The sequence below is a fragment of the Opitutia bacterium ISCC 52 genome (genome assembly GCA_014529675.2).
Lineage (GTDB): Bacteria > Verrucomicrobiota > Verrucomicrobiia > Opitutales > UBA2995 > UBA2995.
In genome coordinates this window covers 1326445-1441787 of the sequence record CP076040.1, presented here as the reverse complement: position 1 = coordinate 1441787, position 115343 = coordinate 1326445, and the positions used below count along the sequence as shown (strand labels likewise).

102 protein-coding genes and 1 pseudogene (2 of these 103 only partly in view) are annotated in these 115343 nt (G+C 48.7%); 62 read left to right on the top strand and 41 right to left on the bottom strand.

Translation table 11 applies throughout. From position 1 onward, the window contains the following. Nucleotides 1-366, bottom strand: the 5' portion of a protein-coding gene (locus tag GA003_06305; protein ID QXD29578.1) for a GNAT family N-acetyltransferase. The gene continues 114 nt to the left of window position 1, outside the view; 366 of the gene's 480 nt are visible here — the first part of the coding sequence; it begins with the start codon at nt 364-366; its stop codon lies off the left edge, out of view. A 145-nt stretch (nt 367-511) separates the two neighbouring features. Here GA003_06305 and GA003_06300 point away from each other — a divergent pair, with 145 nt between their 5' ends. The 6 genes from GA003_06300 to GA003_06275 all read left to right on the top strand — a co-directional run bounded on the left by GA003_06300 (nt 512) and on the right by GA003_06275 (nt 6677). Beyond that, nucleotides 512-706, top strand: coding sequence for a peroxiredoxin family protein (locus GA003_06300; protein QXD29577.1), 195 nt, complete (start codon nt 512-514; stop codon nt 704-706). A 36-nt stretch (nt 707-742) separates the two neighbouring features. Further along, complete coding sequence (locus GA003_06295) at nt 743-1075, top strand: peroxiredoxin family protein (GenBank protein ID QXD29576.1); 333 nt, start codon at nt 743-745, stop codon at nt 1073-1075. Nucleotides 1076-1148: 73 nt separating this feature from the next. Then, entirely contained in the window at nt 1149-2042 is an 894-nt protein-coding gene (locus tag GA003_06290; protein ID QXD29575.1) for a phytanoyl-CoA dioxygenase family protein, read from the top strand. Nucleotides 2043-2364: 322 nt separating this feature from the next. Continuing rightward, nucleotides 2365-4953, top strand: coding sequence for an exo-alpha-sialidase (locus tag GA003_06285; protein QXD29574.1), 2589 nt, complete (start codon nt 2365-2367; stop codon nt 4951-4953). A 15-nt stretch (nt 4954-4968) separates the two neighbouring features. Next, complete coding sequence (locus tag GA003_06280; GenBank protein ID QXD29573.1) at nt 4969-6072, top strand: SGNH/GDSL hydrolase family protein; 1104 nt, start codon at nt 4969-4971, stop codon at nt 6070-6072. 131 nt (nt 6073-6203) lie between these two features. Beyond that, nucleotides 6204-6677 (top strand): energy transducer TonB, encoded by a 474-nt coding sequence (locus GA003_06275; protein QXD29572.1) that lies wholly within the window; start codon nt 6204-6206, stop codon nt 6675-6677. A gap of 428 nt (nt 6678-7105) precedes the next feature. Here the strand turns inward: GA003_06275 and GA003_06270 are convergent, their stop codons facing one another. Continuing rightward, complete coding sequence (locus tag GA003_06270; GenBank protein ID QXD29571.1) at nt 7106-7282, bottom strand: hypothetical protein; 177 nt, start codon at nt 7280-7282, stop codon at nt 7106-7108. After that, nucleotides 7283-8110, bottom strand: coding sequence for a sugar phosphate isomerase/epimerase (locus tag GA003_06265; GenBank protein QXD29570.1), 828 nt, complete (start codon nt 8108-8110; stop codon nt 7283-7285). A gap of 154 nt (nt 8111-8264) precedes the next feature. Between GA003_06265 and GA003_06260 the strand changes: the two genes are divergently transcribed. Both GA003_06260 and GA003_06255 read left to right on the top strand, forming a co-directional pair. Next, a complete protein-coding gene (locus tag GA003_06260; protein ID QXD29569.1) occupies nt 8265-9695 on the top strand; it encodes a M28 family peptidase in 1431 nt (476 codons plus the stop codon). A gap of 18 nt (nt 9696-9713) precedes the next feature. Beyond that, complete coding sequence (locus GA003_06255) at nt 9714-10982, top strand: aminotransferase class V-fold PLP-dependent enzyme (protein QXD29568.1); 1269 nt, start codon at nt 9714-9716, stop codon at nt 10980-10982. Between the two features lies 1 nt (nt 10983). On the opposite strand, the gene GA003_06250 is transcribed toward GA003_06255, so the two are convergent. After that, nucleotides 10984-11481, bottom strand: a complete 498-nt coding sequence (locus GA003_06250) for a RidA family protein (protein QXD30356.1) — start codon at nt 11479-11481, stop codon at nt 10984-10986. Between the two features lie 267 nt (nt 11482-11748). Here GA003_06250 and GA003_06245 point away from each other — a divergent pair, with 267 nt between their 5' ends. The 5 genes from GA003_06245 (at nt 11749) to GA003_06225 (ending at nt 15460) form a co-directional block, all read left to right on the top strand. Continuing rightward, nucleotides 11749-12483: an amidohydrolase family protein gene (locus tag GA003_06245; GenBank protein QXD30355.1), complete on the top strand. Its 735-nt coding sequence runs from the start codon at nt 11749-11751 to the stop codon at nt 12481-12483. Next, nucleotides 12480-13238 carry a hypothetical protein gene (locus GA003_06240; protein ID QXD29567.1) on the top strand — a complete coding sequence of 253 codons (759 nt, stop codon included), beginning with the start codon at nt 12480-12482 and terminating at the stop codon, nt 13236-13238. Before GA003_06245 ends, GA003_06240 begins: the two co-directional genes overlap by 4 nt. Nucleotides 13239-13248: 10 nt before the next feature. Then, complete coding sequence (locus GA003_06235; protein QXD29566.1) at nt 13249-14577, top strand: BNR repeat-containing protein; 1329 nt, start codon at nt 13249-13251, stop codon at nt 14575-14577. A 139-nt stretch (nt 14578-14716) separates the two neighbouring features. After that, the gene (locus GA003_06230; protein QXD29565.1) at nt 14717-15283 is read left to right on the top strand and encodes an SDR family oxidoreductase; all 567 of its coding nucleotides are present in this window, start codon (nt 14717-14719) and stop codon (nt 15281-15283) included. Between the two features lie 48 nt (nt 15284-15331). Further along, nucleotides 15332-15460: an SDR family oxidoreductase gene (locus GA003_06225; GenBank protein ID QXD29564.1), complete on the top strand. Its 129-nt coding sequence runs from the start codon at nt 15332-15334 to the stop codon at nt 15458-15460. Between the two features lie 217 nt (nt 15461-15677). Here GA003_06225 and GA003_06220 read toward each other — a convergent pair whose 3' ends face one another. From GA003_06220 to GA003_06205, 4 genes are all read right to left on the bottom strand, one after another. Then, a complete protein-coding gene (locus tag GA003_06220; GenBank protein QXD29563.1) occupies nt 15678-16640 on the bottom strand; it encodes an aldo/keto reductase in 963 nt (320 codons plus the stop codon). Next, complete coding sequence (locus GA003_06215) at nt 16637-17335, bottom strand: creatininase family protein (protein QXD29562.1); 699 nt, start codon at nt 17333-17335, stop codon at nt 16637-16639. Before GA003_06215 ends, GA003_06220 begins: the two co-directional genes overlap by 4 nt. Before the next feature lie 294 nt (nt 17336-17629). Continuing rightward, on the bottom strand, nt 17630-18949 hold the full coding sequence (locus GA003_06210) for a DUF455 family protein (GenBank protein QXD29561.1): 1320 nt from the start codon (nt 18947-18949) through the stop codon (nt 17630-17632). A 22-nt stretch (nt 18950-18971) separates the two neighbouring features. Next, on the bottom strand, nt 18972-19895 hold the full coding sequence (locus GA003_06205) for a phytanoyl-CoA dioxygenase family protein (protein QXD29560.1): 924 nt from the start codon (nt 19893-19895) through the stop codon (nt 18972-18974). A gap of 218 nt (nt 19896-20113) precedes the next feature. Between GA003_06205 and GA003_06200 the strand changes: the two genes are divergently transcribed. Next, nucleotides 20114-20842, top strand: coding sequence for an AraC family transcriptional regulator (locus tag GA003_06200; GenBank protein ID QXD29559.1), 729 nt, complete (start codon nt 20114-20116; stop codon nt 20840-20842). A gap of 95 nt (nt 20843-20937) precedes the next feature. Here GA003_06200 and GA003_06195 read toward each other — a convergent pair whose 3' ends face one another. Beyond that, nucleotides 20938-22221: a Gfo/Idh/MocA family oxidoreductase gene (locus tag GA003_06195; GenBank protein QXD29558.1), complete on the bottom strand. Its 1284-nt coding sequence runs from the start codon at nt 22219-22221 to the stop codon at nt 20938-20940. 335 nt (nt 22222-22556) lie between these two features. Between GA003_06195 and GA003_06190 the strand changes: the two genes are divergently transcribed. From GA003_06190 to GA003_06155, 8 genes are all read left to right on the top strand, one after another. Next, a complete protein-coding gene (locus GA003_06190; protein ID QXD29557.1) occupies nt 22557-23378 on the top strand; it encodes a sugar phosphate isomerase/epimerase in 822 nt (273 codons plus the stop codon). Then, nucleotides 23378-23749, top strand: a complete 372-nt coding sequence (locus tag GA003_06185; protein QXD29556.1) for a VCBS repeat-containing protein — start codon at nt 23378-23380, stop codon at nt 23747-23749. The genes GA003_06190 and GA003_06185 overlap by 1 nt, the downstream gene beginning before the upstream one ends. An 84-nt stretch (nt 23750-23833) precedes the next feature. Continuing rightward, nucleotides 23834-25330, top strand: a complete 1497-nt coding sequence (locus tag GA003_06180; GenBank protein ID QXD29555.1) for a VCBS repeat-containing protein — start codon at nt 23834-23836, stop codon at nt 25328-25330. 9 nt (nt 25331-25339) lie between these two features. Further along, nucleotides 25340-25684 carry a hypothetical protein gene (locus GA003_06175; protein QXD29554.1) on the top strand — a complete coding sequence of 115 codons (345 nt, stop codon included), beginning with the start codon at nt 25340-25342 and terminating at the stop codon, nt 25682-25684. 90 nt (nt 25685-25774) lie between these two features. After that, nucleotides 25775-27652 carry a hypothetical protein gene (locus GA003_06170; GenBank protein QXD29553.1) on the top strand — a complete coding sequence of 626 codons (1878 nt, stop codon included), beginning with the start codon at nt 25775-25777 and terminating at the stop codon, nt 27650-27652. Between the two features lie 343 nt (nt 27653-27995). Then, nucleotides 27996-31358 carry a TonB-dependent receptor plug domain-containing protein gene (locus GA003_06165; GenBank protein ID QXD29552.1) on the top strand — a complete coding sequence of 1121 codons (3363 nt, stop codon included), beginning with the start codon at nt 27996-27998 and terminating at the stop codon, nt 31356-31358. 185 nt (nt 31359-31543) lie between these two features. Continuing rightward, nucleotides 31544-32533: a Gfo/Idh/MocA family oxidoreductase gene (locus GA003_06160; protein QXD29551.1), complete on the top strand. Its 990-nt coding sequence runs from the start codon at nt 31544-31546 to the stop codon at nt 32531-32533. A 122-nt stretch (nt 32534-32655) separates the two neighbouring features. After that, complete coding sequence (locus tag GA003_06155; GenBank protein QXD29550.1) at nt 32656-33702, top strand: LacI family transcriptional regulator; 1047 nt, start codon at nt 32656-32658, stop codon at nt 33700-33702. 72 nt (nt 33703-33774) lie between these two features. Here the strand turns inward: GA003_06155 and GA003_06150 are convergent, their stop codons facing one another. After that, entirely contained in the window at nt 33775-35883 is a 2109-nt protein-coding gene (locus GA003_06150) for a sodium:solute symporter family protein (protein QXD29549.1), read from the bottom strand. A gap of 173 nt (nt 35884-36056) precedes the next feature. Between GA003_06150 and GA003_06145 the strand changes: the two genes are divergently transcribed. From GA003_06145 to GA003_06125, 5 genes are all read left to right on the top strand, one after another. Continuing rightward, nucleotides 36057-37640, top strand: a complete 1584-nt coding sequence (locus GA003_06145; GenBank protein QXD29548.1) for a hypothetical protein — start codon at nt 36057-36059, stop codon at nt 37638-37640. Between the two features lie 149 nt (nt 37641-37789). After that, a complete protein-coding gene (locus GA003_06140; protein QXD29547.1) occupies nt 37790-38197 on the top strand; it encodes a hypothetical protein in 408 nt (135 codons plus the stop codon). A 69-nt stretch (nt 38198-38266) separates the two neighbouring features. Next, entirely contained in the window at nt 38267-40132 is a 1866-nt protein-coding gene (locus tag GA003_06135; protein ID QXD29546.1) for a hypothetical protein, read from the top strand. A gap of 3 nt (nt 40133-40135) precedes the next feature. Next, complete coding sequence (locus tag GA003_06130; protein ID QXD29545.1) at nt 40136-42139, top strand: heparinase II/III-family protein; 2004 nt, start codon at nt 40136-40138, stop codon at nt 42137-42139. A gap of 165 nt (nt 42140-42304) precedes the next feature. Beyond that, nucleotides 42305-43504, top strand: coding sequence for an aminotransferase class III-fold pyridoxal phosphate-dependent enzyme (locus GA003_06125; GenBank protein QXD29544.1), 1200 nt, complete (start codon nt 42305-42307; stop codon nt 43502-43504). Here GA003_06125 and GA003_06120 read toward each other — a convergent pair. Next, complete coding sequence (locus GA003_06120) at nt 43501-44277, bottom strand: sugar phosphate isomerase/epimerase (GenBank protein QXD29543.1); 777 nt, start codon at nt 44275-44277, stop codon at nt 43501-43503. The two genes, GA003_06125 and GA003_06120, sit on opposite strands and share 4 nt — an antisense overlap. Before the next feature lie 175 nt (nt 44278-44452). Here GA003_06120 and GA003_06115 point away from each other — a divergent pair, with 175 nt between their 5' ends. The 13 genes from GA003_06115 (at nt 44453) to GA003_06055 (ending at nt 61155) form a co-directional block, all read left to right on the top strand. Further along, nucleotides 44453-46372: a hypothetical protein gene (locus GA003_06115; GenBank protein QXD29542.1), complete on the top strand. Its 1920-nt coding sequence runs from the start codon at nt 44453-44455 to the stop codon at nt 46370-46372. Then, nucleotides 46372-47397 carry a hypothetical protein gene (locus GA003_06110; protein QXD29541.1) on the top strand — a complete coding sequence of 342 codons (1026 nt, stop codon included), beginning with the start codon at nt 46372-46374 and terminating at the stop codon, nt 47395-47397. Before GA003_06115 ends, GA003_06110 begins: the two co-directional genes overlap by 1 nt. Nucleotides 47398-47788: 391 nt before the next feature. Beyond that, nucleotides 47789-48592 (top strand): alpha/beta hydrolase, encoded by an 804-nt coding sequence (locus GA003_06105; protein ID QXD29540.1) that lies wholly within the window; start codon nt 47789-47791, stop codon nt 48590-48592. A 438-nt stretch (nt 48593-49030) separates the two neighbouring features. After that, entirely contained in the window at nt 49031-49870 is an 840-nt protein-coding gene (locus GA003_06100) for a 5-deoxy-glucuronate isomerase (protein ID QXD29539.1), read from the top strand. Nucleotides 49871-49878: 8 nt separating this feature from the next. After that, nucleotides 49879-51747 carry a 3D-(3,5/4)-trihydroxycyclohexane-1,2-dione acylhydrolase (decyclizing) gene (gene iolD, locus GA003_06095; GenBank protein ID QXD29538.1) on the top strand — a complete coding sequence of 623 codons (1869 nt, stop codon included), beginning with the start codon at nt 49879-49881 and terminating at the stop codon, nt 51745-51747. Nucleotides 51748-51749: 2 nt separating this feature from the next. After that, nucleotides 51750-52661: a myo-inosose-2 dehydratase gene (gene iolE / locus GA003_06090; protein ID QXD29537.1), complete on the top strand. Its 912-nt coding sequence runs from the start codon at nt 51750-51752 to the stop codon at nt 52659-52661. A 54-nt stretch (nt 52662-52715) separates the two neighbouring features. Further along, on the top strand, nt 52716-53744 hold the full coding sequence (locus GA003_06085; GenBank protein ID QXD30354.1) for a transaldolase: 1029 nt from the start codon (nt 52716-52718) through the stop codon (nt 53742-53744). Between the two features lie 19 nt (nt 53745-53763). Next, on the top strand, nt 53764-55260 hold the full coding sequence (locus GA003_06080; GenBank protein QXD29536.1) for a CoA-acylating methylmalonate-semialdehyde dehydrogenase: 1497 nt from the start codon (nt 53764-53766) through the stop codon (nt 55258-55260). Nucleotides 55261-55308: 48 nt separating this feature from the next. Next, nucleotides 55309-57051 carry a solute:sodium symporter family transporter gene (locus GA003_06075; GenBank protein QXD30353.1) on the top strand — a complete coding sequence of 581 codons (1743 nt, stop codon included), beginning with the start codon at nt 55309-55311 and terminating at the stop codon, nt 57049-57051. An 18-nt stretch (nt 57052-57069) separates the two neighbouring features. After that, on the top strand, nt 57070-57906 hold the full coding sequence (locus tag GA003_06070) for an SDR family oxidoreductase (GenBank protein ID QXD29535.1): 837 nt from the start codon (nt 57070-57072) through the stop codon (nt 57904-57906). Nucleotides 57907-57929: 23 nt separating this feature from the next. Further along, complete coding sequence (locus tag GA003_06065) at nt 57930-58943, top strand: Gfo/Idh/MocA family oxidoreductase (protein QXD29534.1); 1014 nt, start codon at nt 57930-57932, stop codon at nt 58941-58943. Between the two features lie 9 nt (nt 58944-58952). Beyond that, nucleotides 58953-60341: a sulfatase-like hydrolase/transferase gene (locus tag GA003_06060; GenBank protein ID QXD29533.1), complete on the top strand. Its 1389-nt coding sequence runs from the start codon at nt 58953-58955 to the stop codon at nt 60339-60341. Between the two features lie 58 nt (nt 60342-60399). Continuing rightward, nucleotides 60400-61155 carry a DUF1080 domain-containing protein gene (locus GA003_06055; protein QXD29532.1) on the top strand — a complete coding sequence of 252 codons (756 nt, stop codon included), beginning with the start codon at nt 60400-60402 and terminating at the stop codon, nt 61153-61155. A 20-nt stretch (nt 61156-61175) separates the two neighbouring features. Here GA003_06055 and GA003_06050 read toward each other — a convergent pair whose 3' ends face one another. The 3 genes from GA003_06050 to GA003_06040 are packed head-to-tail and all read right to left on the bottom strand — an operon-like array spanning nt 61176 to nt 63168. After that, nucleotides 61176-62204: an NAD-dependent epimerase/dehydratase family protein gene (locus GA003_06050; protein ID QXD29531.1), complete on the bottom strand. Its 1029-nt coding sequence runs from the start codon at nt 62202-62204 to the stop codon at nt 61176-61178. 7 nt (nt 62205-62211) lie between these two features. After that, nucleotides 62212-62781, bottom strand: coding sequence for a hypothetical protein (locus tag GA003_06045; GenBank protein ID QXD29530.1), 570 nt, complete (start codon nt 62779-62781; stop codon nt 62212-62214). 57 nt (nt 62782-62838) lie between these two features. Beyond that, a complete protein-coding gene (locus tag GA003_06040; protein QXD29529.1) occupies nt 62839-63168 on the bottom strand; it encodes a hypothetical protein in 330 nt (109 codons plus the stop codon). A gap of 141 nt (nt 63169-63309) precedes the next feature. Here GA003_06040 and GA003_06035 point away from each other — a divergent pair, with 141 nt between their 5' ends. The 5 genes from GA003_06035 (at nt 63310) to GA003_06015 (ending at nt 69024) form a co-directional block, all read left to right on the top strand. Beyond that, on the top strand, nt 63310-64860 hold the full coding sequence (locus GA003_06035) for a sulfatase-like hydrolase/transferase (protein ID QXD29528.1): 1551 nt from the start codon (nt 63310-63312) through the stop codon (nt 64858-64860). Next, on the top strand, nt 64857-65249 hold the full coding sequence (locus GA003_06030; protein QXD29527.1) for a VOC family protein: 393 nt from the start codon (nt 64857-64859) through the stop codon (nt 65247-65249). Before GA003_06035 ends, GA003_06030 begins: the two co-directional genes overlap by 4 nt. Then, nucleotides 65246-66631 carry a hypothetical protein gene (locus tag GA003_06025; protein ID QXD29526.1) on the top strand — a complete coding sequence of 462 codons (1386 nt, stop codon included), beginning with the start codon at nt 65246-65248 and terminating at the stop codon, nt 66629-66631. The genes GA003_06030 and GA003_06025 overlap by 4 nt, the downstream gene beginning before the upstream one ends. A gap of 664 nt (nt 66632-67295) precedes the next feature. Further along, nucleotides 67296-68702: a sulfatase gene (locus tag GA003_06020; protein QXD29525.1), complete on the top strand. Its 1407-nt coding sequence runs from the start codon at nt 67296-67298 to the stop codon at nt 68700-68702. A 1-nt stretch (nt 68703) separates the two neighbouring features. Then, entirely contained in the window at nt 68704-69024 is a 321-nt protein-coding gene (locus GA003_06015; protein QXD29524.1) for a cupin domain-containing protein, read from the top strand. Nucleotides 69025-69033: 9 nt separating this feature from the next. Here the strand turns inward: GA003_06015 and GA003_06010 are convergent, their stop codons facing one another. The 4 genes from GA003_06010 to GA003_05995 all read right to left on the bottom strand — a co-directional run bounded on the left by GA003_06010 (nt 69034) and on the right by GA003_05995 (nt 73075). Next, on the bottom strand, nt 69034-69765 hold the full coding sequence (locus GA003_06010) for a hypothetical protein (GenBank protein ID QXD29523.1): 732 nt from the start codon (nt 69763-69765) through the stop codon (nt 69034-69036). Nucleotides 69766-69822: 57 nt separating this feature from the next. Further along, a complete protein-coding gene (locus GA003_06005) occupies nt 69823-70539 on the bottom strand; it encodes a class I SAM-dependent methyltransferase (GenBank protein QXD29522.1) in 717 nt (238 codons plus the stop codon). A gap of 565 nt (nt 70540-71104) precedes the next feature. After that, nucleotides 71105-72757, bottom strand: a complete 1653-nt coding sequence (locus GA003_06000) for a phosphotransferase (protein ID QXD29521.1) — start codon at nt 72755-72757, stop codon at nt 71105-71107. Between the two features lie 9 nt (nt 72758-72766). After that, on the bottom strand, nt 72767-73075 hold the full coding sequence (locus GA003_05995; GenBank protein QXD29520.1) for a hypothetical protein: 309 nt from the start codon (nt 73073-73075) through the stop codon (nt 72767-72769). Nucleotides 73076-73261: 186 nt separating this feature from the next. Between GA003_05995 and GA003_05990 the strand changes: the two genes are divergently transcribed. Beyond that, complete coding sequence (locus GA003_05990) at nt 73262-74623, top strand: MATE family efflux transporter (GenBank protein QXD29519.1); 1362 nt, start codon at nt 73262-73264, stop codon at nt 74621-74623. A 164-nt stretch (nt 74624-74787) separates the two neighbouring features. On the opposite strand, the gene GA003_05985 is transcribed toward GA003_05990, so the two are convergent. Continuing rightward, nucleotides 74788-75234, bottom strand: coding sequence for a CBS domain-containing protein (locus GA003_05985; GenBank protein ID QXD29518.1), 447 nt, complete (start codon nt 75232-75234; stop codon nt 74788-74790). 87 nt (nt 75235-75321) lie between these two features. Here GA003_05985 and GA003_05980 point away from each other — a divergent pair, with 87 nt between their 5' ends. After that, the gene (locus GA003_05980) at nt 75322-76491 is read left to right on the top strand and encodes an aldo/keto reductase (protein QXD29517.1); all 1170 of its coding nucleotides are present in this window, start codon (nt 75322-75324) and stop codon (nt 76489-76491) included. 131 nt (nt 76492-76622) lie between these two features. Here the strand turns inward: GA003_05980 and GA003_05975 are convergent, their stop codons facing one another. Beyond that, nucleotides 76623-77447 (bottom strand): FAD:protein FMN transferase, encoded by an 825-nt coding sequence (locus GA003_05975; protein ID QXD29516.1) that lies wholly within the window; start codon nt 77445-77447, stop codon nt 76623-76625. Nucleotides 77448-77482: 35 nt separating this feature from the next. Beyond that, the gene (locus tag GA003_05970) at nt 77483-79000 is read right to left on the bottom strand and encodes a TIGR03663 family protein (GenBank protein ID QXD29515.1); all 1518 of its coding nucleotides are present in this window, start codon (nt 78998-79000) and stop codon (nt 77483-77485) included. Between the two features lie 338 nt (nt 79001-79338). On the opposite strand from GA003_05970, the gene GA003_05965 reads away from it, so the two are divergent. Together GA003_05965 and GA003_05960 are read left to right on the top strand one after the other, a co-directional pair. Next, complete coding sequence (locus GA003_05965) at nt 79339-80937, top strand: hypothetical protein (GenBank protein QXD29514.1); 1599 nt, start codon at nt 79339-79341, stop codon at nt 80935-80937. 300 nt (nt 80938-81237) lie between these two features. Then, a complete protein-coding gene (locus GA003_05960) occupies nt 81238-81975 on the top strand; it encodes a hypothetical protein (protein ID QXD29513.1) in 738 nt (245 codons plus the stop codon). 40 nt (nt 81976-82015) lie between these two features. On the opposite strand, the gene GA003_05955 is transcribed toward GA003_05960, so the two are convergent. Beyond that, a complete protein-coding gene (locus tag GA003_05955; protein ID QXD29512.1) occupies nt 82016-83410 on the bottom strand; it encodes a sulfatase in 1395 nt (464 codons plus the stop codon). A 47-nt stretch (nt 83411-83457) separates the two neighbouring features. Here GA003_05955 and GA003_05950 point away from each other — a divergent pair, with 47 nt between their 5' ends. Then, nucleotides 83458-84438 (top strand): D-2-hydroxyacid dehydrogenase, encoded by a 981-nt coding sequence (locus GA003_05950; protein QXD29511.1) that lies wholly within the window; start codon nt 83458-83460, stop codon nt 84436-84438. A gap of 295 nt (nt 84439-84733) precedes the next feature. Here GA003_05950 and GA003_05945 read toward each other — a convergent pair whose 3' ends face one another. Beyond that, nucleotides 84734-86848, bottom strand: a complete 2115-nt coding sequence (locus GA003_05945) for a molybdopterin-dependent oxidoreductase (GenBank protein QXD29510.1) — start codon at nt 86846-86848, stop codon at nt 84734-84736. Next, the gene (locus GA003_05940) at nt 86845-87312 is read right to left on the bottom strand and encodes a (2Fe-2S)-binding protein (GenBank protein QXD29509.1); all 468 of its coding nucleotides are present in this window, start codon (nt 87310-87312) and stop codon (nt 86845-86847) included. Before GA003_05940 ends, GA003_05945 begins: the two co-directional genes overlap by 4 nt. Before the next feature lie 280 nt (nt 87313-87592). Here GA003_05940 and GA003_05935 point away from each other — a divergent pair, with 280 nt between their 5' ends. Together GA003_05935 and GA003_05930 are read left to right on the top strand one after the other, a co-directional pair. Then, nucleotides 87593-88738 (top strand): galactose mutarotase, encoded by a 1146-nt coding sequence (locus GA003_05935; GenBank protein QXD29508.1) that lies wholly within the window; start codon nt 87593-87595, stop codon nt 88736-88738. Between the two features lie 265 nt (nt 88739-89003). Next, nucleotides 89004-90368 (top strand): annotated as a pseudogene (locus GA003_05930) (TrpB-like pyridoxal phosphate-dependent enzyme). A gap of 178 nt (nt 90369-90546) precedes the next feature. Here GA003_05930 and GA003_05925 read toward each other — a convergent pair. Beyond that, nucleotides 90547-91995, bottom strand: coding sequence for a sulfatase-like hydrolase/transferase (locus GA003_05925; protein QXD29507.1), 1449 nt, complete (start codon nt 91993-91995; stop codon nt 90547-90549). A gap of 99 nt (nt 91996-92094) precedes the next feature. Between GA003_05925 and GA003_05920 the strand changes: the two genes are divergently transcribed. The 3 genes from GA003_05920 to GA003_05910 all read left to right on the top strand — a co-directional run bounded on the left by GA003_05920 (nt 92095) and on the right by GA003_05910 (nt 94144). Then, nucleotides 92095-92352 (top strand): hypothetical protein, encoded by a 258-nt coding sequence (locus tag GA003_05920; GenBank protein ID QXD29506.1) that lies wholly within the window; start codon nt 92095-92097, stop codon nt 92350-92352. A 21-nt stretch (nt 92353-92373) separates the two neighbouring features. Continuing rightward, nucleotides 92374-92634, top strand: coding sequence for a hypothetical protein (locus GA003_05915; GenBank protein QXD29505.1), 261 nt, complete (start codon nt 92374-92376; stop codon nt 92632-92634). 334 nt (nt 92635-92968) lie between these two features. After that, nucleotides 92969-94144 (top strand): P1 family peptidase, encoded by a 1176-nt coding sequence (locus GA003_05910; GenBank protein QXD29504.1) that lies wholly within the window; start codon nt 92969-92971, stop codon nt 94142-94144. Nucleotides 94145-94287: 143 nt separating this feature from the next. On the opposite strand, the gene GA003_05905 is transcribed toward GA003_05910, so the two are convergent. The 4 genes from GA003_05905 to GA003_05890 all read right to left on the bottom strand — a co-directional run bounded on the left by GA003_05905 (nt 94288) and on the right by GA003_05890 (nt 98461). Then, a complete protein-coding gene (locus GA003_05905) occupies nt 94288-95520 on the bottom strand; it encodes an aminotransferase class V-fold PLP-dependent enzyme (GenBank protein ID QXD29503.1) in 1233 nt (410 codons plus the stop codon). Nucleotides 95521-95541: 21 nt separating this feature from the next. Then, on the bottom strand, nt 95542-96354 hold the full coding sequence (locus GA003_05900) for an ATP-binding cassette domain-containing protein (protein ID QXD29502.1): 813 nt from the start codon (nt 96352-96354) through the stop codon (nt 95542-95544). Nucleotides 96355-96357: 3 nt separating this feature from the next. Next, on the bottom strand, nt 96358-97200 hold the full coding sequence (locus GA003_05895) for an ABC transporter ATP-binding protein (protein QXD29501.1): 843 nt from the start codon (nt 97198-97200) through the stop codon (nt 96358-96360). 355 nt (nt 97201-97555) lie between these two features. Further along, complete coding sequence (locus GA003_05890; GenBank protein ID QXD29500.1) at nt 97556-98461, bottom strand: LysR family transcriptional regulator; 906 nt, start codon at nt 98459-98461, stop codon at nt 97556-97558. A 55-nt stretch (nt 98462-98516) separates the two neighbouring features. On the opposite strand from GA003_05890, the gene GA003_05885 reads away from it, so the two are divergent. Genes GA003_05885 through GA003_05870 form a run of 4 tightly spaced genes read left to right on the top strand, consistent with a single transcriptional unit; the run spans nt 98517 to nt 101943 of the window. After that, nucleotides 98517-99215, top strand: a complete 699-nt coding sequence (locus GA003_05885) for a YggS family pyridoxal phosphate-dependent enzyme (protein QXD29499.1) — start codon at nt 98517-98519, stop codon at nt 99213-99215. Between the two features lie 60 nt (nt 99216-99275). After that, entirely contained in the window at nt 99276-100142 is an 867-nt protein-coding gene (locus GA003_05880) for a transglutaminase-like domain-containing protein (GenBank protein QXD29498.1), read from the top strand. Then, nucleotides 100123-101046: a shikimate dehydrogenase gene (gene aroE, locus GA003_05875; GenBank protein QXD29497.1), complete on the top strand. Its 924-nt coding sequence runs from the start codon at nt 100123-100125 to the stop codon at nt 101044-101046. The genes GA003_05880 and aroE overlap by 20 nt, the downstream gene beginning before the upstream one ends. 3 nt (nt 101047-101049) lie before the next feature. Then, complete coding sequence (locus tag GA003_05870) at nt 101050-101943, top strand: prepilin peptidase (protein QXD29496.1); 894 nt, start codon at nt 101050-101052, stop codon at nt 101941-101943. A gap of 137 nt (nt 101944-102080) precedes the next feature. Here GA003_05870 and galK read toward each other — a convergent pair whose 3' ends face one another. The 4 genes from galK to GA003_05850 form a co-directional block, all read right to left on the bottom strand. Then, nucleotides 102081-103280 carry a galactokinase gene (gene galK / locus GA003_05865; GenBank protein ID QXD29495.1) on the bottom strand — a complete coding sequence of 400 codons (1200 nt, stop codon included), beginning with the start codon at nt 103278-103280 and terminating at the stop codon, nt 102081-102083. 73 nt (nt 103281-103353) lie between these two features. Continuing rightward, the gene (locus GA003_05860) at nt 103354-103668 is read right to left on the bottom strand and encodes an HU family DNA-binding protein (GenBank protein ID QXD29494.1); all 315 of its coding nucleotides are present in this window, start codon (nt 103666-103668) and stop codon (nt 103354-103356) included. 201 nt (nt 103669-103869) lie between these two features. Continuing rightward, nucleotides 103870-104055 (bottom strand): hypothetical protein, encoded by a 186-nt coding sequence (locus GA003_05855; protein ID QXD29493.1) that lies wholly within the window; start codon nt 104053-104055, stop codon nt 103870-103872. Next, the gene (locus GA003_05850) at nt 104048-104959 is read right to left on the bottom strand and encodes a hypothetical protein (GenBank protein QXD29492.1); all 912 of its coding nucleotides are present in this window, start codon (nt 104957-104959) and stop codon (nt 104048-104050) included. The genes GA003_05855 and GA003_05850 overlap by 8 nt, the downstream gene beginning before the upstream one ends. A gap of 786 nt (nt 104960-105745) precedes the next feature. Here GA003_05850 and GA003_05845 point away from each other — a divergent pair. Continuing rightward, nucleotides 105746-106831, top strand: a complete 1086-nt coding sequence (locus tag GA003_05845) for a 3-deoxy-7-phosphoheptulonate synthase (protein ID QXD29491.1) — start codon at nt 105746-105748, stop codon at nt 106829-106831. Nucleotides 106832-106906: 75 nt separating this feature from the next. Next, entirely contained in the window at nt 106907-107887 is a 981-nt protein-coding gene (locus GA003_05840; GenBank protein ID QXD29490.1) for a malate dehydrogenase, read from the top strand. Between the two features lie 22 nt (nt 107888-107909). Here the strand turns inward: GA003_05840 and mtnC are convergent, their stop codons facing one another. Genes mtnC through mtnB form a run of 3 tightly spaced genes read right to left on the bottom strand, consistent with a single transcriptional unit; the run spans nt 107910 to nt 109834 of the window. Next, nucleotides 107910-108614: an acireductone synthase gene (gene mtnC / locus GA003_05835; GenBank protein QXD29489.1), complete on the bottom strand. Its 705-nt coding sequence runs from the start codon at nt 108612-108614 to the stop codon at nt 107910-107912. 5 nt (nt 108615-108619) lie between these two features. Next, a complete protein-coding gene (locus GA003_05830) occupies nt 108620-109177 on the bottom strand; it encodes a cupin domain-containing protein (protein QXD29488.1) in 558 nt (185 codons plus the stop codon). Between the two features lie 42 nt (nt 109178-109219). Further along, nucleotides 109220-109834, bottom strand: a complete 615-nt coding sequence (mtnB, locus tag GA003_05825) for a methylthioribulose 1-phosphate dehydratase (GenBank protein QXD30352.1) — start codon at nt 109832-109834, stop codon at nt 109220-109222. Between the two features lie 127 nt (nt 109835-109961). Between mtnB and GA003_05820 the strand changes: the two genes are divergently transcribed. Further along, a complete protein-coding gene (locus GA003_05820) occupies nt 109962-110606 on the top strand; it encodes a transcriptional regulator (GenBank protein QXD29487.1) in 645 nt (214 codons plus the stop codon). On the opposite strand, the gene GA003_05815 is transcribed toward GA003_05820, so the two are convergent. The 5 genes from GA003_05815 to GA003_05795 all read right to left on the bottom strand — a co-directional run. Further along, the gene (locus tag GA003_05815) at nt 110603-111364 is read right to left on the bottom strand and encodes a HupE/UreJ family protein (protein QXD30351.1); all 762 of its coding nucleotides are present in this window, start codon (nt 111362-111364) and stop codon (nt 110603-110605) included. The genes GA003_05820 and GA003_05815 overlap by 4 nt on opposite strands. A gap of 420 nt (nt 111365-111784) precedes the next feature. Then, on the bottom strand, nt 111785-112864 hold the full coding sequence (locus GA003_05810) for a low specificity L-threonine aldolase (GenBank protein QXD29486.1): 1080 nt from the start codon (nt 112862-112864) through the stop codon (nt 111785-111787). An 80-nt stretch (nt 112865-112944) separates the two neighbouring features. After that, the gene (locus GA003_05805) at nt 112945-113451 is read right to left on the bottom strand and encodes a hypothetical protein (protein ID QXD29485.1); all 507 of its coding nucleotides are present in this window, start codon (nt 113449-113451) and stop codon (nt 112945-112947) included. 120 nt (nt 113452-113571) lie between these two features. Then, a complete protein-coding gene (locus GA003_05800; GenBank protein QXD29484.1) occupies nt 113572-114354 on the bottom strand; it encodes a hydroxymethylpyrimidine/phosphomethylpyrimidine kinase in 783 nt (260 codons plus the stop codon). Between the two features lie 6 nt (nt 114355-114360). After that, a protein-coding gene (locus tag GA003_05795) for a HesA/MoeB/ThiF family protein (GenBank protein ID QXD29483.1) crosses the window boundary here: on the bottom strand, nt 114361-115343 show its 3' portion. The gene runs 130 nt beyond the window's last position; only the last 983 of its 1113 coding nucleotides appear in the window; the start codon falls outside the window, past its right edge — the gene reads right to left on this strand; its stop codon occupies nt 114361-114363.

The window sequence follows — 115343 nt, the reverse complement described above, 5'->3', positions numbered from 1 at the left end:
ATCACCATATTTGTTAAATCGTTCCATAGCTACGTCACCCATGACTCCAGATGCATGGTCCCACATAGCATCGAGCTCGGGAGTAGTGTATCCCTCGCCAGGTTCACTTAGAACGGCGACACAGACCAGCTCACCATCGATTCGGTAGCCCAGGACAGGAGATTTCTGAACCAGCCGTGATTGAATGAGATACTTAAACATCACGCCAAATCGGTCAGGACCGTCGTCAGTTCCCTCAAACATGTATTGAGTGATCGGGTATTCCGCAAAGGCTTCTCGCAGAACCGCTGCCGCCTCTTCGATGTGCGTGTTATTTAATCGAGAGATGTTAGAAACAATAGATGGGTTAGATATTTGTGTTTTCATGGCCCCATCCTAACAGACCACCCATCGACTGGATATTCGGACTAGTACGGTAGTATGGGCGCATCAGTACGGTATTGTCAGGAATACGCATTTAATTACTGCGTCCTAACAGTTCTGCCTAGTAGATTAAACCGAATCACTTATTATGAAAACGCAAACATTCCTCAAAATTATCCTTTTTATATCTACACTGGGCTTTGCTGGTCATTTACAGGCCGATGAAGTTGGCTTCGCGGTTGGCGATCAAGCAGCTCCATTCAACCTCAATGGCCAAGCCGGCAACAAAGTATCCCTGGCGGATCTCACCGCCGAACATGGCAATCTGGCCCTGGTGTTCTAACGCTCTGCTGACTGGTGCCCTTATTGTAAAAATCAGGTGGTCGGTCTCGAAGAAAATCGAGCGGCTCTGGAAGCAGCCGGAATAACCCTGGTCGGCATAAGCTACGACTCCGTCAATGTGATCGAACGCTTTTCCAAAGAGAAATCCATTGGGTTCACCATGCTCTCAGATCCCAGTAGCACCGCGATCGATGCTTACAAGATCCGCAATACCAAGGTGCGCGCCGGACGAGCGGAAGGTATTCCTCACCCCACCATTTTTCTGGTAAATAAGGAAGGCACCATTACCGCCAAGCTCCGCGAAGAAAACTTCCGCGAACGCCCAACCATCGAGGCAATTGTGGAAGCTGCAAAAAAGATGGGGAGCTAGAAGTTCAACCTGTCTTACGGAAAGCATTCACAAGTTTGGACAAATAGGACTCGAATCCAAAGGCTCCCCAGCCATGAAAAACAGTCCCACATACCCTGACTGCCCAACAGCACTTAGCGAGGAACAGCTAAATGAGTACTGGGAGACCGGATACTTGGCATTTGAGAATGCACTGAGCCCAGAAGAAGTTGAACAAGCCCGTGAAGACTTACGTACTCTATTTCTCAGTTACGCTTTCAATGAGGATGTAGCCGAATTTAACCCGGCATCCAAAGAGAAGACTAACTATTCAGGTGCTTCCTTTAAATCGAAGACCAGTCCTTGCTGGGTACTATTGGAACCAGGATTCGACCCCGATCCTAATAATGTCGAAGAAGTAGAACAGAAGGTCAGAAAGACAGCTCACTTTCAGGATGAATCAGTACTGTTTAAATCGCTTTACACGTCTCATCCGAAAGTCATGGGGACCGTTAAAAGTGTTCTAGGAAATGCACTAGAACTTTACCAATCGATGGCCCTAGTAAAACCAGCCAATGGTGGCGTGGAAAAACCCTGGCACCAGGACAACGCTTACTTCTGTGTTGAAAGCCTAGATCAGGTAGTTGGTGTCTGGATAGCCTTGGATGACGCGAGCGCTGAAAATGGATGCATGCATGTGCTGGCCAAAGGACATCGCTTAGGGCCACTCAAACACCATCATACTTTCGACTGCGAAATCCTTCCTGATCGGTTTGATCGAACTGAGGCTCTGCCTATCGAGCTCAAGGCAGGTGGCATGCTGTTGTTCCATAGCAATCTCCCCCACCAAACACCGGTAAACAATTCCTCGGAGCGCAGACGGGCACTACAATATCACTACCGAAGTTCGCAGAATTCGGTGATCTCCACCGAAGAATATTTCAAAGTCTTCAAGGAAGCAGATGGAACACCGGCCTCTTGCATGGCTGCCGTTCCTGAAAATTTCTAAGCCAAATCTTTACTTTAAATACGAAGCAAAGACTGTGGATGGATTCCAAGGTTTGACTTACACCTGAAGCTGAGAAGCTTTGAATAGTATGACAGTAGACCTGCTCACAATTGCGGATTTGGAACCTCCTATGGGAGACTTGAGCGTTGGTAATCGCTTAGATACGGCGCGCTCAATTTGGACGAAAAGCGAGCAGGGAGAAACGGGTCTACCTCAAAAGCGAATAGTTCACCAACGGATCCATTCGCTACATTTGGATTATTTTGTATTGTAAACCGCGTCCTTGATTGTGTTGGCGGGTCTCTCAACTAATCTCATTAGAATGAATACCATTGTGCGTTTACTCTCCTCTTCCCTTTTCATAGCTTTGCTTGGCAGCCATTTCACAGCCTCCGCTTCCAACTATCCTGAGATCGAGAAACATATAAGCATCTACGAAAAGCGGGACGCCTATTCTGCATGGCCGGCAATAGCCCGAGCGGAAAACGGTGACCTTCTGATTCTCTTCACGCGGACGGACGAACACATGGGGCCCAATGGTGAAATCCTAATGGTTCGCTCAACCGACAATGGCGAAACCTGGTCACCCCCTACCATCATATTTGATACGATCGTCGACGACCGGGAGTCGGGCATCACCGTCCTACGGGACGGTCGTCTACTCACACATCTGCGTTCCGTTCGATTTCCGGAAACGACTTATACTGAAATGAACGAAGGAAACTACCCAAGAGAGCTTCTCGAGCGGTGGCAGGGTTACGTCAACAAGGAGGAATATAAAAACGCGACTCATCTTCATCGTGCCTTTCAGACTATTTCTTCGGACAATGGTTATACTTGGTCTGATCCGGAGCACGGCACTGATTCGATCCACGGAGGTTTGCAGTTAGAAAATGGCTCACTACTCGTGGCATCTTATAGAGAGCATCCAGAGAAATTGGCAATATACACGACTCCCAATCCAGAAACTCCCTGGGATCACATCGCGACACTTCAAGCTCCGCCGGAAGTGTCGGATAAAATTCGTTTTGGAGAACCGCACATACTTCAATTGCCGAGTGGACGCATCATCCTCATGACGCGTGCAACGGCCAAACCCTACAACGACCAATCGCCACTCTGTAAACTATGGGGAAGTTATTCGGATGATAATGGTAAGACCTGGGCAAAACCCTATGAAACTCCACTCTGGGGTTTTCCACCACACCTCACCCTGCTATCAGACGACCGCGTCATGGTGACCTATGGCCATCGCCGCCCTCCCTATGGACAACGGGCCGCAGTTAGTGAGGATGGAATCAACTGGAGTTTGGACGATGAATACATTCTGAGAGATGATGCCTTAAATAAAGACTTGGGTTACCCGGTATCAATCGAGCTGTCACCAGGTAGGATCCTCTCTGTTTACTACCAACCCAACGTAGCTCCTGACACTATATTGGAACCTGGACCACCTCACCCCAACCGAAAGAAACCAGGAATCCTGGGAACGATTTGGAACTTACCAACCAGAGATGGAGGACGAGCGGATGTAGTAGACATCGGTTCGCGACGTGAACTCTTTGTCGATCAGTTCTTAATCGATGAGCTCCACAATGCGAGTCAACAACTCCACCAGCCAAAACGGGAAGGCATCGCCCTGCCCTTCGACAAGCCCTGGGAGGGAAATTGGTCGGCCTACCCGACTATCATCAAGGATGGAGATATCTGGCGCATGTATTACCGAGGACTTCCGGGAGTCGGTGATGAATTCGGAGCCGTGACCTGTTATGCCGAATCCAAGGATGGCATAAACTGGACCAAGCCAAACCTGGGACTCATTGAATTAATGGGCTCCAAGAATAACAATGTCATCCTGAAGGAGAAAGAGGTCTGGTGTCACAACTTCAGCCCTTTCCTCGACACACGATCTGGAATACCACAATCAGAGCGATATAAGGCGATTGCCAGCGATAAGAAACATGGACTTGTTTCCTTCGTATCCGCAGATGGAATACGCTGGAAACGAAACAGCGACGACTTCTTTTTTACCGATGGCATGTTCGATTCCCATAATGTGGCTTTCTGGTCAGAAAGTGAGCAACTATACGTTTGTTATTTCCGAACCTGGACAGGAACCGAGTATTCTGGTTTCCGTACGATTGCACGAACAACTTCGAAGGATTTCATCAATTGGGGACCTCGAGTTGAAATGACATACGGCGGTACAGCCCAAGAGCATTTGTATACAAATGGAACACACCCTTACGAACGTGCACCGCACATCTACATCGCTCTAGCCAAACGATTCTTCCCTGAAAAAGCAGCTGTAAGCAAGAGCCAGTCCCAAAAGCTGGTCGACAATCCCGACTATGGCAAAGCCTCCAGCGACTCGATATTCATGACCACCCGCGGTGGACACCGCTACGATCGAACCTTTATGGAAGCTTTCATACGTCCTGGTAAAACACTCCAGGACTGGGTAGCTCGCGATAACACTCCTGCGCTCGGTGTCATCCAGGGCAACGAACGAGAATTGTTTATGTACCGGATGTCTCACTACGGGCAGGATAGTTCACACCTAACACGCTATACTTTACGCCTCGATGGTTTTGCATCCCTCTCCGCTCCTTACGAAGGCGGCGAAGCGATCACCCGATTATTTACTTTCGAAGGAGATAGGCTTTCCATTAATTATGCTAGCTCTGCTGCCGGAGAAGTTCGCGTAGAAATCCAAGATGAGTACGGAAAAGCCATCCCTGGATTCACACTCGATCAGTCTGTTCCTGTTTTTGGGGATGAACTTGATCGCACCATTGAGTGGGATAGTGATTCATCCTTAAACAAACTCGCTGGTAAACCTGTGCGCCTCAGAATCTCGCTGAAGGATGCAGATCTGTATTCGTTAAACTTCTCTTCTTCAAACAACTAAAAACTCCCTACACGAATGCGATTCATTTTCATTATAATACTAGTAATAACTTTCAGTTCACTTTCCTTTGCTCAACCTATAGGCGAAACTATCCCAATCGAACTTGATTGGTATGACGTCACTGAATGGGGCGTAGAAGGCCGTGCATGGGAAAATGAACCTCGTGCTCGTTGGTTCGATCGCTTACCCGCCTCTGCCGAATCGGAGGTTCGTGAGAAAGTCTGGGATTTAAGCCGAGACAGCACGGGCATGATGGCTCGCTTCGAAACCGACGCTACTGAAATCTGGGTCGACTACACACTATTGGATGAAGACCTCGCCATGCCACACATGCCCGCCACTGGAGTGAGCGGGCTCGATCTATATGCCCGGGATAAAAAAGGAAAGTGGCGCTGGGTAGAAGTAACCATGCCCGACTCTCAGGATGTCCTAACTAATATCATAAAAGAGATGTCGCCCGATAAGCGTGAGTTTGCGGCTTATCTCCCCCTGCTCAATGGAGTAAATAGCCTAAAAATAGGCGTCCCTAAAGGAGCATTATTTAACGGCCTTTCACCGCGTAAGGCTAAACCGATTGTCTTTTACGGCACATCCATCACCCACGGCGCCTGCGCCTCTCGCCCGGGCATGGTTCACACGGCTATCCTTGGCCGACGCTTTGATCGTCCGGTCATAAATCTTGGTTTTTCTGGTAATGGACGCATGGAAGCAGAAGTCGGAGCTAACCTAACCCGGATCGATCCAGCCGTTTATGTAATCGACTGTAATCCAAATCTCAGGGCAGAGCAGATCGATGAACGTTGTATACCTCTCGTAAAACAGCTTAGAGAAGCACGTCCCGATACTCCCATCATTCTAGTTGAAGACCGCAGGAACACAAACTCCTGGATACTTCATGCGAGAAATATGCATCACGACAAAAATCATGAGGCACTTAAGCGAGCTTATAAAGCGCTTAAAAAAGAGGGCGTGAAAAAGCTATTTTATATCCCGGGCGATAAGCTCCTGGGACTGGATGGCGAAGGTGCCACAGATGCCTCCCACCCGAACGACTTAGGTTTCATGCGTCAGGCAGATGTATTCGAACCGATTATCCGTAAAGCTCTGAGGTCTCGATAGCCTCGATCTTAAAAAAATCCTCGTTAGGGTGTAATATTTCCAGAATTCCGCCACTAATTTGAAAAAACCGAAAGATTTTTGCGACTCGTCGTAAGTCTCTCGGGTTACTCAAAAATAACGGAATTAAAAACATGAAAAAACACATCCTAATAACCACCCTCGTGTCCTCCATTTTATTTTCTCAAAGCGTTTTCGCAACAGATGAAAATAAACTTAACAGCGCTGAGAAAAGCCATGATCTCCCGACCTTCCAGGTAGAAGAAATTTCAACGCCAACCGTGTCGAAAGCAGTCTCACCACGAATAAGCAGGCGGTCCTTAGGGCAAGAAGCCGAACTGATTTTAAGAATTGGAACCGCTGGTCGCCCCTACGACATCATCAAAGGGGCGTTTAGTCCACAAGTGAATGATTTCAGAAGCCTCGAGGCTGCGATGCATAGAGTTTTACCACACTGGCGATTTGAGCCAGCGCAGGATCAAAACGGAAACCTAATCGATGTGAAGGTCTCCCTTCCTGTTCGAGTCGTAAAGAAAACAAAGGATTCCAAGAACTATGCGGCTATCGCCCTTTCGAAGCCTACGATCCTTGCCTCAGCAAACCATTAAATTTTGAGCCTGAATTTAAGACTTATTGAACTGATATTGTAACTTGACCCGTGCAGCTACCCAGTAGCTCACGGGTCTTTTTTCATCTATTTCGAACTTTTTTTTGTGAAGGGTGTAATAAATTCTGATTTTTGGCACTAACTAGGCAAAAACATCATGAAAATATACCAATCATCGCAAATCTTCGAAGAACTCCTGGAGCAATCCACCAAACGATCAGAGAAGAAATACTATCATAGAATTCTAGGCATATTAAACAGCTTGGACGAAAGAAATCTTACGGGAGAAGAACGGCATTCCATCGAAGAGAAACTCGATGAGCTCAACTTGAATATTAAGCCTGTTCCATCCTTTAGAGAGGTAAAACAAAGGACGGAACAACTACTTAAGTTCTTACGAGCAAGTCTCTCACTGATCCCTCAAGGATATTACATGACATTGGGAATATCCTTGGGCTTGGCTTTCGGGGCTGCCCTGGTCGATTCATAATCGACAGCATTCTGAGTATTGAGCTGCAAATCATAGTCTTCTGAAAGACCCGCCCTAAGTGTAGTTCCAACATTTCCATCGGAACCCGTAATACCCAGACGTAATTTATCCGACATCTAACAATGTTCCCAAATTTCACGGACCAAACCTTTAATCCTTTTTGCTTCTACCCAACGATCAGATAGTTCATTGCCGTCGGCACCTTGCATGGCGTATTCGGCAGGTCCTAATTCGACAACAAAGGTCAACGTGGCATCTTCAGGTGCGGTGGCTTTAAAGTTTTTAAATCCCTGCTCCCACCAAACGGCAAAGAGGTCGACCCAAATTTGATTATGCGGAAATGAGATCGGCACCTGTGCCTGTTCACGAGAAGCCACTCGGCCATGAAAGAGTCCACAGCGCTCCACAATCTGAGTCATGTAAGCTTGATTCTGTGCAGAAATGGGTGGACCCGCAAACTCACGACCGACTAGGAAATGTGACAGATCTCCACACAGTTTCATTTCTGGAACCGCTTCGATCAGATCCAATGTGAAATACATATCGGTGGTCATCCGATCCCTATGCGTTTCGAAAAAGAGAGGTATGCCTGCCTCACCCGCAATATCGATACACTCCCGAACATAATCCACGCATTCTGCAACCGTGCGTGGCATAGGCATAGGCTGGAGATTGATGTGCGTAGCCCCACCCTCCTGGGCCGCCTTTACATCCTCCTTGAAATCCTCAGAACTCCAAGGAAACACGATGTTTGCCCGTTTGAGATCAAACTTGTCCGTAAGAGGAATCATGACCTTTAAATGCTCCGGCTCCTCCATCATAAATTCGATTCCATCGAAATCTGCTTCCGCAATTTGAGCGACCTTGTCCTCCCTAGACCATTCTTCGCCCATATAAGGCAAGTCGGTCATTCCCCAGTAAGATTGATATACTTGAAAATCCATAAAGTAAGTCGACTAATGTTATAGGAGGATTGAAGCACTGATGACCATACCAACTCTCGCTTTTTAGTAAAGCAAAGGGAATGTGACACTTTCAGGTAGATTAGAATTGCGACTACCTTGCAGGTTTCGGATCGTTCTCCCAACAGACAATTTTATGAAATACTCCAAGTTTCTCCTATCTCCAATCCTCGCAGGATTCGCTTGCATGCCCCTTCTTTCAGTCCAAGGCAAAGGCATCTCAAAATCCCTCGCTAAGGAGGCTCAGCAGTTATCGGAAGCAGCGCTGGAAGAGAACATCGCTTACGAGGTGGTGGAATCGCTTACTACTGAAGTCGGAGCTCGCTTGGCTGGTAGCGAAGCTGAAAAGCGGGCTCGATCCTGGGCCGTTGCCAAACTGAAAGAACTCGGCTTTGAAAACGTGCATGTAGAACCGTTCGAAGTCCCACTTTGGGAACGAGGTATAGAACGCGCAGAAATTGTTTCACCATTCCCACAACAACTTACTGTTACAGCATTGGGTGGAAGTGTGGCTACACCCGAAGAAGGTGTAGTGGGTGAGCTCATAAGATTTTCCTCCGTTAAAGAGCTGGAGAACCAACCACAGGGAAGCCTGAAGGGGAAGATCGTATTCATCGATGAAATCATGACACGCACTCAAGATGGTTCTGGTTACGGAGTTGCCGTAGGCAAACGTCGCCAAACCGCCTACGAAGCCTATAAAAAAGGAGCCGCTGGTGCACTTATTCGATCCGTTGGAACGTCCAGCCATCGTTTCGCCCACACAGGGCAAATGAAAACCATTACCGAAATCACAGAAGAAATTGATAGCGTTCCTACCGCTGCTCTTTCCGCTCCCGATGCTGACCAACTGACCAGAGCATTGGAACGAACCGATAACATTCAAATCAGACTTCAACTGACCCCTAAATTCGAACCCGCTTCTATTTCAGGGAATGTAGTTGGCGAAATTGTCGGTACGGAATCGCCGGAGGAAGTCATTATTATCGGAGGCCACTTAGACTCTTGGGACTTGGGCACAGGAGCCATTGACGATGGCGCAGGAATCGGAATCACTGTAGCTGCTGCCCGACTCATCAAAGATCACTACCCCAACGGACTCAAACGCACCATCAGAATTGTAATGTGGGGATCCGAAGAAGTCGGACTGGTAGGTGCCAAAGCCTACGCAGATGCCCATGCGGATGAACTGCATAACTTTATCGTGGCTGCCGAATCCGATTTTGGAGCTGGGAAAATCTGGAAATTCAACAGCTTCTTTGCAGAAGAGAAGTTGAACTACCTCTCGGAAATCGCAGACGTGTTACGTCCCCTGGGCATTGCTAAGGGCGATAACAAAGCCAGCAGCGGACCTGACGTGGGAGCTTTGAAAGCAAAGGGAGTTCCCATTGTGTCACTGCAACAGAATGGTTGGGATTATTTTGATCTACACCACACACCGAACGACACGCTCGATAAAATCAATCCTGAGGAACTCGCTCAGAATGTAGCAGCTTATGCAGCCTTCGTTTTTCTGGCGGCTCAGATCGAGGATGACTTTCGAGCTGAAGATTCCGAAATCAATTAAGGGCAGACTTATTAAGCCATGGATAGGAAGGAATTTATTGGCGCACTCGGACTGGGTGCATCAGCCATGTTTACGTCCGGATGCCAATCTGCAACTTCATTAGCAGAGCTACCAGATTTTGAATCCGTAGCAAACGCAGACTACTGGGCGGCAGTGCGACAACAATTTCCATTGGTTAATGATCGTGTCTACCTAAATTGCGGAGGTCTCGGTCCCGCACCTTCAGTAGTCCTAAATGCGGTGCAAGCCAAAACAATGGAACTGCAAGGTATCTCAGAGACCGGTTACGCCATCATGGATGAGGGACGTAAAACAACTGCAAGCTACCTCGGGGCAAACCCAGACGAAATCTGTTTTACGCGCAACGCCACTGAATCGAACTCCATCATTGCCGCAGGTTTAAAACTGAAAGAAGGCGATGAAGTCATCTTCGAGTCTCATGCTCACCCAGGAGGTTCCTTTCCCTGGTTGAACCGACAAAAACGCCAAGGAATCAAGGTTAAGGTCTTTGATCCAGATTCAAAGACGATGGAAGCTTCAGTCGATCGCATCCGAAGTTTGATCACCCCTCGCACTCGTGTAATACAAGTGAGCCACATCACCGCACCCACGGGTATCTTATTCGATATCCCAGCCATCAGTGCCTTAGCCAAGGAGCATGAAATCTGGTTTCATGTGGATGGTGCGCAAACGGCTGGAATGATTCCCGTCGACCTAAGCTCCATGGATTGCGATTCCTACGCGACCAGTGGCCACAAATGGATGGGCGGGCCACGAGGAACCGGAATTCTTTATATTAACAAGGATAAGCTGGAAGAAGTTGAATGCAGTCACTTAGGCGCTCACTCGGCTCCAACATACAAATTTCCTGATCAAATTGATTTCGTGGATGCTGCACGGCGACACGAATATGGAACCCGCAACACAGAGATCGTGGAGGGCTTAAAAGTCGCCATTGAATTTCAAAATCGAATTGGCCGAGATCGTATCGAAGCCTATGGGTCCGATCTCGCCAGCTATTTACAGGAAGGGCTTATGGAGATCCCGAGTATTAAGATCCTTACTCCCCGCGACCCAAAGATGCGTCGTTCGATCACCACTTTCAGTAGCTCTAAAATTGCTTTCAATACAATGACGAACCGACTGATGGGAGAGTATCGCCTCAGGTGTCGTCAAGTAACGGAACAGGGACTAAACGCGGTTCGGGTATCCACGCACATTTTCAATTCCAATGACGATTGTGATCGCGTCATTCAGGCGGTGGCTGAGATCACTAGGAGCGCATAGCCTACTCCTCAACTTCCACAATCATTTCGATCTCAACTGCAGTACCCAGCGGAAGTGAGCTAAATCCACAGGCCGCTCGTGCGTGACGTCCACGATCACCAAATACTTCGACGAGGAGATCTGAACAACCGTTGATCACCTTTGAATGATCCTTGAAGGAATCGGTGGCATTTACCATGCCGAAAACTTTTGCGACGCGTTTAACCTTGGAAAGGTCACCAATCTCAGCTTTGAGAGTTGCCATCAAAGCAATGGCTGAAAGGCGAGCCGCATCGTAGCCCTGTTTCACCGAGAGATCTTCTCCTAGTTTTCCCAGCACATAGGAACCATCGTCCTGCTTTGGCAAATGACCGGATAAAAAGATGGTGTTCCCGATCCGTGTCGCACCTACATAATTGGCAATCGATTTGGCTGGCGTGGGAAGCTCGATGCTGCGGTCGGCCAGAGCCCCTTCGGGATCAAAGTCGTCAGCCTGGACAGGCAATTGAAGGCCAACCATCAAACCTAGGACACCTACTGAGCAAAGAATGCGATAATTGAGGAAAAAGAAACGAATGGATTGCAACATAATGATAGAGAGGGTGATGAAGTCTTCCACATCCGGCAAGCCTTGAGGAGAAGCTGCCAGGTTTTACAGTAAGCTCCTTCAGCCCTTATCTCAGGTTCGAATTTTCAGTGTCATTAGAAAAAACCGCTTTCCTCACCCACAACCGTGGAACTCAGCTACAACAAACCGATCATCGATATCCACACCCACCCTGTTTTCATGGGCGATGGAAGATCTACTACGGAGGTGAAAGCGCTAGTAAGACGGGCCAAACGATTTGGAATTCAGAAGATGATCGCCCTAGGAGATGTCCTCTACTACGGAGCCTCTCCCAGTCGAAAACAAATCCAAACACTGAACAACGAAACAGCGAAGATCGTTTCCATCGCTCCTCGGTTCTTCATTGGCTTCTGCTATCTCAACCCCACACTCGGAGAACGTGCCGTGCGAAACGAAGTCGATCGTTGTGTCGGCGGAAAAGGATTTAAGGGCCTGAAGCTCGAGATTGCCAACAACGCCCGCGATACTTGCATGAAACCCGTCATGGAAGCTGGAGAAGCTTACGATGTTCCCGTGCTTCAACACACCTGGAGCCAAACCAAAATTAAAAAGCGCTCTTTCCATTCGGATCCGGAGGATACTTGCCTCTTGGCCAAACGATTTCCCAATACACGAGTGATCATGGCCCACCTAACCGGCTGCGGATTTCGGGGCGTCTTGGCAGCGCGTGGAATTGATAATCTCTGGGTCGATACGTCCGGAGGCTCCCCCGAAGCGGGAATCGTAGAGCATGCCGTTACCAACCTCGGATCCAAACGGGTACTCTATGGATCAGATCTCCCCATCCGAGACCTCCCAGCAGCCATAGGTCAAGTATCGGGATCACCCATCTCAAGCGGAGATAAAGAGAACGTTTTCTACCAGAACGCGGCCAAGCTATTAAAGCTCGTATGAATTTTATCGATACAAACGCGTGGAGTGGCTCCTGGCCTTTTGGCTCGGTTTCTTCGGTCAATTCTGAAGCCCCGAGAGTGAGTCGTGTAGGTTACGAGATCAATGAAGCTCTCATATCCCCGTTCGACGCAGTATTTCAAACGGACCCCATGCCTGGGAATCGAGCAAACTTCAAAGCACTGGCAATGTTACGTTCCTTTCGTCCGCTACCCATTCTCAATCCAGCAACGCCTGCCTGGAAAGAACATCTGGAGGAGATTTCGGATCATGGCCGCGTAGTGGCGGTTCGCTTGCTCCCGGCTTATCATGGCTACTCCTTGCGCTCAGCTTCCGTTAAAAAGCTCATAGAGGAACTCGCAGCGAAAAAACTGAAGTTGGTCATAACCGCACGATTGGTAGACGAAAGGCAGGAACATCCTGCCCTTTCCATTAAACCGATATCCATTCCACAAATAAAAGGCTTCTTAGACAAAGCCCCTGAATTACATCCGCTCATACAAGGCTTGGGAGTGCACGAACTTAAAGAGCTTTCAACAACACAGGGTGCGTTCTCCACCGATACCAGTTTCGCTGAGTGGGAAGACACTCTTCGTGTGCTCAAAGCAGATATACCGGTTTCACGAATCTTATTCGGTTCACTTTCCCCTTTGCAGGTTGCGCAAGCACAATTCGACAAAGTAAGGTTATCATCGCTACCCAGAGGACAGCGAGATGCCGTTGCCATGTGTAATGCCCAATCGTTTTTCGATATTTAATCCAACAGCTATGAAAAGCCGATTTCCTAAAACCAAGATATGGATCGCCTTGGGGTTTCTGTACTTGTCAGCCACTATCCTATGCATTGCTGATGACCGCTTTCTCTTGTCTTCTAAAGGTTCCGGAAGAGCGACTGCCTACCTGGAATCCCCCAAGATCATCACCTATCAGGGGAAAACACATGTAGCCTGGTTGGATACACCCAAGGAAGGGTTTCGTATTCGCATCCGGACACTAGACCACGCTACCGATAAGTGGTCTGAGGCTTCGACCATCGGCGAGGCAGTTGATAACCACGGTGGCCCGGCACTCACCATCGATGGAGAAGGTTATCTGCACATTCTTTTCTACTCTCACCATCACCCCTTCCGGTATCGAAAATCAGTAAGACCCAATGATGCCTCCGAGTGGACGTCCTACGAAGAATTTGGACTCAACCTAACTTACCCGGCCCTTGTCTGTGCCAAAGACGGCACCTTAATTATGACAGCGCGACGTAGCTATGAGAATCAACCCTGGGAGCTCGAGATGTGGTCGAAGAGGCCAAATGAAGCCTGGACTCGCAACTGGGCTATCTTGAGTTCCCGACATGGAAATTATGCACAATTTGCTGGCTCGCTCGCCTGGGGCCCGAATCACAATACGCTTCATCTAGCCGCCCGTATCTACGAGATGCCGGATGATGAATCGATTTCCCCTCTAACAACGGTTGGCTACCTTTCCAGCCCAGACGGCGGGATTACATGGACCCGCTCCGACGGCCAGTCGGTAAAACTTCCTGCTACAGCCGATACATTTGATACGATAGCCAGTGGCCGCGCCAAAGAAGGACGCGTACTTAACGCAGGATCAATTGGAGTGGATCCCAAAGGAAAACCATTCGTACCCTACAGTATTCGAACACAGGATACGAGTCAGAGCTACCTAGCATCACCGATAGGTGAAGCTAAGTGGCGGCATTTGCATATGAATCAATTCTTGCCCGAAGGATACCGCGATTGGGATATCTTCATGCACGGCGGCGTATCGTTTGGATCGTCCGGCCAACCTACCGTTGCCGCCACGATGATGCACATTGCCGTAGACGGCATCGACTGGGGCGAAGAGACCACGGAATTGGTGCGCTTTGGATCGCAGGACGGGGGAGAGACCTTTGTCGGCGAAACCTTCGACTCCCCCAGCAATAAAGAACCACGATGGATGCCCAATCTCGAACGTCCGACGGGCTTCAATGAGATGCCAGCAGAGCCAGCTCTGATCTATACGGACGGAGTAAGAGGAGAAGGGCTTGGAGACGCACTTAGTAATCGCGTTTATTGGTTACCGGGAAAACAATAACGAAAAATTGAGTCTTTAAAATGGTAGGGCTCGATCGCCGCACCAAGGAATGTAATGACGACATCACCCACGAGCAGTTACTGAATCGGCGCCCTCGGCGAGGTCGCCCTCCCCTAAAATCAGCAGGAAATAATATTTTATGAAAGGACTAGAAGGCAGAGTGGCAATTATCACAGGGGGCCTGGGTGACCTGGGCTATGCAGCTGGAAAACGATTAGCAGAGGAAGGGTGCTCAGTAGCACTGCTGGACATCAAAGAGGATCCCGAAAAAGCCGCTGCGATTGGTTGTCGAAGTTGGACGGTCAACCTCATAGACGAGGAGGCCATCGCATCCACTTGCAACGCGGTAAAAGAAGAATTGGGCTCAGCGAGCATCCTGATAAACTCAGCTGCACGTTTTATCCTCAAAGGTATCGACGCCAGTACTGAAGACTGGGATGAAATGACCCGGGTAAACATTCGTGGTGCCTCACTCATGGCCAAATACGTGGTTCCCCAAATGGAGGACTTTGGCCAAGGCAGCATCATCAACTTCTCCTCGGTCAGCGGATTCGTGGGGCAACCGACCTTTAGCACTTATACCGCAACTAAATTTGCCATCCGTGGCCTGACCCGTGGATGGGCAACCGATCTGGCCAAAAAGAATATTCGCGTGAACTCCATTTGTCCGGGCTACATTTACACCAGCGCTTTCATTCAATCCTGAAAAGATCTGGGAATCGATGAGGAGGAAGAAAATAAAAAGGCTTCGGCCATGCATTTGCTCGGACGCCAAGGTCGTCCAGAGGAGGTTGCTTCTGCAGTCGCGTTTCTAGCCAGCGAAGAATCTTCCTTCATGACTGGCAGCGACTTGGTGGTGGATGGCGGGTACTTGGCGAGGTAGACCCGCAACCAATAAACCCTCGCTGTTGTCAGACCTTCTCACATAGGTTGTGAAGGAGCGTGGCTACATTCTTGTACAAATCTTTCTCTTCGTCTTCCTCTTTCTCTTCCTCTCAGTGCAGCACTCTCAGTAAATAGTAATCCTTCCAAAGCATTTCCACGCTGTCACCAGCGGGGCTACAACAAGTAGCGATGGTCGAAAGACCATAGACAAAACGTTAAGCCGCTCCGAAATCTTGCGTGTGCATTTCCTCAACCTTACTCATCACTGTCTCATTAAAAGTTGATAGGCCTGCGGCTTTAACTGGATCGACCATTTCTCCAAGGTCTTTAGCACCAGAAAGCGCAAGGGAAACTCCAGATTGATCCAACACCCAACGATAAGTCGCTTGGACCAAGTTCTCAACTTCATCACTGAGCATGGTTCCAGAAAGTTGATTGGCGTATGCCACACGCTCAGCAATCTCATCCCTGGAATATCGTGCATTTAAGCTGCCCTCAGGAAACACGGTATCTTCCCGAATAGCTCCACTTAAAAATCCATTCGCCAAGCACTCCCTTGCAACGACCCCACAATCACAGGCTTCTGCCGTTTCAATCAAGGAGCGGGCCTCACGATTGAAGGGACTCAACACCACCTGAATAACATCAATCAACCCATCCTTCATCCATTGAGCAGACATGGGAGCCGTATCATCAAACAACGAAACGGAGTGACCGAGGAAGCGCACTTTGCCCTCATCTTTTAGTTTAGATAATTCTGCCCATACATCATCATGGATCTCTTCCGGCTTAAACGGTGAGTGGAAAAATAAAACATCCAAAGCATCTACTCCGATGCGCCGGAGACTGGCTTCACAAGACTCCCTGGCTTCAGCTGCATAAAATCGTCCCGGAATCACATTGCTACTCGTCCGACCAAACTTGGTTGAAATGATGACTTCTCCTCGATGACTTTCCAATGACTCCCCTAAGATCGTTTCCGAAACGCCATCCGTTTCCTTTGTGCCATACAAAGGCGCGGTATCAAAGAAATTGATACCCTGATCAATGGCACCCTGAATAAGCTTGGCTGGAGCATCTTTATCCACCTTTCCATAAATACCACTCCCGAGAGCCCATGTACCCAAACCTATTTCACTGACCTCTAAACCGGTCCGACCCAGTGTACGATAATTCATAACTCTAAATTTATATCCTTCAGAATTTCATCTAAACGTTGCTTAGCACGTCTAACAACAACGGCTAGCTGCTCAGCTCCTCTTTCAGCAGATGCCTCACGTGGGTCTCTTCCCGTAATCCCATCATCATCCAAGGTCACCGGACGATCCGGAAGGGATGAAACATCTACCGAGCCAGGAACAAAATGCATCTGAAAGGAAGTCTCAGTAGCTCCAGCATGATCGGCTTGAAAATCGTCACCCAGAAAATGGAGATCTGCCCAGACCTCAAAATGCGTAGTGCCAGGGGCGGAAGTCGCTTTATCTGCTCCCACTTGGAGCGCGTCGATTTGCTCTGGCGGGTAGTGCCCGGTAAACAGTATAACGACTTTAAAACCTTCATCGCCCAATTGGAGACAAAACTCTTCTGCTACTCGCGAAGCTAGGTCGGCCGAAATATCGATAGAGTGAGGAAAGCCCTTAAACGGCTTGATCGTATTTACTCCCATGGGAATAGCAGGCAACACCACCCCACCCGTCTCTTGCGCGATTGCCTTACAAATACCTTTCGCTTTCACCGAATCCAATCCAATGGGCGCATGATGACTATGCCACTCAAGAGCGCCCCAAGGCACATAGGCAATCGGTGCCGCTTTCAGGATCGCTTCAATTTCTACCGGACGTAAATCACTATAGAGGCCAGAGGGTCGGTTCATCGTGTATTCAGAATCAATTACAAAGTGTGGTTTGTTGAAATAACTTACATAAATGCCTTATCAATTTTTGCGCTTCCCCAAGGCGGGTTGTGTCGATTGGGTTACTAAACCCTAACGACACGGCCCAACGCTGGTAAGCGCAAAAAGAGCACGGCCCTGTGGGCGAAACGGCAAATGGCTGTTTGCGGCGTTCACTACGACCACATGGGCTAACAACCCCTAGTGTGCGTAGCAGCCTTGCAAAAAACCATTCGGCGCTCTCGCATTTATATAAGGAATTTATAACACAACACACTATACCACCCCGGCAATTTCTAAAATCTTTTTTCCAGTTAATCGAGTATCCGCCGGCAGACTATGCGGAACTCGACCCCCAAATTCTTCAGCAAGCTCTTCAAACCGCTTTTTAGTAGCCTCCACAAAATCTTCCACCGGTCGTTCTTCACCAAAGAGCTTCATAATTTCCGGTAGCCATTGGTGACCATAGCGCACATGATTTTGCTCATCGTTGCGATCAAATGCCAGCAAGGTGTCGGCCTCGAAGTCGTTCAGCTCACGAACTCGATCCATAACCAAGGCTTTAATCGGGAAGCTACCAGCCTCGAACTCCATCGTCATCATCGCATAACGCTCCGGCGGAGTCATTTGCACGAGAATGTTATAGAGGTCCAAAGAATGCTCCAGGGTACTCAGGTCCACTCCCAGCTTCGGTAGCTGACGGAACCCAAACGCACTATGACGAGATTCATCCCACAGATGCCTCGCCAGATCGAAGTGAAGATCAAACGGTGCATTAGGCGTATCATAAAACACAGTCGCCAAGTAATCTACCGCATCGAGCTCCATCATGAGCCACACATAGACCATTAAGCGAATCACCCGTGCGTCGGTCTCGGGATCTTCCAACCACTGCCTGACGATAGGTGTCTCATCCGGGTCATGACTAAACACACTGGAGCAGATAGGAAAGTCTCCACGGTTACAGATCGTGGGATGCTGAAATGTCTCAGTATGGTAATTCCACTCAAATCCGTCGGGCAATACAGCTATTTTGTCCTTGCCCAACCAGCCTCCCAATGCAGCGAGAGCAGTTTCGATTCGCACTTCCAGTGAACGGACCTCCCGATCTTCAAGGTAGGCTTCCATCTCAGAGGCATGGCGCTCTTCATCCATAATAAATTCCTCAACCAAGCGCCTGGATGGCCAGTCGGCCAAGTGGTGTGTCAATTCAAGGTATTGTCGGTAGGCAGAAAGAAGTGCAGGTTTCAGAACTCTATAAAAACTAGACAAAGAATCCAACGGGTCTTCGGCCAGGGTGGCTTCTTCAAAAATACCTCTAAATGAGTCACGAACTGCATCGCCTTTTCCAAAGCCGCTCATTTCCCTTCCACGTTCACGGAGAAAGCGACCATGACCAGCCGACTCCCAGACGTGCTGGCAAAGCAGGTATTTCAATTCGATATCACCTACTCGATAAATGAGCGTGGTGGCGGTGCGTATAAATTCGCGCTCCACCTCAAAGAGGATGCGCTGGAAGGCAGCCATTTCTTGAACGGCGGCCAGGCGTCGATTCCCAGGATTGTGTTTTCCTTCAGATGTAGTTGATGCTTCCATACAGCTTTGGAATAAAAATTACTTAACAGATTCGACCGCGTTTACCAGCTTTGGAATGGCCAGATGGGTTCGCCCCAATCCAACGATCATCAATCGACTCACTGGCACGCTGATAACGACTGTCGCTTGAGATGCGTAATCGATTCTCCGAACGATTGTCGAGCGATGCGTGAACCACAAACATTCCAAAGGTTAAAAAGTCACCCGCTTCAAATTCAGTAGTCAGCCAACGGCCCCCGAATTTATTTCTTAACACGGGTGGATTATGTGAAAGCGTTCCTGTAAAACTCCATTTGCCATCTTCGGCCTTTTCACGGTGGCCAGGAATGTTTTCACAATAGGTATCTACATCGCGATAGACGTAGTTTTTCAATAAATCCATCCGCTTGTGCGAGCCCTCCAAAATCATGAGTCCACCTAACCGATAGGAAATATCTCCATAAGGCATCCAACAAGTCATATGCTGGTGAGTCCCTCTTCCCATGTATGGTAGATCACAATGAGGATTCGTGCCCTTGCCTGGACCAATAGCGCGCATCCAGGTAAAGTCATAGTGACGGATGTCTTCGGCGAAGAGTTGAAGATAAAAGTCAGTCAGCTGCCCGGCATACAAGAGCTCCTTCACCTCTTTATTGTTATCCACTATTTCTGGAGTAAAACCGTAGCCAGATTCAGGATCGCATATGGCATCCATTGGATCGGTTCCATCAGCAATCATTCCAGCATCAGCCAATCGTTGAACGATAGAAGCGCGGGCAGCGAGCACCCGATCTCGGTCAAGATACCCCTTCATATACAAATAGCCATCCTCTGATACGCGCCTGCGAAGCTCATCGAAGTCTTCGGCCGCATCGGAAGAATCGCTAAGTTGCCCTACTTTATCAGAGTCGGTACTCAGAGGGTGATCATAGGAATAAAGTTGGGGAAGTGACGAAAGTGCTTTCATGGCAAGACCTTGGTTACGCAAAGGATACGAACTACTTTACTCTAATAGCTCCTAAGAATGAATGGTTGAAATGGGATTTTATTTGTATATTTTGGTATATAATGAGCGAAATGCAAAGATCAACGCAAGATTGGCTAAATAGTCCTATAGAATCTAACATAGGAACTCTTTGGCTCGCCGGTCAACTAAGCGGAAACAACTACATTCCAGAGAAAAAAATGCGTATTTTGGGAAGGTATGCGCTTGTTTTAGTTTTAGAAGGAGAGGTGTACTACAAAGATAGCGAAGGCAGATCCAAGATTTTACAAAAAGACCATGCCATATTCGTCACCCCAGAACTGGCCCACGCCTACGGAGGACTAGACGGATCCAGGTGGTCACAAAGCTATATGGTATTCGACGGACCTCAATTTGACCTGCTGCAAAGCGCACAAGCGATTCATTCCAAACAACCTTTCTGCAAAATTGATTCTGCTACCCGTTGGAATGAACAGTTCAAAGACCGAATGTTAGCTACCTCCACCCATCCAAATAACCAGTCAGCCATCGAAACGATCAGTCAGTTTAGCAGCCTGCTAGTTGAAATGATCACTGAAGCCCCACGTCCCATCCGGAAAGAGGATCAATGGCTGAAGACGAGCAAGGAGCTATTGGAAAAGCCCAGAAACTCGAAATGGATGCAGCCGACCTTAGTAGCGAAAGAAATAGGCATGAGCTACGAGAATTTCCGCAAGCAGTTTACCAGACACGCCGGAGTTCCACCGGCGAAGTTCCAACGGCAAAGAAAAATTGATCGAGCCTGCTCTGCCATCTACCGTGAGTCCGTCAACTTCAAGGAATTAGCCGAAGAGCTTGAGTTCTGCGATGTATACCACTTTTCGAAGACCTTCCGTCAAATCAAAGGAATGCCCCCTTCCAGCTACCGTCGATCCGTAAGAGGCGAATGAAATACATTGCTACAGGCAATTCGAAGACGACGTCACTCTGCATTCTTTCTCTAAATCGTCCGCAGAACAGTCTCATCCTCGTTATGCCGTCACATTTATTTTACCACCGAAGCTGACTGGTACTCTTTCAGATGGCGTGCTTGAAAATCGGTGTAATTCGAAAGATCCAGGTATCCAGGCTCAACTGCCCAAGGAACGCCTAAAGTCTTGAACGAGCATTGTTTCTCAAATGCCTGAACAGCGTAATCGTCCAGCTTGTCCACGACTTCAAACGATTCTCCATTGTCACCCTTAAGCTGCCTGCGATACTCCAATGGAATCTCATGAACGGCTGCAGCATCTTGAACTGCGTTCACCCACTTCACTTCTCCCTTCGCCAGTTCAGTCGAGCAGTAAGAAACTGTTTTATCTCCGCGTAGCCCACGGACGATTTTATCAAACATATAGGAACGAACCTCAAGAGGGCTCTCCGCTGGCAGATCAACCGTCCCCTCTTCAGTGTGAAGCGTGTGAGGTCCACCAAAGCGCCAAACCAGGCTACCTTTTGTTCCTTGAATACGAATCTCAGGATCCAAGCGATTGGTTGTGCTGTGAGAAAGCAACATAGTAGCGAGTGCACCTGTGCTTAGATGTGTTTCACATCGTATAGTATCGTAATTCTCGATACTCTTTGCGCGATAAAGCTCGGCGGTCACATCGAGCAAGTCTGCTCGTTCATCCATAGCAGGTCCCGCAAAATACAAAATCAGATTCACCAAGTGCGAAAGCGCATTGTGTAGTGGAGAATCCAATACCAAACCATGTCCATCATGCACACAACCAGCCCAATCATTCCGATGGTAGTAATCATCATCGCGCGGCCAGAGACACAGACAATCAATGCGCTCTATCTCGCCAATTTCACCTTCAAGAAAGCGTTGTTTGATTTCAGCTGTTTTAGGACAGTAGTAATATTGATAGCCAATAGCCACGGATTTTCCGGATACTTTTTCAGCCTCCTGAATAACTCGCACCTCCTGCAAAGTTGAAGCGATTGGTTTTTCAAGCAAAACAGGGATTCCTCGCTTCAGACTATCCAAGGTCATGGCCGTATGCCAACTGATGGCAGTAGGCACACACATCCAATCGAGATTTCCATCCTCATTCTCCAACATGTCCCGGTAATCATCAAAGATGGGAATATTGAGCGATTTGAAATACTCGATTTGCTCGGAAGCATCGTCAGGGTTGATAATCGTAACCGCCCCCCAGGCGAGCCATCCTTTATCAACGAGCTTTTTTAGTTCACCCAAATAAGAATAGGCGTAACCCGTAACACCGATGAGCCCTACTCGAATAGGAGCTGCAGTGTCGGTCGCATGATTCGAGCTTTCTTCCATTAGACTAAACTCCCAATGGTACAAGACAGGCCCATATCAGGGGCTCTGAGGAGTGAATAAATATTCGAGTTCAATGTGAGCGCTGTAGACACTGTAAGTGAATAGAAACTAAGTAATGCAATGCGGACGGCAACCCCACAGCCGAATAGGACTCATCCTGCAAGCCTGGAGGTTATGAATAGTTGATTAGAAAAGGCCCCATGGCACTTGGAAGCAAAAGGCCTTTTGGTTTACTGAAAAACACCGCCAAGTTTGGCTTAAAACAGTACGCGGATCAGAAATACAGCCAGACTTCACTCTGAAGCTTACTGAAACAATCCTCGACCCCAAACACATTGGAACTTGCCATTCTAAGTGATGAAATCTCCCTCGATCTAGAGGAGGCCTTCCGCATCGGAACCGATCTCGGTTTTCGCAAATATGAAATTCGGTGCATGGACGACTACGAGCACCGCGTTCCAAACTTCAATCCAAGACGCTACGAACAAATATTACAGCTCGTAGAGGCAGGAACGATTGAAGTAACGGCGGTGACGCCCGGAACCTTTAAAATCGATCTGAGCGATACAGATGCTCTTCGAAAGGAAATGGACGAGGTGCTTCCTAAAGCTTGTGAAATGGCAAAGGAGATGAAGTCACCGACTCTAATTACCTTTGGATTTATGCGGGAAGCCGATGTCAATTCGGAGGCGATTGTTTCCGCACTGAAAGAAGCAGGCCATATAGCTGGTGAATATAATTTGAAACTCGCAGTGGAAAACGAACCAGGATCCTACTGCGATACTGGTGAAAATACAGCGGCCATTGTGAAAGCCATCGACCAGGATCATGTGGGAATTAACTGGGATCCTGCTAATGCCGTTGTTTGTGGAGAAGCAGGCTTCCCTATCGGCTACGACGCGGTCCTTCCGTATCTTCAAAATGTCCACATAAAGGACGCCATACCGATTCCGCCAGATAAATGGGAAAACCGATTAATTGGTGACGGTGGCGTAAACTGGCTGGGGCAACTCAAGCATTTGTTTAAAGATCGGCCCGTTGAGCACCTAACGCTCGAGACCCATGTGTTTCCCTTGATCGAATCGACGAAAGAAGACCTTCGAAGACTAAAGCTTTTATTTGAGCATGCTCAGAAACTTGCGAATGACTCCGACTGATGTATTTAAGAGCTCTGCTAGTCACCAGCAGCCTGGTTTTTAGTTGCGCGTTGGTTGCGCAAGACCTCGGGTATTGGTCTGATATTACGAACAAGGCGGGACTAGAATCTTACTCCACCTCTCGTGTCAAACTGAACGACCTGAATGGCGATCATTGGCCGGATGTCGTTCTTCTACCAGAGACGAATCACAGGGAAAGCCCCGTCGTGTATATGCATACCGGTGCTTCCGAAGGAGGAAGCCAACCCTATTTAACAAAGAAAACAAACACGGGGCTCCCAGCGCTCTCACGGGCCGATGTATTGGTCTTTGCTGACCTGAATAACGACGGTATTTCAGATGCCATTATAGGTCGTTACTTAGATATCTAGCAAGACGACTATCAACCCCCTGAAGAGAACCCAACACGCACAGCATGGTTACCGGGAAACGGAGATGGCAGCTTTGGAGAACCCGTGATCATTGGAGCTGCCTCCTCTGCAACTACTCGAGCGATTGCCGTTGGAGATGTTAATGTCGACGGACTACCAGACTTGTATTTGGGAAACTGGTACGAATGCTACTTCACCGGTTATGAGGCCTTTTCCAATGACCTTCTTTTGCAGTTCAAAAACGAAGATGGCTCAGCCTTTGCACGTTGGCCCATGCCCCTCGAAAACCATACCACTTCATTTAAAGACGACCTGGGAGGCCGACCGACCTACGGCGTTGCACTCCCTCGCCTGGACTATGGCATCCCACACTTACTCGAGTTGAACTACGGTCGGCGGTGGAATCGCCTTTACCAGCTAAAAGAGAGGGAGCCCCTGAGGCAACTTTCCGGAACAGAGAGCTCGACCGAGCCAGTGCTCAGGGAGCAACGAGCAATAGCCCAGGATATCAGTAGTAGCCTACATGGCAGAAACATTGCTCCTGAAGTTCACCTGGATGGAGATAAAATTCGCCATGGTCTCTATCCAAAATGGCCAAGATTCAATTCGGATGGAACGAAGAGATTACATCGACAAAACGAACCTCCCTTTAGGTCCAACGGCAACACATTCGATACCGCAATTGGCGATATTGATAACGATGGAGACTTCGATCTCTTCCTGACAACCATCATTCACGCTTGGGCAGGTGATTCATCAGACCGATCACGATTCCTGGTAAATCAATTAAGCGAAACAGGCCGAGTAGACTTTACGTCTCCTGAGTCACTCAAAATTGATAGAATCCCAGCGCTTCCCAAAGAAGGAGAAACACTTGAGGATATTCATAAGACCTATAACCAAGGCGACATTTACTCGGAGTTGGCCGATTTAAATCACGACGGGCGATTAGATCTCATACTCTGTTCATCCGATTACCCCGACCCTCCCCCAAATGCTGAAAGACTTCGTATCTACTACCAGCAAAGCGATGGTCATTTTAAAGATGTCAGCCATGAGCTTGGACTGGATCATGTAGGAGCGGGAATGCCCTCGCTGGGCGACATTGATGACGATGGGGATCTCGATCTACTGGAAGGCCAAAGCTTCAACAGACTAACAACAGATCAACGACGGAAAGCTTCCATCAGTTCCGGAACCTTAACGGCAACCTCGAGTGACGAAGAAAAACCAAAACCTTCGGCCCGCCTATTCCTCAATGAGGCGACTCAGGGACGAGCCTCAATAATACTCCATTTAATCGGTGATCCGGAAAAGGGCGTATGCCGTGAAGCCTATGGAACGATAGTCCATATTGTGGCTGACCTCGATGGAGATCCTTCAACACCGCCCACAAGGCAAATCCGTCAAGCCCTGGGTCCCTACGGACACTCAGGAAAGCAGCAAATGATTCCTGTTCACGCGGCTCTAGGTCAGGCAGATCAGGCTGATCTTATCAAAATCCATTGGCCCAACGGCGACTCTCTTTCGCTCCAAGATCTCCCCGCAGGTCGGCATTCCATTATTCAGACCAATCCCTAAAAAACTTTGATGAACATTAAGCAGCTATTATCCCAAACCAAAACGATCACGGTATCTCACCCAGACATTGCAGTGGAAAACACAGTAGCCGCTTTCATCCAAAAAGAGGCGAACCAACAGGCCACCATCTGCACTGATAAAACAAGCGATTCTAACCTAAGGATCGGCGTTCTGAGCAACGAGGAAGCGAACCAGCTCTCCATCCCAACATCAGACACCGAGGAATGGAGGTTCGTAAGAATCACAGAGGAAGGTGTCATCGAACTTTACTGCTCTCATACCTGGTTCCTTTACCGCCTCGCCTGCCAGGTCTTAGACGACTGGTCTGACAGGAATGCGTCTGAATTAAAATAAGGCATTCTTCTCAAAGCAGCCTTTAAACACCTTCGCCCGGCTTACGACTCTTTACTCAACAATCATGGCCGCGTCGCAAAAGGCTTTAATATGGAGGAACATATCCGAGAAATGGCACGCCTTGGATTCACCCATGTTGAAGTCAACGGCTTGGCGGCTACGTTTCCCTATGAGCAGGCTGCCCCCGACGAACTCTTGTACCGGCTTTACACCTACTGCGCGGCGCTTGACCAATTCGTCTACAGCAAACTCAACAAAGGCATCTATCGGTTCGAGTACCTCCGAGCTAACCTGAATCGCCTAAAAAAATCTGCCCAATTAGCTGAGAAGTATGGACTTCGAGCTGGCATTCTTTCCTTTGAGCCCAGGAGCGTCCCCGATCAGCTGTTGGAACGCTACCCCATGTTACGAGGTGCACGGGTCGACCATCCACTTCGCAGTTTTCGTCCACGATACAATCTGACCACGGCCCACCCGGTCGTCCTCGATCACTACGCAGAAATGCTGGAGAAAATCCTGCAAGAAGCACCCAACATCGACTACATGGTTGTGTGGTCGAACGATAGTGGTGCCGGATTCGAATATACAAGTTCTCTGTATGTCGGGCGCAATGGAGGCGGCTATGTGATCCGTGAATTCAAAGGAGATGACGACATAGCCAAATCCGCAGCGGCGAACATCATTCGATTCATGAAAACCCTCCGCGATGCAGGTCGGCGGGTAAATCCCAACTTTTTTGCCACTCTGAGAAGCGAGATGTTTTGGGTCGAGGATCCTTACCTTAGAGAATCGCTGGAAGAGGGCATTGATCTAGAAGTGAACTCACTCGTCGCCAAAGGCTTCGACTTGGGCTATAAGCACCCCAGCTATGACTGGGCGAACGACTTTAATTTCTGCGGTATCTTCAATCAATGTTCAGACGAAGAAAGCGAAGCACGAGAAGCCGTCGAAGCCAAAGGCTCAAATACTCACCTCTACTTCAGTCCCGGCAATTTCTGCAACCAAGAACCCGTATTAGCACCGGTATATCCTAAGCTGTTGTTCGAACGCCTAATCGCCATCCACAAACAGGGGTTTGCTCATGCAGCGGGTTTAACCGGAACGGTCTCCACAGAAATGGCCGCTTACAACATCAACCAGGAAATCCTGCGAGCATTCCAAAACGATCCTTCCCTAAACCTGAGTTCATTTCTCGAGAATCGTGCACGGGCATGGGTGGGTGATGAAGAAGCCGATCACCTGGTATCCATCTGGAGCAGTGCCGACAACGCCTACCGTGCCTACCCTCCGCCTGTAAGTGTGCTTTCGATGTGGAGCACCTGGTACCGCGTATTGGTACGTCCTTTCCTCCCGAATATTGAAGCCATCAGCGAAGAGGAACGCGCCTATTACGAGGATTTTCACCTCGGACACGTGAACAATCGGGTAAGAGTCGACTTTCGTCGTGAGATCAATTTTGAGTTTTGCGACCCCGAATACGCTCAGCGCTGCAAAGAAGCGATTACGGAGCATGTATTGCCACAAATCAATGAGGCTGTGCAACTTGCCAAATCAAGACGGGATGCTCTTGCCAAAGGGACTCCAGCTCGTCTGGTCTATGCCCACATGTATGATCGTCTTGTTGGAACCGAGCGCTGGTACCGGTGCCAGCGCAATATTGCAGGCTGGATCGAAGGGGTTCATGGCTACATCGAAGCGAAGGACGAATCAATGAAGAGCAGATGCCAGACTTTGACCCGAGACATCGTTTTAGATGAGAAGGAGAATGCAAAGGCATTACTCAATCATGTCCAAACAGCCGAAACTGAGTGGATGCACCTCTCAGACATTGGTGAAACCACCTTTATTTACGGGGAAAACCTGGAGGAGCTACTCCAACGAAAAATTGATCTCATGGAGGGTCGAGAAGACGACAAACCCTTCATCGATCCGGACTACATGTGGCGAGTCCCGGGAATCAATCCATAAAATCACTCTAAGTCCTATATTTACTCGACAAACGGGGTAGTTTTACAGTGCTTTACAGGAAACTACAATTCTGGTGGCAGAATAGCCCTCTTTTTTTAGCCTTTTAGCTTATATCGATATCGTTTGGGCAACCTACTCAGGCAACTTAAACAACTTCGATTGAGAACATTACTACTATGCTCCTCACAGATACACGCGAAGATCCCAAAAGAGCTTGGTTTCAGCGCTTGCCATTAATGCTTAATGGCCCTCACCAAACAAACCTTACAAATCAACTAGAACTCAAAACAAACGACCTTCTACTAAGATAATACAAGGCATAATCCTAATAACTCGATTGATTATGAATAAACGATACTACAAATCACTCTGGCTCCTTTCCGCAGCCTTGATCCCCTTTGGAGGATTGAACGCCCAGGAACAGGAAGAAGAGGTATATGACTTATCCCCTTTTACGGTGGATGAAACTGGTGACATTGGTTACAGTGCCACTTCGACACTGGCTGGAACTCGCCTGAACACAAACCTCCGAGACATTGGAGCATCTATCTCTATTGTGAACGAGGAGTTCCTCGAGGACACGGCGTCCGATAACATGATGGATGTGCTCCTCTTCACCCCGAATACTGAAGTTTCCGGTCCTAACGGTAACTTCTCTGGTTACCAATCAACAGCCGGTAGCTTGATTCCTGAAGGTGAAACTGACCGTCCTCGTGGTGGTAACACTCGGATTCGTGGTCTGGCAGCAGCCGACTTGACTCGTGATTACTTTATCACAGACGTTGCATTTGACACGTACAACACTGACCGTATCGCTGTTCAGCGTGGCGCTAATTCCGCTTTATTCGGAATCGGTAGCCCAGGTGGTATTGTAAACAACACCACCGTTCGCGCGAACCTGTTTGGCAATAGCGGACGTGTTCGTTTCCGCACTGACCAAAATGGTTCATTTCGCAGCTCATTCCGCTACAACCATGTTTTGATCGAAGATAAGCTTTCTATCATGGTAGCTGGTTTAGTTGCTGATAACAGATATCGCCAAGAAGAAGCTTTCGGAGAGGACGAACGCATTTATGCATCGCTCCTTTGGGACATCAGCGATAATTTGCGCTTCCACATGAGTTATGAAACGGGAGACAAGCATTCTGCAAATCCTGACTACACTCCACCCAACGATGGTATCACACCATGGATTGAAATGGGTAAACCTATCTCCATGGGCGGCGCACAGGGTTCTGACCTTTGGCGTGGCAAGGGTTATTTTGTGGAAGGAGTTCTAAACAATCGCTGGCTCGACCTAGCTGCACCTGGAACTTCCAGTGGTTTTGTAAGCTACTTCAACACTACAGACAGAGAACCATTTTTCGGAGGTAACACCTTCGTTCGCAGAAACCGCGGTGCTCCTGGTGGAGATGTAACTGGTGAAATGATGCTTTTCCAACCTCGCGTCCGAGAGAATTCTATCCGTCGATGGGGATACCACCCGAACGGCGCACAAGCTGCACCTGGAACTTCAGGGTTCTTCGCAGGTGGATTTGTAGGAAGTCAGATTCTCGACCGCAGCATCTTTGACTACCAGAATCACCTCTATACGGGTGGAGCCCACTCACAAAACTCTGATTGGGATTTATTCAATGCTTCTTTAGAAGGCACTTGGTGGGACAACAAAGTTGGATTCGAAGTTGCGACATTCAAACAGGACTGGTTCTCAAAATCATCCAATCCTTTGCAAGGTCTTAGCCAACGCACCATATACATTGACCCGAACATGTATTTGATCGGAACAACCAATGGCGAAGCAGATGGCCCTCCTATTCCGAATCCAAATTTTGGAACGCCAGTTATCGGCGGTTGGTGGCAAGGAAACAACCTGGCTGCAGATCGAGATTCAACTCGCGCAACAGCGTTTGTTGACCTTCATGCTGAAGATTTCTTTGAAGACGGTCTGCTGACCCGCATTCTTGGAAGCCTAAAGATCACAGGACTATATCAAGAACGCAAAGTTGAAGATTTGCAGTCCTATGGACGTTACAAAATTGATCCAGCTGCAGTGGTTTCCAACCTGGAAGGCGATACAGCCATTAGTTGGGCTTCAATCCGTACAGGTTCCATTTACTCCCTACCTCATAATTCAAGCATTGACTACCTCGGTGCCACTTCAATCAACGACCTGAAAGGCGCCAACATCGGGGCAGTTCCTTTTGGTCAAGCACGCGATCGTCCTTTCCAAAATGTCCCATGGCATAGTTGGAGTGAGAGCGCTAATGGATTCGTAAACTTCAATGCAACTACCTTCAACTTGGATGATAACAACAACTTCCCTGCCTCGTTCTACGCTGGCAAAGGTCTTGAAAAGTTGGATTCTCGGGTGATCGTTGCTCAGGAGCATTTCTGGGATAACTCAGTGGTTGTTATGGGAGCCTGGCGTTCAGACCGTCTGCGCTCAACTTCAATCAGTGCACCTGGAGGAACCGGGATCACACGTGAAGGCGACGACACGAACGATCCGACCTTCCTGGCTGGGCCACAATCCGCTGACCTTACAGAGGATGCAAACCAAGACAGTGCTTCTTGGAGTGCGACTTGGCACATCACCGATATGTTCGAAGATCTTCTCGGCGATGGGAATGAGCTATCTGTATACATGTCAGAGTCTGACAACTTCCAACCTCGAGGTGGACGCGTAGATGTCCTGAATGGATCTGTTGATGACATTGTAGGTTCTACTGAGGAAAAAGGTATTATTCTTTCCGCTAGAGATGGAATGTTCGTTGCTCGCTTGAACTGGTTCGAAACTGGCATTCTCAATAATTCCTTCGACAAAGGTGGTGTTTCTGCCAACGAAGGAATCTTATTGAATCTAGCACGTCAGTTGGACAATCCGGACAACATCGCTCAAGGCTTCGGAATCAGTGACGCACAAGCAGTACTTCCCCCACAAGGAGTCATCGACCTGAACGAATTTGTTCCTGATTGGGCAAATGCTGAAGCTACCTCCAACCGTAATTCCGGTGACACTGGAACACAGGATTTCACTGCTGAAGGTAACGAGTTGGAAATTGCATACAATCCAAACGAGAACTGGACGATGGTCTTGAATGTTGGAAAACAGGAAACTGTTCTTTCAAACATCTACCCTGTTCTTCGCAATTACGTTGAAGATTTCGTGGTTCCAAACTGGGTTAATAGCTCATTTGCACAAAACTACTTCATTGATGACGATTCTACCGAGACTCTCGCTGAAAGAGCACAAAATAGTATCGTAAATCCAGTCGCTGAAGCTGTTACCCAAGAAGGCATTCCTTCTATCGAGCAACGCAAATACCGGGCCTCATTCAACACTAGCTACCGTTTCGGTCGCGACAACGACATGATTCCAGGCTTCCTAGGTGAATTCACTGTGGGTGGCGGATATCGTTGGCAGGATCGTGCAGGTGTTAGCTTCGGGGTTTCACAGAACTCCTTTGGCAACTACGCGCTTGATCCAAGCAGACCTTTCTATGCTCCACGCATGGACTTTGTAGACATGTTCTTCCGGTCTGAGTATCAGTTGAGTGACAAATACGACCTCACAATTCAGCTGAACATCAAAGATCTTTTCGGTAACGACGATCTTGTTCCAATCTACGTAAACCCAGATAGCACGAAGCTCTACCGCTTCCTTCCTGGTCGATTGGTCAGCCTGACCGGTACTTTGGAGTTCTGATTTGATTAATTATTAATCGCATCAAATTATTAGGTAGCCGGCCCCCATTATTGGGGGCCGGTTGTTTTATAGACCATCAGTTTTTATATTTCATCAGTATATATTCACCGAGATACATCTGACTGAAATCAATATCGGTCTAAGAGGCTTCCCCTCCTACACATTCAATTTTTAATAGAAACTAAATGGCACCTATAAAAGCAGCCATTATCGGCTATGGCATTAGCGGACGACTGTCTCACGCTTATGGCCTATCATCAGACAAGCGTTTTGAAATTGTTGCTGTTTGCGATCTTGCTACCGAAAACCGCGAACGAGCCGCCAAAGAGCTCAACTGTAAGACCTACTCCGATTACCATAGCATGATTCGCGAGGAGTCACTGGACATAGTCAGTGTTGTTACTCGTTCGGATACCCATGCAGACATTGTCTGCGATTGCCTTAAAGCAGGGTTACACACCGTGATCACTAAACCCTGGGCTCTTAACCAAGAGGAAGCACGCACGATGATCGCAGCTCAAGAAGCAAGCGGAAAAAAGATCTTCCCCTGGATCCCTATGTATTGGGCTCCCGACTACATCTGTATCCGAGGACTATTGGCGGAGAACGTAATTGGAGACGTATTTCTCATCCGACGTTATTATTCTGATTTTCGGTATCGAGATGATTGGCAAACTGAGAAACGATTTGGAGGTGGCTATCTGCTCAACTGGGGAATGCACATCCTTCAACCCATCATTGGTCTGGCAGAAAGCAAAGTGAAGCGGGTGTTCGGCCAACTCCAGCAGGTCATAAATGCTGGCGACGCCGATGACAATTTCTTGGCGGTTCTTGAGTTTGAAAACAGTGTGAGAGGAATCGCAGAATTCACAGAATCCGTCCATCGTTTCCCCAGCTTTATTATTCAAGGTAAGCGAGGCACTATCATTTCAGACGGCGAAACCGTTACCGTCAAACAGGCCAACCCAAACACCCCTGAAGAAATCGAAACTCAGGAATATCCTCTGACTGGAAAACAATTTGGCGACGAAGCACACATCTATGAGGATATTGCCAACCACCTATTGGACGGAAAACCCTTTCAAACTCCACCGGAACTAGCCCTCGAAGGCACGGTCGTACTGGATGCAGTCAGTCAATCCCATGAAACTCGACAAACGGTTGAAATACCATGACCAATTGCAGCTCATAAGCGAACCACCTCCTGCTTTCCCCTTGACCATTAGCTGAACCGAACCTTTTTATAGTTCTTACCCGCCTCCTGCGAAGTAGGTCCTAACCAAACTACAATTTCAAGATGAAGCCCAAAAGACCTTCATGCAAAACCATTGCCGAGGAAGCAGGTGTCAGTCGGATGACTGTCTCAATGGCTCTGCGTGACCATCCGCGAGTCGCTGAAGAAACGCGCAAACGGATTAAGGAAATCGCGCTCCGACAAGGCTACACTCCTGATCCCAACTTGACTGAACTTATGCGCTATCTTCGGAAGCGCGATATCAGCAAGGAAGAGCCCGTCATTGCTTTACTGAACGGTAAACCCTATCCCGTTAAAGAATTCGGAGCCGAGGCAAAGTTAATCAGAGAAGGAGCCATCAAACATGCCGAAGAGCTTGGCTTTAAGACTGAAGATTTCTGGCTCCACGAACCCAATATGCGTGAAGAGCGTATGGTGCAAATTTTGGAAACCCGAGGCATTCGTGGTGTAGTAGTTCTCCCCGTGGAAGAGCTCAAAGACGTGTTCTCCTTTCCTCACGATGATTTTGAAGGAGTAGCCACGTGCTCAGTCGCTGCCAAGCTAGGTTTCAACCAGGTTCACCCCCACTTCTATCAAGCCATGCACGTCGGCATTGCTAATCTCGAAGAAAAAGGGTTCAATCGTATAGGCTTCTGCGAGACCACAGCTCAGGATGAGCGCTCCAACCACCTCTACCATTGTTACCTCACTTGGTATCAGCAAGGGATTGAGGAAACAGACCGTATTCCCCCGTTGCTTCAGGAAAGTATAGACAAGGATGATTTGCTGTCCTGGGTTAAGGAAAACAAACCTGAGGTCGTATACAGCTCCAACATGGATCATTATCGCTGGCTTAAAGAAGCTGGAATGAAAATCCCTGAAGACATCGCATTTGCCGCCCTAGGACCTGCTGAAGAAATTACGGACGACATTGCACACGTTCACATTGGCTACAGGAAGATCGGTGCTACAGCCATCGACATCCTGAAAACCAAATTGGCCCATGAAAGCCTGGGGCCAACCGAGAATCCAGCAGTAACTCTGATTCGCGGAGAGTGGAAAGATGGTGCCAGTGCACAACTGCCGAATAAGGCTGCTGTGGCGAGTTAGGGTATTTGAAACGGCGCTCTCGGCGAGGTCGCCCTACCCTTTTTAAATCGATGTAGGAGAAACGAAGACGCCCTACCCACCCAAATTCACCATCCACCATAGCAGGAAGACCACAAAGCCTACCACGAGCCAACTGCCACCAAACCCCACTACGTCGAGCTTGGTTGGTTTCGCAATCTCCCAATTACTGTTAGGGAACATCTTTCTATGCGCTATGAGCTCTGGATTTTCGGCCACCCGTGCAATCGCCGCGGCTTCCTCTTCAGGCGTTTTCTGAATCGGAGTGTAGATTTTTCCAAAGAAATAATCCAGGTGCTTTCTATCTGCCGGTTTCGTAAAAAAGGATACCAGGAACAGAATCACAAAAGGAAAGAAGGCACTGAAGAAGAAACGAACCGCTACGAGTTGAGATTTCTTCCAGGATGTAAAATCGATTCCTAACCAACTCATGACCCAGACCTCAGCCTCAAAGCGACCAAAGCCCATGAGAGGTGAATTCGGGTCCTCAGGATTAACACGGGCTACACTCTCAAAAAAGATACCTCTAGGCTCCACGCGAATTTCCTTCATGATGGTGTCGCCCACTTCGGCTGCACGTCCTGCGGTCACATCCACGGCCGTTGCAGGAGTCTTATATCCTTCGGCATATCCATCTGTCTGGACAAGAAATGCTTCATGGGTTCGGGCCCAATTCCAGCTCTGAAATACATTCGGAATAACCGCCAAGATGGTAAAGCAGACTACCACCTCAATCATGACCGCTTTCCGCGTCAATCCCCGCCAAATATATCCCAACCAAATAGGAGCTCCAAAAATGGCGGGAATAGTGATCAAGTATTTAAAGATATCGAGAAGATTATCGATATAGACGGCTGCGCCGATACCACCGAGCAGAGTGACAGCGATAGTGATTCGACCAACTGTCAGGTAGTGCGCTTCGGACAACCCCGGTTTCAATGGCTGATAAATATTACGAATAAAAAGCGCGGAATTGGAGACGGATCCAGCATCCAAAGTAGACATATTGGCTGCCAGAATCCCGACCAACATTAGCCCCACTGCCCCTGGCAACAGTAAGTCACGGCTCATCACTCCCCACACTAGATCGGGATCATGAATCTTGCCGGCATAAAGCCCTAAAGCAATCAATCCGGCCAATACCCAGAATAGCATGAGGAAACGTTTGAAAAACATACCTCCGATCATTCCAAAGCGGGCAACCTGCTCTGTAGTAGCCGAACCGGCCACTTGCATGTTCTGAGCCACGGCAACGATCGCCACCAAATTTGAGAAGAACATGGCCATGATGGTATACCAGGCATACTCGCTCAGCGTAACCGAACCAAACAGTTCAAAATTAAATTCCGGGACTGCCGCATGCAGCCCGCTAAAGCCACCTAGTTTATTTAACCCCAATGGAATGAGCAGTACAGAAAATATAATGATCAGAAAACCTTGAATCGCATCGGTAATAGCTGCCGCCCGAAATCCGCCCATAATGGTATAGATCGCGACCACCAACCCGTAGAAAATATAAAAAACAACGGGATTCGTGTAGGAATAGAACGACTTCAGCTCACCCTTTACATTCTTTTGGTAGAGTACATCATAGCGAGCTTCCTGCTCAACCGTCCTATCCGAAAATGAGACTTTGGAAAGTGATTGATACTCCTCAAATTCCTCTACGGTTACCTGCTGCTCGTGGGAAAGCGCCTCAAACGGCTTTGGCGTCAATGCCATCATCGTCTTACCAGCCACCATATAGCCCAATCCTCCACCAATAAAGGCCATAATCAGAGTAAATCCGGCAAAGCTACCTCCCAGCAAAGGGCTCTGAAATCGTTCGGTAAAGAAATCACCCAGTGTGGTCACGCGTGTCCGACGAAAGAAGAGTGTCGTAAACCAATAAAAGGGAGTAATAAATAGCACCAGGAACTGGATCCACATCCCTCCCGCGCCTTGTCGGTACGTTTCACGGGTTACAGCAACTGCCTGATCTGAATTGGTCGAGGATCCAAAGTTTAGGAAAAACTGGTAGAACTTACCTAATGAACGACCCGCCAAAAAGTAGTCATCCGTGTCTTGGTTATTTTCGCCCGCCTTTTTGCCTAACCAGAGGATAATCCCCAAGTAGAGAATCAATACAATGATATCGAGAATATGCAGTCCAAATAGTTCCATTCAGCAAACGGGGTAAGGTGATAGATAACCGAACAGTTTGATAAGGAATAATGCAATGCCCATTATCCAACCGGAACGTCTGTCTCGATATACCGTAAACTCCTTTGCAGAATCGACCCACTACTCTATCCTGCCACTCTAATGTTACAATTTATATAGGTCATTCAGCTAACATGTCTAAGCTTACCCACATCTCCACCGGTCGTCCAGAATTCGATGAATTTTACCCCCGCATAGAAGCGTTCCTCAAAGAAGACACCATGGACATGGTGATCGACGGCGTACCCGTTCATGGATACCGGTCTCCAGATTGTCCCGCCATCTGGTTGCGGGATCACAGCGATATCATTCGTGGAGCTCGTCACTTTGAGCAAGATATGACCTCCGCGGTCACCCATTTTGCAGAGACTCAGGCAAAGAACGGACGAATTTTTGATTTTTTCACCGACCAACCCTTAGCAGCCCCTACCGAGAGGGAGAACTGGGTCAAATACGTGCGCGTACCGGTTGAGGCCGATGTTGAATATCGTTACGTCAAAGCAGCCTACCTCGCCTGGCAAACGACGGGAGATGATGCCTGGGTCCAAGGACTCCTTCCTTCACTGGAAGCGGCCCTCAATTATGTCTTTACCCATCCGTGTCGATGGGATGAGAAGCATCAGCTCGTCAAACGAGCCTACACCATTGATTCATGGGATTTTGCTTATACCGCAGGCAAACACGATTGGCTTCAATTCCAAATCGATGACAATACCTTCTGGGGCATCATGCATGGGGACAACAGCGGCTACTATGAGGCATGCCATTTGTTAGCTCGTCTTTTCTCCCGTTTCGATAACAGAGATAAAGCAACCCACTGGCAGCAATTCGCGGAAGGTCTCAAAGATCGCATGAATAAACTCTGCTGGAATGGCGAATTCTACACTCACTTCGTCAAGATCACAGAGATGGATATTCCGGGTCTGGATGAAGCGAGTCAACTAAGCTTCTCCAATCCCATGAATATCAATCGCGGTGTCACGAGCTTGGATCAGGCACAATCCATCCTCCAGGAATATCAAAACCGTAAATCATCCACCGGATCTTTCGCCGAGTGGTTCTCCATCCATCCCGGCTTTCCAAACGGTGCGTTCGGCGAAGAAAAAATGGTCCCTGGAGCCTATTGCAATGGAGGTATTATGCCTTTGGTCGGTGGCGAACTTGCCCGTGCGTATTTGGAAAATGGATTCGAAGAAATCGGCGTCGAAACGTTGCGCCAGTATTACTCCATGATCAAAGAGAAGGACGAAACGTTCCTCTGGTATTTCCCAGATGGTACAGCATCCTCTATCGATAATAGTACCAGCCCCGACGCAATGCCGACCGATGGCTGGGGTTCTTCCTCAATGCTTCATGGCTTCATGGAAGGTTTGGTCGGCATACAGGACCAAGGCCGCATGCTCGACACCGTTCGTCTCTGTCCGCGTTGGTCCGCCGCAGGCGTGACCTCCGCCAAATGCTCTATGGGCTACAAAGCTTCGGGCGCCCAGTTCGCTTACCAGTACGAAGAAACTGCCAACGGCATCAATCTCGAGATCGAAACAGCTCAGTCCGATGTTCAGCTTCACCTTCTACTCCCAGAACGGGCAACCGTACAAGATCTTAAAATACAAGGGAAGAGTGAACCATTTGAGCAGTTTTTAGTAGGTACAAGCAACTATATCCGAAGTCAGACAACCGTCGACAAGACGACCAGATTGAAAGTGACCTTTACCTAATATATCACGATTTCCATTTGCAGAGCTTGCAGTGGCAAGCCATCGTGCAAGAGTTCATCTTCATCCACGGAATCATTGCAAACCGAAGCACAATTATGACAGACCCACAAAAAACAAGTTAGTGACTATTCCACATAGTTGATATCGAAATGAAATCTGTGTTGAGAAATATAGTGGTAGTTCTGGTAGAATCTGCTCCATCATTACCCCGTGTGGGAAACCGAAATTTCCTGGAGTTCTTCAGTTTCCTAAATAAGCACCCCGAAGAGGATGGTTCTATCCTGTGGCCAAGCTACTATAAGGAACGAGGGGATCACGTACGTTCGAGTATTTCGGAGTATATCGATTCAAGATCCCAATACTACTATCTTCCTATCGCAGACCTCTTTTTACAGGAGGAGATGGTTGTAACAGGTCGAGGTAGAAAGGTCTACTATCTGGACGATAATCATCTAACCTACGCAGGAACCAACCTGGCAAGAGAGCGATTCAACAAAGCGATTGATAGTCTTCTAAACGAAGAGCCTTTCCCCTTCTCTCCTCCTGAAGAAAATTAAGGCTTTACCATAAACTCCCGGGAAGGTCCCCCGCCCCAAGCCCTTCCGCTTCTATAAGGAGTGGACACAATGCCCGAACTGACTTTTCTCAACGGCCTCGATTTTACTGTGCTCGGCTTATACATGCTGGCCGTTCTTGGGGTGGGCTTTTACGTAGCTCGGTTTAATAAGGGTACGGCCGACTATTTCAAAGGAGGTGGCAGCATTCCCTGGCGTTTGTCGATGCTTTCGCTTTTTATTTCCGGTTTCTCGGCCTTTATGTTCGTGGGAGCTGCCGGCATCGCGTACGGCAATGGCGGAGGCGCCCTACTCCTGTTTAGCATGGCCCTGCCGGCTTACCTGATCGGCGCATGGGTCTTTGGTCCTCGGTGGCGTCGCACACGTCTCGATACTCCATTGCAGTTTCTGACCAGGCGCTACTCACAAAGCACCACTTACTTTTACACCCTCCTAGCAGTCGTGCCCAACACACTTGTGCTAGGAATCATGATTTATACCCTCTGTATCTTCATCTCTACCGCGATGGGGATCAGTGAAACCATATATAGCCTGGGCCCCATCACCTGCAGTGGATTTCAACTGACGATGCTGGTAACAGGCCTGGTCATAGTCGCCTACACAACCTTGGGCGGCTTGTGGGCCGTCATGGTTACGGATGCAGTGCAATTCATCATCGTACTGCTGATCACATTGATCATGACCCCCTTGGCCTATTCTCACTTGGGTGGAGGAAACCCGTTTGAAGGAATCACACGATTATTCAGTGAAGCGCCCGAAGGTTATTTCGGTATCAACCTCGATGGGAAGCCCCTGCTCTTTTGGCCTACCTGGTTCATCTACATTGTCTTTGGCTATAATGTGAATTGGCACATTGCTCAACGCTACTACAGCGTCGCCGACGAGCGTGACACCAAGAAAATGGCCTATTGGGCCGGTGGTCTTTCCATGATCATGCCGATGCTGTGGATCATTCCTATCCTGGTAACACCCATTCTCTTCCCGAATATTGGAGAACTGTGGCCGAACTTGGCAAAACCTGAAGAGGCATCCTTTGTTACTCTAGCTTTGGCTATTCTGCCTCATGGCATGTTGGGCCTTCTAACAGCGGCCATTTTCGCTGCCACCATGAGTTCTACCGATACGACGTTTAATTGGTTAGGCGCAGTATTAACCAAAGATGTTTTTGTGCCCATCTCAGAGAAAGTCCGCAATCACACACCCACAGAAAAAAACCAACTGTGGGTCGGTAAGTTCGTCGTAGCTTCGCTCGGAGTCATAGCCATTTGGATTGCCTTTAACATTCAAAAATACGGCGGAGCCTTCGACGTTTATATGAAGGCCGAATCTCTCTACAAAATCACTCTCTTCGTTCCAGTCTTTCTTGGAATCCTATTTACGCGCACACCTTGGTGGTCAGCAATCGCTTCAGTGGGAGTTGGCGTAGCATCCGTTTTAGGCATTGGCGTAGCCGCAGCGATCCAGTCCGGAAAATCAGTCACAGTGATGAATATATTGTTCTCCGACATGAATGCCAGTTGGTTCGGATTCGATCTTACTCGCTACGAACTCAATGCCTTGCTCGGACTCTTCGCCTGCACGATCGTGTTTGTTGGATCAGCATTTTTAAACCGACGAGAAGGCTCATTTAAAGACCGTGTCGAATCTTTTGAACAGGATCTCAAAACACCCGCCCATGCCGACGAGGATCACAAAGTTGGTCCAGAAGGTCTTAAAGCTTACCAGATCATGGGCATACTTTCCATCGGTCTGGGAGCGGTACTTCTGGTCCTTACCATTCCCACCTTTACCGACGGTGGATGGCTCAACGGAATAGTCGGAGCACTCGCTGTAGGCATCGGATTACTCATTTTAAAATCGGTGCGTCTCTATGCAATGAGACATCACATTTCTACCACCACTCATATAGATACTTAAATCATGACCAGACGTGAACTGCTTCGCATCGGCGGTACAACCGCTCTACTAGCCGGATTATCACCCCTAACGAAACTCTCGGCCAATCATCATAAATCGAACGGACGTATCCGCCTCTTTTTCAAAGAGTCAGACCTTCCGCGTATCCGTGCCAACGCCAAGACGCCTTTGTTAAAACCGCTGTTTGACAAATGGGCCGCTAATGATCCCTCCGTTCTGAATGAAGCAATGGCCAAGTTCAGCGAGACGGGCGAAATCATTCGTGACCTGATGACCGCCATGCGCGCCATGGACGATAGCCTGGCCGTGTATCTGGTGAACCCAAACAAAGAACGTGAGCAATCGATATTGGATGGTATTGAAGTCATGATAGCTCGTCCCTACTGGGATTACTTTCGTGATGGCGGAACGGAAATCGTCGGCATCCAACGGGCATCCTTTACCGCGGTTCACCTGCTGATCGCGCGGGAAGTACTGGGGGACAAGATCAGTGAAGACCTAGACAAGCGCTTGATGAAAGCGATCGCCGACAAAGGCTGCGCTCCCTGTTACAACACCGTTTACGACATGGATCATCCAGAGACGGTGAAAGGCTGGGATTTTGATGAACAGCATGCTGGCTACTATGACATCAATATGGACCGATGGCCCATGATACTTGGCGCCAACAATTTGAGAGCAGCACCTGCAGGAGCGTTAGGCCTGGGCGCGCTCGCCTTGCAAGGCATCGATGATCGCGCTGAGCTTTGGCTGGAAACCGCGGTCAAGAGCACCGAACGGTTTCTGGACCTTTTTAGTCCGGACGGCTCCTTTTTCGAAGGCATCAGCTACCTCTCTTATTCCATGCGTACGACCATGCCGTTTATTCATGCGCATAGTCAGCTCGTTGGTGACATCGACTGGGGTGAGCATGTGAACTTGGATGGCATGCTAGATTACATCATGTACATGCAATTCGGAAAAAAAGCCGATGGCACGCCTGACGTCGTCAACTTCAGCGATTCACGTGGCAGTGTAAACCCAGGTGCCGTTACATTGGCTGGCCAATATAGCGGCAATCCGCTTGCTGGCTATGCGGCGACCCATGCCGGCGATCCTGTCTGGATTTTCGACATACTCTGGTATGATCCCAAAGCAGCTTCCAAGCCACCTGGCAAAAAGATACTCAACGTTCTTAACGATCTGAACTGGGTCATCTGCCGCAGTGGATGGGAAGCCAAAGATTCCATCGTTGCCTTTAAGAGCGGAGGACCTGCCAATCATGAGCATGCCGATCGCAATCATGTCATGTGGAAGAATTACGGCGAACGTCTTTTGAATGACCATGTAGGTGCTGCCTACGACCGGCGGCATGAAGGCTGGAAAATGAGATTTACTCGAGCGCATAACGCCGTGCTTTTAGATGGTAAAGGGCATCCTTACCTCGATGGCATGGAAGGCACCAACGACAGCAAAGCCTATGCAAACATTCTTCAATACGAAGACCATGGCGACCATGTCTGGTGGACCAGTGATGCCAGTGCCTCGTACATACTCGACAATTATCACGCCCATCAAGTGCTTCGCACGGTCCTCTTCGCAAAGCCCGATGTGCTTGTAGTGATGGATCAGGTACGATTTCGGTATCGCCCACAAACGGTCGACGCTCGTTTCTATCCTGACAATGCGGATGGCAATGGTGTTGTGAGTGCCCAAGGACAACGATTCACCATTTCACGTCCGAACGCCCAACTTCATGGTCTAGTCGCCTCGGATAACGAAGCAGCTCCAAGAGAAGCCAAACTCGAGATTGATACCGAAGTCGGTCACTTCCCCTGTATTGAAGTCCACTCAAAGGAAGCCGTAACTCACCACATCTTAACCGTAATGGTCGCCACCGAGGGCGCCAAGTCACCCGCCCCGACTATCCAGCTCCAACAATCCGGTAATACCTGGAATTTAGCCACAGGCAACTTCGCGGCTGAAATAAAAACCACAACCCGAGAACCACGAGTTTCGATACTATAAACTATAAAAAGGAGTTAACCACGAATGCACACGAATAGACTCGAATCTTATACAACGCAGTCACTTTATCCTTTAGCAATTCGTGTTCATCTGTGTCCATTCGTGGTTAACTAATTATAAATACGCCGTTGTCAGTTTGAAACAAAGCTCCGGCATCAATTCCGAGTGACCTCAAAGAACCAACAACACCTCGAACGAGCCCTGCGCACTATCCCCTGGGCCTCGCAGACCAATGCCAAGCGCTACGGACATGATGGAATAGAAGAGCGACCCACTTTCATTAAGAAGGCCAAAGGCTGTCGCATGTGGGATCTGGATGAGCGGGAGTATATTGACTACCGTGCGGCTTTGGGGCCCATCATTCTGGGATACCAATATGAAGCGGTCGATGAAGCGGTTCGTAAACAGATGGAACTGGGAACGCTATTCAGCATGTCTAGTCCACTGGAAGCGGAAGCCGCAGAGAAGATTCTTCACACGCTCGGCTGGGCCGATAAAATTCGATTCATGAAAACGGGAGCAGATGCCTGCACCTGCTGCGTTCGCCTGGCTCGAAGTAAAACCCAGCGCGACCATATCCTCACCATCGGATACCATGGCTACCATGACTGGTTTGCCTTTCAGTGGCCTAAACCGGGAGTCCCTGAAACCTTAAAGCAATTTGTACACGAAATCGGCTATGGCGACATAGAAGCCATTGACCGGGTGTTTAAGGACCATGGCCCTGACTTGGCTGCTGCAATCACCGTTCCACATGAATGGCATTTAAATCCCGACCCATCTTTCATCGAACATCTTAGAAAGAGGTGCACCGAACATGGCACCGCATTGATCTTCGATGAAGTCCTTACCGGTTTTCGTTTGGGCAAAGCGGGTGGAGTTGAATTCTTTGGCGTGACTCCCGACATGGCCGCTTATGCCAAGGGAATTGCAAATGGGTACCCGCTATCCGCATACGCTGGCACAAATGAATGGATGAACACACTGGACCAGACGATCATCACCACTACCTATGCAGGAGAAACCCTCTCCCTTGCAGCGGCTTGTGCCACCATGGATATCTTTGAATCAGAACTGGTGCATGCTCATATCCAATCAATGGGGAAAATGCTTCGACAGGGATTCGAATCCATTTTCAAAGAGACCGACTTTCCAGCCACAACGATCGGCGTCGATCAGGGAGCGGTCATCGACTTCAGCCCTGCTAGAGAAAAAGCAGAAGAACTCCACCGTAATCTTTTCAACAAACTCTATACCAAGGGAATCTTTGCCAACGACCAGTGGTTCATCACCTACTCTCATCAAGAAGCGGATATTGATGAAACATTGGTAGCGATGAGGGAAGCAATCAAGGAGATCTATTAAGAATACAACCAACCGGAAAGTGCAGCTGCATCTTTCGGGAACTGGTTCAGGTCATGGTCCTTTACAAGCTCAATTAGAACCCATCGTTCCAATCGATCCTGAGCTAGAACTTCTAGGTATGAGTTCCATTCTTCTTCACCATCCGCCAAGGGTTGGACATGTGGCCATGACTCCTGAGCAAAATGATTACAATGCACATTTGTTACCCAGGGAAGAACCCTCTTGAGTCCTTCCAATCGCTTTTCAGCTGAGATCTGCAAAGGTGGCTGCCAGAGAGTTCTTAAGTTATCATGATGAAGCAACAACATCAGCTCCACGGTAGATTCAGGCGTTTCAGTGATGGTGTTCTCATGAAACTCAAAATCGATTCGGACATTCCTTCCAGCAGCCATATCGGCTATTTCATGCGCCCTTTCACAAAAGACGGAATACTCATCACCTTTCATAAGGTGAGGGCCTTTCGATCCACCCCAGACCCGTATTGCCGGAGCGCCCAATTCGATTGCCGTCTCCAGCACAGCTTCAAATGACGGACCTTCATCCTCGGCAGACGGATCAGAATCGGCAAAGCGGTAGTAGGATCCATAGGAAGCAACTTCGAGTCCCGCATCCCTAGTCATTCGTCCCACATCACGAGCCCCGTCCAGATTTCCATGAGGCACGTGCACGTCACCACCCCACTCGATACCTTGAAGCCCATGTTCGGCAACTAGACTGATGATCTCTTGGGCAGAGAGTTCTCGAAAACTGATAGATACAAGGCCGGTTTTCATGCCGTGAACGATGAGATAGATTTGGTCAATCTGTCTAGCTATGCCAATAGTTACAATAAAGCGCGTCGGCACGTGCAGTCTGGAGAGTCTCTTTCAGACTCCCCCCAGAGTGTGGTCAAAGATCTTCTCTTGCTCAAAGAGTCCTAACAACCATGCTCAACCCTAAATATTTCTCATGTTCTATTCCTTAAGATCCCTGATACGGAAAACCCTTTTACTCAGCGCTGTTAGTTTATCATTTTGCGGAAGCAATCTGCTCATAGCAAACGAATGGCCCAGTGAAGCAGACCGCATTGCCGCATTCCAAGATCGCTGCAAGCAAACCATCGACTACTACCTTGGAACTACCACACCCGACGACCCTATGAGCGGAAGCCTGTGGACTATTGCAGCCAATGTTTCAGAAGGGGAAAACATAGAGTGGGCAAGGGAAAGACTTCGCACCGTCAACAATCCTCCCTCGGGAAGTATGTTTTGGATGCACCCCATGGTATTGGCCATGTATGCAGGTCAAGATGTTTGGAATGATGAAGACTGGGATTTTATGAAGGAGCTCTGGCGGACTTACTTCCCCTTCAGAGGTGACACGGAAAACCACTGGGTCATGTATTACGCCAGTATTTATCTCGCCTGTCAGATGTGGCCAGATTCTGGCCCCGAAGCTTGGTACAATGGCAAGTCGGCCCAGGAGAATATGGCCGAGGCCAAAGACTTCTTGAAAGACTGGATCAAGGTCACCACTTCCTACGGGCAAGGCGAGTATGATTCACCCAATTACATCGAGGAATACTTACGTCCTCTGGGGCTACTATACGGATGGGCGGAAGATCCAGAGATACGGGAACTGAGCCGCATGATGCTCGACTATGTCATTCTAGATTTTGCAGCCGAAAACCTGGATGGCCTTTACGGAGGAGCTCACAGTCGTCTTTACCCACGCTACGTCATGCGACCCGCGCTAACAGCGGCGACCCGTCATGCTTGGCTATTCTGGGGACAAAGTGAAGTGCAGTATAATGGAGGGAACATCATCCTCTCACTATGCGGCTACACACCACCCGCAATCCTCCACCGCATCGCATCTGACCGCGATGAGGCTTATGTACAGAAAGAGTTGAAGCGCACTCGCTGGCGACTGCGAAATGCTGGACCCCATGCTTTCGAAGTCGATGGTCGCATCACAACACCCGTTTATAAATACACTTACGTTCACTCCGACTACGTTTTGGGATCTTCCCACGGTGGCATACTTCAACCCATACAGCAGCAAACCTGGAGCCTCAAGTGGCGCGATGACAATGCCCTCGAAACCGCCAACACTATGTTTGGCATTCAGCCCTACTCCAACCCACTGGAAGGAACCATGTATTTTGTATCCGACTGGGATACGGTGACCGACCTGATCGCTCGATCCAAGGTGGACTATGATTCTCCCGACAAACTCGAGGGCGGTTCCCCCTACGAACGGATCTACCAACACGAATCGACCTTAATCGCCTTGTATTCAATTCCTGAAGACAACCGATTTCCACACATCCAGACTCTTTTCACCGACGCGCTCAACCACCGCAGCGAGGATAGCTCAGGGTGGATGTTCGCTCAAGGTGGCCCCGTCTACATTGCCTACCGTCCATTTGCCCCTGGTGAATGGAGACCGGTCGATTGGACAGGACTCCTAAAAAGTGGAGCAGGTGGTTTCGTAAGCACGAACTTTGCCGAGCTAGCCGGTGAAAGTGAATTCTATGTCAGTGAGTCTTTAAATAATGGATACATCGTTCAAATAGCTCCGGTTTCAGAGTTCGGCTCAATTGATGCATTCAAAAAAGCCATCGTGAAGCTTCCCTTAGATTTCAAGCTCGACCCGAAACCGACCGTTGAGCTCACAGGACTAGGCGGCACACGCCTACAGGCCACTTATGACGGACCTTTTGTCATAAACGGCGACACCGTAGACTATGAGAACTGGCCCCTGTTCGAAGGCCCCTTCTCTGAAGCCAAACGGGAAAGCGAGCAGCTAAAGATTCAGCATGGGGCGGAAAGCTACCACCTCGATTTCAAAAACGTAACCAGCAGCACCACTTTCTCCACAAACTAATGAAACTATCCCGTTCCATTTTATTTCCCTTTATTGCAGCGCTGACTTTCACGGCCTGTGCAGAAAAACCGGCCGAAGAAACGGATCTTTTCGTGGCAATGATCATGACCAAGGCTCAGCAGGCCAGCTCGATTCCTACCGATAGCGGTATTCTTATGTATGAAAAGGACAGCAGTCGTTGGAAACGTTTAGGCCCAAAGATACAAATGATCAGCAGTGCCACGGTTGACCCCTCCGATTCTAATACCCTCTTTTTGGCCTGCGGAAACGGCATTGTCCGTTCTCAAGATGGAGGCGAGACCTGGAGAATGACCACCGGTTGGCGTGAGAGTGACGTTCTTCAAATCGCCATTAATCCAAACAATAGTAGGCTCGTTTATGCAGCCACAGCCTGGGGGGTGATAATATCAACGGACGGCGGTGATACCTGGAAGGCATCCAATCAAGGACTGCCCGAATATTTCTCGAAAGGCATTGTCATCGATCATAGGGATACTACCCGCTTGCTACTGGCCACGACGACCGGTCTGTTTGAGAGTAATGACAGGGCAGCCAGTTGGGACCGCATAACATCATTCCCCGAAGTGGCAGCGCTTCGGCTTCGAAGAGATGAGAAAAACCCAGATTTCTGGATCTCAGGCACCGAAGGCCAAGGCGTTTGGATTTCTAAGGACGATGGAAAAAGCTGGGCAGCTACTGCACCAGCCTTGAAGAAAGCCAACGTATATGGTGTCGCAGTGGATCCTCATAATAATGCAAATCTGGCAGCCGGTGGCTGGACGACTGGCGTTCACCTCTCAAACGATAGCGGTAGGACTTGGAAACAAGTAAGCTCTAAATTCCCTTCCAGTAACATTACTTCAGTTGTTTTTGATTCCAATATCCCTCATAGATTGTGGGCATCTACGTTCGAAGAAGGAACTTTCTATACAGATGATATGGGCTCTAATTGGACAAATGCTGATCTCGATGGAGCCTATGTATTCGATCTCGGATTTCTACCCAAGTCGGTGAAACTAAAGTGAAGTAATTTCTGAGACAGGTAGGGCAAGAGCGTCCACGTCCCCGCTCTGAATGGCACTACCTTAAGCGTATTTTATGAAGATCATTTAATACGAAACCGGCGTCGGGGTCATTCCTTGTAATCTTGACGAAGCTTGCGAAGTCAACCGATTCAAGGTTTGACCCATTGGAAGATAAACGGCCCACGAATTTATCGAAATGTGCCTTAAGGCAGTGCCATTCGGGACGCTCTTTCCCTACCCTTTTCTCACTATCCAAAAATCAATAAATCCTTTCAGACCAATTAAGTATTGATCCGCCGAAACAGGCTCAGCAAACTGCGGATTCTTCTCAGTTGATGCGTGCTCAAATCTGAACATCGAAGAAACACTTTAACCCAAGAATCAATTAGTTATGCCTCACGTCGAAACAAACGGAATTCAAATGTATTACGAAGAGAGCGGTTCAGGTGACCCGCTTATTTTAATCATGGGGATCACCGCCCCTGGAGCTGTTTGGGAGGCACACGCAGGTCATTGGGAGCAGAATTACCGCTGCATCATGGTCGACAATCGTGGTATTGGTAAGACCGATAAACCAGAAGGCGATTACAACAGCGCGATGATGGCTGACGACTACGCCGGCCTCATGGACGCCCTGGGAATCGAGTCAGCAAAAGTCGTTGGCGTTTCCATGGGATCCATCATCGCTCAGCAACTTTGCCTGCGCCATCCTCAGAAAGTGAAGAGTGCGGTATTGATGTGCCCTTGGGCTCATTGCGATGAATATGCCAAGTCGATTTTTGAGCACATGAAAGTCTGCTTTGCCCACTTGAGCCCAGAACAATTCATGGAGTGGATCCAACTATTGATTTTCACAAAACCCTTCTGGGATAATGCAGACGCCTACGCCAGCTTGCTGGAAGGTCGCGCCGGTTTCGGAGTCTCTCCCAATCCACAACCTTTACATGGCCTCTCAGGCCAGGCAGCAGCTTGCACCACTCACGACGTAGTAGATCAACTTCCTAATATTTCACAGAAGTGCCTGGTGATCGGCGGCAAGGACGACATCTTTACTCCCATGTGGATGGCAGAGGAAGTCTCAGGAGGTATTCCTGACTGCGACACCTACTTCTATGACAATGCTGGACATGCATTCCACTTTGAGCACATGGAAGATTTCAACCAGCGGATACTCGACTGGTTGAAGGCAAATTAGTTCCTTCTTACACAACTGATCCACAATTGGCAGGCCTTCTCCCTTCGGTCGTGAACACGATCGTGGCTACAAAATGTAGCGGCGCTCATGAGAGCATCGACCTTACCAGGCCAATTGTATCCAGTCGACCTTAGAACGATGCTCTATTGCCGTCCTATAATGCCGAACTCGCTCGCGATATCGAAGACGTCGCCTATGCTAATGAGTTTTCCGTTCTGCTTTGCAATTCGGATACGCCCATCGAGAAACATGGATTAAAGCCTCAGTTGGTCCTTAAAAAGTCATACTAAAGAAGGTCCCAATGATATCCATCCCTCTCAACGGATATCCATTTTTGTAATTGGTTGGACACAGCATAAATACTAGATGTTAACGTTTACAGGAAAATGGATTTGGTATTAGTTCTGGGACAGTAAGATCCCGTATTTTCACTTCTCTATGGAACATTCAAACGCACACCTCGCTTCTCACTTTATCCCTCGCCCGGCTGAGCCCTATGACTCCGGTTACAACAAGGTCACCGCTGCCGGAGATACCGAAGTCGGAGGCCTTGATACTCGAATTGATTTTGGGATTCGTGTCCAGGAAGTTGCCGAGACGATCAAAGAGAGCCATTCCAAAGAATCAGTATGGGTCCTCTTACGTGGCGAAGTCAAAGTAAGCGCCGGAGACCAAAGCGCCTCTCTCAGTCGCAAGTCGATTTTTGATGAAGCACCTTCTGGGATTCACATAGGTCCCAACACCGAACTGAAGATCGAAAACTTAGGGAAAGAAGCTGAGTGGGCGATCTCCAGAACAGACAACGACAAGTCACTCAATGTGCGCATCTTCACTCCTGAGACCCTATCTCCCGAATATAGAGGAGCGGGACAGGTTCAGGATGCCTGCCGACGAAATGTTCGTTTGATTTTTGATTATGAGAACAACCCGGAATCCAACCTGGTCATTGGTGAAGTCGTAAACTACCCGGGCCGATGGTCGAGTTACCCACCCCATCACCATGATCAACCGGAAATTTACTACTATCGGTTTACTGAACCCCAAGGTTACGGACATGCCGAATTAGGAGACGCTGTTTTCAAAGTACAACAAAATGATACGATGATCATCCCTCCGCAATTGGACCATGCTCAGGTATCAGCACCTGGCTATGGCATGTGGTATATGTGGGTGATCCGTCACTTGGAAGGCAACCCCTACACCGGATTTGAGTTTACTGAAGACCATGCCTGGACGCTCGACCCGACCAACCAAGGATGGGAACCCCAAGAAGATTAAGGAAAGTTATGAATACGGAACGACTATCAGTAGGAGCAGCCATTGTAAAATTTCTACAGAATCAATACATCGCTCGAGATGACCAAGAGCATCGGCTAGTGAATGGTGTATTTGGAATCTTTGGACACGGTAACGTAACAGGATTGGGACAAGCCCTGGAAGAGTATGGGGGCACAGACCTCCCTTATTACCAGGGTAAAAATGAACAGTGCATGGTTCATTCGGCCACGGCGTTCGCCAAAGCGCGTCGTAGACTCGGCACATTAGCCTGTACATCCTCCATCGGCCCTGGCGCCACCAACATGATTACCGGAGCTGCTACCGCCACGGTAAATCGTCTTCCTGTCCTGCTTCTACCAGGTGACATTTTTGCAAGCCGCATTCCCGGTCCCGTTCTTCAGCAGCTGGAAAATCCTCATACTCAAGACTCAGGGGTGAATGACTGTTTCAAACCCGTTTCCAAATACTGGGATCGCATTTACCGTCCGGAACAATTGCTGACTGCCTTGCCTGAAGCGATGCGAGTACTCTCCGATCCATCCCAGACAGGTGCAGTGACTGTTTCTTTGCCACAAGATGTGCAGGCTGAAAGTTATGATTTTCCTGTTCACCTATTTCAAAAACGGATTTATAATCTAAACCGCAACTCAGTGGCGAAAAGCACACTGGCGGAAGCGATCAGCCAGATCAAAGCAGCGAAGCAACCCCTTATCGTAGCCGGTGGCGGTGTTCATTACTCAGAAGCTGAAGAGGCACTGCGTCTTTTTGCGGAAGCAAGTGGCATCCCTGTTGTTGTCTCGCAATCCGGAAAAGGATCCATGCTGGAAAGTCATGCTCTTTGTTTGGGTGCTGTCGGTGCCACAGGTAACTTGGCCGGCAACCGCGCTGCGGTCGAAGCCGATTTAGTCATCAATATTGGCACTCGTCTATCTGACTTTACTACTGCATCCAAATCGCAGTTTCAAAATCTCGACGTGCGTTTTATCGCCATCAACGTCAATCCGATGGACGCGCACAAGCATGGGGCATTTCCACTGGTTGGCGATGCGCGCGCGGTCCTGGAGGATTTGACCGCTGCATTGGCCGGCCATTCGGTCGCTAATGACTACTCTGAAAATCTCTCATCCTGGAAAGCCGAGTGGGAAACCACTCACGCCGATATCGTGCATCCCGATAATGAAGAGGGCCCTCTCTACCAAAGTGAGGTCATTCATATTCTTAATGAGTTTGCAGATGAAAACTCAACCACGGTTCACGCATCGGGAGGTGTCCCAGGGGATATTCATAAGCTGTGGAATTCCAAGGACTCTCTAGACTATCATTCTGAGTACGGCTTCTCCTGCATGGGCTATGAAATTGCTGGCGCTATGGGTGTTAAACTGGCCGATCCGAATCGCGAAGTTTACACGTTAGTTGGTGATGGAAGTTATATGATGCTGAGCCAGGATATTCTGACGTCTATTCAGGAAGGGTTGAAGATTACGGTCGTCCTCCTAGACAACCATGGCTTCCAGTGCATTAGGGGTTTACAAACCAGCTGCGGTGGAACCGATTTCGGAAATGAATTCCGTCACCGCAAAGAGGATAGCAAGCGCCTAGAAGGTGAGTTTGTTGAAATCGATTTTTGCGCCAATGCGGCGAGTATGGGTGCCAAGGTTTATCGGGCTGAAAGCGAAGAGGCTCTTATTGACGCGCTGGGCAAAGCCAAGGAAGAGACACGAACCACAATGATCTACGTGCCAATTCGCCGTGAATCCAACATTCCAGGCTACTCATGGTGGGAGGTTCCAGTTTCTGGCAGTTCTAGTATCCCAGAGGTTCAGGAATCTCACCGTAATTACGAAGAAGCTAAAAAGAACCAGAAGTTCTACTATTGAGTATGCGGGATAAATTTCGGGAATTACAGAATCCCCTGGGGGTTCATCCCATTAACTGGAGCAATGATGACTTCCAGGATTTGGGTGGACACATTCCTTTAGAGTCGTGCTTTGCAGACATGCAAGAGGCTGGCTATACCGGAACCGAAGTGGGGAATAAGTATTCAAAAAACCCCGACGAGCTACGCCCGCTCATGGATGCCCATCATCTCCGACTCGTCGGAGGATGGCACAGCACCTACTTCGGAGAAAATCCCTACAAAGAAGAGGAAGCGAGCTTCCTCAAATACTTGAATTTCCTCAAAGCTATGAATGCCTCTGTGGTCATCCTTGCTGAATGCAGCAATGCCATTCATGGAGACGAGGCGCAGCCTTTGAAATTCGGTGATGACCTGATCGACCTGTCCGGGGAACAATGGCAGCGAGTTTATCAGAGTTTGGACAGGCTCAGTGAATTGGCAGCAGATGCTGGCATTCCTGCCGTCTACCACCATCACATGGGAACGGTCGTTCAGTCGGAAGCTGCGTTGGACGGACTCATGGCCAACACAAGTAAGTTAAACCTGTTATTCGACACGGGGCATTTAGCGTTCGCGGGAATTGACCCGGCACGTGTTCAGGAAAAATACATCGATCGGATTGCACACGTGCATTTGAAAAATGTGCGCCCAAACATCGTGCAGCAAGTTCGAGAAGAAAGGCTATCCTTTGGTCAGGCCGTGAGGGCCGGAGTCTATACCGTACCAGGAGATCCCGAAGGCGGCGTCGACTACCCTCCACTTCTGGAACGACTTGCGGATCACGGATATACCGGTTGGTTCGTCATTGAAGCCGAACAGGATCCGGAAAAAGCCAACCCTAAGGAATATGCGTCCATGGCACGCAGTTATTTGAAAGACAAAACAGGATTATAATTTCTTAAACCCACGATACCTATGTCAGACACAGAGACTCTCAATAAAAACAACATGCATCGCATGCAGGCCCTTGGAGCCGATTGGTGGAACGATTCATGTGACATCACTGAACTCTCCGATGCCGTGCAGACAGGTGCTGTTGGTGCCACCTCCAATCCCGTCATCGTAGCAGCAGCTGTTGAACAAGATCCAGACCGCTGGATTCCAGTCATTAAAGAGCTCATTCAGAACAATCCTTCCGACAGCGAGGAAGAGATTGCCTGGAAATTGATTGCCCGTGTCGGAACCGATGCTTCAAAACTCTTACTTCCGGTTTATGAACAAACCAACGGCGTGAAAGGTTACCTGTGCCTGCAGGTAAACCCGAAATACTACAACAATACCGAGCGCATGGTAGAGCATGCGAAAGAACTTGCCGCATTGGCACCCAACATCGCCATCAAGGCGCCGGCTACCCGAGCTGGTATTGCTTCATACGAAGAAATGACAGCGGCAGGCATACGCGTTAACGTCACCGTATCCTTTTCGGTCGCCCAAGCAATCGCAGCAGCAGAAGCTATAGAGCGTGGTTTGAAACGAGCCGAAGACCCCAACTCAATTCATCCCTACATTACCATTATGATCGGTCGTGTGGATGACCAACTCAAACGCACGTTCGCAGCTGGCGGAATAGATGTAGATCCTGAATCCCTCGAATGGGGAGGCGTAGCAGTATTCAAACGAGCAGCAGAAATCTTTCGTGAAAGAGGCTACAAAAGCACACTCCTTGCCGCGGCCTACCGAAACCAAGTTAATTGGTCTGAAATCATAGGTACGGACGTACTTCAATCCATCCCCTACCCTTGGTGGAATAAATACAAGGATGCGGATATCGAACCACGCTTGAGCCTTGAAGAAGCGATGGACGAAACCATTTTCAATGATCTGATGAAATTTGATGACTTTAAGCAGGCCTACGATGAAGACGGTATGACACCTCAGGAGTTTGCCAGCTATGGCGCATCCATTCATACCATCAATGGTTTCATCGAAGGCTACGAAGGCCTATTAAAAGACATCCGCAGCCACATGCTGGTCTAACGCATTTATCAAAACCATTATGAGCACTACAACAGAGGCATTAAAGCCCTGCCCTTTCTTCATTAACGGCGAATGGACGGAACGATCCGATCTTCCAACCAGTCCCGTATACAACCCTTCAACCGGGGACGTTATCGCTGAGTCACCACTGGCAGATGCAGCGACCGTAAACGACGCCGTTCAAGCGGCCAAGGATGCCTTTCCCGCTTGGTGGGAAACTCCTGCCATTGAACGCGCACGAGTGCTCTTCAAATACCGTACCCTTCTAGAACAGGAGTTCGACTCCATCTGCCGGACCATTTCGCTGGAACACGGAAAGACCCTGGGCGAATCACGCGGCGAGCTCCAACGTGGCCTCGAGTGCGTGGAATACGCCTGCGGTATCCCTGAGCTACTCAAAGGAGAATACCTCGAAAACATTGCTCGAGGTATCGACTGCGAAGTGATCCGACAACCACTCGGTGTGTGCGCCGGGATTACTCCGTTCAACTTTCCCGCCATGATAGCTATGTGGATGTTTCCTCTGGCTATCGCTTCAGGGAATACCTTTATCTTCAAACCCAGCGAAAAAGTCCCACTCACTTCGATCCGACTCATTCAGTTGCTTGAGCAAGCAGGGCTCCCTAAAGGTGTTCTCAACCTTGTTCATGGAGGTAAGGAAAGTGTGGACACACTACTGACTCATCCCGACGTTCGAGCTATTTCATTTGTGGGCTCTACTCCTGTGGCAAAATACATTTACGAAACGGGGACCAAAAATGGGAAGCGCGTCCAAGCCAATGGAGGTGCCAAGAACCACGTCATTATTATGCCCGACGCAGACGTAAAGACCTCCGTAGATGGTATTATGGGTGGAGCGTTTGGCTGCGCTGGGGAACGCTGCATGGCTATCGCCAATGCGGTTTGCGTGGGAGATGCTTCTAAAACCGTCCTTCCCGAACTCGTCGATGCCGCCAAGAGTTTGAAAGTGGGTCCAACCGATCGCGATCCACAACCTCAAATGGGAGCCGTAATCACACGTGAACATCAGGAACGCGTTACTGAATTAATCACAGAAGGTGCAGACCAGGGAGGAAAAATCCTAAGCGATGGACGTGGCACAAAAATTGATGAAGCGCCGAATGGTTTCTATTTGGGCGCAACAGTCGTGGATGAAGTCGAAGCGAAATCGACTTTGGCCGAAACGGAAGTGTTTGGCCCCGTACTGAGCGTATTGCGAGCCGGCAATCTGGGTGAAGCCCTGGATCTGGCCAACACCTCCGCATTTGGAAATGGCACAGCTATTTTTACCACCTCGGGGAGTGCAGCCCGAGAATTCAAACATCGGGTAAAAGCCGGCATGGTCGGCATCAATGTGGGCGTCCCTGCCCCAATGGCGATGTTTCCTTTCAGCGGCTGGGATGCGTCCTTCTTTGGTGACCTACACATTCAAGGCCGCGACGGCGTTCGCTTTTATACCCGAGAAAAGACCGTTACTTCTCGATGGTTTGGGAACGAAGACGTTTGGAGAAAATAAGATTTATATAAGCTGCTCGTGTTGACCTTCTTTTCCTGCATCGCATTCATGGGATTTGTTGCCTGGTATTCCTGGAGCAAAACCCGAGGAAAGGTATCAACATCGAGTGGCTACTTCCTCGCAGGAAACGGATTAACCGGACTTTTCATTGGCGGCTCGCTGCTCTTAACCAACATTTCGACTGAACAGCTGATTGGTCAGAATGGAATGACCTACATGGGTAATATGACGCCTATGGCCTGGGAGATCTGGGCGGTGCGAGGCATCATTCTATTGGCGGTATTGTTTCTGCCCATGTATCTTGGTGGAGCATTTGCGACCATGCCCTCGTTTCTTCAATCTCGTTATGGGTCAGGCACTCAGAGGATGGTCGTAGGCCTACTTCTGTTCGGCTACATCTTCGTGTTATCGCCGTCTGTCTTGTATGGGGGTTCACTGGCATTGATGAAGATTCTCAATGTGGAAGGAATGACCGGACTGTCTCAGATTCAATCGCTCTGGCTTGTAACCGTCATCATTGGAATCATTGGGGCTATCTATGCCGTATTCGGTGGCCTTCGAGCAGTGGCCATCTCAGATACGCTGAACGGATTGGGGCTACTCGTAATGGGATGCCTGATACCGATCTTTGGCCTAATGGCCCTGGGCAACAAGCTAGGCGGAGGAGTGATGGATGCCCTAAAAGAAATCACCACCACTCACACGTATAAGCTGAATGCCATTGGTATTGGAGATGAACTCGATGCCATTCCCATTTCGGCGGTATTCACAGGGTTACTGATCATGGCGGTCTTTTACTGGGGCACCAACCAGTTCATTATTCAACGTGCTCTAGGAGCTGCCAGTTTGAAAGAAGGTCAAAAGGGACTGCTCTTGGCCGGCTTCTTCAAAATCCTGATTCCTTTCCTGGCCATGGCACCCGGTCTGATAGCATTTCATTTATTAGGACCCGACATTACTCCCGGCGACATGGCCTACCCGGCATTGGTCGCCGAAACCCTTCCGGCCCCTTTGATGGGATTGTTTATTGCGGTGCTGCTTGGTGCGGTATTCTCCACCTACAACTCATTGCTTAATTCGTCGGCGACGATGTTTGCCATCGATATCTATAAACCACTGATCAACAAAACTGCGAATGATCACCAACTCATCTCCGTAGCCAAGAAGTTTGCCGTAGTCGCCGCTGTTTTCACCATTCTCGGAGCCCCTAACCTCATCAAGGCTCCAGAGGGTATCTTTATTTTCATCGCCAAATTTTTTGGATTCATCGCCATTCCGATTGCCTGCCTGATTATCCTCGGACTGTTTGCCCAGAATCTAAGAATCCCTCATCGAGCGGCTCAGTTTGTAATCATCTTCCACATCGTGACCTATTACATACTCGTATGGGGATTTGAAAAAGTAGGTATTACGATGCCCATCCACTGGATGCATACTTTCAGTATTCTCTTTCTGGTTGAAACGGGAATCGTGGTTTTCTGGTCACGCATATGGCCACACCATGAGGCGTTCACACACCGCCATGCGCCGAAGGTTGAAATGATGCCATGGAGATACAGCATGCTGATCAGCGCCGTACTCCTTTCATTGGCCAGCTTGACCTATGTGATCTTTTCCAAAGTGGGCTTTGCTTACTCAGACGCAGTTGTCGCACCCAATTTCTGGCTGTGGTTTCTGGTATCCATAGCTACCTGTTTTGCATTCTGCTGGTGGGCACATACCTGGCTTCATAAAAAGTATGAGGTGTTCATTTCAAACCGCTATGGGAAACAACAGGAAACAACCGACTAATCATACAATACATTTAACATGTCATTTGAAGATCTAAGAAACAAAACTGTCGCCATCACCGGTGGTGCCGGCGTGATTGGCCATGCATTAGGCCATGGCTTGGCAACGAATGGCATGCACGTTGCCATTCTGGACCTCGATGAGGAGAAGGCCCAAAAGCTTGCAAAAGAACTCAACGAACAACACGGAATCAAAAGCGCAGGCATCGCATGCAATGTCTTGGAAAAAGAATCTATCGAAGCAGCCCGAGATCAATTAGTGGATCAGTTTGGTGGGCTTGATTTCCTCATCAATGGTGCTGGCGGAAACAGCCCTAAGGCTTCCACAGAAATCGAACAAGTCTCACCGGATGCCAAAGATTTGAAAGGCTCATTTTTCGATCTCCCGGAGGATGACTTTCGCTTCACCTTGGATCTAAACCTCATGGGCACCGTGCTTCCTTCTCAGATTTTGGGACCACTACTCGTGAAGAAAAAGCGAGGAGCTATTCTCAATATTTCATCGATGAATGCCTATCGTCCTTTGACCAAAATTCCTGCCTACTCGGCCGGAAAGTGTGCGTTGAGTAATTTTACAGAATGGTTGGCCGTCCATTTAGCTGAAGCGGGAGTTCGCGTAAATGCCATCGCACCTGGGTTTTTCCTGACTGAGCAACTGAAGTTCCTTGCTTACGATGAAGACGGCGAAATGACCGACCGCTACAAGCGTGTTTTGCAACTGACCCCCATGCATCGCTTCGGCGATCAAAATGAGCTGATTGGGCCGACCCTTTTTCTTTTATCACAATGTTCCGCTTTCATTACAGGAGTAGTCCTACCGGTGGATGGTGGTTTCAACGCCTACAGTGGAGTATAACTAATTTCTAACCAAAACTATTTATGTCAAAAAAAGTAAATGTCGGCGTGGTTGGCCTGGGACGACTGGGCAGCCTCTATACCAACTATTGCGCAAACCGCTTACCTAAAGCCAATCTCATAGCCGTATCTGACGTGCGTGAGGAAGTTGCCAAAGAGGTTGCGGAAGAATACGGTGCCAAACGCTACTACACAGATTATCAGGATATGCTAGTGGACGACGAGATTGATGCTATCATCATTGTCACTCCAACCAGCTACCATAAAGCGAATGCCATCGATGCGGCCAGAGCCGGAAAGGCCATCTTTTGTGAAAAGCCCTTATCTCTAGGCATCGACGAATGCATTGAGATCAAAGAGGTGATGGAACAAACAGGAGCTTTCTTCCAGATGGGCTTCATGCGACGCTTTGACAATGCCTACATCGCAGCCAAACAAAAAGTAAAGGATGGCGTCATTGGGAAACGGGTACAATATAAAGCTACCTCTCGCGACCGAGAGCGCCCACCTTTGGACTATTTAAGACCAGAGACTAGCGGTGGACTTTTCGTGGACATGGGCATCCATGATTTTGATGTAGCCCGTTTCCTGATGGGGAACGTAAAGAGTGTCTACACCGTAGCGGGTGTTTTGGCCTACCCCGAGATGAAAGAGATTGGTGATGTAGACAATGCCATCGTAAATATGTATTTCGAAGGTGGCTGTATTGGAGCCATTGACCTCTCAAGAAACGCAATTTACGGCTACGCCATCTACGCGGAACTTCTAGGAACCGAGGGGACGCTTCAACTGGGCTACGATCAGGAGACCCCGATCAAAGTGATGAAGGAGGATAATATCTCTCATGATACGGTTCCTGGGTTTTACGAACGCTTTGAAAAAGCGTATGTCGATCAATTGGCAGACTTCATAGAGAATGTAATCAGCGGGAATCCTCCATCCATCACTGCAGAGGACGGAGTCGAGGCACTACGCATAGCACTCGCCGCCACCAAGTCCTATCACGAGAACCGACCCGTGGACGTGTCAGAAATTTAGAGTTTGATTTTGAATTTTTCTCAACACTTCCAACATATTGTTACTGCCATTGGTTTGGCTGGAGCCTTGGTTGGTTGTGGCACTGGAGAATCATCTGATAAACTGTCAGATTTAAGTCCCCCAAACATCATCATCATCCTCGCAGATGACATTGGTGTGGAAACCATTGGCGCTTATGGAGGTGGGTATGACACTCCCCACATCGATTCACTGGCTACGAATGGTGTTCGTTTCGACCAAGGCCACGCCACTCCCGTTTGTACTACCAGTCGAACACGTCTTCTGGCAGGGACCCACAACTTCAAACACTACAAGGCCTTCGCCCATTTGGATCCTGAGTTGTATGCCCTTCCCCGATACCTGAAAGATGCTGGTTACGAAAGTGTCGTTGCTGGAAAATGGCAACTGGCCGGCAATATGGAGTATGGAGGCAAGGGTTCATATCCCTGGGATCTCGGTTTTGATGAGCACATCGTCTGGCAATTGGAACGCACCTTGAAAGGGGGTCGTTATTGGCAGCCCACCTTCACCTTAAATCACGAAAACAAAACGTACTGCAAAGACGACTTTGGACCCACGATCCTTAATGCCTACGTTTTAGACTTCATTGACCGAAACAAAGATGAACCCTTCTTCGTCTACTACAATCCGATCTTGGCTCACGACCCGTGGACAACAACGCCCGATAGCCTGGATGCGGAAACACCGAAGGAAAAGTTTTCCGGGATGATGACCTACCTGGACAAAATGATCGGCCGGGTGCTTGCAAAGCTGGACGAACACGAGCTCACGGAAAACACCCTGATCTGGTTCATCGGCGATAATGGCACGCATCCGCAAATAACATCGATGCGGAACGGGAAATCCATCACTGGAGGGAAATGGAATACCAAAACCGCGGGCACCCATGTTCCTTATATCATGCAATGGAAAGGAGAGGTACCAACGGGAACCGTAAAGGAGGGTCTGGTTGAACTCCTGGACGTTTATGCCACACTTCAGTCAGTAGCAGGAAAGCCAACGACTACAGAACTGGATGGTGTAAATTTGATTCCTTATGCCAAGGGTGAGACCGACTACACCCGGGATTCCATTTTCATGCATTACGATCCACAATGGGGAGCCGATTATTTCAATACACCCATGCCGGCAGCTCGATTTGTATTCAACGACAGTTGGAAGCTGTATGGCGACGGTCGCTTTTATCATACCCGGCAAGACCCCCTTGAGGAAATGAACTTATCGAGAGCAGATCTGATCCAAGAAGCAGCCACTGCCCACCATTCGCTTAAGCAAGCCTTTGATTCCATGAATGATGATCCACTGAAACAGCCCTACCTGAATTCAGGTATAGAAGCCAAGGCGGTACCTCCACCGGATCCGGAGTGTGAAGACTAAAACCTAAGCTTTGCATTCTCCGCAAAGCATGTTCCACTAGTCACCGAAGTAACTACCTATGAAAAAGCTACACATTGTTCTTCTTGCCCTGATCACACTCACTTCAGGCGCCTTCGCCAACAAGATCGCCCAATCACAAGAGAAGTGGATCGAGGTCTATAAAAAGCAGGAAAACATCCCTTCTGCAGGGGACATGCTTATCAATGAGACTAAAGAGCCCAGCTTGAAGAAGGGTTTTGTCAGTCTCTATAACGGCAAGGACCTCAACGACTGGGAACCTCTAGGTGGCTATTGCACATTTGAAGCCGAAGGCGATGTAATTGTAGGCACCACCGTCCCGGGATCACCCAGCACCTATCTGTCTACCATGAAGGATGACTATACCGACTTTATTTTCACAGCTGAGTTCAAGTGGTTAGTGGATGGAAACACCGGTGTTATGTTTCGTGGACAAGCCAGACCCGGTGAAGGAAAGAATAAAAAGTATCAAACCGTCTTCGGCCCTCAGGCTGAAATGGAGGCATTTTCCAAAGAACGTTATTGGTCCGGCGGCATCTACGGTCAAAGCGCCGGCGGGTGGATCTACCCACTTTGGTTGGAAGCCCACAAAGAAGTTCGCAATGCCATGAAAAAAGACGGATGGAATCGACTCACCGTTCGGGCCAAAGGCAATGCCATCAAGACCTGGCTTAATGGCGTGCCTGCTGCTCACTGGAAAACCAAAGAATACACGGAAGGCTTTTTCAGCCTACAAATTCACTCTGGCAAGGCAGGCGAAGTTCACTTCCGCAACATCAAGGTTAAAGAGCTTTAGCACCATTCCGTCTTTCCCTCTTATTTGAGGGCAGTCGACCCTGAACTAATTTGCTCGAAGATCCAGTCATAGGTCTTCTCCAGACCCTCACGCAGTGAAATGGAGGGTTCCCACCCGAACACTTCGTTGATCAGTGTATTATCCGAGGATCTTCCACGGACACCCTTCGGGGCATCCAACTTGTAATTCCTCTGAAGGGTGATGCCTGCCAGGTCCTCAATGATGTCAGCGAGCTGATTAATTGAAACCATTTCAGAGCTCCCCAAGTTGATGGGCTCATTCCAGTGGTCCGATTCCATGATCAAGTGGATCCCGTGAATACAATCATCGATGTACATAAATGAACGGGGTTGTTCACCATCGCCCCAGATTTCTAACTGATGGTCTCCACTCAGCTTGCTTGAAATGATCTTCCGGCAAAGAGCAGCCGGCACTTTTTCACGACCCCCATCGTAGGTTCCAAATGGACCATATACATTGTGAAACCTGGCCACCCGAGTCTGGATATCAAAATCCTCCATGTAGTGTCTGCACATGCGTTCGGAAAATAACTTTTCCCATCCATAGCCATCTTCCGGCATGGCGGGATAAACATCTGATTCTTTTAATGCAGCTACATCTGAAGCCAGCTGTTTATCGGCAGCATAAACGCAGGCCGTCGATGAGAAAAACAACCTCTTACATCCATGGTGACGAGCCGCATCCAGCAAATGCGTATTGATAAGTACACTACACATACACAGAGCTTTGTTAAACTCAATAAAACCCATCCCTCCCATGTTGCAGGCAAGATTATAAATCCTATCACAACCTTCGACCAAGCGCATGCATTCTTGCTCTTTAGAAAAATCAGCTACCTGGTTCTCATTTTTCGAGAAGATCTGGTGCCACTGCTCCGTTGGTTTGATGTCAGCAACGACAATATCCGTGCACCCTCGCTTCATTAAATCGGCGACTAAGTGACCGCCAATAAATCCGCCACCGCCGGCAATAAGGATACGTTGATTTTTAATATCATCAGGAAAAAATGAATTCGGAAGGTCTTTCATAGCGTGTTCAGGAAGGTGTTTCCTCTAGAACCTGTTTCATCCTATTCCATCTATGCGAGAATGTATGTCCCTGAATGAAGCTTTGATAATTTTTTTCAATCATGGGAATATAGTCCTCATAATTGTCCAAGATATCCTGTACCTGCGCACCGGGATTCTGGATATCCACTTCGATGACCGGATCGTATCCAAACAAGTCTTTGAGCAGTTTTGGGCAATGCCCCAACAAGATTGATCTTGTTCCCATGGCCTGAAAATACCGCATGGTTAACATCTCGATCTCACAATTATCCACGGTCATATTTCTGGGGAAATTGATAGCGATCTTGGAGGCCGCCAATGCATCCAAAAAGTCCTGACGGGTATCCAGCCAACTACACTGATAGACAACCTTCGGATCCAGTTCCTCAAGCAAGGCATTGTGATGTGGGTAGTTCTTTCTTCCAAACGCAATTAGATCAATCGTCTTAGGCGCATCTGTTTTATAACCGTTAGGATCTGCTCCCTCTGGAATGTAATATACACGACAGTTCTCAATGAGAGAATCGAGTTCGCCGGCACAATCGGGATGACTCACAAAGAGAACAGATATCCCTGCATCTTCGACAAAGCGCTTAATCTGATCAGCCGTCGTTCAAGGTTCAAAAGAATCATACAAATAAGCCGCCTTCCTTCCCTTAAACACGAAGTTAGGACAGCGACGAAAAGCAAGGCCTCCCAGAATAGCAATTCGCCAATCGAATGAGGGATTACTCGGCAATTGAAAGGGAGGACGAAGCCCCAAGGATCGACCCAATCGCCTATACAATTTGAAGACGACCGAATAAGCACGCCTGGTTAAAGGTCCCTCTTCGATGGCAGTAACATCCGGATCAGCAAGCACACTATTCTCAAACTCGCGAAAGTCTTCGAAGCTGTTGGTATCCCGACCGATTTCATTTCTAACAAGCTCGTAACGAAGCATAATCCTATGAATGAGAAAAGGCTACCTTGAAAAGAGATTGCTTATCAAGAATTAAGAAGAACTGATTAATCGAGATGATTGACCTTCCTGAGGCAGAAACATTGAATCTCTAATGTTAACTATTGAGGCCCTAAGATTTCCATGAACAACCCTAACCGCAGATGTCACTATGAGCGATTAGTAGCTTTTATCTCACTCATTTTTGCTACCGTGCTGGTTCATGCTGAAGCGGCGAAACCCAACGTCATACTCATCTTTGCCGATGATCTCGGTTATGGAGATGTAGGAGCCTTCTACCCGGATAGCCCCTTTGAGACACCACGCCTCGATCAAATGGTGGCCGAGGGTGCAAAGCTTACTCATTTCTACGTTCCAACTCCGTACTGCGCGCCGTCAAGAGGAACGATTCTGACAGGACGTTATCCCTTTCGACACACCGTGGTTCTCAATCCGGCTCCGGATGCCGGGCAAAACAACATTGGACTACCCTCATCTGAGATCACCATCGCCGAGATTCTAAAAGATCGTGGCTACAATACAGCCATGTATGGCAAATGGCACTTGGGGCACAAAGAACAATGGCTGCCCCGAACTCAAGGCTTTGATGAATACCAAGGCATTCTCTACTCCAACGACATGTTTCCGGTACAAATGGTTAAGAATGAGGAGGTCACCGAATACCCGGTTGACCAAGGGAAACTCACCCAGCTTTACACCGACCTGACACTCGACTTTGCCAAACGAAACAAAGACACGCCGTTCTTCGTCTATTTGCCCCATGCCATGCCCCACAAACCGCTGGCAATGTCTGACAATTTCTATACTCCAAACACTCCTGACAATCTCTATGCGGACGTCATTGCAGAACTGGATCATTCAGTCGGTCACCTTTTGGATGGCCTTGATGATCTGGGCTTGAAGGAAAACACACTGGTTATATTCACCTCCGACAACGGTCCCTTTTATGGAGGGTCAACCGGCGGATTACGTGGTATGAAAGGGAAGACTTGGGAGGGCGGACTTCGAGTGCCGATGATCGCCTACATGCCGGGCACTATTCCACCAGGTGTCGTCAATCATCACCCAGCTGCCACAGTCGACATTCTGCCTACAATTTGCCACCTTACCGGCAGTAAAGTGCCCGCTGATAGAACGATCGATGGGCGCAATATTTTGCCCATGATGCAAAACGATTCCCAAGCAAGTCCACACGAAGCCATATTCGGCATGCGGGGGAGTAACTTGGCCGTCGTTCGATCTGGGAAATGGAAACTGCATGTCCTAAATCCAGGACCGGTCAACATGATCAACTTACCCATCGAAGAAGCTCGGAAACGAGTTAACCGCAGGGCACCCGATGGCGTGACCATTATCGCCCCTTTTGAACAGGCTGATCCGAGTGAATACCCGGGTATCACGACAGGAATGAAACCATCACCCATGATGCTCTTTGACATGGAGACTGATTCATCCGAGCAAGCGAACCTGGCCGCAAAACACCCGGAAGTGGTTGCACGCCTAAAAGCACTCTTTGATAAGACCGAAGCAGATATGAAAGACATACCGGTTCCAGAGGACGAATATCTTTTTGGGAAAGAAAATCAAAAGAAGGGAGTCTTAATGAGAGTCATTGGCGGAGAACTCCGTTACGACCACATTCCCGAGCCACAAAAACACCTCATCGAGATATGAATCGAAAAATCGGATACGTCTCGCTCCTCGTGCCTAACTACAATGAGGCTAAAGATTATTATACAAGAGCCTTGGGTTTTACGCTTCTGAAAGACACCGACCTGGGTGACGGAAAACGATGGGTCGTCATTAGCCCAGGCCATGACGAAGGAACAGGACTCGTGCTGACAGAAGCCAAGACCGACGAGGAAAAAGCTGCCGTAGGAAAACAGGGTGCAGGCCGTGTTTGGTTATTCCTTCATACAGACGACTTCAAGCGCGACCATTGGAGATTTCAGGCGAATGGTGTCCGCTTCCTGGAGCAACCAAGAGAGGAGCCTTATGGCACGGTTGCGGTGTTTGAAGACCGGTATGGAAACAAGTGGGATCTTTTAGAGCTAAAGCCATGAGTAAGGTCGCTCCGTATTTGCTCTCACTTCTCTTTGGACTCCTGACGATTAGCTCTAGTCATGCTGCCGAAACTTCAGATCCCCAATTAATCAAAAAACTAAGTGTCCCTGAGCCCTTCCTAACCCAAGGACCCAAAAACATTATCTACGGCGGCGACATCCGCATCGGTGATCTTTCCAACAATGGGCAGGTAGATCTTCTGGTCTATCGATCCCAAGACGACGTCCAGGATGATGGAAGTGGCATGAAGCCATGTTTCCTGGGCGCTTTTGATAAAGACGGCCAGATCCTCTGGCAACAAGGCGAAGGCGGAGTGCAACCCACCCGACCTGGGCCCGTAGCCATTCACGATATCGATGAAGATGGTGAGACCGAGATTATTTGCTTCTGGCACGACCCAACCATTATTTGCTCGCCGAACAGCATGCGCGATGTGGTCATACAGATTCGAGATGGGAAAACCGGCATCGTAGAAAAAGAAGCTGCACCAGCAGCCTTGCTCGCCGCTCATGGTGAAGGTCCCAACTGGGTTCACCAACGCCTGTTCATCTGCAACTTACGCGGAACGGATTCCCCCCGCGACTTTGTGGTAAAGCTGGGAACCACCCTGCTGGCTATAGATGAAGATTTAAATGTCCTCTGGAGCTACACCAACCCCTGGGACGAATACACGAAATGCCCAGCCTACATTCCATCCGTGGGTGATATCGATGGGGATGGCAAAGATGAGGTGAATGGCGGCTACTTTTTACTCGATGACGATGGTTCGGTTATGTGGGAGGAGCAGCTCGGCCGCAACATGGACTCCGTCACCATTGCTCCCTGGGACAATGGCACCATGCGCGCCTTTGGTTCTGGCTTCGGTCATATTCTGGACGAAACAGGTCAGATCCTTCTCGAGCTGGGTGAAGACCTGGTTCCTCATGGTCAAGAGTTGCGGGTAGCAGACTTCGATCCACAATCACCGGGACCTGAAATGGCCATCCGATACGATGGGCACGCGACTCCAGTCATGATTGTTAGCCAGGAGGGTAAGATCCTGCGGCGTTTTGAGTTAAATCACAGTCCGAACAATACGGGCATGGAAGCGGTATTCTGGAACGGACCTGGACAGACCGCTCTCCTCTATAATGGAGGCTCATTATGGAACGGAGATGGTTCAATCGTTGGAGCTCTACCGGGACTCCCTACTCCACAGGGTCAAAAACGACGCGGTTGGTATCATTGCGTGCCAGCAGACCTTCTCGGAGACGAAGGAGAGGAAGTAGTTGTTTACAATCCATGGGATTCCTTTGTGGGGATCTATGGCAAAGAAGCCAACCTGGATTGGAAGACCTACCAACCTACCGTAAGGCAGTACAATGTTCGCTTGATGGATTAGATCCTTAGTATTTCCCGAGCCAATTTCTTCCTCTTTCTCTTCTTTCTGCGCTCTAATCGCCCATTTGTAGGAGCAATCTTATTCGCGACTCAACGGACGGTACGATCTCGTACAAAAGCATTAATCGGGAGCAAGCTCCCATCATACAATTATTGTTCGATTGTTTACTGTAGGAAGGTAGCTTGCTGCCGAAATCGGCCTTAGTCGTCGACGATTTCACCAACGCTACATCCTTAAGAACTTTTCACCTGTCATACGGGCGCCTCGGCGATGCGCCCCTACCTTAGAGGTAGGTAAATAAAACGACACTGCTCGTTCCCTTAGACGCGGTCTAAAACAATCCAAAGACAAGCATCTGCTATGACAGCCGCAATACCCAAAGGCATATCAAATGATTCGCTCACCTCGTAATGGGACATTCCCTTTATGTAATATAAATCAAATACAACCAATTGCTCCGGCCGAAGGAAGGCAAATGCCTGATCAAAGTCCTACACCAGCTCGCTGTTTCGAGTCTTAGATTCTATCAAACGGATTCAACTGTATTAATAAAATCGGTAAAAGCTTTGTTGGACATCTTTTTTTTTGGGGAAATCATTCCTCAAGAAATACACAAGAAAGCTACAGACCTGGCTTGAGTATCATCCGAGATAGGAGCTAAGGTATGCCTTTCTTTTATCTTATGAGACTCCTACCCTTCCTTTTCCTCCTCATCACTACCTTTGGTTATGCCAAGACCAACATCATTTTCATCTTCATTGATGATCAAGGTTACTACGATCTCGGCTGCTATGGAGCGACTGAGATTGAGACTCCTCGCATCGACCAAATGGCCAAAGAAGGCATTCGGTTTACCGACTATTATTCCGCTGCCCCTATCTGCAGCTCTTCCCGAGCGGGCCTGTTGACCGGTTCGTACCCGAGAAGAGTTGGAAACCACATCTGGGTCCATCGAGCGGACTCCGGCTCCGGTATACACCCGGATGAGGTTACTCTGGGTGAGTTGTTCAAAGAGGAAGGCTACAAGACAGCCTGCATTGGAAAGTGGCACCTGGGATTCGAAGAACCGTTTCTGCCAAAGAACCAAGGCTTCGACCATTATTTCGGGCTCCTTCACAATCTGGACCCGGTGGAGATTGTATACTTTGAAGACAAAGGCGGTGTTCCTCTGATGCGAAATGACGATGTGGTTAAACGCCCACCAGATCCAGCCGAGCTCACCGAAGCATACACAGATGAAGCCATTCGGTTTATATCCCAAAATAAAGACGAACCTTTCTTCCTCTACCTTCCTCACACCATGCTGCACAATCCACTTGGAGTGAGTGAGCCTTTCAAGGGCACTTCAAACTGGGGCGAATATGGCGATGCCATCCAGGAACTAGACCACAACGTAGGCCGCATTTTTGACACACTGAAGGAACTGGACCTGGACGAGGAAACGGTTGTGATTTACGCGTCCGACAATGGCCGTGGTCCTGGCCGCAATGCCGACCAACCCATCCAAGGAAGAAAACTATCGACTTCTGAAGGAGGCATTCGTGTTCCGGCAATCGCTTGGGGCCCCGGAGTCGGCATTCGCTCCAACTACGTATCCAGTGAACCCGTACGCGCCATGGATTGGTATCCGAGCCTGGCAACCATGGCTGGAATCAAGATCGAGCAAAAGCAACCGATCGATGGCCGAGACATCACGCCCCTTCTAAAAGGGGAGACCGAAGTCGTGCCCAATGCCGGGCAAGGATCAGCATTGAACACCGACATCCCACTACAACGGCGTTGGGATCCTCCCTACGAATGGGACCTTCTAATGACTCGTGAAGAATACCTGAATGCGTTTTTCTACCATGGGAGCCAAGGAGCCTTGTCGGCTGTGCGCTGGAAAAACTGGAAGCTCTACCTAAACCCTACCCTCACCCTCTTCGACCTTGAAAAGGATCCCGGAGAAAAGAAGCGAGTGGTTGATAGAGACATCTCTCGCAAGCTTCGTGGCATGGCGGTCCTCTTTCAGGAAGAAATGCGTTTGGATACCCGTCCGGGTGGAGATGTATTCTTGAAGAATTCGCGCTGAAATGTCTGCAAATTCAGGCAATCTATTCGACTCGCTTCCTGAAAATAAATCCCAAGAAGTATTCGATAACTTACTACAAAAGGGAGACATATCCATTGAGCGAATCGTCTCTTTTGGAAAAGCAACTCCTGAAGGTGAATGGTACGACCAGGAGACAGATGAATGGGTGCTCTTAGCTCAAGGACAGAGTATGCTACTCTATGAAAGCGGAGAAGAACGGTCTCTCAAGGCAGGCGATTATTTATTCATTCCTTGCCATGAAAAACACCGCGTCACCCACACCAGCGAAGATGCCATCTGGTTGGCGATTCACCTGAAATAGCCGATTCGATTAACGCAATGGAGGAAGCCATTCCCCACGACCATTCCGAGACTTGTAAAGGGTCCGACTGAGTCCAGCGGTTAAGGAATCATGGCCATTATCGTCTTGGTAAGTGGAAAGATAGATTTCACCGAGATTTCCAAACTTATGCCCCAGAGTTACGTGGAATGATTCAATCTCCGTTTCATAGCTGAAATCCTCATTGGCATCCAGAAAGGGCGATGCGTTCATTTGCACCACTCTAGGTTGCTCCATGCGGTTTCGATCCTTTTTAGAAAACTTGTAATCCCCTACATCGACTCCAACGGAGATAAATGTATTCTCATTGGACCAACTGAAACGAGGCGAAATGATCCTTTGGCTATATCGATATCCGGGCAGGTACCATGCATCTCCTTCCTCCCATCGAGAGCTGAGTGAAAACAACACGTTGGTGCCTTGTATTTGTTGAGTCGTTGAAAAGCTAGCACCCATATAACCATCCGAACCCATGGCGAACGAAACAGAGCTACGACTTGGAATCATCGGACCGTAAAAATCCAAGGGACTGTATAAATGAGAATAATAGCCCGTTCTTGGATAGCCGTAGTAATAGTGATCAATTGCACGATCATTGTAAGGCCCTAAAAACACCCGAGGACGATCTTTAAGTATTCTTGGACTATCGGACTCTTTCGCAACAACAGGAAAAACGAAACTACATAACAAACACACTGCCACTAGCTTTCCTAATCGATTCATGTGCCTATTGACCATAGCACCTACTCTAAGTTCCTCCTGCAATCTCACGCAAGGTCCTTATTTATCACGGAGACCTACTTTTGTTCCAGAAGGATAGTGTCCTTGATAAACAGCTTCCACAGGAACATCCCATTGTAATTCTGTATCACCTGTTTTTTCGACGACTACGCAGGAGGACAAAAATCCGACAGAATCCATTCCGAATCGAGTATCAAAAGTCTGCAATTCCGGTAACACACGGCTCTCCTCCCCCATGGTAGCTTCAACTACACGAAAACCAGTATGGTGGTTGAAAATCGTATTCCAAGACTGCTCCGAAAACCTCCAGAAATCAAATGGGTAGTCATGGAGTGGCCAAGTTTGTTGGGTCATGAACATGGCCCGGCCTCCGAGCTTTAAAACGCGGTTCAACTCGATGGCCATCTTCCAGGGCATAGCCACGTGTTCGACTACCGAAAGACCGAATATTGCATCCACTGAATTTGGTTCAATGTGAGAAGACAGCTGATGAACATCTGCCACCACATCGACATTTTCACCGTCCATCAAATCAGTTCCCACATAATGGTGTCGTTCATCAATCCGACTACGAGAAATATTTCCCGAACGGGCACGAGATCCGGTTTCAACCACGTTGAGCGTGTCTGAATGTTCGTTAATCCATGAGAAAAAGTCTCGAACCAAAAGGTAGGTGGGTGTTGTTTGCCGTGCCGTATTGCCAACGTCTTCGAGTACCTCAACCGATCCATCGTCAAAAACGATGAATGGATTCAAATGATCAATATCCCATCCTTTCCTGATATTACAATGAAACAAAATGATCTGAGAATTGGGCTCATGATAAAATTTTCTCCGCGAAATAGATACACTTCTAAAGTCCTTGGAAGTCCCTTTACCCAAGATCACTTTTTTCACTTTGCCCGGTCCTAAAATCTCAAAACGTCCAAAGTACATTCGATTCACAAAATGGTGAGTAAGAACCCGGACTCAATTAATAAAGACATCCAAATTGGCTAACGGAATAATGGTCGCCTGCCCTTTGCCATGTGTCAGCGCGATGTAACCATTCGGATGTGTTCCAGGAATCCTAAATTCGAAACGACAACGACTTGCCTTCTTGCCTTCTTGCCTTCTTGCCGTAGATATCCTCCAGATCCGGACTCTCCAAACCAAAACCTTCCAGGCGAACACGCTTGTTTGAAGAATCGTAGTAACATTTACGTACTTTCAATGTGGGGTCATAGCACCAACCACGTATCACCCAGCTTTCGCCGGCATTCTCTACAGTATCAATATGGTGAATCTTCTATCGATTGGAATCGAATTGGCCACAGAGGACTTACTTATGCCCCCCACCTCGAATAATATCGAAGACTACCCAAACTCCGAACACGAAAGAAATCAAATAACCCAATATCCCGATGGCAGGAAATCCCCAAAGGAGAGGTTCTACACCCGTCGTGATAACCGTCGAGGAACCAATGATCAACGCGGCAATAATCACTGCCAAAACCAGCCGGTTCGCACTCTTGTTAATCGAATCGGTCAGATCATCCAAGCCCTTATGGTGAAGATTGAGCGATATATCCTCATTCTCGATGCGCTTAAGCACACGTTGAATGTTACTTGGCAATTCAACCATGCGACCCAGGCCATCGCTCAGTGTCCAGTACAGCTTCTTTAATAAGTGAGTGGGTTGCCAACGCTCCTTTTCCAGATCACGAATAAACGGAGCCGCTACTCTAGCTACATTAAACTCGGGATCTAAGCTCACCCCCGTTTGATCGATGGATATGATAGCCTTGGCCAACATCAGATAGTCGTCGGCTAGGGAGATTCCGTTAACACCGAAAACGTGGAGTAATTCCAGCACAATTCGCCCTGAGTCCCGCGCATTAATCTCAGGACCGAACCTATCCAACGCTCGCGTAATATCGATTTCCAACTGACTGATATCAACCGGAGTCAATTGCCTCCCCATACGATTGCCACGAAAGGCTATGTGCTCCACATCGCGAGCCATCACTGCCTTCAGAAGATCAGCGAGATTGAAACGCATTTGTTGGGTCAATTGCCCGACCATGCCCCAGTCAATAAAGCAAATTCGCCCATCATCCGTAATGATCACATTCCCTGGATGAGGATCGGCATGAAAGAAACCAATACGGATTATTTGATGAAACAAGGAACGCCCACCTTGGTTGGCCAAGAGCTTTTTCTCTTCGTCGGTTCCAGAAAATTCCTCAGGAGAAACACCCTCCACATACTCGGTCACAAGGAGTCTCTCTGTTGTGAATTCTGTGAAAACCTTGGGGGCAAAGACATACTTCTTAAAGGTGTTTCGAGAACTAAAGATGTCACTAAAGTTGGACTCCCGTGTAAAATCGAGTTCCGTCAAAAGACTCCGCTTCAACTGACTGACAACCCCGGGCAAGTTGTAGGGCTTCACATCCTCTAAACGCTCGTGAGCTTCCCGCGCAAGCCAGGCCAAAATTTCAAGATCAGCTGTAAGGGCTTTTTCGATACCGGCCCGTTGTATCTTTAGCGCAACAACCTCACCTGTCTCAGCAAGCACCGCTTTGTGAACCTGAGCAATCGAGCCACTGCCGATGGGTTCTTCGTCAAACTCTGAAAAAACGCTTTCGATGTCTGCGCCCAGTTGAGCCTCCAAGGTGGTGCGAATCTTTTCAATGGATTCCGGTTTCACACGATCGCGCAGCTGCTTAAGCGACTCGATCATGGGAGCAGGCAAGCTATCGGTCCTGGTACTCAGGACCTGGCCCATTTTAACGAAAGTTGGCCCCAGTTCCTCCATTGCCAGGCGGATACGCTCCCACGGGCCTAATGGATGATCCGCCTTGTTAACCAAGCGGTCAATCCAGCCTGATGGAAGGTTCAGCTGGTTTAACAAATTCCCAAATCCGTATCGGACCAGGACTGTAAGGATTTCCTTTGCGCGGACAGCATCGCGCAAGAATGTGAGCGGTTTCAAAGTAAGAGCTTAATCTTCAGCCTTGGCAGCCAGGCGTTCTTCCAAATCGTCAATGCGTTTGGAAAGTTCACTTAATGCATCGCGAGTCGCCACATTGGCTTCTTTCAGGAAATCGTTCATGGTCTCAGCCAATTCCTGGCGTGAGTTTTCCCATTCTTCTTTCCCTTGTTCCACGACTTTATTGGCAACCTCGCGAGCTTCTTCAGCATTGAGCTTACCCTTTTCGATCAAGTCGCCCATGGCCTGTTCGACTCGCTCAGCAGTAATAACAGTGGCACCGAGTCCGGCCAGTAGTGTTTTTTTGATGGTATCAATCATGATAATAGAAGGTTTATAGTTAAATATTTTCAAGAGGGTCAAAATCACAACAAGGATTTAAAGAATTAGACACCCCTCCAGCTTCTTAGTTTCTCCATGCGATTACGATTGTTTTTTAAACTAAACCTGATTGATTCTCCTGCCATTCCTCTTGGGATTCCCTTTCTCAAAGCGCCCTCTAACACCATGGAACAAGAATCTACATTCGATGCCCGGGTCGAGTTGAAATCGATGCTGAAGCTGGCCACGCCGCTTATCATCATTCACCTCGCTATCACCGGCATGCAGTTTGCGGATGCTTTTATGGTATCGCATCTGGGGGATGAAGCCTTGGCTGCGGTCATGCCCGCAGGATTCGCATACTTCGTACTCATTAGCTTTGGCTGGGGCTTCTTCTCAGTCGTTAGTACCTTCGTTTCCCAAAGCCTCGGACAGAAGGACGAACCAGGATGTGGACAATATACATGGAACGCACTGTGGATCGCGATCGTCTACGGTGCTCTCCTGCTTCCTATCTTCTGGAAGCTTGCGATTCCCTTTTTTAAGCTCATGGGACATGACCCGCAGGTTCAGGCGTATGAGGTCGTTTACTTTCAAGTCAGTCTTCTGGGAGCCATTCCCTACCTCACCCAGATGGTGGTGAGCAATTTTTTCACCGGACTGCATCGTACCAACTATCTGCTCATATCGGCTGTAACAGGTTCGGTCCTGAACATTGTATTCAATTACTTCCTCATATTCGGAATCTGGATCTTTCCGGAGCTGGGTGTGGCCGGATCTGCCTGGGGAACCGTGTTTGCAACTCTTTGCCAATGCATAATTCTTTTCGCACTGTTCTGGAAGAAAGAGTTTAGAGACATTTACCATACGGCTAAACCCTATTTTGAGTGGAAGATGACCAAACGGCTCTTTCGCATCGGTGCCCCCGGTGGCCTTCAGGGCGTGTGGGATCTATTTACATGGGGAATCATTCTTACTTGGATGATCGGCCTATTTGGAACTGAACCCTTGGCAGCCAATACCATCGTTGTTCGCTACCTGCATCTGTCGTTTATGCCAGCCATCGCAGTCGGTTTTATTGTGACGGCAGTGGTCGGCAAATCCATCGGAGAAGGGAATTTGGAAAAAGCCAACAAGCTGACCTTCCTGGCCCTAAAGGTGATTATGGGTTACATGCTCACCATCGGGGTTATCTACTTCATTTTCCGAGATCAATTTATCCTGGCATTTTCAGACAACCCGGAAGTGGTCAAAGCTGGGCGGTGGATGTTGCTGTTCGCAGCTATTTTCCAACTATTCGATGCTTTGTTTATCACCTTTTCCCATGCTCTAAAAGGGTCTGGGGACACCAAGTTCCCTGCCATTGCACTCATGGGATTCTCTACCGTCGTTCTCTGCGGAGGAGGTTACTTCATGGTGAACTTCTATCCCGAGTATGGCGCGCTTGGCCCTTGGTCCATGACCACACTCTACATCGCCTGTCTGGGACTGACGCTGACAGCACGCTGGATCTGGGGCCCCTGGCGGAAAATCAATATCTTTGATTAATGTAGGGCCAGGTCGGGGTCAGCCCACATCTCAATCAATTTTATCGAGGCAACTGCAGGAGGGGGCTTGCTCCCGAATCGTACGTCTAAACAGCTTAGGATCGGGAGCAAGCCCCCTCCTGCAAGTGTACATATATGGCTGCCAGTTCGGCTTCGTTTTGCAGCTTACTCCCCGTAAGTACCGGTGAAGTAATTAAGGAGCGTTTGCGCCTCATTCTGCGCATTTGCTGACAACCAGCGGGTGATATCTCCAATCGAGATCAAACCCAAGATATCCTCCCCTTCCATAATCGGTATATGGCGATGCCGCTTGTCATTCATATGAGCCAAGGCATCCGTCACTGTCGTCTCCGGGCCAAAGGTATCGACCTCCTTGGACATGACGTCAGCAACAGAAGTCGTTTCTGCAGGAAGACCTGGAACCACCACTCTTCGTAGAACATCCCGCTCCGTAAATATACCTACTAGCTTACCCTCATCCAAAATAATCAATGATCCCACCTGTCGGTGATTCATTTCTTTCACTGCCTCCATCACAGTAGCTGAGGATTCTAAGGAGAACAGAGCCTTAATTTTTTTTTCTGCTAATAAGGTGGAAACGGGTACTTTCATAGATTGAGTTTGAGGAAGAAGGTTGGATAGTAGCGCGAATTCATTTGAGTTACAACTAATAAGCCCAATGAAATTTGTAAGGCAGCTATGAAGTATCGAAGATTCGGAAAGACAGAACTAAACATGCCGGTCATTTCCTGCGGTGGCATGCGCTATCAGCACAAGTGGGACGACATTCCATTCGATACCGTTCCGCGAGAAGGACAGGAAAATATTGAGGCCATCATGGCCTATGCGCTGGAGAAAGGGATCAACCATATCGAAACCGCCCGCGGCTATGGTAGTTCCGAAATGCAATTGGGGTATGCACTTAAGCAATTCCCGCGAGAATCCATCATTCTACAAACAAAAGTAGCTCCACAGAAGACACAGTCTGAATTCCTCGCTATATTTGATAAGTCCATGAATTACCTGCAGCAGGACTATGTAGACCTGTTTGCCTTGCATGGATTGAATAGCAAGGAACGCATCGATTTCGCTCTCCGACCAGGCGGCTGCCTCGAAGCAGCATTAAAACTGAAGGAAGAAGGACGGATCAAACACCTGGGGTTTTCAACTCACGGCTCTACCAAGGATATCGTAAAAATTATAAATACAGGCCAATTTGATTACGTGAATCTACATTGGTATTTCACAAACCAGCTAAATGAGCCTGCCATTGAAGCTGCTTCCCAGCAGGATATGGGCATATTCATTATCAGTCCTAGCGACAAGGGCGGACATCTCTACAAGCCACCTCAAAAGCTGGTCGACTTATGTGCTCCCCTTCACCCGATGGCTTTCAATGATCTCTTTTGCCTGGCAGACCCAAGGGTCCACACACTGAGCTGTGGCGCCGCTGAACCTTCCAACTTCGATATTCACATAGAGGCAGTCGAACAACTTGACGATGTATCAGCAACCATTGCCCCTGCTCTCAATCGTATCCTTCACGAAGTTGAAAACATTTGCGGTCCGGATTGGTACGACACTTGGCACCAAGGCATTCCAGATTGGAACGAATTGCCACAGCAGATAAATGTGAAGGACATTGCCCGACTCTGGACCTGGGCCAAAGCGATTGATCTCACAGAATTTGGCCGCTGGCGCTACAATATGATGAGCGCAGAGGATATTTGGGTGCCAGGAAATCCAGTCGTCGATTTTAATGACTCGGAAATGCGGAACGCCCTGCAAGCAAGTTCGGACCCAGATAAACTCATTAGTATTCTACACCAATCCCGAGAGCTGTTCGCCAAGACGGCTAACAAAGAGTAGCATCATTAATGTAGCCACGGACGTGGGACCGTGGACCGAACACGCCCGTACCGCTTCTTGTCGATGGTCTCATGACAATCGCTACGTTTTAAACGTACCACATTGCTATCGGCGCTCTCGGCGATAGCACCCTACCCGACGTAGTCATTCGCCACTCCAAACACGTATTTGGTCGGTTCCAGCGCAGGATCCACAACCAACGCACCCAGTCCTGGAGCCCGCTGACAAAGCGCATCTATTTCATCTGGCGCCATCAACATGAAGCTCGTTGATAAAGCGTCCGACAGCACGCCACTGGATGCCCAGGCCCAGGCTCGCCGTTCAGTATCCAATAAACTCTTTGCCTTCACATCCAAAATATGTGCCCCTTGCACAGCCAAGCTGGAACCACTCAAAGACAAGTCGTTCAGGGCAATCTCCTGAGGAAATTCATCGGCTCCCACAGAAATAGGCCAGCCACCCGATTCATCCCGACTCCCTCTCGCCACCACACTACTGGTGCCCGAGTGAATCAACAGAGAATCGATTTCCCAATCCTGGAGGTGCTCAACCACCCAATCCAAGGCGAATCCTTTACCAATACCACCAAGGTCAATCATGAGCTCGGGCTGCTTAAACAGCACGGTCTTCCTATCCGCATCCATCTCCAGCCAACTGGCCACCTCGGGTTTTTCACCTCGATGAGTTGCCTCCATATAATACTCAAAAGCGACACTGAATCGCCCTTCGGTTAGGATCTCCAAATCCAAAGCTGTCAAGAGGCAGTCCCAGGTTTCCTCCGTTACACGCACCGGCTCTTTCGAACCCTTTTTGTTCAAGATATCAATATCGCTCCCCTCGCGAAAACGACTCAGTAGATTTTCCAAGCGATCGATTTCATGAAAGGCTTCCGTGGCCGCCTTGCGAGCGTAGTCACTCTCCTGCCCGGCAATGGATACCTCAAACCAGGTGTTCATGGCGAAATGACGAAAGCTCTGGATTTCGTTTGCCATTATTCGGAAGGGAACTGCTTATTCCACAAGTCCATCTCAATAAAAGTCAGAAGAAATACGCTCTCCCGAAGACCACGCAGTTCTGACATATAGGCATCGGGATCAAGCTCCGGAACTTCCTGATCACCAGAAAAACTGAACACCTTCATTGGAGCATCTGAATCTTCGGGCAAAGATTCCCAGTACCCAACATTCGGGTACTCTCTCAAATACCAGGGCAACGGCCAATACTCTATGCCCGCGATATCAATCCGCATCCCTGTTCCATCCGGATGCAGTTGAGACAAGCGCTCAATACGCTCAACGAGGTTCATTAAATCCGGCGAGGTATGGCTGTATACAAACGGATTTCGTGGATCGGCCGAGAAACGAAAGCTTAACAACCAGGATTGGCGCAAGGAATGACCCAACGAAAACAGTAGCACAATCACCAGAATGGCATGAACAAGAACAGAACGAAGTTTGCCCCACAAATAGACCCAACCGATGCCAGCCAACAAGATCCAACCCACGAGAAAATTGAGCATCAACCAAGGCGTTTTGTAGGAAATAATCGAATACAAGGCCGTGGTCACCAAGGTGTAACTCGCGATGAACCTGAAGTAGGGCAAGCGGGGCGCTTCCCTCTCCTTTTCGACAAAGGCCTGCCAGAGTCCAGCCGCAGCCAGGATCAGAATCCAAACCTGCCCCCAGTAGCTAACCGGAGTTCGTTCACCCAGGATCAATCCCAGATAGTAATACCAGCTGTCTTCATGCCCAGCCTGCGTTTGATAATTAAAATAAGTAAGCATCGAATCCACCGGCCCCTGCCAATAAGTGAAGAAGGCCGAGTAAAAGAAAACCGAGACAATCGCACCGCTAAGCACACCCACGCCCAGCCGTTGCAGTCCCTCTTTCGATACCAGCCAGGTAAGTTGTTGCTTCCAGTCCTTTCCAAATGAAACAAGCAACGCTATGACCGATGCCGTCAGGACCAGGACGACGGTCTCCCTCGTGGCGTGCAAAAGACCAGCCATCACCCCCGTCCAGATGGCAAAGCGCAGGGTTTTCTCCTCAAAGAAGCGCCACACACAATAAAGAAAGATCAAAGAGAACAGAACAAAGACAGATTCGTGGATAAAGTACCGGCTATAATACACCATAGGAGGCGAAACGGCCGCAAACACCAGCGCAACGAAGCTGCCATCCCTTCCCGCCTGGGTCCGGAATAAGATATACCCCAAAACCCCCAATCCGCCTGCCAACGCAGTCAGCCAGCGTAGACTGCCTTCCGTAAGTCCATCTCCGGCAATGGCATCTGCCATCACTACCACCGGAATCGACAGATAACGCAACAAGGGGCCATGGTAGTGACCGGGATCGAAATGCACATCCTCACCTGCCAGACTCTGCTGGATCATCACGCCATTTACCGCTTCATCGGTGTGCATGGGCTTTTGGCCGAGGTCTATGAAACGCAGATAGAATCCCGCCCACACCACCAGGCCGAGGATGACTAATATACTGATACGCTTCATTAGCTAACCACTAAGTAGGTCTCTTGCACCTGTTTCAATCTCAGAAATTTCACTAAAGAAGTGTTTTTACTACCCATTGGCTCAGGGAATTAAGTATCCAGAAAATGTGGACACCCTGAAATAGGTGAAAAAACCCCCGAATCTTTAACAAGAATCACTTATGAAGTGGACAAGCCCCCGAGATTTCTTTCCATAGAGCCCTACCCTGGTTCTCAAACAGTTTTCTATCCATCCGTAATTTCTAATAATCGATCCAAGCTCCAAGAGGATGCACAGCTGCTATAGCTATGTCCGCGCGGAACTCATCTCTAACAACCATAATAAACCATTAATCAAATATGAGTAATGACACTGACAATGGCATAGCGCCTAACGCAAAACGGCTACTTTGGGCCGGTTTTCTTGCGATTCTCGCTGCCGGAATAGGCTTTGGTGTCCGTGGCGGCATCCTGGCAAACTGGGCAGCCGACTTCGGATTCACCGGTGCACAACTTGGCGCCATTGGTGGTGCCGGCTTGACGGGCTTTTGCTTCGGTATTATCATTGGCGGTGTCGTCGTTGATAAGATCGGATACGGCAAACTCGTTTTAGCCGCGTTTGTTTTCCACGTCGCATCCGCGCTGGTTACCTTTGGGGCCACAGCGGGGCAGGAGCAAATGACCGCTTACCAGTTCCTTTATTGGGGCACCTTTATTTTTGCTCTCGCAAACGGAACCCTGGAAGCTGTTGCCAATCCGTTGGTATCAACGCTCTTCCCGAAAAACCGCACCCACTACCTCAACATCCTGCACGCCTCATGGCCTGCTGGTTTGGTTATTGGTGGACTCATCGGATGGACGATGGGCGGAGAAGGCGGATTCAGCTGGAAAATCCAACTCGGTCTCTTCCTTATCCCAACCATTCTTTATGGTGTAGCATTTATGGGACAAAAGTTCCCAAAATCAGAAGCAGCTGCCAAAGGCCTCAAAATGGGCGACATGTTCAAAGAAGTGGGTATTCTCGGTTCAGCCGTGGCGGCCTACTTGCTGGTTCTCTTCTTTTCAGGAGCTCTCGGACTACCCGGTGCAGTCTCCTGGATCATTGGAGGTATCCTCCTCGTAGTCGTCGGTGTCATTACCGGGTTCTCGATTGGTTCCTTCCTCTTGTTTGTTCTCTTTGTAACCCACGCACTCGTAGGTGCTGTTGAGCTGGGTACGGATGGATGGATTCAAAACATCACCGGAAACATCCTGACGCCTGCTCAGGGCAAGATCCTCTTTGTATTTACATCCTTGCTCATGTTCGCTCTGCGATTCTGCGCTCACTTCATTGAAAAGAACCTGAAGATTTCTCCCATTGGATTGCTTCTCATCTGCTCTGTTCTTGCTGTGATCGGACTCCAGATGGTCAGTGGCATCACCACCTTCGTGGGAGCCATGGTTGCATTGGCGATTTACGCCGTTGGTAAAACCTTCTTCTGGCCAACCATGTTGGCTGTGGTGGGTGACCGTTTCCCACAGACAGGCGCCATCGCCATGTCTATTATGGGTGGAATCGGTATGATGTCTGCCGGTATGCTCGGTGGCCCAGGATTAGGATACGCTAAGGACCGCTACACCGCGGAGCATCTTCAAACAACCAACGCTGCCATCTACGAAGCATACAAAGCAGAAACTTCCAGTTCATTCACCCTCTTCAAAGAAGTGACTGGCCTGGACGGAACCAAGCTTTCCGATGCTCAAACCGCTGAGGCTCAAACACCCGACCAAGTTCTGGTTGCGGAAGCGAGCATCATAGGTGACCGGAAGACTTTGAAAGCAGACTCGTTTATCCCGCTCGCCATGGCGGTGATCTACTTGCTGCTCATGCTGTATTTCAAATCAATCGGCGGATACAAACCCAAGTCGATTGAAACCGAGCGGGCCACCGGTGGTGTCAATGCACCTATGGAAGCCTAACGCACTGGAAACTTATTTTCCTACCCCAAACAAAAAGGATCCACCCGCAAGGGTGGGTCCTTTTTTTGTCCCTAAATAGTCCAAAAACGAATCAAAGCCTGCTCATTCAAACCTTCAATCACCCTAGAATATTCCTAGTTTTTGAAGTTCAACGCTCTCTCCACTCGTCTCCCCATAAAAATCTCCTTGTTTCGTGCCCCTTTTGAAAGAATTGAACCGATAAGACTTTAAATAGCGCATGAATAAGACAGGATTTTATGGATCTGAAAAACGAAGATTAGGTTCTTTACCAAAACGAACATGAAAATCATAGGCGTCGGCTTTGGCCGCACAGGAACCCTCTCTACATTTACCGCACTGAACGAGCTGGGGTATAACTGTTATCACATGTTCGAGGTTCTGGAGAACAAAGCGAACAAGCATCACTTGGACTTCTGGCATCGTGTGGCCCATGCAGCGGAAGGCGTACAACACGATTGGCACGAGGTGTTTAAAAACTACGATGCGACCGTGGATAATCCCGCTTGTTGTGTATGGCGGGAGTTGGTCGAAAAGTACCCCGATGCCAAGGTGGTCTTAACGCTCCATCCGAAAGGACCTGAGGCCTGGTATAAGAGCACGATCAATACGATCTACAAAACCGAGGCCCTTTGGCAGTTCAAGGTGCTGGCCTTTTTCATCCCCAAAATGCGGAAGATGACGCAGATGTGCCGTAAGCTGATTTGGCACCGGTCTCATAAAAAGACTCTGGTAAATCGAGAAGAAGCCATCGCTCGTTACAATCAGCACATCGAAGAAGTCAGGGCCGAGGTACCTGAGGATAAGTTGCTCATCTATTCCGTCGACCAAGGATGGGAACCCCTCTGCCAATTTTTGGAGAAAGATATTCCGGAAATGGAATTTCCAAACGTCAATGACTCCAAGGAATTTCAAGGCTTCATAAATAAGCTGACAGGAGTGGCATATGGGCTTTTAGCCGTTAGCGGGTTATTAGTGGCAGCTATCATTTATGGTCTGATCAATATTAGCGTCAATTAGCGTAATTTAGCGGTCCCCGGCACAGCCGGCTTTACTAGAACTATTTATCCCGGTTTTTAAACAAACGGGTTTCTGCAGTCAGCTCCGTTTCTCGACCCAGGTCGCCCTGCTCGTTCATCCAGCTATCGAGGCGGGCACGGAGGGAGGCTTTAACAGCGATGTATTTAGAGTCGTCGGCCAGGTTGTGAATGTTGTCAGGATCGTTGGCTACGTCGTAGAGTTCGACTTCGGGGCGATTGCGGTGGCGCCCGACATACTCGATGGCGTGTTTGTCACCAGCTTCGGCTTTGGCCATCCAGGATTGCATCCATTTGCCACGATCTACGGCACATTTAAATTGGTTCTCAGGATTCGTATTGAGAATGTAGCGGTATTTGGAAGACCTCACCGTACGGATACCGAAGGCTCCACCATTGTTTTGGATACCCAGGGTAGTGTGAAGAGCATACACGTATTCTTTGTGATCGTCGGCTTCTCCGGTAAGGACCGGAACAAAGGACTTCCCATCCAGCACGTCTGGGATGTCTGCTCCGGCGGCCTCAAGGAACGTGGGCACGATATCGACATACTCGATGGCCGCATCGGTTTCGGTTCCGGGTTTCGTTTTCCCGGGCCAGCGAACAATGCAGCCGCTTTTGACGCCGTCCTCGTAACAAGACCATTTAGCCCGACTGAAGGCATTCCCCTGTTCGGATAGCACCACAAACAGGGTGTTTTCTTTCAACCCATGCTTATCTAATAAATCCAAGGCCTCCCCCACCTGTTCATCAAACACGGTGATCTCAGCCAGGTATTTAGAAAACTCTGAGCGGAACTCCGGCGTATCCACATGGAAAGGACGCAGCTTCAAAGACTCCGGTGGATAGATGGAAGGATCTCCCCGATTAAGCGGGCCGTGCGGTTCCTTCGATGCAATGATCAGGCAAAAGGGCGTCTCAGCCTCCTTGGACTCTTTAAACAACTGATCGATAGCATCGAAGTCGGGATCCCCTCTTGGATTGCCTCCATCGGGAGAAGGGCGATCTGAATATTCAAAGGGAAACTGATCTTTGGGATTGATATGCGTTTTTCCTGAAAGCGCCACCCGATAGCCGAGGGGCTTTAAATAATGGGGTAACGATTTAACGCCTTCCTTAATGTAGGTGTGATTCGGGTACGCTCCGGATTTGACCGGATAGATGCCGGTGTATAGGTTGTGCCGAGTCGGCGAACACATGGGCGCCGCCTGAAAGCACTGATTGAACTTCAGACTCTCTTTGGCCAAAGCGTTCATATGCGGTGTCTTGGCCTGGCCACCGTAGACTTCAAGATCACGGTAGGTGGCATCGTCAGCGATGATGAGGACGAGGTTTGGCTTGTCTTGAGCTTGGAGCAGAGAAGCGAAGAGCAGAGAGTAGAATGCTAAGAGGCTAAGAAAAAGTAGTTTGCATTTCATAAGGGTATCACTTGGGTAAACTTAAATTAGGCCTACCAAACTCCGCTATGGCAACTATTCTACTCCTGAGAAATTCCGACGAGGTCAATCCTGACCAAATAAAAGCAATCCGTGAACTGGCGCCAGACCATGAGCTCTGGATGACAAGAAAACCATTGGACGATAATCCGGAACGCTTAGCCGAAGTGGAAATCAGTGCCGGCTTTAAGCCGCCGCATGAACTCATTCTGAACGGCAGCCTCAAATGGCATCATGCCTTTTCCGCTGGCATGGATTGGATGTGGGAAATCGAGGACTACATGAACCTGCCCATGGTTCTGACGAATTCTTCGGGAATCCACGCTATCCCGATGAGTGAACATACCTTCGCCTTGATTCTGGCTCACGAGCGAACACTTACTAAAATCCTTCGCAATCAGATCAAAGGCAAATGGGAAGGCACCCTACCAGGAGCTCCCATGGAAACCATCGCCGGAAAGACCATGTTGATCCTCGGCGTTGGCGCTATCGGTAAACAAGTGGCCAAGCTGGCCCAGGCCCATGATATCCGTGTGCTTGGCATAAGACGCCAACCGGAACGCGCTTGTGAGTTCGTTGATGAGATGCACGGCCGGGATCAGTTGGATGAATTGTTACCTCGAGCCGATTACATCGTCAGTCTCCTACCGAGTACTCCCGATTCACGCAATATTCTAGGAGCACGACAATTTGAGCTCATGAAACCGAGCGCCTATCTCGTGAACTTGGGTCGAGGGATGCATATCGATGAAGATGCCCTGATCGCAGCCCTTAAAAATGGTTTCATAAAGGGCGCAGGCTTGGATACCTTTGAAACCGAGCCCTTACCGGAAAACTCAGAGCTCTGGAAATTGGACAATGTTATTCTTTCTCCCCATTGTTCGGGAGACCAACCGGATTACACTTATGAGGCTTTAAGCTTGTTTTTGAAGAATCTGGAACGCTTCAGGAATGGTAAGCCCTTGATCAACGAAATCGACAAGGGCATGGGGTATTCGTTGACGCATTAGGGACGAGGCGTGGGACGCAGGGCGAGAGACGAGAGGTTCATTCAAAATTTGAGTTTGGCGAATGGCGTAAGAATCGGCGCGCTCGGCGATCGCGCCCTACCATTATTATTAAATCTGATCTGAAAAGGTAGGGCCATAGCTTCCAGCTATGCCGAGAAACCGTAGGTCGGTGATGAACATTTGAGTCTGCGGTCTCACGACCGTGGCTACTGATGAGAGAGGCACTGCGGGGACGCAGCTACCCTTTTGCGAAGCTGGTGCTTGGCGTTCCCAGGAAGAGATAGCGCAATTATTGTTAGGCCAACTTGTTCTGAACAAAGGGTAGCTTCCGAACCCTCACACCCGTAGCGGCAAAGATGGCGTTAGCGACGGCTGCGGGTGCAGGTGGCAAGGCCGGTTCGCCGAGTCCGGTGGGTGGGAAATCGGTATCGAGGAACTTGGTTTCGACATCGGGGGCTTCATTCATGCGAATGAGTCGGTAGCTATCGAAGTTCAAGTTCTTGGATGAACCACCTTCGATGGGCATGTCGCCGAACCAGGCCATGCCCAGTCCATCGATGATGCCCCCTTCGCATTGATTCTCAGCACCCGCGCGATTGATCAGCTGTCCGCAATCTACGGCGCAGTAATACTTGTGCACTTTCAAATTGCCGTTTTCCACTGATACTTCGGCGACTTGCCCCACATAAGAGTGGTGAGAATAGTGCGCTGAAATGCCTTGACCAACGCCCTTTGGAGCATTGCCCCAGTTGGCCATCTTTGCCGCGGCCTCCAGCACACCCTTCAAGCGGACCGGATCGTAATCCAGTTTACCCTGCGGATCGTGAATCGCTCGATCAAGCAGTTCCAAGCGCATCTCCAGCACATCTTTGCCTAGCTCCTTGGCCACCTCTTCGAGAAAGGCCTGGTCCGTATAGGAAATCACATTGTGATGGGGCGAACGCCAAGCCTGGCTGGTTATCTTGGAAGGAATGGCAAAGGTATCAACCTGGTAGTTGGGCACTCCCCCATTCGGGAAATTCTCCGCACGAACCGCACCACGTTCAAAGGTACTGGCTGAACGCATGTACCAAGTATCCAGATTGCCATCTTTATCGATGCCAGCCTGATATTTGTATAACGCCGCTGGACGGAAATTTCCGGCGTGCATGTCCTCTTCTCGTTTCCAGACAATATTGACTGGAGCACCGGCCAGCCTCGATGCGTTGACCGCATCTTCCACCGCATCGGTTTTTAACCGCCGGCCAAAACCTCCGCCGATACGGGTCATATCAACCTTAATCTTACTTTCTGGAATCCCGAGTATTTGTGAGGCAGCTTGACGGGCCCGTTCCGGCGTCTGTGTAGGACCGAGAATATAAGCGGAGTCTTTTTTAACATCCGCGTAGGTGTTGATGGGTTCCATGGGTGCATGAGAAACGAACGGCACTTCGTAAGTCGCTTCGATCACCTTGGCAGCCTTTTTCAAACCGGCATGGACGTCGCCCACTTTACGCTTGGTATCGCCGTTTCCGTTTTCTACGGCTTTGGCAAAATCGTTGGAAATCTGGGCCGTGTTTTCACGCACCCCATTTTCCTTCCAGTCGATCTGGAGTGCGTCCTTTCCTTTAAATGCGGCGTAGTTGGAGGTTGCCAGAACGGCTACCTTGTCATCCCAGCTGATGACCTTGGTCACACCGGGTACATTGAGCGCAGCCGAGTCGTTAAAACCACCCAGCTTCAATCCGTGGGCCGGTGGATTAGAAATGGCGCCGTAGAGCATGCCTTCGGTTTGGGTGTCGATGCCAAACTTCTGAGCACCGGTGACGATGCCGTCGTTGTCGCAATTGGGGATGCGTGTGCCAAAGATCCGGAAGTCCTTCTTGTCCTTCAGTTTTACGCTCTTGGGAGCGGGTAATTTGCTAGCGGCATCGACAAGATCGCCATAGGAAGCGTTCTTTCCTTTGCAGGAAACCACGCTGTTCCTGGTCGAGCATTGGCCTGGCTTGACCCCCCATTGTTTGGCGGCAGCCGCTACCAGTAAGGCTCGAGCGGAAGCACCCGCTTCACGAAGCACGGTGTAACTGGAACGAATCGAACCACTACCTCCGGCTACCTGGCGCACGTAAGCGTCGGTATCCAACGGCGCTTGTTCGACCGTCACATCCTTCCAGTCTACATCCAGCTCTTCAGCGATGATCATGGGAAAGGCAGTTTTGATGCCTTGTCCACACTCGGGATTCTGGCTCATTAAAGTCACGCTGCCATCGCGATCGATTTTCAGAAACGCATTGGGTTTAAAAACCCCGCTCCCTTTTGCGTCCCAATCCGAGGCCATACCCCAACGGAAACCAATAAGCAGACCTCCACCCACGGCGGCAGATACCTTAATAAAATTACGACGGTTAAATGGTTTTGTGCTTACACTCATGCCGCACCTCCCTTCTCTGCTGCCAGGTGAATCGCCTTGCGGATGCGTTTGTAGGTACCACAGCGGCAGATGTTCCCGGTCATGGCCGCGTCGATGTCTTCGTCGGTAGGATTCGAATTACTTTTTAAGAGCGCGGTCGCAGACATAATTTGTCCCGCCTGACAGTAGCCACACTGAGGAACATCTTCTTCCTTCCAGGCTTCCTGGACGGACTGGCCACCAGCGACTGCGATGCCTTCGATGGTGGTGATCGATTGACCAACCGCTCCGGAAACCGGGAAGGTGCAGGACCGGATCGGCGCGCCATTCAAGTGGATGGTGCAGGCGCCACATTGACCAATACCGCAACTGTATTTGGTGCCGGTCATGTTTAAAAGATCTCTCAGCACCCACAAGAGGGGCATGGAGGGGTCCGCATCGACGGATTGCTGCGAACCATTAATAGACAGGGTATAATTTGCCATAGGGTAAGGTTTAGGAGTATCACCCTAGTTCTGCTCCAAGATATATGCAATCATAGAAGCAGCCTTTCATTACATTCTTCATGGCTCTGTTCAGGAATAACAACATTCAGTTGATCGCGGGGGAGGCTTACATTACGGAAACATAAAGGAAGTATTTAAAATAAACAAAACCCACTTTACGAAGCTTGGAAAAGTCCATTTCATAATTTGTAGGAGCGAACATGGATGTTGAGTAAATCGCAGCTGAAGCAGCTCCTAAAGAAAATCACCTTTGTATTCTATGAAACATAAATCTCTGCTTTCTCTTTTCGTTTTATTTACCCTGGTTTGGACCACTGCCTTCGCAAGCAACAAGGCCACCATCACCATGCAGTCCTTTGGCAAGACCAAGGATGGCGTGGACACAGCTCTCTATACCTTAACCAATGCCAATGGGGTAAAAACCGACATCACCAATTATGGAGGCACTGTGGTAAGGTTGTTTGTCCCAGATCGTGAAGGTAACCTGGACGACGTAGTCCTCGGTTATAACACCGTCGCAGAATACATTTTGGATTCGCCCTACTTCGGTTCCCTCATCGGGCGTATTGGCAATCGGGTTGCGGATGGAAAGTTCACACTAGACGGAACCACTTACAACCTGGTCACGAACAATGAACCTGCTGGAATCCCCTGCCACTTGCACGGCGGAACCGTGGGTTACGACAAAGTTGTCTGGGATGCTGAGCCTTTCATCGAGAATAATGTTCCCGGATTAAAGCTGCACTACCTTAGCGTGGATGGCGAAGAAGGCTATCCTGGCAACCTGGATGTCACTGTATGGTATCGGCTCACCAACGACAACGCGTTGAAGATCGATTACCTGGCAACCACTGACAAGGCGACTCCGGTTAACCTGACCAACCATTCCTACTTCAATCTCAAGGGAGAGGGCAACGGGGATATCCTTAACCACGTACTCATGTTTAATGCCGCCAACTATACACCGGTTGATGCGGGGCTGATACCGACTGGAGAAATTGCTCCTGTAAAGGGCACTCCCTTCGATTTCACAACTCCTCATGCCATTGGCGAACGGGTCAGTAACACCCATGAGCAAATGGGCTTCGGCGGAGGTTATGACCACAACTGGGTGCTCGATAATCAAGATGGTGATCTGGCTTTGGCTGCCACTGTTTTTGAACCCACCTCGGGTCGTTTTATGGAAGTCTGGACGGAGGAACCGGGCATGCAGTTTTATAGCGGAAACTTCCTCAATGGTTCCAATATCGGTAAAGCGGGCAAAGCTTATAATTTTCGTAATGGCTTCTGCCTCGAGACACAGCACTATCCCGACTCCATCAACCAACCTGACTTTCCTTCCACGGTGCTAAAGCCAGGGGAAGAGTATAAAACAACCACCATCTACAAGTTTGGGACCCGATAGATCGAATCGGCAGTATCTTTAATGAAAAGCCCGACTCCCGTGAGTCGGGCTTTTTTGAAGAGTCTCGTGAGGTAAGGCTTGATGTATCAAGGCTTCAAGAAGTAGGGATGGAATTCACGGTGGCCAAGTTGCAAGCAACTAGTCAGATGATTCAAACCAGTTAGCAATAGTATCCGCTTATTAAGCCAACTCAGATTGCTAATAAGCACGCCGACTAGCTGAATCGGCTTGTTTCGATTCCATGAGGAGCTGATATTCATGCACCATGGAAACCATTAAATATCTCCTTAATGAGACGGATATGCCTACAGCCTGGTATAACCTGACTGCGGATTTCTCCGAACCACTTCCCCCTGTTCTACACCCTGAAACAGGACAAGCGATTGGCCCCGACGACCTGGCTCCGCTGTTTGCCATGGAGCTAATCAAACAGGAAGTCTCAACAGACCGATGGATCGAGATTCCCGAAGAGGTAAACCAAATTCTAGCGCAATGGAGATGTACCCCATTATACCGTGCCCGCCGACTGGAGAAAGCCCTCGATACGCCGGCCAAAATTTACTACAAGTACGAAGGCGTTAGCCCAAGTGGTTCTCACAAACCCAACACCTCCATCCCTCAGGCGTATTACAACATGAAGGAGGGAGTGAAAAAGATTTCTACTGAAACCGGTGCCGGTCAGTGGGGCTCATCACTGGCCCTAGCTTGTCAGATCTTCGGACTCGAATGCCTGGTCTACATGGTGAAGGTGAGCTTTAACCAAAAGCCCTACCGTCGGGGCATGATGGAGACCTTTGGCGCAAACTGCATCGCCAGCCCTAGCGATACCACCGAATCTGGACGTGCGGTATTGGCTGACGATCCGGATTGTTCGGGCTCCCTCGGTATAGCTATCTCAGAAGCCGTGGAGGTGGCCGCCCAAAATGAAGATACCAAGTATTGCCTGGGTAGCGTTTTAAATCATGTGCTGCTTCACTAAACCGTTATTGGACTAGAAGCACAGAAACAAATGGACCTAGCGGGCGACTACCCGGATGTCATTGTCGGATGCACCGGCGGAGGCTCCAATTTTTCCGGTCTGGCATTTCAGTATATGGGAGACATGATTCGCGACGGAAAAGATATCCGAATCGTCGCTGTGGAACCAGCCGCCTGCCCTACCCTGACAAAGGGCCCACTCAAATATGATTTTGGTGACACTGGACACCTGACTCCACTGGTAAAAATGAACACTCTCGGTAGCACATTCGTACCGCGTGGCTTCCATAGTGGTGGGCTTCGCTACCACGGCATGGCACCCATGGTCAGTCACGCCATGAAACTGGGGCTCATTGAAGCAACGTCCTACAATCAACTCGAAACATTTTCTGCAGGCTTACAATTCGCTAAAGCTGAAGGAATCATCCCTGCACCAGAAGCCAACCACACAGTGGTCGGTGCCATCCGCGAAGCAGAGCGCTGCAAAGAAGAAGGCACTGAAAAGACGATCTTGTTTAACCTCTGTGGGCACGGCCATTTTGATATGCAGGCCTAAATCGACTTCAATGCAGGAAAATTGATCGACTACGAGTATCCAGACGAAGAAATCTCCATGGCTCTTGCGGGACTGCCGTCCTTCGGAAATCAGTAAGATGAGCAGGAGCTGCTTGAGCTGCGATTGAAACTCATAAAACGTTCGGGTCGCGAGCAAGCTTGCTCCTACAATAAAGCTTCTATCATTTAAAGGCAGGAGGTGGCTTGCTGCCGAATCTCGCGGCTTTCTTAGCCTTTAAATCACCGAATCCAATGGAAGTATCTGAGTAGAAAAATTAGAAATCTTTAAATGGTCCTCGAGGTTCGGCGTCGATCATCGTTTCCTGGTACCAGGCATCGAATTCAGCTTTTACCATAGCCAGGATCTCAGGTCGCTCCTTCGAAAGGTCGTGTTTTTCTCCGATATCCTTGGACAAATCAAAGAGGCCGCCACTCGTGCCTTCCATGTCGACCCACTTCCAGTTATTGACGCGAGCGCCCAGGCGATTCTGTCGTTTCCAAAACAGCATGGTGCGGGGGCTTTCAGTTTCACCTCGCAGAGTCGACCACCAGTCGAATCCATCGAGGATGACACCTTCGGGCCGTTGCGCTCCGGTAACCGAAGCCAGACTGGGAAAGAGTTCCATGCTGGACAGAAAAGCATCGTTCACGGCTCCCGCAGGAATCCCACCGGCAGGCCATCGGACGAGTGACAAAACACGAACCCCTCCGTCCCAGGTTTGTGATTTATTACCTCTCAGAGGATAATTATCAGCTCCCCCACTCCCACCGTTATCGGCGAAGAAAATGACAATGGTATTTTCGGCGAGTCCTTTTTCGTCCAGTTTGTCTAAGAGTTTGCCGATAGAGGCATCCATGCAAGTAGTCGCAGCGCGGTAGTCGCGGTAACGTTTCTGCTTTGAAGAGACCAAGGTCTTTTCACCGTATCGTTCCCCCATTGTGTAAAGTTCATCCACTTCTGGATACATGGCCTCGAACTCCGGTGGAGCCTGGACCGTACCACGGATCTTAGGGTCCAACGCTGAGGATCCATGAGGTGCGTTGAATGGCACATATAGAAAGAAAGGATCTTCACCACTTTGTTCATCCAGGAACCGCAGGGCTTCTCGCTCGAATAAATAGGTGGCGTAGACTCCACGATCTTCTTCGGTTCGCTCGTTGTTCCGATACATGCTATGAACACCATAGCGCTCGTGGGTGTAGTAATCGATCCCGGTGTTCACCAAGCCGAAAAAATCATCAAAGCCTTTGGCCAAAGGAAGGAATCGTTTACTGATCCCCAGGTCCCACTTTCCATAGATACCAGAAACGTAGCCTTGAGGTTTCAGAATGGCCGGAAGCAGTATTTCACGTGTATCCATCCCTCCTATACGCTCCCAGGTCACATTGTATTTATCCCAACTCGGATATTTGTATCCGTAGTCAGGTGCTTCATTACGAATCATGTCGTAGATGCCATTACGCTGTGGGTAGCGCCCGCTGAGAAAGGCACCGCGGGACGGTGTGCAGGCTGGCCAGGCCACATAAAAACTCGTTAGTCGCGTACCTTCCCTGGCCAGGCGGTCAAGACTGGGAGTAATGATCTCGGAGTTTATGAGACCGAGGTCGTTATAGCCCTGGTCATCGGATACGATCAAAAGGATATTGGGGCGCTCGGCCTGGGCCATGGATGGCAGAACTAAAAGAAAGGATAGGACTAGGAAGCGTGCTCTCAGGGGTATCATGGAAATAGCTTAGGTTCTTCACAGGAGCCTTATCAATCTTGAAACCAGAAATCCGTTGTCCTGCCTCCACCTTTAGGCTAAGTAAAAGTCACAAAGCTTATGATTCGAACGATCCTGATTTCCCTACTCGCCTGTTGTATGGGCTCCTTCATCACGGCAGAAACCATTAAACTATCCATTTGGGATCGAGGGGTAAAACTCACATCGCCCACAGTCGAAGATCTCTTTGCCTACTTGTGGTTCTATGAATGGAATATGTTTGAGGCGGTTCATGAAGGAGAACACACCACCGGTCTTGCGGATTGGAAGTGGGGTCTGGTATCGACCCAAAGCTACGCTCAAACCAGTGGGGACTAGTTCGACTTCAGTGTCACTGCTGTGGAGGATGGAGCGGAACTTCTCCTAAAGGTAACGAACACCACCGATCGTGACTGGCCGGATATTGCGTCTATAATCCCCTGCTTCAATCCTGGCTATGATGGCCCCAAGCGAACGGACGCCATTCCCAACCCGAACTTTTTGGACGATAGCCACGACCATACATACTTTTACGGCGAAGATGGATTGGACCTCCTGGCCGGCGATGCCCCACGTGAAATTCATTTTAACCAAGCCTTGTTGCCAGCGATTGAAAGCTGAGAGAAGCAAAGAGACGACGATCAGTTTGTCTGGCACCACAAATGGCCAATTTCTAAGCGAAATGCTCACCGAGGATTACTGGTACGCGAATCGGAAGACCGCTCTCAAACCATGGCCATCGTCTGGGAAGATTTCCTAACCGCTCAAGGCCACAATCCCTAAAAGTGCATGCACTTGTCCATTCGAGTGGGTCCTCTCGAGCCAGGCGAAACGAAAGCCATTCGAGGAAAGATGTATTTATTCGAGGGCACCAAGAAAGATTTATTGAAAAAACTAAAAAAGGATTTCCCAAAACTCTTCTAAGTCGTTTCTCTCCAGTTTGGATTCTTCCTTCATGATAAAACCATATCTCAAACATCCTAGAACGGCATTTTTGGTAACCGTTGCTTTTCTCATCTCTCATTATCTTCACTCAGCTCCTCGAGCCCGCGACCTGGGCATTCCTTTCGCAGGAGTTCCCGGAGAGCTTAATGCAATCACGGATGTTGCCGGTATCGAAGTGGGCTATGCCTCGGTAATTAAAGGAAACGGTAAGCTTGAGGTGGGAGAAGGGCCTGCCCGAACGGGGGTTACGGCTGTATTCCCAAGAGGTCGTGATCCAGACGATGCGGTTTTTGCGGGATCCTACGCGCTGAACGGCAATGGCGAAATGACTGGCTTGGCCTGGGTGGAGGAATCGGGTTATCTGGAAGGCCCAGTCATGATTACGAATACGCACTCCGTCGGCTCGGTTCATGAAGCGGTCCTCAAGTGGCAAGTAAAACAAGGAACCTACAACACCACCTGGTCGCTACCGGTTGTAGGCGAAACCTGGGATGGTTACTTGAATGACATCAATGGATTTCATGTGGGTTACGAACACGTGGCGGAGGCGATTGAGTCAGCACAAGGGGGTGTCATCCGTGAAGGCAATGTAGGCGGAGGAACGGGCATGGTCTGTTACGAATTTAAAGGAGGCACCGGGACCGCTTCGCGCATCATGAAGACCGGAGCGGGTACCTTTACGGTGGGTGTTTTAGTACAAGCTAATTTTGGAAGACGCCATCAGCTACTCATAGGAGGTATACCAATCGGACAAACACTCACCGATCATGCGCCCTACACGGATGGAAGAGATCTCTACGAGGAAACGGGCTCCATCATCGCTGTTGTGGCCACTGATGCACCCCTGCTGCCCGTGCAACTCAAGCGCATGGCCACCCGTGTGAGTCTGGGGGTGGCACGAACCGGTTCAACCTCCGGCAACGGATCCGGCGATATTTTCATAGCCTTTTCCACCGCCAATGCGGAAACGAAAAGCACCGAGGACGGTGTGGCTCTGGTCAGCGCACTTTCAAACGACCATATCAGTGGTCTCTTTTCAGCCGTGGCCTTGGCAACCGAAGAAGCCATCATCAATGCATTAGTTGCAGCTGAAACCATGACCGGGCGAGATGACCACACCGTAATGGCGTTGCCACATGAGGAGGTGCAAGAGCTTCTGAGAAAGCATGGGAGGTTGGTAGAGTAGCTGCTTCGCCAAAGGATTAGGCAAAGTGAATAGGTGTCGGGTGTCAGAATGAACGACCCTACAGAATGAAGGATGGGACTTCCTCCCGGTTTACTCTGAAGAGACGGGACGACTTTGAATAAAACACAGGCAAGATGCCTGTGCTACTCTACGAACTGATCGTCTACCAGTTCCTTGATCGCCTCTCCCAAGAGTTCGTATTGGGACAAGAAATTGTAGGCTTGGCAGGAAAACCGAACCAGACGCCTGGGAAACGCGGGCCATGCAAGAATAGGTACTTCAATTGAGCTACGCTTAATCAGCTCGTATTGCCAGTGATCCAAATACAAATAGTTCTCAATAGGTTTGGGAGCACGAGAGTCGAAGATAGGAATAGAAACAAGTGAACCTATCATGCTGTCCGGTGACGGCATCGGGGCATTGTAAGAATCGCAATAGATTCGGCGTGCTTTGAGAGCCAGTCGTCGATTGCGGTCCATTAAGGCCGGCCATCCACCAGGAACGATGTCATTGAGGTAATTAATGACAAAAGGAACACTCAGAGCGGAAGTTGGATCACGAGTCCCCATCCAAGCAAATTCGATCTGTAAACGGGAACGGTCGGTGCGGGGTGAATTGGCTCCATGACTGATGGATAATGGACGTATTTGCTGCTGTTTAACCTTACGAATATATAGTAATGCTGCACTCTTGGGTGCACATATCCATTTATGACAGTTTCCCGTATAGTAGGTCGCCCCCAACTCTTTTAAGTTGAGCGGAATCATTCCGGGTGCATGCGCACCATCAATCAAGGTTTCGATTCCCTTCTCCTCAAGCAGGTCAATGATTCGTTTAATCGGGAGCACAAGGCCCGTCTGACTGGTCACGTGATCGATAAGTAAAAGTCGCGTTTTTTCAGTTACGCAATTCATGACAGCTTCCACCACTTCATCTTCGGAAGCGATGGGAAACGGGATGTCTATGGTAATCACCTTGGCTCCACATTGGTCCGCCACGAAATGAATCGCATTCCGGCAGGCATTGTATTCGTGATTGGATACAAGAAGCTCATCGCCAGGTTCAAAGGGAATGGATCGCAGTATTGTATTCACACCAGAAGTCGCATTGGCCACGAAAACCAGGTCGTCAGAATCGCAACCCACAAACTCACTCACCGCAGACCTTGCTTCATCCAGGAGAGCTTCCATTTCGCGCTGGAAGAAATGGACGGGCTGTCGCTCCATGCGCTGTCTCAATTCCGATTGATAAGCCAATACTTCATGCGGACAGGCGCCGAATGATCCGTGGTTTAGAAAGACCAGATTCGGATCCAATGCAAAGAGTGCTGGATCGACCAACGGTTTTTCAATTAAAGGCTCCAAGGAGACGCTCATAAACGAATTAAGAGGTATAACTTAGCCCAGCCCCACAGCATTGATGGTCGGCATTTTGGGAATGGCATTCAGGAGTTTCTGGGTGTAGGGATCTTGTGGATTGGCGTAGATCTCATCGGCCGTGGCCTGCTCCACGATTTCCCCCTGACTCATGACCAGAACAAAGTCGCTGATGTGTTCGACGACTGCCAGGTCGTGAGCGATGAAGAGATAGGTAAGGTCGTATTCTTCCTGCACGTCCTGTAGCAGATTAATGATTTGCGCCTGAACGGATACATCCAAGGCACTGACCGCTTCGTCACAGATGATGAAGTCGGGTTCTACGGAAAGAGCGCGAGCAATTCCGATACGCTGTCGTTGCCCACCACTAAATTGGTGAGGGTAACGATTTCGGTGATCAGCCTGAAGGCCCACTTTGACCAATAGCTCTGCGATCTTATCGTCTTTTACGGAAGGACTCATATCCGGGAAATGAATGTCCAGCGGCTCGCTGATGATTCCGGATACCGTCATCCGAGGATTCAGTGAATTGTAGGGATCTTGAAAGATCATCTGAATCTTTTTCCGGTAAGGAAAGAATTCACTCTCACCCAGACTCATGATGGACTGCCCCTGATAGTGGATATCCCCAGCCGTAGGTACATTCAGCCGAACAATCGTTTTGCCGATAGTACTTTTGCCACTACCACTTTCGCCTACTAAACCCACGGTGGATCCCTTCTCAATTTTGAAGGACACGCCGTCTACGGCTTTAACAAACTGTTTCGTTTTCGAAAAAAATCCTTCCTGAATGGGGAAGTGAACTTTGAGATCTTTTACTTCGATGAGAGACATAGATTAACCGGCAAGCTTGCTATGGTCGATGGTTTCAAGTCGTTCGCGATTCCCGCCCAATTTTGGTATACAGGCAATCAGTGCGCGCGTGTAAGGATGTTGAGGATTGGAAAGCACCTGAGTCGTCTCTCCAGCTTCAACAATTTTCCCACGATACATAACGATCAGCTTGTCCGCAAAACCGTCGACGATACCAAAATTGTGAGTGATGAGAATAATGGACATATTGAGCTTCTCTTTCAGGTCCTGCATCAAATCCATGATTTGAGCCTGAATGGTCACGTCCAAAGCAGTCGTAGGTTCGTCAGCGACTAAGACCTTTGGGTGGCAACTGAGTCCCATCGCAATCATGACGCGCTGCTGCATTCCCCCACTCAATTGGTGTGGATAATCCTTATATCGCTTTTCGGGCATCCGAATCCCAACCAGGTCGAGGGCATTAATCACTTCAGCTTTCACATCCTTCACTTCGGGACGGTGCAGCTTGATGGCTTCTGCGATTTGATAGCCAACGGAAAAGAAGGGATTCAATGAAGTAGAAGGCTCCTGAAAAATATATGCGATTTCTTTTCCCCGGACGGACAACAGCTCCTTCTCTGGCAGCGATAGTATGTCCTTTCCTTCCAGCTGGATACTTCCACTGACCTGGCAGGCAGGTGGTCCCGGCAATAGTTTAGATAGTGAAAGCGCTGTAACTGATTTCCCACTACCACTCTCTCCTACTACCGCGAGGGTCTCTCCCGCATTTAAGGTGAAATCGACTCCTCTGACCGCTTCGTTTTGTCCTGAGCGAGACTCAAATACTATGCGCAGGTTCTTAACTTCTAGTAACGGATCAGTGGGCATACAATCAGGTCTAGGTCATCAAGGCAGGAAAAGAAAGAATTTTTCTATGCTTGGTCGAACAGAAGCTGTACATTTTTCCGCAGCTAGATGCTCTAGTAGGAATTATTGATCATGCGATCGAGGTCTCAGGTTTATCCAAATCTGATTCGCAGTAAAAAATAGAAATGATTCTACGTTTCCGTGAAATTGGCATCACGGATGCTAGAAGACACACAATAGAAGTTTGTAGTCATGTTGTGGTTGTTCGCCACACAAATGTGTTAGGTAGTAGTACATAAGTTAGAAATTAAGGGGGCTTGGCATCTGGGGTTTTGCCAGGCCCTTTTTTTAAAGACACTTCATCCTACCGCGAGGTCTACTTCTTTTCTTCTTCCTTTTCTGCAGTTACTCCCGTCAGCATTTCGATGAACTTCTTCATAGCAGGTGTAAGTACACGCCCCTTCCGGTGAATCACAGCTAAGGGCCTAGTGAAGTTACCGCCTTTTAGACCTACCCTGCGAATGGTTCCCTGCTTAATCTCTTGAAGTACCGTTGCCTGAGGCACAATGGCCACGCCGGCATCAATCTCAACAGCCCGTTTAACCGTCTCGATATTATCGAATTCCATGATCGGCTCCAAATCGAGCTGATGGTCGCGAAAAATGCTATCAGTAGCCTTTCTGGTAGGAATATCCTGATCGAAGCCGATCACTTTGCAGTCCCTCAAATCTTCAATTGCTACCTCAGCTTGCTTCGCCAATTCGTGCCCAGGGTGACAAATGAGAACGAGTTCGTCCTCTCGGAACGGGATCACCTCCAATTGACGCATCTGGTTTGGAAATGCAACGAGCCCTAAATCCACTGAATTATGAAGGATATCTTCGTAAACAAGGTTGGACCGTCGATACTCAACGCGCACGTTTACCGAAGGGTATTTTTGCAGGAAGTTTTTGATGTAAGGAGGCAGTTCGTGCAGACCAATCGAATAAATAGTCGAGATATGTATATTCCCACTGATGATCTTTTTCATCTCCTGCAACTCACTGATAAGCTTCTCATAGCGATGCAGGATCTCCTTAGCCGAGTCATAGAGCTTTTGCCCTTCACGAGTGAGCCTAAACTGCTTTTGGCTTCGATCGATGATCAGAATACTAAAGTGCTTTTCCATCGCCCGTAGCTGTTGACTCACCGCAGATTGGGTAATCGAATTCAGTTTTGCTGCTTTAGAGAAACTTTGGCTTTCTACAAGATCGGAAAAGATCTTCAGGTTTTCGATATGCATGATTTAAGCTATAACTGTTTCTAATTAATAAGCAAATCTTTTTAAAGTAATTCTTATGGATCATCTTAGCCATTCTTTAACCAAGAACCTGAGCACTCTAAACGAGCGTATCGAAGCTGCTTGCCGCCACTGCAATCGCCCCCGAGAAGCGGTGAAACTGATGGCTGTTACCAAACGATTTCCACTTGAGATAGCAGCCTCGGCGGTCCAAGCGGGTTTATCATTGTTAGGAGAAAATCGGATTCAGGAGGCGGCAGATAAGATTCAAAGGGCCACTTTCGATGCTCGTTGGGAACTCATCGGCCACTTACAATCTAACAAAGCTCAATTAGCCGTACAGCACTTCGACGCGATTCAAAGTGTCGATTCCGTCAAACTGGCACGGAGGCTCAATCGTTTTTCAGAGGAAATCGGCAAGGAGCTCCCGATTCTCCTGCAGGTCAATACCGGAGAAGATCCTGGCAAATTCGGCTTCAATACGGCTGAAACCGAGGGAGCCTTAGAGCAAATCCTCAATATGGGGGCTCTCAAGATAGAGGGCTTAATGACCATCGCTCCCCTTCCTGCCACCCTGGAAAGGGCAACAGCCGCATTCGAAAATCTACGGAAGCTTCGAGACCAACTCTCAGAGAAAACAGGCAAACCGCTACCGGAACTTTCGATGGGAATGTCTGGAGATCTGGAAGCCGCTATCGCAGCCGGGAGTACCTGCATTCGAGTCGGGTCAGCGTTATTTGGGCAAAGGCCGGTTTGACTTTTCCTCTACAAAGCGAATTGTGGAGACAGTTTTTAATCCTTTTACCCAACTTACACAGTGCCCATCCCAACGGATACTGCTGCCCGTTTAAAAGCAATTGCGGGCCTTTTAGATGACCCATCACCTTCGGTGCGGAATGCCTTAATTGATGAACTGGTTTCCCACGGAACGGCGGGCCGTGCATTTCTGAACGAACTCTGCAAAGGCAGTGATCTCGAGCTGAGAAAGCATGCCATCGCAGTTCTGGAGACTCTGGATAAGGATTCGCCCAATAATATGTTCAGCCGCTTCATCAAGTCGATGAATTACGAGCTGGAGTCCGGGTATTTTTTACTTAGTCGAACTGAAGATCCTGAGATTAAGATCACGGACTTTATGGAGCGATTGGACGAAATGACACTTCGTTGCCAGACACTATTTACCTCTCCCCTGGGCCCAAGAGATCGTTGCCGCATTCTCAACCGAGTCATTTTCCACGAGTATGGTTTTACAGGGAACCGATCAGATTTTGATAACCCAGATAACACCTTTATCCACACGCTTTTTGAAACGCGCAAGGGACTACCGATTAGCCTTTCCATCGTTTACCTGATGGTCGCTCGTCGTTTGGAACTAGAACTGGAACCCGTCGCCATACCGGGACGCTTTATGGTCGGTTGTTATCTGGAAGTGGAACCGTTCTTTATTGATGTATTTGAAAACGGAGTCTTCAGGTCACTCGAAGATCTATTACGCTTCTTAGATGTAAACGAATTGGAAGCAGACCTCGGGCATTTCGGGCCTTGTCCCGTGGGAACGGTCCTTTGCAGATGCTGCCGCAACCTGGCTCACCAGTATCGCTTGCTTTTCGAAGACGACAAAGCCGACCTGTATCAATCGTTTGTGACGGAGTTTGAAGCTCATTTTGAAAAACGATCTATCTAGCAGCAAACTCTACGCGATAGAAGACTTGGAAAGATGGCCCAAGAGCGGCACTTCCTTGGCAGTCCTTGGACATCCGGTAAAACATTCGCTGAGCCCTCCCATGCACAACGCAGCATTAGAAGAGCTCAGCAAAAGCAATCCGTCTTTCTCTGATTGGACCTACTATAAGTTTGATGTCTCACCCGATAATCTCGCATCAGCCATCAAGCAGTTCTATGAAAAAGGATTCCGTGGTCTGAATTTAACAGTGCCACACAAGATACTTGCAGCCCAATGGGTGAATATCGGCGAATCCGAAGTGGAACTCACCGAAGCCTGCAATACGCTGTTGTGGACCCCGGATGGATACACCGGTTATAACACCGATCTCTACGGCATGACCTCCGCCATTGAGAATGAATTCGAAATTCGGTTACAAGACAGGGACGTCATTCTGCTCGGTGCAGGAGGGGCCGCACGCGCGGCTGCCATCGCTTGTGCAAAAGCCGGAGTCCAATCACTCACCTTGGCCAATCGTACCATTGTGAGACTTGATAGCATTAAAGGCGTCCTCAATAAGTTAAGAAAACGCCCCACGGTAGATACCTGTAAACTGAGTGAACCCTTGCCAAACACTTCAGACAAACTCCTGATCATAAACGCTACTTCTTTGGGACTGAAGCCAGAAGACCCTACCCCTGCTGATCTAAGTAATTTGCCCGCTTCGACGTTGGTCTTCGATATGATTTACAATCCAGCCAGGACAGCTTTGTTAAAAGAAGCTGAATCTCTAGGAATGCAGGCAACAAATGGGCTGGGTATGCTTGCTTATCAAGGCGAAAGATCCCTTAGTATCTGGACTCAAAAAAACCCATCCGCCAAGACAATGTTCGACGCCGCCAGGGCCGGACTTAACCCAACTTAATCCATGCAGGAATACATTGACTCGATTGAATCTATAGCTCCCTGGTTCTTCCCCATCCTCAGCTTTGGTCTGGGCGCCTGCATCGGCAGTTTTTTAAACGTATGTATTTATCGGATACCCGAAGGACTTTCTATCGCCCACCCACCTTCAAGGTGTGGAGCTTGTGGCACTCCGATTCCATTTCATAGAAACGTCCCCATCTTGGCTTGGATAGTTCTAAGGGGAAAAGCTGCGTGCTGTGGTGCCCCTTTCAGCATTCGTTACCCAGCCATAGAATTTCTGACGGGGGTGCTGTTTCTAGCATCCTGGCTGTTACTACCAGCTCCAGCAGCTATCGCGGGTATGGTTTGGATCTCAATATTGGTTGCGACCACATTCATCGATCTGGACCATATGATCATTCCCAATCGTTTTTCTATCGGTGGCCTTATTATCGGGATCATTTTATCTGCCCTCGTACCAAGCATACACCATATCCAAACAGAACACGCCCTTCTAGCAGGTATCCAGGGGGCGTTTACTGCCATCCAAGGTGCACTGATAGGATCAGCGATCATTCTTTGGATAATGATCCTTGCGGAGCTGGTACTAAAAAAAGAAGCCTTAGGCTTTGGAGACGTAAAACTTATGGGAGCCATAGGTGCCTTTTGCGGTTGGCAAGGTGCCATCTTCGGTCTCTTTGGAGGAGCCGTTCTGGGCACTATCGCAATCATGATCATTCAGCTTATCAAGCTGGTAACTCCTAAGAAGAAAACGAGTGAGGATGACGAAGGCATGATTGGGAGAGAGATCCCGTTTGGACCGATGTTGGCCGCAGGAAGCCTTCTTTACTACCTCTACCTAGGACCCATGGTGGATGATTACTTTGGGCAATTCAGCTGGGTTTTGACTCAGTAGTATTTTCAGGTCCCGACGGACAGGAAACAACTTAAGCCATTTCCCCGAATAAGTTTCCAGTTCTAGAATCAATTGCCCGCTGCAGGTCGAAAAAAGTATCTTCATAAGATACCGCACCTGGTCACGAAAAGAAAATGCTAGGGACTCGATTCCTTCCAGGTAATATGGGCGCCATCACCACTCTCGCAATGTATGATGCGGGCAGGATGACCAAACCGCCGCTCATACTTACAGCTTACCGCATTCGCATCGGTTTCTGAAAAACCTGCCGAGGTCCAAGCCATAACAGCTCCCCCAAAACCACCACCTGTCAGACGAGCTCCGAAGACTTGATCGTAGCCTTCTAATAGAGATACCAAATAATCCAACTCTTCCGTGCTATTTCTAAAGAGGTCTCGTGAGCTAGCATGCGAATCAAATAAGAACCTGCCCGTGACATGTAGGTCTACTTCAGGCTCACCCAATAGCTTCACAACATCTTTTACTCGCTGATTTTCATTCAGCACATGATTTACCCGACGATACGGGTTACTCCCCAAGTGCTCCCCGAGTGAATCTAGTTCATTGAGCGGATAATCGACCAAACATTCGATATTAGGGTGTAAACTCTTGGCGACCTCGAAGCCTTCGCCGCACTCTGAAAAACGTTCGGAATAAAGTGAATCAATTAAACTGTGCTTCACATCGGTATTAAAGATCCAGAAGTGAGTATTCGGTGGAATGGGTACATTCTCAAAGGACTCATTCTTACAATCAATAAAGACCAAGTGATCTTTCTTTCCGAATCCTGAAACCCCTTGATCAAGAATCCCACAAGGAACACCCACGTAATGATTTTCTGCATACCTACATATTCTAACAATATCTTTTCGTGAGAATTCGTGAATAGATTCTTCAAGAACAGCATAGGCAGTGGCGAGTTCCAGCGCAGCACTACTACTCATTCCCGCTCCACTGGGGACATTGGATATGACTGCAAAATCAAATCCCTGCTCGAACTTGAGCCCATGCTCCTGAATTGCCCACACAACTCCCAAGGGATAACGCGACCAGCTGGATTCTTTAGGCCGCGTTTCAAGATTATCCAACGAATATTCAAAGGCCGTCTCTATACTGTGGCTCACTCCTTTTACCAATCGATCAGTACGTTTGCGCACGGCCAGAACAATCCCCTGTTCTACTGCAACCCCCAGTACATCGCCTCCGTTGTAATCGGTATGGTTACCTACAAACTCAATACGACCTGGAGCACGAGCAATCACAGTAGGCTCCTCTCCAAAGCTCGTTCTAAATAGTTCGCGGACCTGATCAATCATGCGGCCAGTATTAGGAGGCATGGAAGTTTTGAAATAAAAAAAACCCGTAACGATGAAATCGCCACGGGTTCTTATAGAAGTAATTAAAATCCAATTACAGGAGTCCTTTGAGACCTGCGCCTGGCTTGAACTTCACGCCTTTAGAGGCTTTAATTTTGATCTTTTCGCCAGTGGCTGGGTTTACACCAGAACGGGCATTGCGACGAGCTACGGAAAAAGTTCCGAAGCCAACGAGTTGAACAGCAACGGCGCTAGAAGCGTCGCCCTTCATTTTCACCTCTTTGCCAGCTGACTTGATGCCAGCTTTTACTGCGTCAAGAACTGCGTCGATAGCTCTTTCTGCTTGTGCTTTTGATGTGTCCCCGCCGAGGCTTTTTTGGACGTTGAGAATAAGTTCAGCTTTATTCATCCAGGCTTATATTTTTGGTATTTTGGCTTTTGATAATTAGGAACTTCTCAGAGCTGCAACAGGCAGCCTTTCAAAGCCCCAGGATTAAGGTATAAAGCAGATTAACGAAGGTGATTAATTTTCCACCGTCAACCCATAAATCACTCCAAAAACCTAATAAATAAAGGACTTCCGGGTGATTTGGAAGAAAGCGAAAATGAACTAGCCCTGCTGAGCCTCTACGAAGAGTTTTAAAAGATGCTGCATGGCCTCCACATCAGACCAACCTCGCTCCTCAGACAACTGAGCCGCTCGCTTGATCATTTGCTTGGCCATGACCTTCGATTGAGCTTCATTCGCCCCAGAACTTCTGAAGAAATCGATAAGTTGCTCCTCGGTTTTATCCATGATTGGCATCAGCGTGATAAACCTTCACGGAAGCATTTCCATCACCAAACTGAAGCGTAGATTGATCGGGCACAATATTGGCTACCAATGCCAACCCGAAAAAACGCTCTTCAAACTCAAAAGAAGTTTTGGCTACCCCTACTTTCTTCCCTTTATGATATAGAAAATCTCCAGACGGTATAGCATCCGCCGATTCAATTAATTGTACCAATCTTCTAACTTGTCCCATCGAGTGAAGTCGCGACATGACTTCCTGCCCTAAATAACAGCCTTTAGTGAAACTCACCCCTTCATTTTCCAATCGTCCTTCCTGTGGCAATTCATTTGGCCCTATGTCGTTAGGAACTCGCGGAATACGATGAAGAATCCTTTCTCCTTCCATCATCGATTCATCCAATTCGGAAACCGAACATCCCCGCTGAATCAAATCGATCAGTTTTTGCAAATTCTCCTTTGGCAAAACGATATCCGACGAAGGTCGTGAGCTTCTTCTTCCAGGGAGGCGAATCAGGTCCATTTCCGAGATTGAACCAGGATCTAATGCGTCAAGTTCCTCAATTGAGGATCCCAACAACGAAACTCCAGTTACATCGGATCCCAAATTCTCGAGCTCAACATCATCCGCTACGATAAATGTTTCCAACTTTTCAATCAGATCATCCGCTTTGGTGAAGTAGCTGAAAATATAAAAGCGCTCCTCACCGTCTCGGATAATCTGGCTGTCTCCATGAACTTTGCCTTTTTGATCCAGCCAGAGTCCATAGCAAGCAGCTCCTATCTCAAGTCCAGAAAGGTCATTACTGAACTGACTTTGCAAGAATTCGTGAGCGTCCTCTCCCTCGGCCAAAACCCAGGAAAACGGATGAAAAACGTGGTAACCATTGGTGGTCAATTCAGGTAACATTTAGCGTAAATAAAAAGTTAGAATAACAGTTGACATGTGTTGCTAATTTAGCAACCTTCATAAGAACAATCTCCTGAATAAGGAGACTTGGGGTAACTGATTAAGAAGAAGAACATGGCAGGTTGCTTAGGGGTAGGCAACCTGCCTTTTTTTGTACGCATATCTCGAATTTACCGAGAATCAGTTCTTGCAGATTTCACTCTTCATTATCCAAAGCCTTATATATTCGGCTTCTTGCAGGATTGTAGAATTTGTAAACATCCTTGGTCAGACACAATAATGAGTGCAGTAAACAGCCCATTGCTTCTGAAATTCACCTATTCTCATCCTAAAGGATACTCAAAAACCTCCTAAATTGCTGGCTTCTGAAAAATATTTCATTTTTTATAAATCCCTACTTGACTTTGTTGCTAAAAAAGCAATCTTCAAATTCACCATCTCCTGAATAAGGAGACTTGGGGTAACTGATTGAGAAGAAGAATATGGCAGGATGCTTAGGGGTAGGCATCCTGCCTTTTTTTATGCCTAAATGGCAGAGACGAGGTATTTAGGAATCCAATGCCAGTGGTTTGGAGGGACTTTATCTCAGCTAATTTCGGATTCCAGGTTCCCCGTTATGAGCTTAAGCTTAGCTCAAACCATCCTATGACCGCCCTACCCCGACGCCCCCTATATGATAACCGAAAAGGAACACCTGATCCGCGTTTTTTAGCTGGAACTCCTCGGGAATCAGGTATGTAACCTTCCTTTTATTTTTCCAGGAACGGCATCAGACCGAAGAATCCCATGAGCTCAGAATCGCTACCAGTTTCAAACCACACGCAAGTTACTGACGTTAACGTCCTTAGCACGATTTCACTTCCCAGCCCAGGGCAGTTACGTGATCGAGTGCCCAAGTCCGAAGATCAGGCACAATTTGTATCTAAATCACGGGAAGAAATAGAGCACATCATTTTTGGTGATGACTCACGACTCCTGGTGGTTGTCGGCCCCTGCTCTATCCACGATGTAGATGCCGGAATCGAATATGCGTCACGTTTGAAGAGCCTTGCTAATGAGCTCTCAGATCGTCTCTGCATTGTCATGCGCGCCTATTTTGAAAAACCAAGAACTTCTCTTGGTTGGAAGGGCCTGATCATGGATCCAGATTTAGATGGCTCGTGCGATCTTGAAAAGGGACTGGAAACGGCACGTTCGTTTCTTTCAAAGCTCATCGAGATGGAAGTTCCAACGGCCACAGAACTTCTCGATCCCATTACACCGCAGTATATCAGTGACTTGATCTCCTGGTCTGCCATCGGAGCCCGAACCACCGAGTCCCAAACTCACCGGCAAATGGCATCAGGTCTCTCCATGCCTTTAGGATTTAAAAACAGTATCGACGGGTCGATGACTGCTGCCATCAATGCCATTAAGGCAGCCAGTGGCGAACAAACCTTCTTAGGTATTAACCAAGATGGTATCTCGTCCGCAGTAACTACGCGCGGGAATAAGAACTGTCACCTGGTAGTACGCGGCGGAACAACTGGGCCAAACTATGAAGCTGAGTATATTTCCAAATATGAAGGTGACTTGCAGAAAGCGGGATTGAAAGAAGCCATCATGGTAGACGCGTCCCACGCCAACAGTGCGAAGAACCATGAGAATCAACCCAAAATCGTGGACTCGGTCATTGAACAAATTCAGCAGGGAAATCATTCAATCATAGGTCTAATGATCGAAAGTAACCTCAATGCTGGAAATCAAAAATTTCCTCAACCGAAAGAAGACCTTCAACACGGTGTATCCATAACAGATGCCTGTATCGATTGGGAAACCACTGTCGAATCTTTGGCGAAACTCCACGCGAGCTTGGCACCTCGTTTCAGTTAATTGGTCCGATTTCTTGCAATTAGCCAGAGATTCTTCAGCTTATAATTCTATAACCACTTCTATAAAACTATTACTATGAACTCACCCATTCGCGTTGCAGTTACTGGAGCGGCCGGACAAATCGGCTACTCCCTTCTTTTCAGAATCGCATCCGGATCCATGTTTGGTGCAGATCAGCCAGTTGCTCTAAACTTGGTTGAAATCCCTCAAGCTGAAAAAGCTCTCGAGGGAGTAATGATGGAGTTGAACGACTGCGCGTTCCCCCTTCTAAAAGACATCAAGCCAGCCTTGAGCCCAGAAAAAGGATTCGCCGGAGCAAACTGGTGCCTACTAGTAGGAAGTGTTCCTCGCGGCCCAGGTATGGAACGTGGTGATCTGTTAAATATCAACGGAGGCATCTTTACAGGCCAAGGACAAGCGATCCAAAATAATGCAGCTTCTGATGTACGCACTCTGGTTGTTGGTAATCCGTGTAATACAAATTGCCTCATTGCCATGAACAACGCCAAGGACGTGCCAACTAATCGCTGGTTTGCCATGACACGTCTAGACGAAAACCGCGCCAAAACTCAGCTCGCCCAAAAGGCGGGAGTCAATGTCACCGCCGTTTCAAATATGACTATCTGGGGCAACCACTCGGCGACGCAGTATCCGGATTTCTATAATGCCAAGATCAATGGTACCGGCGCAGCTGAGGTGATCGGCGATGAAGCCTGGCTACAAGATACCTTTATTCCAGTCGTCCAAAAACGGGGTGCAGCAATCATTGCAGCTCGTGGATCTTCTTCGGCAGCTTCTGCAGCAAATGCGGTAGTAGACACCGTTCGCTCTCTGACAACTCCAACCCCAGAAGGTGATTGGACCAGCGTATGCGTGGCCTCCGATGGAAGTTATGGCGTGGATGAAGGACTCATTGCTTCCTTCCCTGTTCGCACAGATGGAAATGAATGGGAAATCGTTCAGAACGTTCCGCTAAACGAGTTTGGTCAGTCCAAATTGGATGCGACCATCGATGAGCTTCGTACCGAGCGCGATATGGTCCGGGCGATGCTCTAATCGCTACCCGAGAGTCAGAACATCAGAGATCTACAAAATCATTGTAGATCGGGTAAGCATTAGGATTTTCTGGGAGTTCATCTCGCACCGCGAGGCCAACCGAACATCCAGCCTCAGATGCCGCGTCTAATTCTGGAACGCTGTCCGATAAGAAGAAGACCTCTTCACAACTTACATGGAGCGCTTCGGCAATTTTTCGGTAGCTTTCCGCCGCTTGTTTCGGACCTGTAGTCGTGTCGAAATAATTTTCGAGCTGACTAGTCAGGTCGCCGGCTACCGTATGGGCAAATAATAACTTCTGCGCAAGCACACTGCCTGAAGAGTAAATACAAACACGCTTAGCTGATTCATGCCACCGACGAATCGCGGGCTCTACATCGTCATAGAGCGTAGCCTTCAATTCACACGAAGCATAACCCGCTTTCCAGATAAGCCCTTGCAGCGACTTTAATCCGGTCGCCTTCCGATCCTGATCCATTAACCAAAGCGCATACCTTGCGGCGGCAGATGGACTCCGTTCCCAGGAAGGCACATTCTCTTCCTTCTCCTGAGCATGATCAGCTTCTAACAAATCAATCGAAGCGGATACAGATTCAAAGTTTTCGCTTATGAACCGTTCCATTTGCGCACGGGCAAACGGGAAAAGAGTCTTGTAGACAAAATCGATGGGAGTGGTCGTTCCTTCAATATCGAGCAAAACGACTTTAGCCTCAGCGGGTAAACTCACGTGGATTAATTCGATGAAATAAATGAAGGCCCCAAGCACACTTCGAGGAAAGTCGCTTCCTTACCACTTTCCGTGTAATTGGGTGTCCAGCCAGAAGGATCCTGAAACAAGCGAATCGCTTTAATCGTTCGATCCTGGCAGAGGTCGAACCAATGCAAAGTTCCCTTAGGCACCCGAATGTAATCTCCAGCACTCACCTCTAAAGCCACTACAGGCTTACCCTCGCCAGGATTGATATGGAACACTCCAGTGCCGTCGATGATGAAGCGAACTTCATCTTCATCGTGCCAATGCTCGCAACTGAATTTGGCAAGCATTGCATCAAGACCAGGGGTATCTGCCTGAACCGCAATAACGTCGGCGGTAACATACCCTCCTTCAGCTTTTGCACGCTCGATTTCGGTCGAGTAAGCATCCAAAATATCATCATTGGAGGGATTATCCGGAAGCTCGTGATCCGTTTTCCAGATACCATAGTCTATGTTAATCGACTTTAGTTGAGACCGAACTTCATCGAACTCGGAAACCACTGTATCGTCCTCAGGTATGCGTAACAAAGCCATGCCCAGACACTAGTAACGAAGAAATACGTGTAAAGTGCCTTCTTAATTCAGCTGACCGTATACTTCGAAGAGAAATTCAAAAATCTCTACATGGCGGCGAGCTTCAGCAACGCTAGCTCCCCAGGTATATAACCCATGTCCACGGAGTAAAAAGCCATGCATGTCCGGTTCCTTTTTCATGCGGGCACTTATCTTTCGTGCCAGAGCCGGAATATCTTGGGAATTTTCAAACATCGGAACCTTTTCCACATGCTCGTGCGATTTAACTCCCTCCAAGCCCTTGAGCATTTCGAATCCAGTCAACTCTAAGACAGGACCTGACTCGCGTGAGGAAATCACTGTATTCCAAATAGTATGTGTATGCAGAATACAAGACGCACCTGTCACTCGAGCGATCATGGCATGAAGCAGTGTCTCAGCTGAAGGCTTCGCTCGACTGTTCAACACCTTTCCCGAACGGTTGACGAGCAAGAGCTCATCAGGAGACACACTGTGTTTATCGACACCACTTTTAGTCACTAGCAACTGAAGCGGTTTCTCACTTACAACGACACTAAAGTTCCCACCCGTACCAGGTGCCCATCCTTTATTTGCGATAAAGGAGATGGCTTCACAAAGCGCTGTAGCATTGTCGTCTTCTGACAAATTGATTCCCATAAGTTCCAAAGACAGTCGTTCGAGAAATGAACTGTCAATGATTGATCCGACCTGCATCTTGGCATCCGCACTTTTTCAAGATTTTTCTTTATAAACCTACTGCGAGCTCTAAATTGGGCAGTTGATTATGGCCAGCCAACCACAGCCGAAACCCAAAGCCAGGGATGAGATCCTGCACCTGCTAAAAACGGCCGGTCCGCAAGACTCCAATTCCTTGGCTCAAAAATTGGGGATCTCGGCCATGGCAGTCAGGCAACACTTATATAGCTTCCAAAAGCGCGGCTGGGTTGATTTCAAAGAACAGTCTAAACCCATTGGACGTCCTGCCAAAATCTGGATGCTTACAGAAGTGGCTGAACAATTTTTCCCGGACAGACACAACGATTTGCTCCTCAATTTTATTGCCGGCATCGAGGAAACACTTGGCAAAGATAAATTAGACAAAGTTCTCGACCACCGAGCGAACCAACAAGTCAGAGACTATAAGGCGCAATTGGATTCCAAGGAAGATTTGAAATCTAAAGTCAAACAGCTGGCTCAGTTCCGCTCCTCCGAAGGTTATATGGCTGAGTTTAAGGAAACAGAAACTGGACAGTTTCTCTTAATTGAAAACCACTGCCCCATTTGCCGTGCCGCGCAAAACTGCACTGGGCTTTGCGATTCGGAACTCAAAGTATTTCAAAAGTCTCTTGGTGAAAGTTCCAAAGTAGAACGCATAGAACATCTACTCTCAGGGGAACGGCGCTGCGTTTACAAGATCGAGGCTTCTTAAAAGAATATTCGCTCGACGGTCCAATAAAGCCCCACCAGGCCTATGATGCAGGAGAGAGGAACCGTAAGCCTTGCTCGATACCATTCTTTCTTACGGAAGAGACCGATCAATACAAAGGCCGCAACGATCACAAATAGCTGACCCAACTCGACTCCTATGTTAAAAAATACGAGGGCGAATAGAAACTCATCCCGCGGGAGCCCAATTTCGCTCAACACGCCGGCGAAGCCTAAACCGTGAAGTAGACCAAACAAAAACACCAACACGGGTCGCCAAGGTCGAATCTTTGAGGTGAACACATTTTCCAATGCAACCAACGCAATCGACAAAGCGATCAATGGTTCAACCACACTCGAAGGTAAGGAAATCACTCCATAAATGGATAAGCCCAACGTCAAAGTATGTGCTAGCGTAAAGCACGTCACCTGCATGAGGAGAGGCCTGAATCTTGCAGCCAACAAAAACAATCCAATCACAAAAAGAATGTGATCCAATCCCTCCGGAATAATGTGGATGAATCCCACTTTCAAATAACGAAAGACAGATGACCTGCCTTCGTCTTCAAACGAAAAGCCAGCCCCCGCTCCCATAGATATGGGCTCACTGAATTCTCCTGTAATCACCCATTGAACCTCTGGTTTCAAAGTAGTTAAGACGACCTCTTCAATATCCATGGGGAACCGAAATTGGAGGAGCGTTTCTTCGGTCGATAGCTTACCGGTAGCGAAGACTTTCACATGTAATCCCTCCGCTTGCATCGTTTCAAAAGCTTGATCCGATAATTCCGAGGGATGAGGGAACCAAAGTTCGAAATTCTGAATTCTTTCTTCGTCTTCAAGAACTTGAATCTCTTTCCTAAACTGATTCTCGCAATTGATGAACACACGCTCCCAACCACTGAACCGTACGTCTTTAAACACACCTTCTGACTCTAATTCATTATAATAGGGACGAACATTTTCGGCCAACTCCGGATTGCTCTGAATGTACCTTGTCAGATTGACCTCAAGCTCGAGTATCCAAACCAAATCAGGGGTTATTGTAAGCACCGCCTGCCCCGTCTCTAGCTTATGGGCGGAGAGAAAGGTTGGCAGACTCCCAAGAAATAAAAACAAACTTAATTTAAATCGGCCCATCCGCCTAATTATTTTTCTGACCATCAGCATACCATATCCAAGTTAATGACTCATAATTTCAACTTCCCCACTACGATCTTCATTGCCGCCAAGCAACTCTCGCATATCTGAAAGGAAAGCATCCACATCATCCGTAGTTGTATCCCAGCTACACATGATGCGGCAACCACCAGCTGCAATGAATTTCACGAACTTCCAACCGCGATAAAGCATCCCAGCAATCAAACGATCATCAAGCTTGGCAAACACACTATTGGCTTCGACGGGATACAAGACCTCGACACCCATTTCTTCCATTCCGATCTTCAAACGCTGAGCCATTGCATTGGAGGTTTTCGCATTCTTGAGCCACACGTCCTCTTGTAGCATACCCAACCAAGGTGCTGACAAGTAACGCATTTTAGAACATAATTGGCCGGCTTGCTTTAATTGAAAATCAAACTCTTGAGACAGCTCGTTGTTGAATAGAATGATCACTTCACCTATGGACATCCCATTTTTGGTGCCACCAAAGCAAAGGACATCCACGCCTGCCTGGGCGATCATTTCCCTCGGACTGCAACTCAATGCCGCAACTGCATTGGCAAATCGAGCGCCATCCATATGAATGTTTAGCCCCAACTCACGAGCCGTGTCCTTAAGAGCTTTAAGTTCATTCAGCTTATATACGCTACCAACCTCTGTCGCTTGGGTTAAGCTCAAGGCCTTCGCTTTTGGGAAATGCAAATCGGTCCTCTTTTTAACAGCCTCCTCTACACCCACTGGGTTCAATTTCCCGAGTTCACCAGCAATAGGTAAAACCTTGGCCCCACCCGTGTAAAATTCAGGAGCAGCACACTCATCAGTCTCAACGTGAGATATTTGATGACACAAAATGCTATGGTACGAACGACAAATACTGGCGAGGGCAAGTGAGTTGGCAGCCGTACCATTGAAGGCAAAATAGACCTCGCATTCCGTTTCGAACATTTCCCTGAAAAGACCACATACCTTTTCGGTGTATTGATCCCTCCCATACGCATCTACGTGATGACTATTGGCTTCAGCCATGGCATGCCAGGCCTCCGGACAAATACCAGAATGATTGTCGCTCACAAAATTTCGCTGACGGTCAGCTTGCATCCACCTGTTAAAGGTTATGTGGACAAAAAAAACGAGCCGGAAAATCCGACTCGTTTAAATTTTAAAGTTTCCAGTAGCAATTAACGTCTACGACCGCCTCGCGGTTGAGGGGTGCGCTCTTTCATTTTGGCCTGGTAGAGCTTGAACTGATCCTTATCTAGGATTTTTTTCACCTCTTTAGCCACAGCAGACGTGGCTTTCATCCTGGTTTGCATCAGTTTCTGACGCTTATCGCGATCCCGACCTACCGATTGCATCTGCCCCAGAACTTTTATGAGTTCTATCTCAAATTTGGCCTGGGCTTTTACAAAGGCTTCTTGCTGATCTTCGCGAACCTGAGCAGCGTCGATCATCTGTACCACATTGGTGTTAATGAGTTTATTGAGGTGAGCCATGCGCTCTTCCTTTGTCATTTCCGACATATCACCAAGACCACCTGGGCGCTGCCCACCGCCTTGACCGCGTTGACCACGCTGATTTTCATTCTGTTCCTCCTTGTTCTCTTCGTCCTGCGCAGATAGCGGCAAGACTGAGAATCCGAAGGTTAGCGTTAATGCGAGAAAGAGGCGTAATAGTACTGATTTCATATGCGAGTGGGTTAACGAGAAGAAGATGTCCTAGTGGTAAACGGACCAACGAAGAATCCGGTTACAAATATCCTCAAACTTTAGATAACAATGCAACAATAGAGCCTTTTTTAACCAAAATCACAAAAATCCTGGACCATGCCCCTTCCAATCCTCATCTGACCTATCGATCAAGGATTGGTGCAAACGAAGCTTGGCTTTATGAATAGCAGGTTGAAGTTCAAGACCGTTAGCTAGGCCACCCGCAATAAGCGAGGCTAGCGCACACCCTGTTCCGCGTGCATTCTGAGTATCCACTTTGGGAGAAGTAAAATCTTGGGATTCATTCGCCCAAAACAGTCGATCTACACAGTCATTACCTAATCCATGCCCTCCCTTCACTAAAACAGCGTGACATCCGGTTTCCAACAAAGCAGCAACAGCCCCGGCTTCAGTTTCCTCGGTGCCTAATTCGCTCGAATCAGAGAATGCAACTAACTCTGGAAGATTTGGCGCCAGAAGAAATATTCTAGGTAGCAGTCGGTCTTTTAGAAGGCTAAAACCTTCCTGATCTAATAACGGGCGCCCACTTGTAGCACGCAGGACAGGATCTAAAACGACCTTCAAATCCCTGTATTGCTCCAACACATCCACCAGAACCTGCACGATTTCGGCGTTCCCAAGCATTCCGACTTTTAAAACAGAAACAGGATAAGCTTTTAAAAGGCCCAGAAGGTGCATCCTCACCAAGTCCACTGAAATCAGGTCTAGCGATTCAACTCCGCGGTCTGTCTGTAAACTCAGCGCCGTTATTACATTCAGTGGAAAGGCACCGGTGGACAATATCGCTCGATTATCGGCCTGAAGCCCTGCTCCACCAGAAGCATCTGATCCGGAAATCGTAATGACATATGGACGAGGCATAAAACTCTAGTTTCCGGCTTGAGCCCAGGCACCGATACCACCTTTTAGGCTTAAGATGGTTGAAGCATTGCAACGAGCCCTCAGTTGGCGCGTTGCCATCAAACTTCTCCCACCTGAGGCACAGTAAATAACCAACGGCTTATCCTCCTTCAGTCCATGTGATACTAAGTCGCTTCCCGGAGTAAGCAGTTCCCCCACAGGAATATGATGCGAGTCAATCTTGGCCATCGCACGCTCCCATCCTTCCCGAACATCCAACAATTGAAAGTCTCGGCCTTCCGACATCCAGGATTTGAGCTCCTGCACATCAATTTCTTCACGATCTTCGTTCACTGGCTCTAACTCGCAGCTAAATTCAATCTCCTTCAGCTCGGTGACATGAGCAGCCTCGGGCACTCGTTGGAACCGGACCGTTTGTTGCTTCATGGAAAGGACATCCAAAAGAAGAAGCGTTCCACTTAATGGCTCACCAACTCCTGTAAGCACCTTGATCGCTTCAGAAGCCTGGAGCGTCCCAATCAATCCCGGTAATACTCCAATGACTCCAATCTCAGAACAATTGGGCGCATCCTTGGGATCAGGAGGATCTGGAAATAAGCAACGGTAAGTTGGCCCACCCTGATAATTAAACACACTCACCTGTCCTTGGAAGGTATAGATAGCACCATAGATAAGCGGCTTGTCTGCAATCACACAGGCATCATTTACCAGGTAACGGGTAGTGAAATTGTCTGACCCATCTACGACCAAGTCGTAGTCAGAAAACAGAGCCAATGCATTCTCAGCGGTCAATCGCTCTGGAATTATGACCACCTCGATGCAGGAATTCATCGCGTGAAGGCGCTTTGCAGCCACTTCAGCCTTAGGCTTTCCGACATCTTCCTCTGTAAACAATATCTGTCGTTGCAAATTGGATACGTCTACCGTGTCAAAATCTATAATACCTAAAGTTCCAACTCCCGCTGCCGCAAGATACTGCAAAACAGGAC

What these genes read in the sequence shown, in the direction of transcription:
- GA003_06070 (QXD29535.1), top strand. Translation starts at nt 57,070, where the DNA reads ATGTCATTTGAAGATCTAAGAAACAAAACTGTCGCCATCACCGGTGGT.
- GA003_05870 (QXD29496.1), top strand. Translation starts at nt 101,050, where the DNA reads ATGCAGGAATACATTGACTCGATTGAATCTATAGCTCCCTGGTTCTTC.
- GA003_06240 (QXD29567.1), top strand. Translation starts at nt 12,480, where the DNA reads ATGAATTTTATCGATACAAACGCGTGGAGTGGCTCCTGGCCTTTTGGC.
- GA003_05935 (QXD29508.1), top strand. Translation starts at nt 87,593, where the DNA reads ATGAAACATAAATCTCTGCTTTCTCTTTTCGTTTTATTTACCCTGGTT.
- GA003_06025 (QXD29526.1), top strand. Translation starts at nt 65,246, where the DNA reads ATGAGTAAGGTCGCTCCGTATTTGCTCTCACTTCTCTTTGGACTCCTG.
- GA003_06270 (QXD29571.1), bottom strand. Translation starts at nt 7,282, where the DNA reads ATGTCGGATAAATTACGTCTGGGTATTACGGGTTCCGATGGAAATGTT.
- GA003_05800 (QXD29484.1), bottom strand. Translation starts at nt 114,354, where the DNA reads ATGCCTCGTCCATATGTCATTACGATTTCCGGATCAGATGCTTCTGGT.
- GA003_05925 (QXD29507.1), bottom strand. Translation starts at nt 91,995, where the DNA reads ATGATACCCCTGAGAGCACGCTTCCTAGTCCTATCCTTTCTTTTAGTT.
- galK (QXD29495.1), bottom strand. Translation starts at nt 103,280, where the DNA reads ATGCCTCCTAATACTGGCCGCATGATTGATCAGGTCCGCGAACTATTT.
- GA003_05845 (QXD29491.1), top strand. Translation starts at nt 105,746, where the DNA reads ATGAGCTCAGAATCGCTACCAGTTTCAAACCACACGCAAGTTACTGAC.
- GA003_06235 (QXD29566.1), top strand. Translation starts at nt 13,249, where the DNA reads ATGAAAAGCCGATTTCCTAAAACCAAGATATGGATCGCCTTGGGGTTT.
- GA003_05960 (QXD29513.1), top strand. Translation starts at nt 81,238, where the DNA reads ATGAAAATCATAGGCGTCGGCTTTGGCCGCACAGGAACCCTCTCTACA.
- GA003_06155 (QXD29550.1), top strand. Translation starts at nt 32,656, where the DNA reads ATGAAGCCCAAAAGACCTTCATGCAAAACCATTGCCGAGGAAGCAGGT.
- GA003_06260 (QXD29569.1), top strand. Translation starts at nt 8,265, where the DNA reads ATGAAATACTCCAAGTTTCTCCTATCTCCAATCCTCGCAGGATTCGCT.
- GA003_05830 (QXD29488.1), bottom strand. Translation starts at nt 109,177, where the DNA reads ATGGCTTTGTTACGCATACCTGAGGACGATACAGTGGTTTCCGAGTTC.
- GA003_06245 (QXD30355.1), top strand. Translation starts at nt 11,749, where the DNA reads ATGGGCGATGGAAGATCTACTACGGAGGTGAAAGCGCTAGTAAGACGG.
- GA003_06255 (QXD29568.1), top strand. Translation starts at nt 9,714, where the DNA reads ATGGATAGGAAGGAATTTATTGGCGCACTCGGACTGGGTGCATCAGCC.
- GA003_05805 (QXD29485.1), bottom strand. Translation starts at nt 113,451, where the DNA reads ATGAAATCAGTACTATTACGCCTCTTTCTCGCATTAACGCTAACCTTC.
- GA003_06205 (QXD29560.1), bottom strand. Translation starts at nt 19,895, where the DNA reads ATGAAAGCACTTTCGTCACTTCCCCAACTTTATTCCTATGATCACCCT.
- GA003_06280 (QXD29573.1), top strand. Translation starts at nt 4,969, where the DNA reads ATGCGATTCATTTTCATTATAATACTAGTAATAACTTTCAGTTCACTT.
- GA003_05890 (QXD29500.1), bottom strand. Translation starts at nt 98,461, where the DNA reads ATGCATATCGAAAACCTGAAGATCTTTTCCGATCTTGTAGAAAGCCAA.
- GA003_06230 (QXD29565.1), top strand. Translation starts at nt 14,717, where the DNA reads ATGAAAGGACTAGAAGGCAGAGTGGCAATTATCACAGGGGGCCTGGGT.
- GA003_05995 (QXD29520.1), bottom strand. Translation starts at nt 73,075, where the DNA reads ATGATTGATACCATCAAAAAAACACTACTGGCCGGACTCGGTGCCACT.
- GA003_06100 (QXD29539.1), top strand. Translation starts at nt 49,031, where the DNA reads ATGGAACATTCAAACGCACACCTCGCTTCTCACTTTATCCCTCGCCCG.
- GA003_05850 (QXD29492.1), bottom strand. Translation starts at nt 104,959, where the DNA reads ATGTTACCTGAATTGACCACCAATGGTTACCACGTTTTTCATCCGTTT.
- GA003_06195 (QXD29558.1), bottom strand. Translation starts at nt 22,221, where the DNA reads ATGGAAGAAAGCTCGAATCATGCGACCGACACTGCAGCTCCTATTCGA.
- GA003_06130 (QXD29545.1), top strand. Translation starts at nt 40,136, where the DNA reads ATGACCAGACGTGAACTGCTTCGCATCGGCGGTACAACCGCTCTACTA.
- GA003_06105 (QXD29540.1), top strand. Translation starts at nt 47,789, where the DNA reads ATGCCTCACGTCGAAACAAACGGAATTCAAATGTATTACGAAGAGAGC.
- GA003_05810 (QXD29486.1), bottom strand. Translation starts at nt 112,864, where the DNA reads ATGCAAGCTGACCGTCAGCGAAATTTTGTGAGCGACAATCATTCTGGT.
- GA003_06185 (QXD29556.1), top strand. Translation starts at nt 23,378, where the DNA reads ATGTATTTAAGAGCTCTGCTAGTCACCAGCAGCCTGGTTTTTAGTTGC.
- GA003_05940 (QXD29509.1), bottom strand. Translation starts at nt 87,312, where the DNA reads ATGGCAAATTATACCCTGTCTATTAATGGTTCGCAGCAATCCGTCGAT.
- GA003_06150 (QXD29549.1), bottom strand. Translation starts at nt 35,883, where the DNA reads ATGGAACTATTTGGACTGCATATTCTCGATATCATTGTATTGATTCTC.
- GA003_06050 (QXD29531.1), bottom strand. Translation starts at nt 62,204, where the DNA reads ATGAAAGACCTTCCGAATTCATTTTTTCCTGATGATATTAAAAATCAA.
- GA003_06290 (QXD29575.1), top strand. Translation starts at nt 1,149, where the DNA reads ATGAAAAACAGTCCCACATACCCTGACTGCCCAACAGCACTTAGCGAG.
- GA003_06220 (QXD29563.1), bottom strand. Translation starts at nt 16,640, where the DNA reads ATGAATTATCGTACACTGGGTCGGACCGGTTTAGAGGTCAGTGAAATA.
- GA003_05840 (QXD29490.1), top strand. Translation starts at nt 106,907, where the DNA reads ATGAACTCACCCATTCGCGTTGCAGTTACTGGAGCGGCCGGACAAATC.
- GA003_05920 (QXD29506.1), top strand. Translation starts at nt 92,095, where the DNA reads ATGATTCGAACGATCCTGATTTCCCTACTCGCCTGTTGTATGGGCTCC.
- GA003_05990 (QXD29519.1), top strand. Translation starts at nt 73,262, where the DNA reads ATGGAACAAGAATCTACATTCGATGCCCGGGTCGAGTTGAAATCGATG.
- GA003_05900 (QXD29502.1), bottom strand. Translation starts at nt 96,354, where the DNA reads ATGTCTCTCATCGAAGTAAAAGATCTCAAAGTTCACTTCCCCATTCAG.
- GA003_05860 (QXD29494.1), bottom strand. Translation starts at nt 103,668, where the DNA reads ATGAATAAAGCTGAACTTATTCTCAACGTCCAAAAAAGCCTCGGCGGG.
- GA003_05895 (QXD29501.1), bottom strand. Translation starts at nt 97,200, where the DNA reads ATGCCCACTGATCCGTTACTAGAAGTTAAGAACCTGCGCATAGTATTT.
- GA003_05970 (QXD29515.1), bottom strand. Translation starts at nt 79,000, where the DNA reads ATGAAGCGTATCAGTATATTAGTCATCCTCGGCCTGGTGGTGTGGGCG.
- GA003_05820 (QXD29487.1), top strand. Translation starts at nt 109,962, where the DNA reads ATGGCCAGCCAACCACAGCCGAAACCCAAAGCCAGGGATGAGATCCTG.
- GA003_06250 (QXD30356.1), bottom strand. Translation starts at nt 11,481, where the DNA reads ATGGTTGGCCTTCAATTGCCTGTCCAGGCTGACGACTTTGATCCCGAA.
- GA003_05985 (QXD29518.1), bottom strand. Translation starts at nt 75,234, where the DNA reads ATGAAAGTACCCGTTTCCACCTTATTAGCAGAAAAAAAAATTAAGGCT.
- GA003_06080 (QXD29536.1), top strand. Translation starts at nt 53,764, where the DNA reads ATGAGCACTACAACAGAGGCATTAAAGCCCTGCCCTTTCTTCATTAAC.
- GA003_06135 (QXD29546.1), top strand. Translation starts at nt 38,267, where the DNA reads ATGCCCGAACTGACTTTTCTCAACGGCCTCGATTTTACTGTGCTCGGC.
- GA003_06110 (QXD29541.1), top strand. Translation starts at nt 46,372, where the DNA reads ATGAAACTATCCCGTTCCATTTTATTTCCCTTTATTGCAGCGCTGACT.
- GA003_05905 (QXD29503.1), bottom strand. Translation starts at nt 95,520, where the DNA reads ATGAGCGTCTCCTTGGAGCCTTTAATTGAAAAACCGTTGGTCGATCCA.
- GA003_05815 (QXD30351.1), bottom strand. Translation starts at nt 111,364, where the DNA reads ATGCAAGCGGAGGGATTACATGTGAAAGTCTTCGCTACCGGTAAGCTA.
- GA003_06175 (QXD29554.1), top strand. Translation starts at nt 25,340, where the DNA reads ATGAACATTAAGCAGCTATTATCCCAAACCAAAACGATCACGGTATCT.
- GA003_06035 (QXD29528.1), top strand. Translation starts at nt 63,310, where the DNA reads ATGAACAACCCTAACCGCAGATGTCACTATGAGCGATTAGTAGCTTTT.
- GA003_05965 (QXD29514.1), top strand. Translation starts at nt 79,339, where the DNA reads ATGAGTAATGACACTGACAATGGCATAGCGCCTAACGCAAAACGGCTA.
- GA003_06160 (QXD29551.1), top strand. Translation starts at nt 31,544, where the DNA reads ATGGCACCTATAAAAGCAGCCATTATCGGCTATGGCATTAGCGGACGA.
- GA003_06030 (QXD29527.1), top strand. Translation starts at nt 64,857, where the DNA reads ATGAATCGAAAAATCGGATACGTCTCGCTCCTCGTGCCTAACTACAAT.
- GA003_06085 (QXD30354.1), top strand. Translation starts at nt 52,716, where the DNA reads ATGCATCGCATGCAGGCCCTTGGAGCCGATTGGTGGAACGATTCATGT.
- GA003_05885 (QXD29499.1), top strand. Translation starts at nt 98,517, where the DNA reads ATGGATCATCTTAGCCATTCTTTAACCAAGAACCTGAGCACTCTAAAC.
- GA003_06140 (QXD29547.1), top strand. Translation starts at nt 37,790, where the DNA reads ATGAAATCTGTGTTGAGAAATATAGTGGTAGTTCTGGTAGAATCTGCT.
- GA003_06200 (QXD29559.1), top strand. Translation starts at nt 20,114, where the DNA reads ATGCGTATTTTGGGAAGGTATGCGCTTGTTTTAGTTTTAGAAGGAGAG.
- GA003_06010 (QXD29523.1), bottom strand. Translation starts at nt 69,765, where the DNA reads ATGAATCGATTAGGAAAGCTAGTGGCAGTGTGTTTGTTATGTAGTTTC.
- GA003_05955 (QXD29512.1), bottom strand. Translation starts at nt 83,410, where the DNA reads ATGAAATGCAAACTACTTTTTCTTAGCCTCTTAGCATTCTACTCTCTG.
- GA003_06215 (QXD29562.1), bottom strand. Translation starts at nt 17,335, where the DNA reads ATGAACCGACCCTCTGGCCTCTATAGTGATTTACGTCCGGTAGAAATT.
- GA003_06165 (QXD29552.1), top strand. Translation starts at nt 27,996, where the DNA reads ATGAATAAACGATACTACAAATCACTCTGGCTCCTTTCCGCAGCCTTG.
- GA003_06055 (QXD29532.1), top strand. Translation starts at nt 60,400, where the DNA reads ATGAAAAAGCTACACATTGTTCTTCTTGCCCTGATCACACTCACTTCA.
- mtnB (QXD30352.1), bottom strand. Translation starts at nt 109,834, where the DNA reads ATGGGAATCAATTTGTCAGAAGACGACAATGCTACAGCGCTTTGTGAA.
- GA003_06225 (QXD29564.1), top strand. Translation starts at nt 15,332, where the DNA reads ATGCATTTGCTCGGACGCCAAGGTCGTCCAGAGGAGGTTGCTTCTGCA.
- GA003_06075 (QXD30353.1), top strand. Translation starts at nt 55,309, where the DNA reads ATGGGATTTGTTGCCTGGTATTCCTGGAGCAAAACCCGAGGAAAGGTA.
- GA003_05980 (QXD29517.1), top strand. Translation starts at nt 75,322, where the DNA reads ATGAAGTATCGAAGATTCGGAAAGACAGAACTAAACATGCCGGTCATT.
- GA003_06285 (QXD29574.1), top strand. Translation starts at nt 2,365, where the DNA reads ATGAATACCATTGTGCGTTTACTCTCCTCTTCCCTTTTCATAGCTTTG.
- GA003_06020 (QXD29525.1), top strand. Translation starts at nt 67,296, where the DNA reads ATGCCTTTCTTTTATCTTATGAGACTCCTACCCTTCCTTTTCCTCCTC.
- GA003_05910 (QXD29504.1), top strand. Translation starts at nt 92,969, where the DNA reads ATGATAAAACCATATCTCAAACATCCTAGAACGGCATTTTTGGTAACC.
- GA003_05950 (QXD29511.1), top strand. Translation starts at nt 83,458, where the DNA reads ATGGCAACTATTCTACTCCTGAGAAATTCCGACGAGGTCAATCCTGAC.
- GA003_06170 (QXD29553.1), top strand. Translation starts at nt 25,775, where the DNA reads ATGGAGGAACATATCCGAGAAATGGCACGCCTTGGATTCACCCATGTT.
- GA003_05855 (QXD29493.1), bottom strand. Translation starts at nt 104,055, where the DNA reads ATGGATAAAACCGAGGAGCAACTTATCGATTTCTTCAGAAGTTCTGGG.
- GA003_06065 (QXD29534.1), top strand. Translation starts at nt 57,930, where the DNA reads ATGTCAAAAAAAGTAAATGTCGGCGTGGTTGGCCTGGGACGACTGGGC.
- GA003_05945 (QXD29510.1), bottom strand. Translation starts at nt 86,848, where the DNA reads ATGAGTGTAAGCACAAAACCATTTAACCGTCGTAATTTTATTAAGGTA.
- GA003_06015 (QXD29524.1), top strand. Translation starts at nt 68,704, where the DNA reads ATGTCTGCAAATTCAGGCAATCTATTCGACTCGCTTCCTGAAAATAAA.
- GA003_06120 (QXD29543.1), bottom strand. Translation starts at nt 44,277, where the DNA reads ATGAAAACCGGCCTTGTATCTATCAGTTTTCGAGAACTCTCTGCCCAA.
- iolE (QXD29537.1), top strand. Translation starts at nt 51,750, where the DNA reads ATGCGGGATAAATTTCGGGAATTACAGAATCCCCTGGGGGTTCATCCC.
- GA003_05975 (QXD29516.1), bottom strand. Translation starts at nt 77,447, where the DNA reads ATGAACACCTGGTTTGAGGTATCCATTGCCGGGCAGGAGAGTGACTAC.
- GA003_06145 (QXD29548.1), top strand. Translation starts at nt 36,057, where the DNA reads ATGTCTAAGCTTACCCACATCTCCACCGGTCGTCCAGAATTCGATGAA.
- GA003_06265 (QXD29570.1), bottom strand. Translation starts at nt 8,110, where the DNA reads ATGGATTTTCAAGTATATCAATCTTACTGGGGAATGACCGACTTGCCT.
- GA003_06210 (QXD29561.1), bottom strand. Translation starts at nt 18,949, where the DNA reads ATGGAAGCATCAACTACATCTGAAGGAAAACACAATCCTGGGAATCGA.
- GA003_06115 (QXD29542.1), top strand. Translation starts at nt 44,453, where the DNA reads ATGTTCTATTCCTTAAGATCCCTGATACGGAAAACCCTTTTACTCAGC.
- GA003_06300 (QXD29577.1), top strand. Translation starts at nt 512, where the DNA reads ATGAAAACGCAAACATTCCTCAAAATTATCCTTTTTATATCTACACTG.
- iolD (QXD29538.1), top strand. Translation starts at nt 49,879, where the DNA reads ATGAATACGGAACGACTATCAGTAGGAGCAGCCATTGTAAAATTTCTA.
- GA003_06275 (QXD29572.1), top strand. Translation starts at nt 6,204, where the DNA reads ATGAAAAAACACATCCTAATAACCACCCTCGTGTCCTCCATTTTATTT.
- GA003_06040 (QXD29529.1), bottom strand. Translation starts at nt 63,168, where the DNA reads ATGCTTCGTTACGAGCTTGTTAGAAATGAAATCGGTCGGGATACCAAC.